Source organism: Kytococcus aerolatus (assembly GCF_900187395.1).
Taxonomy (GTDB): Bacteria; Actinomycetota; Actinomycetes; order Actinomycetales; family Dermatophilaceae; genus Kytococcus; species Kytococcus aerolatus.
In genome coordinates this window covers 57,672-169,646 of record NZ_FYEZ01000001.1, presented here as the reverse complement: position 1 = coordinate 169,646, position 111,975 = coordinate 57,672, and the positions used below count along the sequence as shown (strand labels likewise).

The following is a 111,975-nucleotide window of genomic DNA, read 5'->3' as shown; positions in this document are numbered from 1 at the left end:
TGGCGATCTCCTGCGTCTTCACGGCGGTCTTCGACTCGCTGATCATCCGCGCCGGCATCGTGGGCTACGACGGTGCGGCGCTGGCGGGGTGGTTCGTCGGGACGGCCCCGGTGGAGGACTTCGCCTACACGGTGGCCGCGGCGGTGCTGCTCCCGGTGCTCTGGGTGCGCTGGGGGCGGTCCGGGGGCGATGAGTCGTGAGCCTGCTGCGCACGCTGTTCTGGACCTCCCGGCCGATCAGCTGGGTGAACACCGCCTACCCCTACGGCTTCGCCTACCTGCTCTCCGGCGGCTCGTGGCGGGACTGGGTGTTCTGGGCCGGGGTGGTCTTCTTTTTGGTGCCCTACAACCTGGCGATGTATGGGATCAACGACGTGTTCGACCACGAGTCGGACCTGCTCAACCCCCGCAAGGGCGGCGTGGAGGGGGCGCTGGCTGAGCGCAGCAGCCATCGGCCCACCCTCGGGGCCTCTGCCCTGAGCTGTCTGCCCTTCCTCGGGATGCTCCTGGCGGCGGGAGGCCTGTGGTCCGGGTTGGCTCTCGTGGTGAGCATGTTCGCCGTGGTGGCGTACTCCGCTCCCCCGTTCCGGTTCAAGGAGGTGCCCTTCCTCGACTCGATCACCTCGGCCACGCACTTCGTGGGACCGGCCGTGGTGGGTGCCCTCATGCTGGGGGAATCCGTCCCGGCGGCGGGCTGGGCGGCACTTGGGGCCTTCGTCGCCTGGTCGATGGCCAGTCACGCCTTCGGCTCGGTGCAGGACATCCGCGCCGACCGGGAGGCGGGCATCGGGTCGGTCGGAACGGTGCTCGGGGCGCGGGGCACGGTGCGTGTGGCGGTGGGCCTGTACCTGCTGGCGGCCCTGCTCATGCTCGCCACTCCCCTGCCCTGGACCTGGTTGGCCGTGGTGCCGCTGGTCTACGTGGCCAGCATCGCGCCTTTCGCTGGGCTTCCTGACGACCGCTGCGAGGAGGCCCACGCCGGGTGGACCCGCTTCCTGTGGCTGAACTACGCCGCTGGGGCGGCGGTGACAATAACGGGGATCGCACAGGCGTCCTGAACCGGTGATCAGAGCAGACTCTCGATGGCGTCGTGGGACCGGCCTCCCGCGCACTGAGGTGGCGCGAATCGCTCTCCTTCTACGGATTGTTCACAAGTTGCTGGCGGCCCGATGGGTATCCCCCCCCCAGGTTGCCGGGGGGGGGGCAGGTAGGGGTTGGGGTATGAGACACGCAGAGCACGACCGTGGTGGCAAGCGCCACGCCCAGCTGCGGGATCGATGGCTGCCGAGGGCCCTGTGGACGGAGAACGACCGCGACTGGGCTTCCATGTGCGGAGAGCATCGAGGCAGACTGATCTGCCCGCACGAGGGGTGTCGCCGGCCCTTGGGACCGGTTCAACGAGGGGCCACCCGCTTCTTGCGTCACAAGCGGGGCACCGGAGGCAACTGCGGACACGCATTTGGCGGCGCTGCTGGAGGTGGCCCCATGAGCGAGGAGCACCGGGTGTTGCAACGGAGAATCCGCAAGGCACTGCTCTCCGTGGGCATCACCTCAGAGCGTGAGCACTATCCCTCACATTCTGATGTCTGGGTTCCCCGGCAAACTCACCTGGGTATCGAGCGCCCCTTGTCGATCGAGGTGCAGCGCTGGATGACCGGCGTCGACAGGCGGACGAAGAAACGTGAAGCACTGGGTGCTCAGGTGCTGTGGCTCCTGCCTGAGCGCGCAGTGAAGTCCGCAGGACGGATGGATCTCCTGAACTTTCTGCAGGAAGTGCTAGTGGGTGACCGCCTTTGGGTGCCTCGTGGCCATCGGGAGCTTGGGAACAGGTCCGGTTGGGTACGACGCGATGACCTGAAGGCGGCCAAACGGCGGCCCTCGCTCGCAGCGGCGAGGCCGATGGAGGCTGCCAAACTCGGGTCTGCCCGCAGACGCCCGCACGATGCAGTCCCCATGCGCTGGGTCCGCAAGGTGTCGCAGGTGAGAACCGGCCCGGTGGGCAGCGTGGGGCACCGGGGCATCCGGACTTGAGCGTGCACCACGGCTGGCAATCTTGGAGGTGCTGGAAGCGAGGTGTGCAGAACGTCGGCCTCGGTGATGGGGGGCTGGCAGCCGGGGGGACCGCCATAAGGGGCGCCCCCCGGCTGCCGTTTCAGTGCACGAGAACAGCCTTCAGCGACGCACCGGATTCGGTGTCTTCGATCGCCTTCTCGAGCTCGTCGAAGCGGTAGGTCGTCACGATCCGCTCCAGCGGGAACAGGCCCTGGCGGCGCAGCTCGAGCAGCTGCGGGATGAACACGCGCGGCACCGACTGGCCCTCCACGATCCCGATGACCGACCGGCCGAACTGCATGACCGGCATGAGGTCCAGCATCTGCTCCGGGCGGGCACCGACGATGCCGAGCTTGCCGCCCCAGGCCAGACCCTCCACGAGGGCCTGCAGCACCGGCGGCACGCCTGTGGTGTCAAACGCGTGCGTCGCTCCCCCGCCGGTGATCTCCTGCACCTGCGCGGCCGCGTCACCGGAGCCACCGTTGATCACGTGGGTCGCGCCGAGCTCCTTGGCCAGCTCCAGGCGGGAGTCCAGCAGGTCCACCGCGATGATCGTGCCGACGTTCGACGCCGCGGCCGCCATGAGCGCGCTGATGCCGACGGCCCCGACGCCGGAGACGACGATCGAGTCCGACGGGGCCGGCTTGAGCACGTTGAGCACCGCACCGGCACCGGTCTGCACGCCACAGCCGAGCGGGCCGAGCAGATACGCGTCCTCCGGGGTCACCCAGTCCGGGACCTTCACGAGGTCACGTGCGTTCACCAGGCCGTGGGTGGCGAAGGACGACTGGCCGAAGAAGCTGGCCCCCACCGGCTCACCGTCCTTCGAGACCTTGTGGGTGCCGTCCGGTCGGGTGCTGGCGAAGTTCACGTCGTTGAACGACAGGCAGTGGAACGGCGCGCCGCGCAGGCAGTTCGGGCAGGTGCCACACGAGGCGTACGAGGCCGAGACACGATCCCCCGGCGCGAACTCCAGCACACCCTCACCGACCTGCTCGACCACGCCGGTGCCCTCGTGCCCGTAGATCGCCGGCGCGGAGTCCGGCTGGTGCATGACGTCCCGCGCGAACAGGTCCGTGTGGCACAGGCCCGTCGACGTGTACCGCACGAGCACCTCACCCGGTGCCGGGTCCTGGATCTCCAGACCCTCCTGAAGCTGGAACGTGCCCTGCGGCTCGGTGATGACGTGAGCGCGGATCTGGGTGCTCATGGGCCCTCCTCGGGGGATCGGTGACGTTCCCTCCACGGTAGACCTCCGCCATCCCGCGTCGATGGATGCGCCCGGACCGTCACGGACAGAGAGAACTCCTCCCCCGCGAGCCGCGATGGTGCTCCTTGCCCACGCGCCGCCCATCCTCTTCCCGTAGCGTCGAAGGTCCCACGCACGCATCAGGAGGCACCCATGCGCCACGCCCTGTTCGTCCTCTCCGCCGCCGACGGCTGGACGCTCAAGGACGGGACCGTCCACCCCACCGGCTACTGGGCCGAGGAGCTCACCGAGCCCCACCGGGTGCTTACCGAGGCCGGGTGGGACATCACCCTGGCCACTCCCGGCGGGGTGGCCCCCACCGTGGACGAGCTCAGCCTCGGCCTGATGGGCGGCCTCCCGGCCAGACGCGAGCAGGTGCGCGCCTACCTGGGCGGGATTGCCCCGGCCCTGGCCGCGCCCCGTCCCCTCAGCGAGGTGGACGAGGCCGAGTACGACCTGGTGCTCTACCCCGGTGGGCACGGCCCGATGGAGGACCTGGCCGTGGACGCCACCTCCGGGGCGCTGCTCACCCGCCGCCTCGAGGCCGGGCGCCCGCTCGCGCTGATCTGCCACGCCCCGGCCGCCGTCCTGGCCGCCCGCCGGGAGGACGGCACCCACCCCTTCGCCGGACGCCGGATGACCGGCTTCTCCAACCTCGAGGAGCGCGCCAACCCGTTCGCGTGGAAGGCCCGCTGGCTGCTGGAAGACCGCCTGCGCCTGGCCGGTGTCGACTACTCCAAGGCGCTGCTGCCCATGCGTCCGCACGTCGTGGTCGACGGTGCCCTCTACTCCGGGCAGAACCCGGCCTCGGCCACTCCCCTGGCCGAGCGACTCGTGGCCGACCTGGGCCGCGGCTGAGGGAAGGACACCCCCCGGTGCCCACGGCCGAAGAATCCACCCGCGGACGGGCTCCCTCACCCGGGTGCCCTCTCGTACGGTGGTCGCGTCCGCACCGGACCGGTGGGGGCCAACCACATCTTGTGACCCTGGGGGAAACCATGACCGCACGCCGCGCACTGTCCGTCCTGCTCGCCGCCGCCCTGCTCCCGCTGGCCGGGTGCAGCATCGGGGGCAAGGAGGTGAGCCAGGAGGACGTGGAGAAGACCGCCAAGGAAGGCCTGAGCGGGGAACTCAACCGCGACGACTTCGAGGTCGAGTGCCCCAGCGGCATCGAGGCCGAGGAAGGTGCCCAGATCATCTGCGAGCTCAAGCCGGAGACCATGGACCCCTACGACCTCACCGTCACCGTCGAGTCCGTGGACGGCGACGACGTGAACATGGACTTCAAGGTGGCCGACGCCCCGCGGCAGTGAGGCCGCTCAGCGCCGCCGAGCCGAGCGGTCGACGACCAGCCAGGCCAGGCCGGCGAGCACCACGTACAGGGCCAGGCACGCCACGCCGCCGGCGACGTACACGGCCAGGTCGTGCTTCCACAGGGGGTCGGCGGCCGCGGTGGCGGTGAGTCCCCGGACGTCCACCGAGCTGGCCCCCATGGCGAAGCCCCACCGGGTGGGCGACAACCAGGCCACCTGCTCCAGCCCGATGCGGCCGTTCAGCGGGAAGAGCCCACCGCTGAACACGAGCATCAGCATGATGGAGACCACCATCGCCGGCATGACCTGCTCGTTGGAGCGGGTGACGGCCGAGATGACCAGCCCGAGGGCCGAGCAGGCCGCCGCGCAGAGCCACATCGCCAGGGTGAGCTCCACCGTGCTCGGGGCGAGCAGGTGGAAGTCCGGGGTCCCGATCCGCCACAGGGCCAGCGGCACCATCACCGCGCACTGCAGCAGCACCACCACGGCGTTGAGCACCAGCTTGGCCGTCACGTAGGCCCCGGGACGCAGACCCACCGCGTTCTCCCGGACGAAGATCGGGCGCTCCCCCACCAGCTCCCGGACACTGCCCGAGACCCCCATGAAGGCCGCGCCCAGCGTCAGGATCATGAGCACCTGCAGGGGCGAGGACGAGGGCTCCACCCCCGGCCCCTGCGGGGCGAAGATCCGCTCCCCCGGCACCAGCCAGGCGAGCAGCCCGAGCGCCACCGGCATGAGGGCCGTGAGCGCCAGGAAACCCGGGTCCGAGGCCATCACCCGCAGCTGGCGGCGGGCGACGGTGCTGAACTGCCGCCAGGCCGACTGCTGCCGCGGGGCCTCGGAGTGGGCCGGGTCGGTGGACACCGTGGTGGAGAAGCCGCTCCCGGAGAAGGCCGGCTGGTGCACCCGGGTCCGATCCGCGAGCGCCTGGAAGACCTCGGGCATCGTGGTGGCACCGAACGTGGTCTTCAACCCCTCCGGCGCCCCCTGGTAGGCCAGCGTCCCGCCGGGGGCCAGGGCGAAGACACGGTCGGCCAGCGCCAGGTTCTCCGTGGAGTGGGTGATGACCATGACGGTCCGGCCCTCGTCGGCCAGCCTGCGCAGGTTCTGCATCAGGCTCAGGTCCATGCCCGGGTCCAGGCCGGAGGTGGGCTCGTCCAGGAAGATCAGCGAGGGCTTGGTGAGCAGCTCCATCGCGACGCTCACGCGCTTGCGCTGGCCGCCCGACAGCTGGTCGATCCGCTTCGTCGCGTGGTCGAGGAGGCCGAGCTCGTCCATCACCCGGTCCACCTCGGCACGACGCTCGCTGGCGCTGGAGTCGTCGGGGAAGCGCAGCTCGGCGGCATAGCCCAGGGCCGCGCGCACCGTGAGCTGCCGGTGGACGATGTCGTCCTGGGGCACGATGCCGATGCGCTGCTTGAGCTCGTCGTAGGAGGCGTAGAGATCCCGCCCCGCGTACTCCACCGTGCCGCTGGTGGCGGGCACGGCGCCGGTCAGGGCGTTGAGCAGGGTGGACTTCCCCGCCCCGGAAGGACCGATGACCGCCACGAGGGAGCCCGGCGACAGCTCGAAGGAGACGTCGTTGAGGCGCGGCTTGCCCTTCCGGTCCAGCACCCGCAGCGAGCGGGCGGCGAAGGTGACCGGCTGCTCAGAGGCGCGCGGGACGAGCTGGCCCGGCCGCACCGTCCACTCCTCGTGCCCGATGCTGACGCGCTGCCCCGGCCGCAGGAGGGCGTGCTCCACGCGGTGGCCGTCCACGTAGGTGCCGTTGCGGGACCCGAGGTCGTGGAGCTCCAGACCGTGCGCCGTGGCGGTCACCCGGGCGTGGTGCCGGCTGGCCAGCAGGTCGTCGACCACCACGTCGTTGTCGTCATTGCGCCCCAGGGTCAGCACCTGCCCGGGAACCACGCCGATCGCGGCCCCCACCGTGCTGCCGGTGATGTGCGTGGGCCGCAGCCCGGGCGCCAGCTCCGGGGCCACCTGCGGGGTGTCGATGGCGACCCGCAGGTGCCGGTGGGGGCCCAGCGCCAGGGAGGCGCCATCGCGCAGCGGCCGGCGGGCCGTGACACGGGCGCCGTCCACGAAGGTGCCCTGGGAGGACCCGGCGTCCTCCACCCACCAGGTCCCGCCGTCGTGGCCGATGCGGGCGTGCCGCCGGGAGATGCCGTCGCCGGTGACGGGGATGCGGGCATCGTCCCCGCGCCCCATGACGAGGCCCTCGGGGGTGGGGGCGACGTGCCAACGACCGGCGGGCGAGACGAGCGCGAGCGGCGGAAGCTGCGCGCTGCGCTGCGAGTCGGTCGGCGCCGTGTGCTGGGGGTCGATCGGATGTGTGTGCTCCGGGTCGTGCATCACTGCCTCAGCTCGGTCGGGATCTCGCCGCCGGCGACGACCCTGCCCTGGCCGCCGTTGGCCGTGGAATCCCACCGGAAGGTGGAGATGGCATCGGTCGAGCCGTCCTCCAGCACGTAGCGGACGGTCAGCTCGTCGTCGGAAGTCCGGGAGATGTGCGGGACGGCGTCGGTGCCGAAGAAATAGGTCCACCCCTTGGCGTTCTCACCGTTGAACAGCGCGACCTGGTGGGTCCCCGGGTCGTCGGGTCCCCCGGCGGACGGGCGCTCCAGGTGGATCGCCGAAAGCGTCGTGCAGGGGTCGAGCAAGGAGTCGTCGACGCGGGCGGCTGACCAGCTGTCAGTGTCGACCTCATCGGCGAGCCTGGACATCGCCTCGTCGGAGCTCATCGGCTCGCAGTCCGCGGACTCGCCGCTCGTGGACGCGCGGGTCTCGGCCGGCGAGGACTCCTCGGGTGTGGAGGCCGCGCTCTCCACCGGAGAGTCGGTGGCCGCGGGCGCCGACTCCTGCGGGGTGGCCGGCGCCTCCGCACTCGGGGCCTCCGGAGTGTCGGTCTGCGGGGTGTCGCTCACCGAGGCTGCCCCGGTCGGTGCCTGGTCCTGCGGGTCCGTGGACTCAGGGGCAGGGCTCTCGACGGTGGGCTCCTCATCCGTGGGGGTCTGGGCTTCCGGGTCCTGCGACGGCTGGGCCTCTCCGGCCGTGGCGCCGCTGGTGGCTGCGGGTGCGGGTGCGGCCGGTTCCGGCGCCTCCTCGTCGTCACCGTTGAGGGCCATGCCCACCCCGACAGCCGCAGCGCCCAGCAGGAGCACGCCCACCGCTCCGAGCAGGAAGCAGCCGCCCCTGCCGCGCTTGCGGGGCTGCTCAGGGGATGCGGCGTGGGCGGCGGAGGGTGCGCCCAGGGTTCCGGCACCCACCGCCCCAGCAGCGAGGGGCACGGTGTGCGCCGGCGCCGGGTGAACCGGTGGCATGACCTGGGTCTCCTGCAGCGGGACGGTGCTCGCCGCGGGCGCGTGCACGGGCGTTCCGGGAACAGGCGTCGTCAGCGGGGTGAGCGCCATCACCCCGGCCAGCTGGGGAGCGAGCTGCCGCAGCTGGTCCGCGGCCTCCGCCGCCGTGGGACGATGGTCGGGATCCTTGGCCATCATCGCCGACAGGACCGTCCAGAGCTGGTCCGGGACACCGTCGGGACGGCCCGGGAGCAGCGCGGCGTGGCCGTGCAGGGTGGCCGTGGTGGTGGCGCCCTGGAAGGGCGTCACCCCGCAGGTCATCTCGTACAGCGCGATCCCCAGGGAGTAGACGTCGGTCTTCGCCGTCCCCCGGCTGCCGTTGATGACCTCGGGCGCGGCGTAGTTGACCGTTCCCTTCATCATCGTGGTGCGGGTGGCCTGGGCGCTCTCGACCATCTGGGCGATGCCGAAGTCGGTGATCTTCGCCACGGTGCCCTCGGGGGTGCGCGCCAGCAGCACGTTCTCCGGCTTCACGTCACGGTGGACGATGCCGGCCGCGTGGGCGGCGTCCAGGCCGGTGGCGATCTGGGCGCCCAGGGTGGCGACCTCCTGCGGGGTGTAGGTGCCCCGCTGGGCCAACGCCTGGCGCAGGTCTCCCCCGTGCACGCGCTCCATGACCACGGCCAGGGTGTCGCGCTCGGCCACGAGGTCGTGGACCTGCACCACGTGCGGGGAGTGGATCGACTGGAGACGTCGCCGCTCGGTGACGAACGCGTCGACCACCTGGTCCTGCTCGCTGAGCTCCTCGCGCAGCACCTTGAAGGCGAGCTCGTTGCCCTCCCGGTCGGTCCCCGCGTACACGTGGCCAGTGGCTCCGCGGCCGATCATCTCGCCCAAGGTGTAGTGGCTCCCGAGCTGGCGCTCCTGCGTCATGCGATCCCCTCATCGACTGGGAACCCGCACGGTCCCCGGGGGCGAGGCTATATGACGCCACACGGAATCCTGGCCGGTGTCGGTGTCGGTGGTGCGCTGGTCGATTCCCGCCGGCAGGGAACGGGGTTCGCGCCCCCTGCCGGCGGCCCCGGCGGCCAAGACGGGGCGGTCGACGTCCAGCCCCTGCCGCATCTGCTCCTCCGGCAGGAAGAACAGGTAGTAGGGCACGCGCTACAGCCCCCAGACGGTGCCCACCGTCTGGTTGAGCCGCAGCCGACCGACCCCCTCGGTCAGGAGCTCTTCGGTGAGGTCACCGCGCCAGGCGGTCTCCTCGGCCAGGTTCTTCATGAGGGCCGGGACGAGGGCCCGGGCCATGAGCGTTCCGACCCCGGCCAGGGCGACCTGGCTCGTGTCGGCCAGCCCGGTCACCACCGCCAGGCCCACCACTCCCGACGTGACGATCGGACAGGTCAGCAGCGCGGCGGCCCAAGCCACCCGGCGCGTCGGGGAGTCGGGGTGCTGGGAGCGGCGGGGCAGGAAGCGCCCGCTGTTCAGCCTGCGCAGACCGAGCCCCAGCAGGGGCGGTATGGCGATCCACACGAGCGTGCCGGGACTCTCCATGGCGTGCTCGTGCCCGCGCAGCTCGTTGAGCAGGACTCCGGCCCAGCCGGACAGGAGGGAGACGCCGGCGAAGAGCACCAGGTCCTTGCGCAGGGTCAGGCTCGCCCTCCGGTGGGCTGCGGGCCGGTGAGGATCGCCATGATCCAGTCCGTCTGGGGTCGGGGATCTGCTCGGGTCGCTGGTCCAGCGCCTCGGCGATGCCCTGGATGGCGCCGAAGAAGCTCACGGACAGCGTCAGGGGTTCGCCGGGGCGGATCTGGCCGGCCTCGAGGTCGAGCTCCAGGTGCCGGCCCCCGATGCTCAAGAGCTCCTCGTAGAGCGCTGCCTTGGAGGGGAAGTAGTGGAAGAGCCGGCCCGGGCTGCTGCCGGCGGCCGTGCAGATCCGGCGCGTCGAGGCGCCGTGGTACCGGCGCTCGATGAACTCCTCGAGGCCGGCGCGGAGGAAGGCCTGACGCCGTTCCTCTCCGTCAGCGCGGCGCGCTCTGGGCTCGCGCCGGTCTGCGTGGGCCGTCGGCCTGTCGGACATCTTCTCCCCCATCTGTCCGCCCACGAGTTGAGCATGTGCTCGATCTAGGTGTAGGAGGTCAGGACGTTGTTGACGCGTGACGGTGTCGCGGAGGCTGGCGGCTGTCCGCCGTGGGCACTGTGCGGTCGGTGGTAGTTGTAGTGGAGGTTCCAGACCTCGAGCGCAGTAGCCCTCTCTTTCTCTGAGTACCAGGTTCGGGCATAGAGAAACTCCTCGGCGAGGATCCGGTTGTAGCGCTCGATTTTCCCGTTGTGCCGCGGTGTGTACGGGGTGATCCGTTGGTGCCGGCTTGCGCCCATCGCGTCAGCAAACGCAGCGGCACGATAGCAGGAGCCGTTGTCCGTCACGATCCGTTCGAGTCGTGTGATGCCGTGGGTTGCGAACCATGCCCGCGCGCGATCGAGGAATGCGACGGCGGTCGCGGCCTTCTCATCAGGCAGCGCCTCTGTGTAGGCAAGTCTCGAGTGCCCGTCAATCGCTGAGTGCAGGTAGACGTAGCCGGTCTTTGCGCCCCGTTTCTTGGTTCTCGCGACGGCCTTGGCTTCGGGGCTGTTCTTCCCGTGCACGCGCCAGCCGCCGCCGTCGGGGATGCGGCCGGTCTTCTTGACATCGATGTGAACCATATGGCCGGGGCGTTTGGCGACGATCTTCTGCGGTTCCCGGTTATAGTCGCCGTTCGGATCGATGAACTTCCGCCGGTTCAGTCCGAGCTGTGCGAGCAGCCGGGTGATCGTTCGGCGACTTACTGGGGTGCCGTCTTGGTGAAGCTCGAACGCGATCCGCGAGGCCGACCATTTGTGTTCCCGTCGCATCTCTTCGATCCGCTTCACCAATCGGCCTGGCGTGGCGGTGGGCTGGCGCGCGGGGGCGGAAGTGTGATCGATCAGCCCGAGCTTGCCGTGTTGCCTGTAGCGGTTCACCCACTTGGACGCTGTCGCGCGGGAGATCCCCATCTCGGCGGCCACGTGTGCGATCGGGCGGGTGCGACATCGCTGGATCAGTCGATTTCTCCCTTCAACGGTGAGAGGCGCGTTCGCATGCACTTTCATGGCCGCTCAGTTCACGCCCATGAACATGTACACGGTTGTCACTTGGCCGTCGGCGTTGCGGAACACGACGTCGACGCCGCGACCGACGACGTCGCCCGAGGGGGCTGCCATCGACCAACGCAGCAGAAGCGCGTCATCGGCGGGGAGCTGCTGGTCGTAGCTGAACACGAGTCCCTTGGACATGATCATGTCGTCGTGAACGCGTGCGATGTGCGCCGCGATCTCTGCCGTCCCGCGGAGGGTGATTCCGAGGGATGAGATCACGAGCTTGCCCTCGGGAGCCCACAACTGCTCGATGATGTGACGTCGCTGGTCGGGATTGGGCTCGGTCCAGGTCGACAAGTAGTGCTGCTGGAAGTCGACGGGGGCGTTGGCGTTCATGGGTTCTCCTCAGTGGATCGGTGGGTGAAAGGCTCTTAGGCGGTCTTGACGGTGCCGCCGTCGATGACGAGGTCAGCGCCGAGGATGCTCGCGGTCGCGGGCGAGGTGAGCAGGGTGATGAGCGCTGCGACTTCGTCCGGTTCCACCAGTCGGCCGCCAGTGACGCCGAAAGTCGCCGGAAGCGCGGCGAGGAAGTCGGCATGCGTCACTCCGAACGTCTCGGCGACCTTCCCGCCGAATCCGTCCGGGTCTCGCCAGAGGCCCGTGCCGACCGGGCCGGGCGAGACGGTGTTCACGCGCACGCCCTGCGGGCCGAACTCTTCCGCCAGCCGTTTCCCGAAGGCTGTGAGTGCAGCCTTCGCTTCGCTGTAGCCGACCGGGCCGGTCGCCGGGACGCGCGCGTTGATCGACGACACGTTGACGATCGCGCCACGCCGCTCGATCAGCGACGGCAGCGCCGCACGAGATGTCCATACCGCGCTGAACAAGTTTAGATCGAGCAGGTTTCGCCACTGCGTGTCGTCGGCGTCCAGGAACCCGCCGAGCTTCAGCTGGTCGGCATCGCCGGCTCCCACGTTGTTTACCAGGATGTCCAGGCCGTCCATCTCCATGAGCACTTCATCGACAACCCGTCGGGCAGCCTCCGGTTTGGAGAGGTCCGCCGCAATGCAAAGCGAAGCTACCGCTTCGAGTTCGGGCGTGATCGTGCGCGCTACACCGACCACGCGCACACCCTCTGCTGCGAGGGCCCGAACCGTAGCGAGCCCGATTCCCCGACTTGCTCCCGTCACGAGAGCCGTCTTGCCATTGAGTACGAGTTCCATCCTCATCACCTTTCTTGAACTCTTGGTCTAAAACATGGACATGAAGAAGCCCGGCTCGATCTTCCGGGGCGAAGCCTTAGAGCACCGCCAGCGCCGTGTCGATGATCCGATGCAGCGCCGGGGCCTCGTGAGTCATCGCCAGCACGCGTAGACCTGCCAGCGTGTTCGCCACATGCTCGGCCAGCGCCTGAGCATCGCGATCACGGGGGACATCGCCTTCGACCTGGCCGCGTCGAATGCGCTCGGCGAACCAGGCCGTGGACTCGTCCTGCATCCGTCGCAGCTTCTCGGACATCTCCGTATCCTCGCCCGCGAGCTCGACCGCGGTGTTGCCGATGAGGCACCCACGACGCTGCGGTTGCGCAAGATCCCCATCGACCACAGCCTTCAATGCGGCCGAGATGCACTCGCGCGCGGTACCAGGCTGCGCCATCCAATATTCGGCCGTCTCGATCACCTGTCGGTGATAGAGGTCCAGGCATTGGTCGAAGAGTGCGCGTTTGTTGGAGAAAGCGTTGTACAGGCTTCCCTTCGCGATGCCCGTAGCCTCGGCCAGCCGGGCCGGCGAGGTGCCGGCGTAGCCGTGGGTCCAGAACTCCTCCATCGCGCGCGACAACACCATGTCGTCGTCGAAGCTCCTCGGGCGTCCCATACCGCGAGACTACCCACTACTAGGGCGTGTCTGACAAAGGTTGAGCGCTCCGGCTGGGACGCTCGATGGGTGTCGCGGTTTCAGGTGCTCTCGGATGCGCAGTGGTCGTTGATCGAGGGAATGCTGCCGCGCCCGACGGGCCGGCCGGGCCGGAAGTTCTCCGACGCCCGGACGATGGTGGAGGGCATCGTGTACCGGTACCGGACGGGCATCGCGTGGCGTGACCTGCCGGAGGCGTTCGGCCCGTGGCAGACGGTATGGACGTGGCATTACCGGATGGCGAAGGACGGCACCTGGGATCGGGTGCTCGCGCAGCTGACCGCGGCGGCGGACGCGGCGGGACTGATGGACTGGTCGCTGTCGGTGGACTCCACGATCGCTCGCGCGCATCAGCACGCGACGAACACGACCCGGCTCACAGGGGGCTGGATCGAACTACAAGAATCTGCGGGAAGAGCCGCCTGATCACGGCATCGGCCGCTCGCGCGGCGGCCTATCGACGAAGATCCACCAGCTCGTCGACGGCAACGGGCTGCCGCTGGTGACTCTCCTCACCGCGGGCCAAGCGGGCGACTCGCCGATGTTCCTGCCACTCATGGCGCACCTGCGCGTTGGCCGCGACAGAGGTCGACCGCGAACCCGCCCGGATGCGGTGCGGGGCGACAAGGCGTATTCGTCCCGAGCGATCCGCGGTCACCTGCGTTCCCGCGGGATCAAGGCGGTCATCCCGGAACCCGACGACCAGAAGGGCCATCGCCGACGTCGCGGAGCACGCGGCGGCAGACCGGTCGCACTCGACACTGCCGACTACAAGAACCGCAATGTGATCGAACGCCGGTACTGCCACATCAAGCAGTGGCGCGGTCTCGCCACCCGCTATGACAAGCACGCCATCGTCTACCGCGCCGCGGTCGTCCTCAACGCCGTGATCGCGTGGAGCCGAGAACTCACAAAGAGGCAGATTCCTGCGACGCTCGCCCGCGGTGACGGTCTATCTCCTGCAAGATCGGGTCGGTGACCTCGTGCAGATCGGTTGCTGATCCGCTTCCACCTGCGTCCTCGCCAGCCTCAACGAGACGCGCGATCAGCGCCTGCTTCGCGGCCTGCCGGTCGATGCCATCGGGCAACTCGAACGCGAGCACGTCGAAGTCTCGCTCGTCGTAGTGAGGGACCGTTGCTCGCACGCGGCCCAGCTGGGGATCGTCGCTCTCGACATGCAAATAGGCGCGGAGCTCCGGGGCGAAGCCTGTGCCACCCACGTATGCGATGGCCCCTGTGTCGACGTCGATCCAGACGTACAGCCAGGATCCGCTGGGCTGCACTTGACCACTACGGACGGCGATGACACGCGGAGCACTAGGACTCATTCGCCAACGCTATCGGGCCACCGCCCTTTGTCAGACACGCCCTAGTCCCGTAGGTCAAAAACTGTGTCAGCAACGTCATGGCCAGCAACATCTAGGTGTGATGTCCAGCCAGGTTGTTGAGCCTGGTGATGGGTGGGGCTCCGATCGCGGAGTGGACCCGGTGGTGATTGTAGAAGTGGATCCAGCCGGGAAGGGCGTCTCGGCGTTCGGTCTCACTGGTGTAGAACCGGGCGTAGGCCCATCCGTCGGCCAGGGTGCGGTGGAAACGTTCGATCTTCCCGTTGGTCTGCGGTCGATACGGTCGGGTCCGTTTGGCAGTGATGCCCAGCTCGGTGCAGGCCTGGCTCCACGCGGCGGATCTGTATGCCGAGCCGTTGTCCGACAGCACCCGTTCCACCGTGACGCCATGGTCGGCGAACCACGCGACGGCCCGGCGTAGTACACCGATCGCGGTTTCCTTGCGTTCATCGGCGTGCCTCTCGACGTAGACGACCCGGGAGTGGTCATCGATCACGGTGTGCAGGTGTCCCACCCCGAGCCTGGGCTGGTACCGGTGGTCGCGGGTGCCTTCTCGGTCCGACGTCGCCGCACGGTGCTTCAGGCCCTGCTGCCGCCCCACGAAGCGGTGCCCACCCCCGTCAGGGATCCGCCCGAACTTCGTGACATCGACGTGGATCAGCGACCCGGGGTGAGGGTGCTCGTACCGGCGGACTGGTTCACCGGTGACCCGGTCGATGCGGGCCAGCCGGTTCGGTCGGCAGCGCACGAGCACGGCATGGACCGTGGAGGCCGGCATGCCCAGCTCGCCGGCGATCTGCACCGGGCCGAGCCGGCGTGGCCACCTGGCCTTCACGATCTTCTTCACTACCGATGGTGGTGTCTTGGTCGGCATCACATGGGGCCGGCTGGTGCGATCTGTCATTCCGGCCGGTCCTTCGGCCCGGTACCGGGCAGCCCACTTGCGGGCCGTGGGTGGTGAGACCAGGAACATCTTGGCTGCCACGGCCACCGGCCACCCCTCCTCGACGATGAGCTTGGCCAGGCGCAACCGAGCGCGAGGGGTCAGAGCAGCGTTAGCGGCTCTTCACGAACGAGGGTGTAGCGCGGGCCTGAACCCTCCGGCTTCGAGCAGCGACCGAGCGATGTAGTGGGTGAGGTTGCGGAAGCCGAGGGCGGAGCCGCGGAGGTGTTCGAGTCGCCCGTTGATGGCCTCGGTCGGGCCGTTGCTGGTGCCGGGGCGGTCGAAGAACGCGAGGATGTCGCCCGCCCGCTGCTTCATGGTCCGGCCGAGCTTGCGGACCTCGACGAGCGCCGCGGGAACGCCGCTGCTGATCGCAGCGATCACCTCCTGCATCATCGCCTTCGCTTTCTTCTTGTCGGGCTCCCGGTAGGCCGCGACGATGCGCTGGTAGATGCCCCAGGTCGCCTCGACCTCGACGTGCTCCTCGCTCGCGAACACTGCGTCCAGGCGTGCCCGCTGCCGGTCGGTGAGCAGGCTCGCCCCGGTGTGCAGGGTGCGGCGGGCTTTGTAGAGCGGGTCGCCCTTGAGCCCGCGGTGACCGGTGGTGTCTTGCTGGACCCGACGCCGGCAGACATCCAGCGCGTCGCCGGCGAGGCGGACCACGTGGAACGGGTCCATGACGGGGACGGCGTCGGGGAGTTCCTCGGCGGCAGCGGTCTTGAACCCGGCGAAGCCGTCCATCGCGACCACCTCGATCCGCTTCGCCCAGTCCGCAGGGCGGGCGGCGAGCCACTGCTTGAACACCGCCTTGGAGCGGCCCTCGACCATGTCCAGCAGCCTCGCCGGCCCGGTCTTGTTCCTTGCGGGCGTGAGGTCGATGATCACGGTGACGTACTTGTCGCCCAGCCTCGTGTGTCGCCAGACGTGCTCGTCGACACCGATCGTGGTGACCCCGTCGAACCGGGCGGGGTCGTCGATCAGGCGCCGCATGCCTTCCGCGAGGACGGCGGCGTTCGCGGCACTCCAGGACACCCCGAGACCTGCGGCGACGCGGGTGACGGTGAGGTGGTCGATGACGATGCCCCGCAGCGCCCACTCCAGGCCGCCGCGGGAGATCTTCGCACGCGGCGCCGCTGCCCGCGTCATGTCCTGCCGCCACGTGCGCCGGCAGTGTCCGCACCGGTACCGGCGCACCCGCACCAGCAGGGTCGTCGGCCGGTGCCCGAACGGCTCGTGCGCCAGTCGACGCGTGACCGTGTCCCGCGGCACGCCCTCGGCACCGCACTTCCGACACCACGGGTCGTCCTCGACGACGCGGCATTCGATCGTGGCCCGATCCGGCTCGATCAGCTGGCCGACGGCGACGAGGCCGAGCTCGTCGAGGCGGCAGAACGTGGTCAGGTCAGGGGTCGCGAAAGTAGGGTGGAGCACGTCGAGGTCTTTCGGGATGGCGAGCGTGAAGAACTTCCATCATCCGGGAGACCTCGACCCCTACCCGGCCACCGACGCGCTCAACCGACTACACCCTCGTTCGTGAAGAGCAGCGTTAGCGTGGGACACGAAGGCCTCCTGGGCGTGAAGCGGTTCCTAGACAGCTCCACTCTCACAACAGGAGGCCTTCACCTATCAGCGAGTCCCGCAACAACGTCCCTGGACATCACACCTAGAGCGACAAAAATCAGGACATTCAGAGCGCCGCTACTTTCGGACCCTCACCGAGTGTCCTCCGATTCCCGGCGTTCAGCCTAGCGAGACAATCTCGGCGTGCCGGCGAACTCACTGCAACCGCATGGTTGTGATGCAAGTGGCATCGTCGTCGTTCATCGTTGAGATTCTTGCGTTTGCCTCCTGACCCTCGTGCTCGATAGTGAGGGTCACCTCGGTGTCGCGCGGCACCCAGAGACCGATAAAGCCGTTGTCGTACGTCTGGCGCGCTTCATCGATGATCACTTCACCGTCTGCACCGGTGAGCGTGACCTGAACTTCTTCGCTCGCGAGTTCACCGAGGCAGGTAGTCAGGCTGTGGAAGTAGCAGTCGTGGGTCTGGTCCCGGTAGGGGGCGATCGAGATGTAGACCTCATCCTCTGGCAACGGCAGGCGCGTCTCACGCTCTTGATCGTCGGTGAGCACGAGCGCCTCTGGCTGCACCGACGCGAGCAGATCAGTCGGCCGGTCAGCGACGGGCATCGTGTCCAGTCGTTCGATGACCTGCCTGACATCCAGCCCGGATAGGCCGTGATCTGCCAGGAACTCGCGCTCGCTCGTCTGGCTGCTGACCGATGACGGTGCGGGGCCGGACGGCGTGACCGCACATCCAGCAAGAACGAGAGCCAGAATGGCAACGAAGACGGCTGCAAGGGCGTTGCGGCGGCGCGATAAACGGAGACAGGGCATAACGTTTTTCCTTCGAGTCATGCGAGGGTCGGTCGGGTCCGGTGGGTGCCGAATCCAGCGCGTCCGGCACCCACCCTGGTGACTCGCTAGAGATTGGCCCTGAGGTCTTCCATCTCCTGGATCTCGGTCGTTTGCGCATCGATGATTGTCTGCGCGAGCTCGACAGCATCAGTGTTGCTAGCGCCATCGACGTGGGTCTGGGCCATCTCGACGGCTCCCTCACGGTGGAGGATCATCTGCTATAGGAATAGTCGTGACGCTTCGGTCCCGCTGGATGCTTCGAGGGTGGACAGGTCATCCTCGTTTATCATGCCGTCGCCGTGATCCATGTCGCCCGTCTGCTGCTCGGCGGGATCGACGCCCCAATCCTCCAGCGCAGTTGCCGGCTCTTCCCGATCCAGGGTGGGTCGCGGGGCGGCGCGTCGGTCCTGGGGTAGGCGTCGAGGTCTCCACATGATGGGAGTTCTCACACTCCCCACCTGGAAGACCTCGACATGCCTGACGGTACCTGCACCACGCCTGATCTGACGACGTTCTGCCGCCTCGACGGCCTCGGGTTGGAGGTGACCGGGCAACGCCTCGAGCCGGACCGGGCGGTGCTGGCCTGCCGGGTCGTCGATGATGACCGGTGGTGCCGGCGGTGTGGCTGTGAGGGGACCGTGCACGACGTGGTCACGCGACGCCTGGCACACGAGCCGTTCGGGTGGCGACCCACGACGTTGCTGGTCGCGGTCCGCCGGTACCGGTGCACCGGCTGCGCGCGGATGTGGCGGCAGGACACCACTGCGGCGGCGGAGCCGAGGGCCAAGATCTCCCGCGGTGGGCTGCGCTGGGCGTTGCTCGCGCTGGTCGTGCAGCACCTGACCATCGCTCGGGTCGCCGAGGCGTTGGCGGTGGCGTGGGACACCGCCAACGACGCCGTCCTGGCCGAGGGCCGGCGCGTCCTGATCGGTGACCCGGCCCGGTTCGAGGGGGTGAAGGTGGTCGGGGTCGACGAGCACGTGTGGCGGCACACGCACAAGGGCGAGAAGTACGTCACCGTGATCATCGACCTCACCCCGATCCGAGACGACACCGGCCCCGCCCGGTTGCTGGACATGGTCGAAGGCCGGTCCAAGGCCGCGTTCAAGACCTGGCTCGCCGAGCGGCCACAGGCGTGGCGTGACGCCGTGGAGGTGGTCGCGATGGATGGGTTTCCCCCAGCTGCGCCGCTGACGCGGAGTATCGCAGCGGGCGGTGCCCCCACCGGCTTCAAGACCGCAGCCGCCGAAGAGCTCCCGTGCGCGGTCGCGGTGATGGACCCCTTCCACGTCGTGCGCCTCGCCGGGGACGCCCTGGACTCCTGCCGCCGCCGGGTCCAGCAAGACCTCCACGGCCACCGCGGCCTCAAGAACGACCCGCTCTACCGGGCCCGGCGTACCCTACACACCGGAGAGGACCTGCTCACCGACCGCCAACGAGAACGACTCATCGTCCTGTTCACCAATCCCGACCGGGCAACCGCCCGCGCGGCGATGACCGCCGTCATCGACGCCCTCCGCGACGGCGTGCCCGCGGCCCTCGTCGAGCTCCGTCGCCTCGGCCGGACCCTGAACCAGCGCGCCGCCGACGTCCTGGCCTACTTCGAGCGGCCCGGTACCTCCAACGGACCCACCGAAGCCCTCAACGGCCGCCTCGAACACCTACGCGGCTCCGCCCTCGGCTTCCGCAACCTCACCAACTACACCGCCCGCAGCCTGCTCGAGACAGGCGGCTTCCGAACCCACCCTGGATTGGGATGAGCCCAGTTGCCGCGGTACGGAAATTATGAGTTTTCTTTTGTGTCGAGGGTCGCTTGAGTGACGCGCAGGATAGATCTGAAGGCTACGTGCATCCATCCGGGCAGCGGCCGTGGCGGCACCAGAACCATGAGGATGATCAGGAGCGCGAGCACGCACGCCATCACCGTGCCCAGATGGTCGCCAGTGCCGCACTCTGTGCACGCACCGTCGGGATCATCAGGTGTACCGCTCCGCTCATGGGCGCCCACTGAGTCATGAGGAGCATTCTCGGCGTTCCGGTGAAGGCCGGCGGCGCATCCGGGCTCGCGACCACCGCGAACGACTTGGGCATCTCCCTCGGCGTCGCGGTCATCGGCAGCGTGGGGATCGCCGCCTACCGCGGCAACATCGAGTCCACTCTGCCCGACGGTCTGCCGCCAGAGGCTGCAGCCGCGGCCTCGGACAGCATCGACGGCGCACTCGTCTCCGCAGGCGAGCTGCCAGGAGCACTCGGCGAGCAGCTGGTCGGCGCGGCACAGGCAGCGTTCACCGGCGGACTGAACACGGCGCGATCGTCTCGGCCGTTGTCGCCGCTATGGCGGCACTCATCGCCGCAACCCGACTGCGTCACGTCCGCCCCACCGGGCAGGCCCAGGAGACCCCCGAGGACGCATCTACCCGTTGACCCATACCCCCTTGGGGTATAGCCTGAAGATCTCGTACACAAACAAGGGCGTTTGGATTATGAGCGCGACGACCACGAACGAGTACCGGGTGACCGACGTGACCTGCGGGCACTGCGAGACCGCGATCCGCTCCGAGGTCTCCGAGATCGCCGGCGGGACCGGCATCGAGGTCAGCGCCCGCCCCGACCGCTACGCCAACGCGGCCTGACCGCCCGTGGACATGGTTCCGCGCCTCTCGACCGGGAGGCGCGGAACCACCCCCTATCCGGCGCACCAGCGCCGGTCGGTTCACACCAATAGGAGAGTATCGAGATGAACAGACGCATCAGCATCCTCGTCGCCGTCGGGATCCTCGGCGGAAGCCTTGCCCTGGCAGGCTGCTCCACCGCGAACGACGAGGCAGGAACTCCATCGCAGAGCGAGGACGCACAAGGCGGGCATGGGGGCCACGACGGCATGGAGCATCCCGCCGACGGCGGCCCGGTCCCCGAGGGCATGAAAGAGGCCACCGACCCCGAATACCCGGTCGGCACCGAAGTCACTCTGACGGCTGACCACATGGAGGGCATGAACGGTGCCAGCGCCACCATCGTCGGCGCCTACGACACCTACACCTACGCGATCGACTACACCCCGGTCGACGGCGGAGATCCCGTGACCGATCACAAGTGGGTCGTTCAGGAAGAGCTCGACGGCGCCGGTGACGCCCGTCTCGACGACGGCACCGAGGTGACGGTGACCGCCGACCACATGGAAGGCATGGACGGCGCGACGGCGACGATCGCGTCCTCGACTGAGGAGACCGTCTATGTCGTCGACTACGAGGCCGACGGGATGAAGATGACCAACCATAAGTGGGTCGTCGACAGCGAGATCCAGCCCGCTTCCTAACTGACACGAACCGGGCATGAAGGAACGGACAGAGCATGAACGACCAGCAGACCCACCACGGGGCCGCCGAGGCTGAAGCGCACGAGCACGCCGGCCACCACTCGCACGACGACCACTCGGCACACCAGTCTCATGGCGGCCACGACCAAGCCGACCATGAGGATCACGGCGGCCACGACCACGCAGGTCATAGTGGTCATGGCGGGCATGGTGATCATGTCGGCCAGTTCCGGCGGCTGTTCTGGATAATGCTCGTCATCGCGATCCCGGTCGTGGGCTTCAACGACATGTTCGCCCACCTCACCGGCTACCCCCTCCCGAACGCCGATTGGGTGCGCTGGGTCTCCCCGGCCCTGGGCACGATCATGTACGTGTGGGGCGGCCGGCCCTTCCTCACCGGTGGACTGGGCGAGATCCGATCCCGCAAGCCCGGCATGATGTTGCTGATCGCGCTGGCGATCACGGTCGCCTTCATCGCCTCCTGGGGCGCGAGCCTGCACCTGCTCAGCGACGAGCTCAACTTCTGGTGGGAGCTGGCTCTGCTGGTGGTCATCATGCTGCTGGGCCACTGGATCGAGATGCGCTCCCTGGCCCAGACCACCTCCGCCCTGGACTCCCTGGCCGCCCTACTGCCCGATGAGGCCGAGAAGGTCGACGGCGAGAACATCGTGAGAGTCGCCCCAGCAGACCTCGCTGTCGGCGATGTGGTGGTGGTCCGGCCCGGCGCCTCGGTGCCCGCGGACGGGCGCATCGTCGATGGCAGCGCCAGCATGGATGAGTCGATGGTCACCGGGGAGTCCAAGACCGTGCGCCGAGAGACCGGCGAGCAGGTCGTCGCCGGCACCATCGCCACCGACTCCGGACTGCGGGTCGAGGTCACCGCCACCGGCGAGGACACCGCCCTGGCGGGCATCCAGAAACTTGTCTCCGACGCCCAGGCCTCCTCTTCCCGCGCCCAGCGCATCGCCGACACCGCCGCGGCCTGGCTTTTTTGGTTCGCCCTCGGCGCGGCCGTCATCACCGCGCTCGTATGGTCCCTCATTGGTCTTCCCGACGACGCGGTGGTCCGCACCATCACCGTGCTCGTCATCGCCTGCCCCCACGCCCTGGGCCTCGCGATCCCGCTGGTGGTCTCGATCGCGACCGAGCGCGCCGCCCGCGGCGGCGTGCTCATCAAGGACCGGCTCGCGCTGGAGTCCATGCGCACCGTCGACGCCGTGCTCTTCGACAAGACCGGCACTCTCACCAAGGGCGAGCCCACCGTCACCGCCATCGACACCGCGAACGATCACGACGAGCAGCGGGTGCTCGCCCTGGCCGCGGCCGCCGAGGCCGACAGCGAGCACCCCCTGGCCCGAGCGATCACCGGAGCCGCCAGCACCCAAGAGGTCCAGATACCGAGGGCCTCGGACTTCTCCTCCTCCCCTGCAATCGGGGTCAAGGCCACCGTTGACGGGACGGTCATCGAAGTCGGCGGCCCGTATCTACTCCAGCAGCACTCGGCCAGCGAACTGCCGATAGCTGACCAGTGGCGCGAAGAAGGAGCGATCATCCTCCACATCCTCGCCGACGGCGAGGTCATCGGGGCGTTGCGGTTGGCCGATGAGATACGAACCGAGTCTCGTGACGCTGTTGACGCGTTGCATGCCCGCGGCGCGCAGGTCGTGATGATCACCGGTGACGCCCAAGCGGTCGCCGACACAGTGGCAAAGGATCTCGGCATCGACCGCGTGTTCGCCGGTGTGCGACCGGAAGACAAGGCCGCCAAGGTCAAGGAGCTCCAAGACGAGGGCCGCAAGGTCGCGATGGTCGGGGACGGCGTCAACGACGCCCCCGCCCTCGCACAGGCCGATGTGGGCATCGCCATCGGCGCCGGCACCGATGTCGCAATCGGCTCGGCAGGGGTCATCCTCGCGAGCTCGGACCCACGCTCGGTGCTGTCGGTCTTCGAGCTGTCGCGTGCGAGCTACCGCAAGATGAAGCAGAACCTGTGGTGGGCCGCTGGCTACAACCTCATCTCTGTGCCTCTCGCGGCGGGCATTCTCGCACCGATCGGATTCGTGCTGCCGATGAGCGTCGGGGCGATCCTCATGTCGGCTTCCACCGTCGTGGTGGCCCTCAACGCGCAACTGCTGCGCCGCCTCGACCTCACACCCGAATCCAGCACCAACCGCATCCTCGACCGCTCCTGAACCGTGAGAGACAGATCATGACGACCACCACGCCCGCGGCATCCACCGGATGATCGACGAAGACACCTACTGCTTCGACATCCCCACCCAGATCAGGTATCAACCAAACCCTCAGCAGTCCCTTGAGCAGGTGATCAGCGTGTGGCCGGCGGGTTGGCTGCTGTCGTTCGGCTGCCCCTGGCGCTCACAGCCCGACAGGCCCGTCTCCTCGCCGCGCAGGTTCGCCTCAGTCCTCCGGTGAACCGTGGGCCAGGCCCCCTATGCTGTTCGCGCCGAGGTCCACCCCAGCCGGGGTGGCGAAGAGGGAAGCCGGGACGGCAGGTGACTGCCGAAGCCGGCGCTGACCCCGCAACTGTGAGCGGAGAGTCGCCCCCTGCAGGACGGCCACTGCCCCGACGGGCGGGAAGGCCGAGGGGGCGGTGCCGACCCGCGAGCCAGGAGACCTGCCTCGGTCGACGCCGATTCGCCCGGCGGGGAGACCCGGGCCAGAACGAAGGGGACACCCATGTCCAGCAACACTCTGCACGCACCTGCGCCCGCGGACGACCCGGCGGAGCCGGCCACGCCACCGGAGCACCTCGAGCCCACCATCCGGGTGACCGCCATGCCCGGTGACGCCAACATGTACGGCGACATCTTCGGTGGGTGGCTGATGGCCCAGATGGATCTGGCCGCCTCGTCGGTGGCGTCCCGTCGGGCCCGCGGGCGCGCGGTCACCGTCGCCGTCGACTCCATGTCCTTCCACCGGCCGGTGGTCGTCGGCTCGGAGCTGAGCGTCTACGCCCACCTGACCGGGTCCCGCCGCACCTCGATGCGGGTCTCCGTCCAGGCCTGGGCGCGGGACCGACACGCGGAGGACGAGCGCCTCATCACCCGGGCGGAGTTCACCTTCGTGGCGACCGACGGCGACGGCCGGCCGCGCGAGCTCCCGACGGAGGGCTGAGGCCGGGTCCACAGGTCAGGCGACTGCTGGCCCGGTCCCTTTTCAGGGGCCGGGCCAGCAGTCGCCGTGGTGTCGCAACTCTGCGTCGCAGTCCCCAGCTTCAACAGGTACTGGGGTACGAAGAGAACGTGTCCGCAGGACTGTCCTCGCGGCACGAGAGCGTCGTCCGACCGCATTCGGTGGCCCCAGGTCTTGGGCCGTCTCCGAGGTTGAGGGATCGTGGGGAACACCCCTGACTACGGCGCGCTGGGTGATTCGCTGTTGAACGCCCGGTGAAATGCCCTTTACGTCGGGTTCATGTCCACGTCACAGGGTCTGCTTAACGTCCGGTTGGCACCATGCCCCCTGTACCAACTGGAGACCCTCATGGCGTTTTCTCGACGCACCCTGACCACTCTGGTGGCCGCCGTTGCCGCCACCGCTTTGTCCGCCCCCGTGACTGCCGCACCGACCCAGCACATGGGCAAGGCGGGTGACCCAGAGCGCAAGCTCACCGTGGTGAGCTTCAACATTCACCACGGTGCCGACCGCTTCGATGTGCTCGACTTGGAGCGCATCGCGCGCGACATCGATTCCTTCGACGCCGACGTCATCGCCCTGCAGGAGGTCGACAACCACTGGGGCGAGCGTTCCGAGTTCGTCGACCAGAGTGCCTGGCTGGCCAACCGCCTCGGCCTGCACTACTGCTACGCCGCGAACCTCGACGAGGACCCTGCTGGGGGTCGGACCGAGCGCCGCCAGTACGGCACCGCCATTCTCTCGCGGTACAAGTTGTCCGACTGCGAGAACCACATGCTGCCCAACCACCAGGGTGGGGAACAGCGTGGTGTGGCCGAGGCAACTGTGAAGGTCCGTGGCGTGCCGGTGACGGTCATGAACACCCACCTCACCCACGTTGACGCGGAGTACCGCACGAAGCAGTTTGCGGTGGTCAACGATTTGGTCGCTGCTCAGAGCAACCCGACGGTGGTGCTCGGCGACCTGAACGCGGCCCCGGGGTCCACGGAGCACGAGGAGTACACGCGGATTCTCACGGACGTGTGGCCGCTGGTTGGCGAGGGTGACGGCCTCACCTACGCGCCGGGCAACCCGCTGCGCCGCATTGACTACGTTCTGGCCTCCAAGGAGATCACCCCGCTGCGTGCAACGGTGCCGCTGGTGTACTCCTCCGACCACTACCCCGTGGTGGCGGAACTGCAGTTGCCGCACCCGCGCGAGGTGCACCGCGGCCGGTGAGACGGCACCCCGTGCAGCACGCGGAGGCCCGTCCTGCGGGCTGGGCCTCCGCCGTGGTCGGAGGGTTGCTGGAGGCCAGTGATTGTGGATCGGCGTCCCATCCACTGACGAATCTGGTCTGTGGCGACCTGCATGACGAAGAGCCCGGCCCCACGTGGTGGGACCGGGCTCTTTATCGGTGTCCGGAGGGGGACTTGAACCCCCACGCCCGTTAAGGGCACTAGCACCTCAAGCTAGCGCGTCTGCCATTCCGCCACCCGGACAGGTGGTGTCCGCACTCTCGTGCGCAACGACGGGCAACTGTAGCAGGCGATGACGGTTCGTCAAAGCGATGGCACAACGCCCCCGCGTGACATGTCACCTATCTGTGGCTAGGCTGGCCCCATGACAGCTCCCGTCCTCTACCTCTCCCACGGCGCTCCCCCGCTGGCCGACGACGCCACCTGGACCCGCCAGCTCGCCGAGTGGTCCTCCACCCTGGAGCGCCCCCGCAACATCCTCATGATCTCGGCCCACTGGGAAAACGCCCCGGTGACGGTCTCCTCCACCAGCGGCGCCCCGCTCACCTACGATTTCTGGGGCTTCCCGCGGAAGTACTACGAGGTGACCTACGACGCCCCGGCTGCCCCGGAGCTCGCCGCCTCGGTGGCCGGCGTCCTCTCCGGTCAGGGCGGGCCCGTCATGCAGGACCCGCACCGCGGCCTGGACCACGGCGCCTACGTCCCGCTCGTCGAGATGTTCCCCGCGGCCGACATCCCCGTCCTCCAGGTGTCGATGCCCACCCTGGACCCGCAGCAGCTCTTCGCGATGGGCCAGCGACTTGCTCCGCTGCGCGACGAGGGCACGCTCATCGTGGGCTCGGGCTTCACCACCCACAACCTCCGCTGGTTCAACCCCTCCCAGGGTCCCGACTACGCCGCCCCCACCGAATCGGCCGAGTTCGACGCCTGGGCCGCCGAGCACGTCTCCGCCGGCAACGTGGACGCCCTGCTCGACTGGGAGCACCGCGCCCCGGCGCCCGGTATCGCCCACCCCCGGGCCGAGCACTGGGCCCCGCTCTACGTCGCGCTGGGCGCCGCCTCGGTCAAGGGATCCCCGGCGGGTCAGACCGCCATCGACGGGTTCTGGTACGGGCTGAGCAAGCGGAGCTGGACCTTCAGCTGACCCTCGCTGTCACGGCGCCCAGGCCGGCGGGTCGCTGCGCCGCAGGGCGGGATCGTCAGCCTCGAAGGTGCGGATCGGCCCCGGTCCCGTGGTCGGCCCCTCGAAGCGCACCGTCACCCTCCCCAGCCCGCTGCCCCACACCCAGCCGGCGCCGTGCTCGGCGTGCACGACGTCCGCGCCCGTCGGCCAGGCCACCCGGCCCAGACGGGCGGCGTGGGACTCCTCGTCGTCCCACCCGACGGCCGCGTCGGTCTCGGACGACACGTCCGCCGTGTGGCTCTCCTGGCTCCCCGAGGTGACTCCCGGCCCGAGGTCGAGCGGCATGAGCTCCTGGCTGTGCTCGACGAAGCCGGAGACACTCACTCCCAGGAGACGTACCCCGTCCCCCACCCCGATGCCCAGCGCGAGCCGGACCGCCTGCTCGGTGATGAGCTCCGCCCGGTCCGTCCCATGGGCCAGGGTGGTGGAGCGCAGGTGGGTGGAGAAGTCGTGGCGCCGTAGCTTGACGCCCACGGTCCGACCGAACAGCCCGGCCTTCTCCAGCCGGGCGGCCACCCGGCGTGCCAGCAGCCCCAGCTCCGCGGTGACCTCCCGGACGTCCGTCAGGTCCTGGTGGAAGGTCTCCTCGGCCGAGACGCTCTTGGCCTCCCGGTGCGTGGTGACCTCCCGGCGATCGATCCCCCGGGCGAGATCGTGCACCCCGTGGCCGCTCGCCTCCCCGAGGATCGAGACGAGGTCCGGCAGGGCCATGCGGCGCAGGTCCGCGACCGTCACCGCCCCGAAGGTCCGGAGCTTCTCCGTGGTGGCCGGACCGACGCCGGGCAGGGCACGCATCGGGAGATCGGCCAGGAAGGCGGCCTCCTCCCCGGGCCAGATCACCCGCAGACCGTCCGGCTTGGACGCCTCGGAGGCCATCTTGGCCATCATCTTGCTCGACCCGACGCCCACGCTCGCGGTCAGGCCACCCGTGGCGCCGCGGACACCCGCCCGCAGGCGCTCGGCCAGGGCCTCCGCGTCCGCCCGGGACCATCCATCCACCGGCCAGTCCGGCGCCAGGTCGGCATAGGCCTCGTCGATGCTCACCTGCTCCACCACCGAGGAGAGCTCCCGGAGCACACCCAACGCGGCGCGGGAGGACCGGCGGTAGGCGTCGAACCGGCCGGACAGGAAGGCTGCGCCACCCGGGAGCTGCGCCCGCGCCTGCCACGCCGGCATGGCCGACCGCACCCCGTAGTGCCGGGCCTCGTAGCTGGCGGTGGAGACCACCCCGCGTCTCCCGGTCCCACCGACCACCACGGGGCGCCCCCGGAGGGAGGGCTTGTCCCGTTGCTCCACGGCGGCGAAGAAGGCGTCCAGGTCCACGTGGAGGACCGAGGCCGTGGCACGCATGGGAAGACCGTAGGGCACGGACCCGCCCGGCCCCCTCCCCGGGGCCGTCGGCCGGTACACGGTGCGGCACATGTCAGGATGACGACCGTGGTCCAGCAGAGCGCCACGTCTACTTCGACGTACCTGGAGGCTCTGTGCTGGATCGCGACCCGATGGTGCACCACGGTGTGGAACGACTCATCGTGGAGCACCTCCCCCTGGCACGCAGCGTGGGCCGCGCCTTCGCCCCCACCCCGGCCCTGGCGGACGACTGCGAGCAGGTGGCCTGCCTCGGCCTCGTCCTGGCCGCCCGCCGCTACGACCCGGCTCGGGGCGTTCCCTTCGGCGCGTTCGCCCGCCCCACGATGCTCGGCGAGCTCAAGCGCTATCTCCGCGACACCGGGTGGTGGGTGCGGCCACCGCGTCGTCTCCAGGAGCTGGCGCTGCAGGTGCGTGCCGCCGAGGAGCAGCTCCGCCAGGAGCTGGGCCGCGAGCCCGGTGAGGACGATCTCGTCGCGGCCCTCGGGGTGACCCCCTCCGAGCTCCGGGAGGCCCGGTCAGCCGCCCGCGGCATGGTGGCGGCGCCCGAGGAGGAGACGCACCACCACCCCGCTTCCGAGGCCGAGGAGGCCCTGACCCACGTCGACGACTGGGTCACCGTGCACCCCTTCATCAGCGCGCTGGAGCAGGAGGACCGGGAGATGCTCCACCTGCGCTACCTGGAGGGAGAGAGCCAGGAGTCCATCGCACAGCGACTCGGCATCTCCCAGCCGCAGGTCAGCCGCCGGATCCGGCGGGTCCTGGAGACCCTCCGTGGGCAGGTGTCCGGCTGAGTCAGCCGCGCTCGCGCTGCTGCTTGAGCTTCTCGAGGTGACGCCGGCGGCGCTCGCGGCGCTCGGCGGCATCCAGCGCGTCGGCCTCCTCGAGCGTGGGGGCGGTGCCGCCGAGGCGAGCCGGCTCCCACGCGCTCAGCTCGGGGGGCATCGGGCCGTGCTCGGCCTGGGCGGCGTGGAGCAGCTCGGTCATCCGCGCGTGCAGGACATCGGTCGTGGCCTGGGCGTCGGCATCCGGGGCCACCGGGATGGGCGCCCCGACGTGGATCGCCACGCGCGGGTTGGTGCGGCCCATCCGCTTCGGGAGGCCCTTGGTCCACTGGGTGTGCGGCCCCCAGGTGACGATCGGCAGCAGGGGGGCGCCGCTCGCGGCCGCCATGCGGGCCGCACCGGTCTTGAACGTCTTCAGCTCCCAGCTGCGGGAGATCGTGGCCTCCGGGTAGACCCCGACGAGCTCCCCCTCGCGCAGGGCCTTGACGGCCTCCTGGTACGCGGCGGCCCCGGCCTCCCGGTCCACGCGGATGTGCCCCATGTCGCGCAGGGCGGCACCGAGGACGGGCTGGTCGAAGAGCTCCTTCTTCGCCATGAAGCGCACCAGCCGACGTCGGTGGCGCACCGCCAGGCCGGCGTAGACGTAGTCGAGATAGCTGATGTGGTTGGCCGTGATGACCGCGGGGCCCTCGACGGGGACGTGCTCCTGCCCGGTGACGGTGATACGGGCGCCCTGGGCGGCGAGCAGTGTGCGGGCCAGGGGGATGACAGCGGAGTAGACCAGGCTCATGGGGGAAGGGTAGGCCCGCGGGGCCCCTCGCGCGCGGGGCAGCACCGCCGCGTCGCCCAGAGCCACGCTTCGGGCCGGACCCACCGCCCTCGTCCAGGATCACCGTCCACTCACGGTGGGAGTGCTGCAGAACGGTGATTCTGCGGCGAGGGCGGTGGGTCTCGGGCGAGCGGGTCGGGGTCCCGCCACGGGTGCGTACCGTGTCCGCCATGAGCGAGCCCCGCTGGCGCCCCGACGCGCAGCTCCCCCGCCGGACCGCCGTCCGCTACGTCACCCCGCTGCGCGAGGGCGGTTCCATGCCGGGCGTGGTCGAGGCCGACGATCTGGGCACCTATGTCATGAAGTTCCGGTCGGCGGGGCAGGGCGTGAAGGTGCTGGTGGCGGAGGTGATCGTCGGGGAGATCGCCCGGGCCCTGGGCCTGCCGGTGCCGGAGATGGTCGCCCTGGAGCTGCCCGAGGCACTGGCCCGCTACGAGCCCGACGAGGAGGTGCAGGACCTGCTCCGGGCCTCCATCGGGCTCAACCTGGGCACCGACTTCCTGCCCGGGGCCCACGGGTACGACGGCACCGCTCCCCCGACCCCCGAGACCGCCGCCCGGGTGCTCTGGCTGGACGCGTTCACCGCGAACATCGACCGCACCTGGAGCAACCCGAACCTCGTGCTCTGGCACGGCGAGCCGTGGCTCATCGACCACGGGGCCGCCCTCTACTTCCACCACACCTGGCCCTCCTCGGCCGCGGAGCACGCCCCCGAGCCGGCCCGCTTCGCCCACCAGGCCTTCGACGCGACCAGTCACGTCCTGGCGGCCGTGGTGCCCGCGGAGACCGGATCCATGGCGCGGGTGCACGACGAGCTCGCACCCGGCCTCGAGGAGGCCCTCCAGCGGGCGGTCGCCGCCGTGCCTACCGAGTGGCTGGAGACCACCGGGGGCATGCCCACCACCGACGCCGTGCGCGAGGCCTATCTCGCCGCCCTCACCGCCCGCCTCGCCGCCGCCGAGCACTGGTTGCCCGACGACGACTCCCTCGAGAGGGCCCGGCGCGGTGCCCGGGAGGGCCTCGCCGAGGCCCGCCGCTCGCTCGAGATGCAGCAGCGGCGCGCCATCCACCGGCACGGGGAGGAGCCCCGATGAGCGGACCGACCGTCGGTCTGGCCGGTGGGGGGCGCCGGGCGCTGCGACGCCCCACCCGTGTCGAGGGGGCCCCGGAGCTGCACGAGTACCAGTACGCGGTGATCCGGTGCGTACCCCGCCCCGAGCGGGCGGAGTTCTTCAACGTGGGCGTCGTGGTGCACTCGCGCTCCGCCGCGGTGCTCGACGTCGCGGTGCGCTGGCGCCCCGGCATCGCCACTGCGCTGGACCCGGCGCTCGATGCCGCAGCTGTGCAGCGCTTCCTCGTGACCATGGACCGGATCGCGCGCAGCGAGCCGGTGGTCGGAGGGCCCCCGGCAGAGGAGCTCCACACCCTGGCCAAGCGCTTCGGGTGGCTGGTGGCCCCCCGCTCGACCGTGGTGCAGACCTCCCCGGTGCACTCCGGGCTCTCCCGGGACCCCGCCCGGGAGTCGGCCCGGCTGCTGGAGCGCTACTGCGGCTGAATGGCGTACATCGCCACGGCGCTGGCAGCCGCCACGTTGAGGGAGTCCACTCCCCCGCTCATCGGGATCTGCACGGCCAGGTCGGCGGCATCCACCGTGCTGCGGGCCAGCCCGTCGCCCTCGGTCCCGAGCACGATGGCCAGCCGCTCCGGCGGGTCGGCCTGCAGCTCGCGCAGGCTGATCGCGTCGTCCGTGAGGGCCAGGGCCGCCACGGTGAACCCGGCCCCCTGAAGAGTGGCGACACCGGCCGGCCAGGGGTCGATCCGGGTCCACGGCACCTGGAAGACCGTCCCCATCGAGACGCGGACGCTGCGGCGGTACAGCGGGTCGGCGCAGCGCGGGGTGACCAGCACGGCATCGGCGCCCAGGGCGGCGGCGGAGCGGAAGATGGCGCCCACGTTGGTGTGGTCGACGACGTCCTCCACGACGACCACCCGCTGGGCGTCCCGGACGAGCTCGGTGACCTCGGGCAGCTCCGGGCGGTGCATGGCGGCCAACGCCCCCCGGTGGAGGTGGAACCCCGTCATCGACTCGGCCACCTGCGGCTCGGCGACGTACACCGGAGCACCGGCGGCCTCGACGTCCGCGACGAGCTCGGCCATGTCCTCCACCCAGCGGGGCGTGAGGAGCATCGACCGGGGCCGGTGTCCCACGGCCAGCGCCCGGCGGATGACCTTCTCCGACTCGGCCATGTACAGGCCCCGCTCGGGCTCCAGCCTGCGCCGCAGGTTCACGTCCGTGAGGCCGAAGTAGTCCTCGACGCGCGGGTCGGTGGGGTCGGTGAGCGGGATCGGCATCCGCCCATTCTCCCACCGGGTGGGGAGGAGCCCGCTCAGCGCAGGAGGTCCCAGAGGGCTACGACGCAGATGACCAGCACGACGCCGCGGAGCACCGCGGGAGGCAGGGTCCGACCGATGCGGGCCCCCACGAGACCGCCGAGGAGCGCGCCCACGGCGAGCACGCCGGCCACGGCCCAGTCGATGCTCCCCCGGGAGACCACCACGAACACGACGGCGCTGACCGCGTTGGACACCAGCGCCGTGAGATTCTTCAGCGCGTTCTGCTGCTGCAGCCCGGCCGAGGTGGTCAGCCCCATCACGGCCATGTACAGCACGCCTTGGGCCGCCCCGAAGTACCCGGAGTACACCCCCACCGCGCCCGCCCCGGGAACCAGCCATCCGGTGGCCCGCACGCGTTCCCCGACCCGCGTCTCGACGGAGGCGTCCGTGCTCGATCTCGTCCCCACGGACCGGGCCCGCGCCGCCAGCCGTCGCTTGACCATCGGCTGCGTGGCCACCAGCACGCCGGCCACGGCGATGAGCACCGGGACCACCGCGTCGAAGGCCTCCGCCGGCAGGACGAGCAGCAGGAGCGCCCCGGCGAGCCCGCCCACCGCGCTGGCGACCAGCAACCCCGGCAGGAGGTGCCGTGTCCCGGCCAGCTCCCGCCGGTAGCCCCAGGTCCCCGTCAGTCCCCCAGGGACGATGCCCAGCTTGCTCGTGATGTTCGCCTGCACCGGGGGCAGCCCCAGCCACACCAGGAGCGGGAAGGTCACCAGGGAGCCGGACCCCACGATCGTGTTGATCGTCCCGGCGAAGAGCCCGGCCAGCAGGACCAGACCCAGCTCGGCGGCACTCATGCCCAACTCACGGGATGTCGATGCCGGCCGGGTACGCCGCGCGGGCGGTCCAGCGCGGGCCGTGACGCTCCAGCACCACCTCGAGACCGAAGGTGGCCGAGAGGTTCTCCGCCGTGAGGGTGGTCTCCAGGGGGCCACCGGCCACCACGCGGCCCTCCCGGATCATGAGCACGTCGGTGAAGCCCGGGGGGATCTCCTCCACGTGGTGGGTGACCAGCACCATGGCCGGCGCGGCCAGGTCCTGCGCCAGGGTGCCGAGGCGTGCCACGAGGTCCTCGCGCCCCCCGAGGTCCAGCCCGGCCGCCGGCTCGTCGAGGAGCATGAGCTCCGGATCGGTCATGAGCGCCCGCGCGATCTGCACCCGCTTGCGCTCCCCCTCCGAGAGGGTCCCGAAACGGCGGCCGGCCAGGTGCTGCACGCCCAGGGCCTCCAGCAGGGCGTCGGCCCGTTCCTCGTCGGCGGACTCGTACTCCTCGCGCCAGCGGCCCACGACCGCCCACGAGGCCGTGACCACCACGTCCCGGACGGTCTCCCGGGCCGGGACCCGGTCGGCCAGCGCCGCCGAGGCCAGCCCGATCCGGGGACGGAGCTCGAAGACGTCCGTGGCCCCGAGGACCTCCCCGAGGATGGACACCGAGCCGGCGGTCGGGTGCATGCGGGCGGCCGCGAGCTGGAGCAGTGTGGTCTTGCCGGCACCGTTGGGGCCGAGCACCACCCAGCGCTCCCCCTCTTCGACCTCCCAGTCGATGCCGGAGAGCAGGTCGCGTCCGCCACGGCGGACGCCCACATCGGCCAGGGCCAGCACGTCGCTCATGGGTCAAGAGTCTAGGCGTGGCTGCGCACCCTCCCGGCCGGCAGGCACACTGTGCCGCGATGCCCACCTCCCTCCTGCCCCACCTCGGCCCGCCGGGCCTCCCCGTGGCAAGCTGCGCGGCCCTCTGGGCGACCGACGTGCTCGCCGGACGGACCCCACCGGAGGAGTGGCCCGACCGCCTGCCCGAGACCCTCGACGCGGTGACCCCGGAGCTGGCGGCACGGAGTCCCGAGCTGCTGGCCGCCTGGCGGGATCTCGGCGAGCACCAGGTGATCGCCGCCCTGCCGAGCCCCGGCCGCCCGGGTCTGGTCCCGCTGGGTCGCGCCCTGATCGAGGCCGGCTCCAGCGCGGCCGTCGGGGTGCTGGTCGCCCCCTCCCTCGGCGACGGGCTCGTGCTGCTCGCCTCGGAGTTCGGCACGTCGCAGGACGGTGGGGTGCTCCTGGACGCCGTCCGGGTGGACTGCCCGCCGGTCCCGGCCGCCCGGGTGGAGATGCACGACCGGCGCTCGGTCCAGCGCACCCTCACCGAGGCCCTGCGCGCCGGTACCGAGCACCTGGAGAGCATCGCCGCACCGCCGGTGTGGACCGGGGCGGGCGCCGGTGGCCTGTCCCCGTCGAGCGCCCCCGAGCTCCCCGCCGGCGTGCCCGGCGAGATGGTCGACCTGCTGGAGCGTGCGGCGGCCGTCGCCGCGGCCACCACCGCCGGGCTCGCCACGGCGAGCGCCAGCCTCGCCAGCACGACCGGCCGTGCCCGGTCCCTGAACCGCCTCCGCGACGCCGCCCTCGACGCCCTGGAGGGGGCCACCATGGCCGCCGGACGCAGCCTGCGCTGAGCCCCACCTACAGTGGAGGGCATGTCTCCGCGCCCCGGCACCGTCCCCGACCCCGGAGAGCAGGCCATCGGCGAGGTCCGCCGGCTCATGATCATCGGTGGCGCCGAGGACCGGCGGGACATGATGAAGGTGCTCCGTCGCTTCGCCTCCCTGGCCGGCGCCGAGGACGGCCACGTCGTGGTGATCCCCACCGCCTCGGCCTTCGAGTCCGAGGCGGGCGGGACCTACACGACCCTCTTCGAGCGTCTGGGGGCCGCGAGCACCGTCGTCGTCGCACCCTCCTCCCGGGAGGATGCGCACGACGCGCGCTGGGTGGAGGCCCTCGACCGGGCCACCGGCGTCTTCCTCACCGGCGGGAACCAGCTCAAGCTCAGCCAGTACCTCGTGGGGACCCCCACCGGGGAGGCGATCCTCCGGGCCCACGCCCGCGGAGCGGTCGTGGGAGGTACGTCGGCCGGGGCGTCCATCCTCAGCCGGCACATGATCTCGCTCGGGGAGGAGGGGCTCACCCCGCGTCAACGCACCGCCCAGGTCTCCCAGGGCCTCGGACTGGTGGAGGACGTCGTCCTCGACCAGCACTTCGACCAGCGCGGCCGCTACGGACGCCTCATGTCGGTGGTCGCCGTCTCCCCCGCCCTGTGGGGACTGGGGATCGACGAGGACACGGCCATCGAGCTCGTCGAGGGACGCTCGGCCACCGGGGAACGGATCCGCCGCTTCAGCGTCCACGGTGCCGGCGCCGTCTTCCTCGTCGACGCGGGCCGCGCCTACACCGACGCCCACGAGGCGGCCGACGGCGCGCCCCTGCTGCTCTCGGGGGCCGTGGTGCACACCCTGCCTGCCGGGGCCGTCTTCGACCTGGACGCCCACCGCCTCGCGCACTTCGTCGAGCAGCACGCGCAGGACGACATGATCTTCACCATCCGCCAGCAGGCCTCCGACATCGCCCGGCTCGAGCGGGCCATGGAGCGCGCTGCCACGCCCGACGAGGGAGACACCCCGTGAACGACCCCCGCAGCACCACCCGTGATCCGCAGGGGCCCGTCCCGGAGCTCACGATCGTCTCCACCCGCGTGTACCGCGGCCCGAACCTGTGGTCCTACGACCAGGCCATGCACCTCGTGGTGGACCTCGGGATCCTCGAGGAGTACCCGTCCTCGGCGATCGACGGCTTCACCGAGCGGCTGACCGGTCTGCTGCCCACGCTGGACAAGCACACCTGCTCCACCGGGCGCGAGGGCGGGTTCGTCGAGCGCCTCCACGAGGGCACCTGGATGGGGCACATCGCCGAGCACGTCGCCCTCGAGCTGCAGAACCTGGCCGGGCACCGGGTGACCCGGGGCAAGACCCGGTCCGTGCCCGGCCACCCGGGCCGCTACAACATGATCTATGCCTACTCCGAGGAGCGCCTGGGGCGGGCGGCCGGGGAGCTCGCCGTCCGCATCGTCAACCACTGCGTGGACCCCGTGGCGGCCCCCCTCGACTTCGAGGCCGAGCTGGACGACTTCCTCCGACTGGCCCAGCGCGTCGCCTTCGGCCCCTCCACCCAGGCGATCATCGACGAGGCCGAGTCCCGCGACATCCCCTGGCTCCGGCTCAACAGCGCCTCCTTCGTGCAGCTCGGGCAGGGCGTCCACGCCCAGCGCATCCGCGCCACGATGACCTCCCGCACCTCCGCCCTGGCCGTGGACGTGGCCGGCGACAAGTCGATGACCACCACGCTGCTGGCCGGGGCGGGCCTGCCGGTTCCCCGCTCGGGGACGACGCGTGACGCCGCGGAGGCGGTGGCTGTCGCCGAGCGCATCGGGTACCCGGTGGTCGTCAAGCCGCTCGACGGCAACCACGGGCGGGGGGTCCAGCTCGACCTCGCCGACGCCGCCGCGGTCCGGGACGCCTTCCCGCGCGCCGTCGCGCAGTCCCGCCGCGGGGTCGTCGTGGTGGAGTCCTACGTCCGGGGGAAGGACTACCGCTTCCTGGTCGTGGGCGGGCAGGTCGTCGCCGTCGCCGAGCGCGTCCCGGCCCAGGTGGTCGGGGACGGTCGCTCCACGATCGCCGAGCTCGTGGCCCGGGAGAACGAGGACCCGCGACGCGGGGTCGGTCACGAGAAGGTGCTGACCCGCATCGCCCTCGACGAGGCGGCCCTGGCCTACCTCTCCGAGCAGGGGTACACCCCGGAGTCGGTCCCCGAGGAGGGACTGGACGTGCCGCTGGTGCGCACCGGCAACATGTCCACCGGTGGCATCTCGATCGACCGCACCTGGGAGGTGCACCCCGACAATGTCGACATCGCCGAGGAGGCCGCCCGCATCGTCGGGCTGGACATCGCCGGCATCGACTTCATGAGCCCGGACATCACGCAGTCGGTCTCCGAGGTCGGTGGGGCGATCGTGGAGGTCAACGCCGCTCCCGGGTTCCGGATGCACACCCACCCCACCGAGGGCGAGCCGCAGTTCATCGCCAAGCCGGTCCTCGACCTGCTCTTCCCGCCCGGCTCCCCGGCGCGGGTGCCGATCGTCGCGGTGACCGGCACCAACGGGAAGACGACGACCGGCCGGATGATCGGCCACATCATGCGCGGCGCCGGCAAGCACGTCGGGCTCACGAGCACCGACGGGGTCGCCATCGACGAACGGCTCGTCATCAAGCGGGACGCCTCGGGGCCGAAGTCGGCCCGCACCGTGCTGCAGAACCCGCGCGTCGACTTCGCCGTCCTCGAGGTGGCGCGCGGCGGCATCCTGCGCGAGGGCCTGGGCTACGACAAGAACGACGTGGCCGTGGTGACCAACGTGACCGCCGACCACCTCGGCCTGGCCGGGATCGACACCGTGGAGCAGCTGGCACAGGTCAAGAGCGTCGTCGTCTCGGCCGTGCCCCGGTCCGGCACGGCGGTGCTCAACGCCGACGACCCGCTGGTCCGCGAGATGAGGCACCGGTGCCGCGGGCAGGTCATGTACTTCTCGCTGGCCGAGCCGGGCAGTCCCGAGCACCTCTTCGTGGAGAAGCGCCTCGGCCGCGGGGGCCGGGCGGTGCTCCTGGAGGCCACCCCCCGGGGTGAGCGGATCGTGCTCTGCGAGGGCAAGCGGCGGATGCCGCTGGCGTGGACGCACACCATCCCGGCCACCTACAACGGTGCGGCCCGGTTCAACGTGGCCAACGCCATGGCCGCCGCCGGCGCGGCCTGGGCCGCCGGGGCACCCCTGCACGACATCCGGGCGGGGCTGCGCTCCTTCGTCCCGGACAGCTATCTCTCCCCGGGACGCCTCAACCGCGTGGAGGTGCGCGGCGCCGAGGTCTTCGTCGACTACGCCCACAACCCGGCCGGGGTGGAGAGCCTGGGGCAGTTCGTGTCGGCCCGGGCCGAGCAGGCGGCCGCCGAGGGGCAGCAGGTGCGGCGCATCGGCGTGCTCGGCGCGACCGGGGACCGACGCGACGAGGACATCCGGGAGCTCGGCACCGTGGTGGCGCCCTGGTTCGACGTGGTCGTGGTGCGGGAGGACGACAACCTGCGCGGGCGACCCGCCGGTGAGTCCGCCCAGCTGGTGGCCGAGGCCCTGCGCGAGGCGGCCACCACGGGCGGCCACGGCACGGAGGTGCTCGTGGTGCCGGACGAGGAGGAGGCCTGCCGGCGGGCGCTCGACCTGGCCGAGCCCGGCGACGTCGTCGCGATGGCGGTGGACCAGGCCGCCGAGGTCATGCAGCTGCTGGAGGACTACACCCACCGCGCCCAGCCGAGCCCCCGCGCCGGGGTGCTCATGGTGCCGGACCCCGACCTGGCTTGAGCCCTCCTCAGACCAGCCGGCCGGTGAACTCCCAGTCCGCCGGGTGGGTGGAGTGGTGCAGCAGCCACTCCACCGCGTCGGTCGCCGCACGCTCGGGTCGGCCGGCATCCAAGGCCGTCAGGGCGGCCAACGCTGCCGCGGCGGCCGAGTCGTCGTAACGCTCGGTGAGCTCCCGTGCCCAGGTCGACGCCTCCGCGACGCGGCCCCCGGCCCGGGCCGCCATCGCCCGTTCCATGAGGGCCACGAAGCGCTGCGGCTCCCGCAGCCCCAGGCCCAGGGCCTCCTCGTGCGTCGCGATCGCCTGGTCCGCCTCCCCGGCGGCGTCCAGGGCCCGGGCGAGCTCGAAGCGGACCCGGGCGTCCCCGGGGCGGGACGCGACGAGCTCCCGCAGGCCGGACACCCGCTCGGGGGTGGGTCCCTCCGCCAGGGCCGTGAAGCAGGCGTCGAGCTCGTGCTGACCCCGGGAGCGCTTCACGAGCCGAGCGACCTCCTCGGCCGAGAGCTCCTCGGCCCCGTGCTCGTCGAGCCAGGCCAGGTCCTCGTCGCGGCGGTCGTGCACGGTGAAGGCCAGGACGTCACCGTCCCGCAGCATCTCCGTGACCCCGGCCAGCGCGGCCACCTCGTCCGGCCAGGTGGCGGTGGGCACCTGGCCGACGCTGGCCAGCCCGGTGCGCAGGTGGTCGAAGACCTCCTCCACCTCGCGGCCCCGCAGATAGTGGTCCTTGGACACCAGGTGGGTCCGGTCGGCGCCGCGTCCCGCGACGACCCCCATCGCCTCGAGGATCTCGTCGGTCCGGTCCCCCAGCCCACCCAGGGTCAGGTGCACCTCCGACCCGGGCAGGACGAGCCCCCGCGCCACCTCCAGCAGTGTCTCGACGCCGGCTTCGTTGTGCGCGAGGTCGCAGACGATCGTGGCCTCACCGTCCGGGACGCGCCACCGGAAGGTGTTCATGCGGGCCGGGTTGTGGTGCCGGTCCGGTTGGAAGGTGCGCAGCCCGGCGGCGACCTCCTCGCGGCTGAGGCCGAGACCGATCGCCGCCGCGGCGGCGGCGAGCACGTTGGCCACGTTCGGCCGGGAGAGACCGCCCAGGGTCATGGGGACCTCGGCCAGCGGCACGACGTGGCGCGGGTCCCCCACCCCGGTGATCATCGCCACCGACTCGTCGAGCACGGTCATGGCCCGCCCTCCGCCCTCCACCGCGGCCCGCAGGGCGGGGTTCGCGGGGTCAAGGCTGAAGGCCCAGACCTGGCCGGTGGCCCGGTGGCGCATGTCCCACACCCGGGGGTCGTCGGCGTTGAGGACCACCCAGCCGCTGGGACGGGTCACCCGGGTGATGATCCCCTTGACCTCGGCGAGCTGGTCGAGGGTGTTGATCCCGTGGCTCCCCAGGTGGTCGGCGGAGACGTTCGTGACCACCGAGACGTCATTGGAGCGCACCCCCATCCCCTTCTGGAGCAGCCCGCCCCGTGCGGTCTCCAGGATGCCGACCTCCACCTCCGGACCCTCCAGCGCCAGCCGGGCGCCGGAGGGTCCGGAGTAGTCGCCCCTCACCAGCCACTCGCCCTGTCGCAGCACCCCGTCGGTGGACGACCAGGCGGCGGTGCGTCCGGCCTCCATCGCGATGTGCGCCAGGAGACGGGTGGTGGTGGTCTTCCCGTTGGTCCCGGTCACCGAGACCACCGGGACCTTCGGCCGGAAGGCCACCGGCTCCGCGCCCGGGTCGGCGGCGAGCACCTGGCGCGCCGCCTGCTCCAGCTGCTCCTCGAAGCGCTCCGGGTCGGCCCACATCGCCTCCAGCAGCGGTCCGATCGCCCGCCCCATGGCCTCCCCGGTCCCCCGCCGCCACCACCGGAAGGCGACGGTGATGTCGGCCGGGTCGTCCCCGGTGCGTCCCCGGGCGGTGATCTCCCCCAGTCCCACCTCCCGGCCGAGGGCCCGGATGACCCGGCGCGCCAGACGGACGAGGAAGCGGGATCGCTGCTGCGTCCCGGGGCGCCCCGGGACGGTGCGCGGGAGGCCGAGGAGCTCGGCCACCCGCAGGCACTCGGCGCGCTCGGCTTCGGCCATGCCCTCCACCCGGAGCATCACCTTCACCGCCGGGCGCGTGTAGTACAGGTTCGGCCCCTCCAGGAGGCGGACCTCCGACACGGCCACGGTGGGTGCAGTCATGCCCCGCAGCCTAGGGCCGCGGGGCACGTGCTGCGTGCAGGTGCCGGACGAATCACTGACCGGTGGAGTGCACTCCACCGTCGACGTGGACGATCTCACCGGTGGTCGCCGGGAACCAGTCGGAGAACAGGGCGACGCAGGCACGGGCGGCCGGCTCGGAGAGCGAAACCGACCAGCCCAGCGGGGCGCGGGTGTCCCAGTTGTCCTCGAAGGCTTGGAAGCCCGGGATGGACTTGGCGGCGGTGGTGCGGATCGGGCCGGCGGCCACCAGGTTGCAGCGGATGCCCTCCGGGCCCAGGTCGCGGGCGAGGTAGCGGTTCACCGACTCGAAGGCCGCCTTGGCCACGCCCATCCAGTCGTAGACCGGCCAAGCGTAGCGCGCGTCGAAGGTCATGCCGACCACGGCCGAGCCCTCGCCCATCAGCGGCTTGGCGGCCACGGCCAGGGACTTCAGCGAGTAGCTGGAGATCTGGATGGCGGTGGAGACCTCCTCCCAGGTGGCCTCGAGGAAGTTGAAGGCTCCCTCGGGGGCGAAGCCGATGGAGTGCATCACGCCGTCGAGGCGGTCGGTGTGCTCTCGGAGACGGTCCGCGAGGCTGTCCAGCTGCTCCTGATCGGTGACGTCGAGCTCGACCACGACCGGCTCCACCGGGAGGCGGCGGGCCATGGCCTGGGTGAGCTTCATCCCGCGGCCGAACCCGGTGAGGATCACGCTCGCACCCTGCTGCTGGCACAGGCGCGCCACGTGGAAGGCGATGGAGGACTCCATGAGGACACCGGTGACCAGGATGGTCTTGCCCTCGAGCAGGCCGGCGCCGGTGGGGGGCTGCTCCATCGCGCCGGTGCTCTGACGAGTGGGGGCGTTCTCGGTCATCGGGTCCTCCTGGTGGGTGGTGTGCGGGGAACTCTGCTGGTGGGGTGCTGCGGCTGCCGGGACGAGTCTGTCAGTGGCCCATGCCCAGGCCGCCGTCGACCGGGATGACGGCCCCGGAGACGTAGCCCGCGCCGTCCGAGGCCAGGAAGGCCACGGCCTGGGCGACCTCCTCCGGCTCGGCGAAACGGCCGGCGGGGATCGACTGCAGGTACTGGTCCTGGCGTTCCTGCGGCAGGGCGTCGGTCATGTCCGTCCGGACGAAGCCGGGAGCGACCACGTTGGTGGTGATCCCCCGGCCGCCGAGCTCGCGGGTCAGCGCACGGGCCAGGCCCACCAGACCGGCCTTGGAGGCGGCGTAGTTGGCCTGCCCCGGGGTGCCGTAGAGACCCACCACTGAGCCGATGAGGATGACGCGGCCGAAGCGCCCCCGGATCATGTCCTTCTGGGCGGCGCGGACGCAGCGGAAGGCCCCGTGGAGGTTCGTGTCCAGGACGCTCGCGAAGTCCTCGTCCTTCATCCGCATGGACAGCCCGTCGGCGGTGATGCCGGCGTTGGCCACGAGGACCTCGACGCCGCCACCGAGGAGCTCCCCGGCCTGCTTGACCGCGGCGTCGACCGAGGCGGAGTCGGTGACATCGCAGGCCACGGCGCGCAGCCCCTCGGGGGCCTCGCCGCTGCGCGAGGTGACGACCACCTCGTGCCCCTCGGCGACAAGGTGGCGGGCGACCGCCAGACCGATGCCGCGGTTGCCGCCGGTGACCAGGACGCGTCGTGAGCTGCTCATCGTCGGCACCGTAGTGCGTGGCCCCTACCCTGTCCTCTTGCTCGGTGCGCTACGTCACACGCACCCGGGGCGGGCTCGTCTACGACCGCCGGGCGTAGACTCGGGGCCCTCATGGCACACACCCGCAGGACCCCGGACCAGCCGGTCGCCTCCGTCACCTCGGCCGCCCCCTCGGCCTCCGTCGACCGGGACCGGCGCCTGCGGGTCTACCTGTGGCAGATGGGTATCCGGATCCTCGCCTTCCCCGTCGGCGCCTGGCTGGTCTACAAGGGCACCTGGGTCTGGTTCGGGGTGGCCCTCCTGCTCTTCGCGGCCTTCATCCCCTACATCGCCGTGGTGCTGGCCAACGCCCGGCAGGCCCCGCCCGCCGGGCAGGGTGGTCAGTTCGTGGCCGGCCGGGAGGAGCTGCTGGCCCCCACGGCAGGCGGGGACGAGGACGAGCCCGTGGTGCTGGTCGGGGAGCTCGCGGAGGACGACCGTGCTGGGTGACTCCCCCACGCCCGGACGCCCCACCCGGCATCTCGTGTGCAGCGCCACCGGGTGCCGTGCCACGCCCCCGCACGCCCTGGTCTGGAACAACCCGCGCGTCCACGCCCCCGAGCGTCGCAAGGTCTGGCTGGCGTGCGACGAGCACCGGGAGCGGCTCACCAGCTTCCTGGACCTGCGGGGCTTCCTGCGCGAGGCCATCCCCTGTGACGACCTGACCGAGGAGGACGGCTGATGCGGCCGGTGTGGAAGTGGGTGGGCGGGCTGCTGCTCGCCCTGCTGGTCATGGCCGCCTGCTGGCGGCTGGGCCTGTGGCAGTGGCACCGGCACGAGGCCAAGTCCGCGGCGGTCGAGCGGATCGAGACCCACCGCGACTCCGACCCCGTGCCCTACACCGAGCTGGTGCGCCCCGACGGCAGCTGGACCTACGAGGACGAGTGGACCCCGACGCGGCTGACCGGACGCTACCTGGTGGAGGACCAGGTGCTCGTGCGCAACCGCCCCCATTTCGGCGGGGCCTCGAAGTCCGCCTACGGCTACGAGGTGCTCGTGCCCTTCGAGCCCGAGCAGGGGCCGACGATCGTCGTGAACCGGGGCTGGGTGGCCAATGCCAACGACGCCGAGACCCTCCCCGAGGTGCCCGCTGCCCCGGCCGGCACCGTGGAGCTGACCGCTTGGTTGCGCCCCAGCGAGCCCTCCCGCGACCGTGACCTGCCGAAGGGGCAGATCGCGATGGTGAGCACGGCCGAGATGGAGGACGAGACCGGCCTGGAGCTCGCCGAGCCGCTGCTGCTGCTCCAGGAGGACGGCGCCCAGGAGCGCCCCACCCCGCTGGACCCGCCGGACACCGACCTTGGGCCCCACCAGGCCTACGCGGTCCAGTGGTGGCTGGCCATGCTCTTCCCGCCCGGCCTGTGGATCTTCGCCCTGCGCAACGCGCGCCGCAGGGCCGCTCAGGCCGACGGGCGGGTCGCCCCGAAGCCCAAGAAGGTCCGGATCTGGGACGAGGAGGACGGCTGAGCCTCAGGCGAGGGTGACGAGCTCCAGGTAGCTGGTGTTCCACAGGTCCTCGATGCCGTCGGGCAGCAGGAGGATCCGCTCGGGGTTGAGCGCCTCCACGGCCCCCTCGTCGTGGCTCACCAGGACCACCGCGCCCTCGTAGTGCGCCAGGGCGTCGAGGATCTCGGCCCGGCTGGCGGGGTCGAGGTTGTTGGTGGGCTCGTCGAGGAGCAGCACGTTGGCCCCCGAGACCACGAGCATGGCCAGGCTCAGCCGGGTCTTCTCGCCACCGGAGAGCACGCCGGCGGGCTTGTCGACGTCGTCGCCGCTGAAGAGGAAGGAGCCGAGCACCTTCCGGACGCCGGTCTCGTCGAGCTCCGGGGCGCTGGACTTCATGTTTTCCAGCACCGTCCGGTCGGTGTCCAGGTTCTCGTGCTCCTGCGCGTAGTAGCCCACCTTGAGGCCATGCCCGGGCTCGATGGTGCCGGTGTCGGGGGTGTCGACGCCGGCGAGCATGCGCAGCAGGGTGGTCTTGCCGGCACCGTTGAGGCCCAGGACGACCACCTTGGACCCGCGGTCGATCGCGAGGTCGACATCGGTGAAGATCTCCAGGGAGCCGTAGCTGCGGGAGAGCCCGGAGGCCATGAGCGGCGTCTTGCCACAGGGCGCGGGGGTGGGGAAGCGCAGGGCGGCCACCTTGTCGGTCTGCCGCTCCCCCTCCACCCCGGAGAGCATCCGGTCGGCCCGCTTGAGCATGTTCTGCGCGGCGGTGGCCTTGGTGGCCTTGGCCCGCATCTTCTCCGCCTGGGAGCGCAGCGCCTCGGCCTTCTTGGTGGCGTTCGTCAGCTCCCGCTTTCGGCGGTGCTCGTCGAGTTCGCGCTGCTTGAGATAGGCCTTCCAGCCCAGGGCGTACTGGTCGAGCTGGCTGCGGTTGGCGTCCAGGTGGAAGACCTTGTTCACCACCGCATCGAGGAGGTCGACGTCGTGACTGATGACGATGAGGCCGCCGGCGTAGCTCTTGAGGTGGTCGCGCAGCCAGGCGATGGAGTCGGCGTCGAGGTGGTTGGTGGGCTCGTCGAGCAGGAGGGTCTCGGCGTCGGAGAAGAGGATGCGGGCCAGCTCGATGCGGCGGCGCTGCCCGCCGGAGAGGGTCTCGAGGCGCTGGTCGAGGATGCGCGTCTCCAGGCCCAGGGCGCTGGCGATCGTCGCCGCCTCGGACTCGGCGGTGTAGCCGCCGGCGGTCTCGAACTCGTTGGTGGCGCGCTCGTAGCGGCGCATCGCCTTGTCGCGGACGGCCGGGTCGTCGGAGCCCATCTCCTCCTCGGCCTTCTGTCGCCGGCGGACGATGTCGCCCAGGCCGCGGGCGGAGAGGATGCGCTCCCGGCCGGTGACGTGCAGGTCGCCGGTGCGGGGGTCCTGCGGCAGGTAGCCGACCGGGTTGGAGGAGTGGACCGACCCGGCGGCGGGCAGTCCTTCCCCGGCGAGCACCTTGGTCATCGTGGTCTTGCCGGCACCGTTGCGACCCACCAGGCCGATGCGGTCACCGGCCTGCACGCGGAACGAGGTGGGCTCGAGGAGCAGGCGGGGGCCGGCTCGCAGCTCGAGGCCGTCGACGGTGATCACGTGGGGTACTCCTGGGTTCGGGGGCGCTCCGCAGGAACGGTGTGCTGGAGCGGAGGGCCGACCGTGGGCACCGCTCTGGGCACCCGGGGTCGGCAGCACCTCAGTCTACGGGTGGCCCACGCCGCCAACCACCGAGTTGCGCGCCGGTCCGCATCTCATCTGCAAGGGGTGTACCGGGAGCCACCGGTTGCCCCTGGTGCTGCGGGTGCCCGGCCTGCCTAGGCTGCGTCCCATGGTCGACCTCACCGCCTCCGACGCCCGTACCGTCTGCCTGCTCGAGGGGGTGAGCGACGTCGCCGCCGTCCGGACCCTCATGGACTCCCAGGGCATCGACCCCTCCCCCGTCCAGCTCGTGAGCCTCGACGGCGCGACGAACGTCGGACGGGTGCTCCAGGAGATCCGGCTCCTGCGGGGCGACGTGGACGTGGTCGGCCTGGTGGACCAGAACGAGGCGCACGCTGCGGTGAAGGCCCTCACCGCCGACGGCCTCCCGGTCCAGGACGCCACCGATCTGCCGATGTACGGCTTCTTCGTCTGCTCCTCCGATCTCGAGGACGAGCTCCTCCGGGCGTTGGGCCCCGAGCGGGCGCGCGACGCGCTGGTCGACGCGGGCCTCGGCGGCAAGCTCGAGGCGCTCCAGAACCAGGCGCCGTGGGACGAGCGCCCGCTCGCCGAGCAGCTCCACCGCTTCTGCGGAGCCGCCTCGGGCCGCAAGGAGCGCGCCGCCGGGATCCTCGCCGGGGCACTGGCGAAGGACGAGGTGCCCGAGCCGCTGGCGATGCTGCTGGACCGGCTCCGCTGGGCCTGAGCCCCCTCCCCCCCCCGGCGACGACGGGGCGGGCCGGACCCGAAGGTCCGACCCGCCCCGCTGCTGCCGGTGGCTCGCGGCCGCCGGCGCTGGGTCAGCCGATGAAGAGCTTGCTCGCCTTCTCCAGGGTCACCCACAGGCCGTAGGCCAGCGGACCCACGACGCAGGCCCAGGCGAGCACGATGAGCACCGGCGAGGTGGTGCCGCGCGCGGCCGCCATGGAGCCGTCACGCAGGGCGGCCTCGTTCTCGGCGACCTTCTGCGCCGCGGCACGGGCGGCCTCGTGGTCCGAGTGGCGCTCGGCCACCGGGCGCACCAGGAGGTTGGCGATGAACCCGACGGCCAACACACCGACCATCGTGAACAGCGCCGGGCGGTAGTCGCCGGCGGTCATCGTGCCCGGCTCACCGGCGGCGTCGAGCACGGTGTTGATGATCAGCGGCCCGGCCACGCCGGCCGCCGCCCAGGCGGTGAGCAGACGACCGTGGATGGCGCCGACCTCGAGGGTGCCGAAGAGGTCCTTGAGATAGGCCGGGATGGTCGCGAATCCACCGCCGTAGAAGGAGAGGATGACCAGGGCCAGGCCCACGAACACCACGGTGGAGCTCTGGCCGATGGTGGCCAGCAGGGCGTAGGCGGCCAGGCCGACACCGAGGTAGATCGTGTAGATCGGCTTGCGGCCGATGGAGTCGGACAGGGTGGACCAGGCGAAGCGTCCGGCCATGTTGGCCAGCGAGAGCACACCCACGAATCCACCGGCGGCCGCGGCAGTCACGCTCGAGAGGCCGTCGTTCTCACGGAAGAAGTCCTGGATCATCGGAGCCGCCTGCTCCAGGATGCCGATGCCGGCGGTCACGTTGCAGAACAGGATCGTCCACAGCAGCCAGAACTGCGGGGTGCGGATGGCGGTCGCGGCGCGCACCTGCACACCGTTCTTGGCCGGGGAGTGCGCGGCACCCTCGTCGGAGCCGTGGCCCTGCGGCAGGCGCATGAGGGCCACACCGACGAGCATGAGGAAGAGGTAGATCGCACCGAGGGTGAGGAAGGTCATCCACAGGGCGTCGGCACTGGCCACGGCACCCTTGGTGGTCGGGTCGAAGCTCGAGTCGTAGGCGGCCATGAGGCGGTTCGACAGCGGCGAGGCGAACAGGGCGCCACCCCCGAAGCCCATGATGGCCATGCCGGTGGCCAGGCCCGGTCGGTCCGGGAACCACTTCATGAGCGTGGACACCGGCGAGATGTAACCGATGCCCAGTCCGATGCCACCGATCACGCCGTAGCCCAGGTAGAGCAGCCACAGCTGGTTGGTGGCGATGCCGAGGGCGCCCACGACGAAGCCGGTGACCCAGCAGAGGGTGGCGACGAACATGGCCCGGCGGGGGCCGTTCTTCTCGACCCAGGTGCCGAAGAGCGCGGCCGAGAGGCCGAGGACGACGATGGCCAGGGAGAAGATCCACGCGATGGCGGTCTGGCTGGAGCCGAAGCGCTCCACGAGGGAGGTCTTGAAGACCGAGAAGCCGTAGACCTGGCCGATGGCCAGGTGCACCGCGAGAGCGGCCGGGGGGATGAGCCACTTGCTGTAGCCCGGAGGGGCGACGGATTCGGCCTTGCCGAGGAATGCCATGGGATCTCCTGCGTGAAGGATGTGAGGGGCCTGAAGGGTGCGGAGGTGCGCAGCATGACACGCCACGGACCAGCAGGTCGGCGGACACGACGGATCGATGCCGAGATGTACTCTGCCAAGTACCCTCTCTGCCCGACTCCCCGTGAGGACCTGAGCACACCATGACCTTCAATGACAATGCACGCCTGGACACCTCGCAGGTCTCCAGCGGCCGCGGTGGCGGCGGCATGGGCCGCGGCGCCGCCGTGGGTGGCGGTGGCCTGGGTGGCCTCCTGCTCCTGCTGCTCGTGTACATGTTCGGCGGCGGCGACATGCTGACCGGTGGTGGCGGCGGCCAGCAGCAGGACCCGTGGAGCTTCGGTAGCGGCTACGAGGCCGCGGGCGACACCGGCGAGTTCGGCAACGGCGAGGGTGACTTCTCCCACTGCCAGACCGGTGCGGACGCCAACGAGCACACCGACTGCCGCGTCATCGGCACGGTGAACTCGGTCCAGGACTACTGGGAGGAGGCGCTCCCGAAGAGCATCAACCCCAGCAAGGAGTACCGCCCGTCCACGACGGTCATCTACTCCGGTCAGACCCAGAGCCAGTGCGGCACCGCCTCGAACGCGGTCGGCCCGTTCTACTGCCCGGTGGACGAGAAGATCTTCATCGACCCGGCCTTCTTCTCCGAGCTCGACAAGTTCGGCGTGGAGAACCCCGAGGAGAAGAACCTTGCGCAGATGTACATCGTGGCCCACGAGTACGGCCACCACGTGCAGAACATCCTCGGTTACCTGCAGTACTCCCAGCAGGACCCGCAGGGTGCCGAGTCCGGCGCCGTGCGCGTCGAGCTCATGGCCGACTGCCTCGCCGGCGTGTGGGTGAAGAACGCCGACAGCACCCAGGACGCCGACGGCAACACGCTCATCCAGAAGGTCACCCAGGAGCAGATCAACCAGGCCCTGGAGGCCGCTGCCGCCGTGGGTGACGACAACATCCAGCAGCGCTCCGGGCGGGGCGTCAACCCGGACTCCTTCACGCACGGCTCCTCCGAGCAGCGCCAGAAGTGGTTCATGGCCGGCTACGAGGGCGGCAACGCGAAGTCCTGCGACACCTTCCGCTCGCAGAACCTCTGAGTCCTGCCCGACCGCCACACGCGGTCACCCGAAGGGGCCCCAACGGCACCGGCCGGCGGGGCCTCTTCGTCTGCCGACACGCACCCGCTGCAGGGCCGCCGCGCACGGGGGAGGAAGATCACACCGGGATCGAGATAGCCAGCGTAGGCATGGTAATAATCTTCGGTCATGCCTGTCGTCCTCACGCGTCGCCTGCACGTGGACCTCGGGCGTTCCCCCGCCTTCCGATGTTGAGCACCCGGTCACCCCGCCGCTCCGTCTGAACAGCACCCGCCCCACGCACCGTCTCTCCCCCGGCACTCCCGGAGGAGACGCCTCCGTGGGCCCGTCCCCGAGAGGAACACCCGTGTCCGCCACGTCCACGCACTCCCCCAGCCCCGAACCCCCGTCCCCCCAGCAGCCGGCCGCACCCCGCCGCCGCCTGCCACTGCCCTCCTTCGGCATGCAGATCCTGCTCGGTCTGGCCGTCGGCATCGCCTTGGGCGCCCTCGCCCGCCAGCTGGGCGGCACCGAGGAGAACCCCAACTGGCTCACCGAGACGCTCACCATCGTGGGCACCACCTTCGTGACCCTGCTCAAGACGCTCGTGCCGCCGCTGATCTTCCTCGCGGTCGTCGCCTCCATCGCCAACCTGCGCGAGCTCGGCAACGCCGCCCGCCTGGTCGGTCAGACCCTCATCTGGTTCGCCATCACCGCCCTGGTCTCCGTGGTGATCGGCATCGTCCTGGCCCTGGTGACGCGCCCCGGCGAGCACTCCAGCGTGTCCGAGAAGGCCGCGCAGGCCCCCGACGCCAGCGGCTCCTGGCTCGACTTCCTCACCGGCCTGGTGCCGACCAACTTCCTCGGCCTCGCCGGTTCGGCCGGTGAGGGCGGTGAGATCTCCTTCGGGTTCAACGCCCTGCAGATCGTGGTCATGGCCATCGCCGTCGGCATCGCCGCGCTGAAGGTGGGCCACGAGGCCGAGCCCTTCCTGGCCTTCGCCCGCTCCGCGCTGGCGATCGTCCAGAAGGTCCTGTGGTGGGTCATCCTCCTGGCCCCCATCGGCACGGCGGGTCTCATCGGCCGCGCCGTGGCCACCTACGGCTGGGACACGATGGGCTCGCTGGGCATCTTCGTCCTGACGATCTACCTGGGCCTGGCCCTGGTGCTCTTCGCCCTCTACCCGGCGATCCTGCTGGCCCACGGCCTCTCGGTGAAGCAGTGGTTCTCCGGGGCCTGGCCGGCCATCCAGCTGGCCTTCGTCTCGCGCTCCTCGCTGGGCACCATGCCGCTCACGCAGCGGGTGACCGAGCGGAACCTCGGCGTACCCTCCGGCTACGCCTCGTTCGCGATCCCCTTCGGCGCCACCACCAAGATGGACGGCTGCGCCGCGATCTACCCGGCCGTGGCGGCGATCTTCGTGGCCCAGTTCTTCGACCTGCAGCTCGGGCTCACCGACTACCTGCTCATCGTCGTGGTCTCGGTGCTCGGCTCGGCCGCCACCGCGGGCCTGACCGGTGCGCTGGTGATGCTCACGCTGACGCTGAGCACGCTGGGCCTGCCACTGGAGGGCGTCGGCCTCCTGCTGGCCGTCGACCCGATCGTCGACATGGGCCGCACCGCGGTGAACGTCGCCGGGCAGACGCTGGTTCCCACCGTCGTCTCGCACCGTGAGGGGATCCTCGACCGCGGGCTCTACGAGGCCGAGCGCGGCGAGCTCCCCTACGCCGATGAGTCGGTCACCCAGGCCGAGGCGGACGGCCGCGAGCCCGCCACCGAGCGCGAGGTGCAGGGCGCCACTGCCTGATCAGTCAGTCGGCAGCACGGAACAACTGCCGCGCACACCGGAGCGCGAACCGCTCCACCTCCCCCGCATCGCCGGTCCGTCCGTCCAGGGCGAGGCCGGCGATGCCGTGCACGAGGGCCCAAGCCGCCAAGGCGGCCTCGTCGTGCGAGAGCTCCCCCCGCTGACAGGGCAGGAGCCCGGCGACACCACGCCTCAGCGGGTTCGTGGAGGCGGCACGGGCCTCCTGGAGCGCACAGTTGTCCTCGTCCAGGAGGTCCGCGCGGTGCATGACCGCGTAGTGCCCGCGCTGGTCCAGCGCGAAGCGCACGTAGGCCACCGCGACGTGCTCAAAGCCCTCACCCTCCACGGCCACGAGCCGATCCGCCAAGGCGTCATGTCCCTCGGTGGCCAGTGCGGTCAGGAGACCCCGCCGGTGAGCGAAGTGGTGCGCCGGAGCGCTGTGGGAGACCCCGGCACGCCGCGCGAGATCCCGCAGCGAGAGCGCATCGACGCCCTCGGTGGCCACTGTCTCCGCGGCGGCCCGGAGCATGACTCGGCGCAGGTCCCCGTGGTGGTATCCGGTGCTCATGCCCTGAGCCTACGCAGAATCTGGGCACTGTCCAGATTCTGCGGTACGGTTGATCTTGACAGTGACCAGCTACAGGGGGACTCATGGCACCGCTCATCGCACTGCTCCTCGGCACCGGAGCGGCCGCTGTCGCCGCCGCCCTCGGGGTCGAACTGCTGGAACCGTGGACGGCCCGCCTCGCTATCGGACTGGCTGTGATGCTCCTGCTCACCGGCTCAGCGCACTTCGTGCCCCGCCCGCGCCGCCGCGGCCTGATCGCCATGGTGCCCCCGTGGGTTCCTGCCCCACACCTGGTCGTCACCGCCACCGGCCTGCTCGAGCTGGCGGCCGCGGCGGGGCTGGTCACCACCGTGGGCGAGCCCGTGGTCCGCTCCTGGATCGCGGCGGGGGTGGCTGTGTTCCTTGTGGCCGTCTTCCCGGCCAACCTGCACGCCGCCCGAGGACACGCCGGACCTGAGGCCCCGGCCACTCCTCTGCTCCGCCGCTCGGTGCTGCAGGCCGTGTACCTCGTCGCCGCCCTCGTCGTCGCCGTCGATGGCCTGTGACCCCGGCCGCAGAGGAGGGCCGGACCCCGATCGGGTCCGGCCCTCCGTGCGTGCTCGCGGTGGCTCAGATGTTGAAGCCCAGGGCGCGCAGCTGTTCGCGGCCGTCCTCGGTGATCTTGTCCGGACCCCACGGCGGCATCCAGACCCAGTTGATGACGTGGCCGGTGACCAGGCCCTCCAGGGAGCCGGCGACCTGGTCCTCGATGACGTCCGTCAGCGGGCAGGCCGGCGAGGTGAGGGTCATGTCGATGACGGCGCGGCCGTCCTCCTCGACGGTGGTGCCATAGACCAGGCCGAGGTCCACGACGTTGATCCCGAGCTCGGGGTCCACGACGTCGCGGAGGGCCTCGGTCACGTCCTCCTGGGTGGCGTTCGCGTTCTCGCTCATGCGTTCTCTCCGTTCGTGATGTCGACCCCGGTGCGGGCCAGGGCGTCGGTGAGGGCGGTCCAGCCCAGCAGCGCACACTTCACGCGCGCCGGGTACTGGGAGACACCGGCAAAGGCCACGCCGTCACCGATGAGCTCCTCGTCGCCGGCGTGCTGGCCACGCGAGGTGAGCATCTTCTTCATCTCCGCCAGGGTCCCGGCCACCTCATCGGCGTCGTGGCCGATGGTCTCCTCGGTCATCACCGAGGTGGAGGCGGTCGAGATGCTGCAGCCCATCGCGTCGTAGGACACGTCGGCGATGGTCGGCGGCGTCGTGCTGAGGTCCACGTGCACGCGCACGGTGACCTCGTCACCGCAGGAGGTGTTCACGTGGTGCACCTCCGCCTCGAAGGGCTCGCGGAGCCCGGCGTTCTGCGGGTTCTTCGAGTGGTCGAGGATGATCTCCTGGTACATGTCCATCAGGCGCTGCCCTCCACGTCGAGGCCGAAGATGCCGGGCACGCGGTCGAGCGCCTCGAGGAAGGCGTCGACCTCCTCCCGGGTGGTGTACACCGAGAAGCTCGCACGGGTCGTCGCCGGGACGCGCAGCGCCCGGTGGAGCGGCCACGCGCAGTGGTGCCCGGTACGGACCGCCACGCCGGAGTCGTCGAGCACTTGGCCGACGTCGTGCGGGTGCACCCCGTCGACCGTGAAGGACACGCAGCCCACCCGCTCGGCGACCGCGCCGTCCCCGGTGGACGCCGGTCCGATCACGGTCACCCAGGGGCGCTGGGCCAGGCCGTCCAGGGCGTGCTGGACGAGCTCCCGGTCGTGGGCGGCCACCCGCTCCATGCCGAGCTCCTCGAGGAGCTCCAGCGCGGCGCCGAGGCCGACGGCCTGCGAGGTCATCGGCACGCCGGCCTCGAAGCGCGCCGGCGGGGCGGCGTAGGTGGACCCCTCCATGCGGACCAGCTCGATCATCGAGCCACCGGTGATGAAGGGCGGCATGGCCGCGAGCAGCTCGTAACGGCCCCAGAGCACGCCGATCCCCGAGGGACCCAGCGTCTTGTGCCCCGTGAAGGCCAGGAAGTCCACACCGAGCGACTCCACGTCCACCGGCAGGTGCGGCACAGACTGGGCCGCGTCGAGCACGGTGAGCGCCCCGACCTCCCTGGCCCGCGCCACGAGGGCCGGCACGTCGGTTACCGCACCGGTGACATTTGAGACGTGCGTGAAGGCCAGCACCTTGGTGCTCTCGTCGACGATCGTCGCGAGCTCCGTGGTGTCCACGCGGCCCTCCGGGGTGACCGGCAGCCAGCGCAGCTCGGCACCGGTCCGGCGGGCCAGCTCCTGCCAGGGCACCAGGTTGGCGTGGTGCTCGGCCTCGGTGACCACGATCCGGTCCCCCGGGCCAAGGGCGAAGCGCTCCGCCACGGCCGGGTCGGCCCCGTCCATGGCCCCCGCCGCCCCGGCGTTCGAGAACGCGTAGGCCACGAGGTTGAGCGCCTCGGTGGCGTTCTTCGTGAACACCACCTCCTCGACCCGCGGGGCGCCGATGAAGCGTGCCACCACCTGGCGGGCGTGCTCGAAGGCGTCGGTGGCCTCCTCGGAGAGCTGGTGCGCCCCGCGGTGCACCGCCGAGCGGGAGTGCGTCGTGTACTCCCGCTCGGCGTCCAGCACCCGCTGCGGCTGCTGGCTGGTCGCCCCGGAGTCGAGGTAGACCAGCGGCCGGTCGGCGCGCACGGTGCGGGAGAGGACCGGGAACTGCTCACGCAGCCCGGTCAGCTCCTCGGTGGTGAAAGCCGGCACCCTCAGACCGCCGCCTGGGTGAAGCGGTCGTAGCCCTCGGCCTCCAGCTGGTTGGCCAGCTCGGGGCCGCCCTCCTCGGCGACCTTGCCGTCCACGAACACGTGGACGAAGTCGGGCTTGATGTAGTTGAGGATGCGGGTGTAGTGCGTGATGAGCAGGACGCCGGTGTCGTTGGCCTCCTTGGCGCGGTTGACGCCCTCGGAGACGATGCGCAGGGCGTCCACGTCCAGGCCCGAGTCGGTCTCGTCCAGCACGGCGAAGCGCGGCTTGAGCAGCTCCATCTGGAGGATCTCGTGACGCTTCTTCTCACCACCGGAGAACCCGGCGTTCACATCGCGCTCGGCGAACTCCGGCTTCATGCGCAGGTCGTTCATCGCCCCCTTGACCTCCTTCACCCAGGTGCGGAGCTTGGGTGCCTCGCCGTCGACCGCGGTCTTGGCGGTGCGCAGGAAGTTCGAGACGGTCACGCCCGGCACCTCGACCGGGTACTGCATGGCCAGGAAGAGACCGGCGCGGGCGCGCTCGTCGACGCTCATCGCCAGCACGTCCTCACCGTCGAGGGTGATGGTGCCGGAGGTGACGGTGTACTTCGGGTGACCGGCGATCGAGTAGGCCAGCGTGGACTTGCCGGACCCGTTCGGGCCCATGATCGCGTGGGTCTCACCGGAGTTGAGGGTCAGCGTGACGCCCTTGAGGATCTCCTTCTCCTCGCCGTCGTCCGTCGCGACCGAGACGTGCAGGTCGCGGATCTCCAGGGTGCTCATGTGGGTGTCCTCTCGTGAAGGCTTGAAGTCTGGGGTGGTGGGTGGTGCGGTGCGTGCCTCAGACGGGCACGGACACGTAGACGGAGGTGCCGTCGACGCGCACCGGGTAGACGTTCACCGGCTGGGTGGCCGGCAGGCTCAGGGGCTTGCCCGTGGTCAGCTCGAACTCCGAGCCGTGCAGCCAGCACTCGATGGTGTCCTCGGACACCTCCCCCTCGGCGAGGGAGACGTTGGCGTGCGTGCACGTGTCGTCGATCGCGTGGATCTCGCCCTTCGAGTCCCGGACGACCGCGATGCGGCGCCCGGCGAGCTCGACGACGGCCCCGCCCACCTCGGGCAGGTCCGTCGTGGCGCCCACGAGGAACTCCTCGTGGCCACCGACGGGCAGGGCCCCGGTCGCGGTCGGGTCGTGCATCAGGCCTCGACCTCGCTCGGCTCGGCCTCCTCGGACGACTCGGTAGCCGGGACGAAGCCCAGCTCCTCCTCGATCGCCCGCATGATCCGGTTGGTCACCTCGGGCACACCGATGCGCTGGACGATGTCGGCGAAGACGCCGCGGACCACGAGGCGGCGGGCCTCGTCCTCGGGGATGCCCCGCGCCTGCAGGTAGAAGAGCTGCTCGTCGTCGAAGCGACCGGTCGTGCTCGCGTGCCCGGCGCCCTCGATCTCGCCGGTCTCGATCTCCAGGTTCGGCACCGAGTCGGCGCGGGCGCCGTCGGTGAGGACCAGGTTCCGGTTCATCTCGTAGGTGTCGGTGCCCTCGGCCTCGGCACGGATGAGCACGTCACCCACCCACACGGTGCGGGCGGTCTCGCCCTGCAGGGCGCCCTTGTACAGGACGTCCGAGGAACAGCGCGGGGCGTCGTGGTCCACGAAGATGCGGTGCTCCTGGTGCTGCCCCGCGTCGGCGAAGTACACGCCGAAGAGCTCCGCCGAGCCGCCCGGCCCGGCGTAGGACACCTTGGTGTTGAGGCGCACCAGGTCACCACCCAGGGTCACCACGATGTGGCGGAAGCTGGCGTCGCGACCGATCCGGGCCTCGTGCTGGCCGGTGTGGACGGCGTCGTCCTCCCACTCCTGCAGCGAGACGACGGTGAGCTGCGAGCCGTCGCCGGAGACGACCTCGACGTTCTCGCCGTGCTCGGCGGAGCCGGTGTGGTGGAGGATCACCATGGCCTTGGCGTGGTGCTCGGCCTCGATGACGACGTGCCCGTTGGAGCGACGTCCGGCACCGGTGCCGTGCACGCGCACCACGACGGGCGCGTCGAGCTCGGCCTCGGCCGGGATCCGCACGTGGAGCGCCTGCTGGGAGCCGGCGGAGGCCACGGCGGCGGCCCGGTCCTCCGGAACCAGGACGGTCCCGCGCGGGGCCTGCCCGGGAGCCAGCAGCTCGCCGAGGGACTCCTCGTCGCTGATCTCCCAGGTGGTGGCCGGCTGGTCACCGCTGGTGTCGGTCTCCCGGACGTCCAGCAGGGAACCGAGGCGGTCCAGCGGGGTGAAGCGCCAGTCCTCCTCGCGCCCGGAGGGGCGGTGGAAGTCCGCCGGGTCGGCGGAACGCTGGCGGTGCGCACGCGACTCGCCGGCCTCCGGGGTGCTCAGCAGGGCGGCGGGATCGGTGTGCGTGGTGCCCGCGGCGTCGGCGGCAGCCAGCAGCGACGGGGCGTTCTCGGTGTTCGTGGCGCTCGGCATCAGCCGACGGCTCCTTCCATCTGCAGCTCGATGAGGCGGTTCAGCTCGAGGGCGTACTCCATGGGCAGCTCGCGGGCGATCGGCTCGACGAAGCCGCGCACGATCATCGCCATCGCCTCTTCCTCGGCCATCCCGCGGGACATGAGGTAGAAGAGCTGGTCCTCGGAGACCTTGGAGACGGTCGCCTCGTGGCCCATCTGCACGTCGTCCTCACGGATGTCGACGTACGGGTAGGTGTCGGAGCGGCTGATCTGGTCGACCAGCAGCGCGTCGCACACCACGGACGACTTCGAGTTGTAGGCACCCTCGGCCACCTGGACCAGGCCGCGGTACGAGGTGCGGCCGCCGCCCCGGGCGACCGACTTCGAGACGATCGAGCTGGAGGTGTTCGGGGCGTTGTGGACCATCTTCGAACCGGCGTCCTGGTGCTGACCCTCGCCGGCGAAGGCGACCGACAGGGTCTCGCCCTTGGCGTGCTCGCCCATGAGGAAGACGGCCGGGTACTTCATGGTCACCTTGGAACCGATGTTGCCGTCGATCCACTCCATCGTGGCGCCCTCGGCGCAGGTGGCGCGCTTGGTGACCAGGTTGTACACGTTGTTCGACCAGTTCTGGATCGTCGTGTAGCGCACCCGGGCGTTCTTCTTGACGATGATCTCCACGACCGCGCTGTGCAGCGAGTCGGACTGGTAGATCGGCGCCGTGCAGCCCTCGACGTAGTGCACGTAGGAGCCCTCGTCGGCGATGATCAGGGTCCGCTCGAACTGGCCCATGTTCTCGGTGTTGATCCGGAAGTAGGCCTGCAGCGGGATGTCCACGTGGACGCCCGGCGGCACGTAGATGAAGGAGCCACCGGACCAGACGGCCGTGTTCAGCGCGGAGAACTTGTTGTCACCGGTGGGGATGACGGTCGCGAAGTGCTCGCGGAAGAGGTCCTCGTGCTCGCGCAGGGCGGTGTCGGTGTCGACGAAGATGACGCCCTTCTCCTCCAGGTCCTCACGGATCTGGTGGTAGACGACCTCGGACTCGTACTGCGCAGCCACACCGGCGATGAGCCGCTGCTTCTCGGCCTCCGGGATGCCCAGCTTGTCGTAGGTGTCCTTGATCTCCTGGGGCAGCTCGTCCCAGGAGGTCGCCTGCTTCTCGGTGGACTTCACGAAGTACTTGATGTTCTGGAAGTCGATGTCCGAGAGGTCCGAGCCCCAGTGCGGCATGGGCTTGCGGTCGAACAGCTTGAGGGCCTTGCGGCGGGTCTCCAGCATCCACTCCGGCTCGCTCTTGCGGGCCGAGATGTCCTCGACCACGGCCTCGTTGAGGCCGCGCTGGGCGGTGCGCCCGGCCTCGTCCTCGTCGTGCCAGCCGTACTCGTAACGGCCCAGGTCCTTCAGACCCGGGTTCAGCTCCTCGATGTGGGAGCTACCGCTGGGGGTGCCATCGGCAGTCGTGGTCATCGTGACCTCTCCTCGCTCTGGGTGGGGGTTTCGGTGGTCTGGTCACCCGGTCCGGTGCCGTCCCGCGGTGCGATGACGGTCCCGACCGGGACGAAGGTGGTGCAGACGTGCCCGCCGGCGGGCAGGGTCTGCAGGCGCTGGACGTGCACGCCGAGCAGCTCGGAGAAGGCCTCGGCCTCGGCGTCGCACAGCACCGGGAACTCCTCGGCGACGTGCTGGACCGGGCAGTGGCCCTGGCAGAGCTGGACACCGGCGGCCTGCGGGACCTCGCGGAGAGTGGCCGCGAAGCCGTCCTCGCGGAGGGCGTCGGCCAGCGCCTCCGCCCGGTCCCGAGGGTCCTCCCCGGCGGCGGAGACGCGCTCGGCGTGGCGGGCGGCCAGGGTCCGGGCCCGGCGCTCGGCGTACTCCTGGACCGCCTGCTCCCCCTGCGTCTCGCGGAGGAAGTCGAGGATCTCCAGGGCCATGCCGTCGTAAGCCGTCGGCAGCGTGGTGTGGCCGGCGTCGGAGAGCACCCAGGCGCGGGCCGGTCGGCCACGCCCGCGGTGCCCGGCGGGGTCGTGCTCGTGCTCGGTGATGACCCCCTCGGCAGCCAGCACGTCCAGGTGCCGCCGCACGGCGGCGGGGGTGAGGTCCAGGCCCTCGGCCAGCTCGCGGGCCGTGACCGGCCCCTCCTGGGACACGGCAGCACGGACCCGCTCACGGGTGCTCCTCGGCTGCATGGTCATAAACACCACAACAGTGTGTGCTAATTGGTATTCCCGGCCCAACTCAGGGTGCCCTAAGCGGTCACAACCCGCCCCGGTCCCGCGGACCCCGCCCGCGTATCCTTCGCCCGTGCCCACCACTCCTGCAGACGCCGTCGTCCTGGAGGGCGTGCAGGTGGTCCGTGACGGCCACACCGCCCTCGCAGAGCTGAGCCTCACCGCCCCCCGGGGAGCGGTGACCTGTGTGCTCGGCCGGAACGGGGCCGGCAAGTCCACCATGGTCGAGACCTCGCTGGGGCTCCTCCGACCCGCCGCCGGCTCCGTACGCATCCTGGGCTCCGACCCGTGGCGGGCCGGGCCCGGGCACCGCGCCCGCGTGGGCGTGGCCCTGCAGGACGGCGGCCTGCCCACCGGGGTCCGCCCCTCGGTGCTCCTGGAGCACCTCTCCCGCCTCTACCCGAACCCGCGGCCGTGGAAGGACCTCTGGCTCCGCCTGGGGATCAAGGCCTACGACCAGCGCATCATCCGACGCCTCTCCGGGGGGCAGCGGCAGCGCGTGGCCCTGGCCGCCGCGCTCGTCGGGCGCCCCGAGGTGGTCTTCCTCGACGAGCCCACCGCCGGCCTCGACCCGCACAGCCGACTCGACGTCTGGCAGGTCGTGCGCACCATCGCCCAGGAGGGCGCCGCGGTGGTCGTCACCACCCACTCCTTCGAGGAGGCCGAGCGCCTCGCCGACCGGGTGGCCGTCATCGACGCCGGGCGCTGCCTCGTCGAGGGGAGCCCAGCCGAGGTCGGCGGCGAGCAGGGCCTCGAGCAGCGCTTCTTCGACCTGACCCGCCGGGAGGCCACGGCATGAGCACCCCGACCCCCACGACACCCACCACTCCCCCGGTCCCGCCGCTGCGCCGTGTGCTGGCCCAGGGCCGGTACGAGGCAGGGGTGCTCCTGCGCAACGGCGAGCAGCTGCTCGTCTCCATCGTGCTGCCGCTCATCGCGCTGCTGGGTCTGGCCTTCACGACCTACCCGTCGCTCGGCGAGGGCGAGCGGATCGACCTGGCCGTCCCGGGCGTCCTCGCCCTGGCCATCATGTCCACGGCCTTCACCGGCCAGGCCATCTCGCTGGCCTTCGACCGGCGCTACGGGGTGCTGCGCCTCTTCGGCACCACCCCCCTGGGCCCCTCGGGGCTGGTGTGGGGGCGGATCTTCGCCGTGGCCGCGGTGATCGTGCTCCAGGTCCTGGTGCTCGGCGGTGTGGGGCTGGCACTGGGCTGGCGCCCGGAGCTGGTCGGGCTCCCGGCCGCCCTGCTCGTGGGCGCCCTGGGCGCTGTCGTCTTCGTCGTGCTGGCCGTGGTGGTCGGCGGGCGGCTCCGGGCCGAGGCCGTGCTGGCGGTGGCCAACCTGCTCTGGATCGTCTTCCTCGGACTGGGCAGCCTGCTGCCCACCGAGCGCTACGGCGAGCCGTGGGCCGGCCTGGTGCGCCTGACTCCCTCCGGGGCACTCGGGGACAGCCTGCGCGCGGCCCTGGCCCAGGGGCGCCTCGACCTCGTGGCCTGTGGCGTCCTGGCCGCTTGGGCGGTGGTCGGCGGTCTCGTCGCCACCCGCGTCTTCCGCTGGTCGGACTGACCCCCCACCCGCGGCCGGCCGGACTGACGTCTCCTCCGCGCGGCGCCGGTCCCAGCATCCACGACACGGCGTAGGATGTCCCGCCGTGAGTGACGACGCAACCCTGGCCCCCCGCACCCCCTCCACCCCGATGCAGCGACGCCTCGGGTTCTTGGCCCCGTGGGTCCGGCCGCTGCTGTGGACCAACCTCGTCGTGGAGATCGGGATCGTGCTCACCGGTGGGCTGGTCCGCCTCACCGGCAGCGGACTGGGCTGCCCGAAGTGGCCCGAGTGCCACGACGGCTCGATCACCCCGGTGGTCACCCCGGCCGATGGCATCCACCCCTACATCGAGTTCGGCAACCGCACCCTGACCGGCGTGGTGGGCATCGTCGCTCTGCTCACGGTCCTGGCGGTCATCGGCCGGGGCGGGCGCCGCCAGTCGCGCATCCTGCCGTGGACATGGATCGTGCTGGCCGGTGTCGTCGTGCAGGCGGTCCTCGGCGGGATCACGGTGCTCACCAGCCTCCACCCGGTCACCGTGAGCGCCCACCTGCTGGTGTCGATGGTGCTCATCTCGGCGGCCGCGGCGGCCCTGTGGTTCGACCGCGATGTCGACGAGGTCACCCCCGAGCCGCTCCCCCGCCCGGTGAACGTGGTGGCCTTCCTGACGGCCGGCCTCGGGTTCGTGGTGATGCTGCTGGGCACCTTGGTGACCGGCTCCGGTCCACACTCCGGCGACGCCGACGAACCGGCCCGCTATGGCTTCGACGTGAAGACCATGTCCTGGCTGCACGCCGACTCGGTGATGCTCTTCTGCGGCCTGCTGGCCGCGATGCTCCTGGCCCTGCACCTGCTGCCCCAGGTCAGCCAGCGGACGCGACGCATCTGGTGGGCCCTGCTCGGGGTGACCGTGCTGCAGGGCCTCATCGGGTACGTGCAGTACGCCCTGGCGGTGCCGGCGACCCTGGTGTGGCTGCACATGCTGGGCGCCAGCCTCATGGCGTGGATCCTCACCTGGGCGGTGCTCTCCGTCCGGCGGTGAGGAAACCGTCCGGGAAACTTCAAGATCGCAGGGAGGCGCACAAGTATTCACCTGGCGTTCATTGTGTGTTCACGCAGCATGTTGCTAGAGTCGAGCATCAGGATCTTTTCCGGGTCACATCGAGAATGGAATAGACATGCTCTCCATGCTTTCCTCCGGATTTCTTGCGGCCGGACTGCTTGCCGGCCCCATGACCTCCCCCCCATCGGCTCCGTCAGTCTCAGTAGACCAATCAGCCCCCTTGGCGGCCGAAACTCAGAGCGATGGCTCTGCGCCGACCTCCGCGACTGACTCAGCGGCAGCCGATGCAGCGGATGCAGCCACCATTGCTGAGCAGGAAGGCCGCAGTGTGGCTTCCGTCAAGGCGGACCTCGAGTGGCAGAACTCCGTGCAAGCTGAGATTGAAAAGCTGGCAGCCAGGGACCCTCAAGCTTTCACGGGTTCCACCATTTCAATTCCTGACCGTTCAGTCTGGGTGGGATTCACCGGTGCGGCGCCTACGAGCTCTGCCCAGTTCCCCAGCGGCACCACCGCGAAGCTCCAAGGAGGCCTCCCGCTCAACCATGAGGCACGCGTCCAGGCGGCACGTGACGGCGCCGAAGTGGTCGAGCAGCAATTCGGAGCGGAGACGGTGGCACGCGTCGACGCCATCAGCGGACGGACCGAAGTATTCGTGGCTGCGGCTGCACCGTCCGACGCTTCAGCCAGGACGCGGCGGGTCAAGAGCCAGGTGGACGGTCAGATCACAGTCCACTTCGACCCTGACGCAAAGGGTGGCGAGGAATCCATCAATGGGGGAGGCCGGCTCGAGTGGTCAGGGAGCAATACCCTGAAGTGCACGTCTGCATTCACTCAGGAGCGGCCCCTGTTCACTTTTCTCAACCGGGTCACCAAGAACTGGAACGCATATGTCTTGGTCGGCTAAGACGAGTTGGGTCCTCATGGGGACAGCCATCGGGCTCGCCGGGTGCAGCAGCTCCCCCCCTGGAACCGTTACCGAGAGCGGCACCACGCTCTGGGTGGCCGATGACGATTCGAGGACCGGCGAAGCCCATCTCGCGGGGACGCTCCGCTACCTGCCGGAGGACGGCTGCTGGGTGGTTGAGCCATCCCTCGAATCACTTGACCCCGGGGTCGAGCCGGAGGACCTGCGGACGGCCATCATCTGGCCGCAGGGGACAGAGGTGAGCGATGGCTCGGTCCCCGGCGTCTCAGTGGAGGGCAAGACCGTGCAGGACGGGGAGGGCATCGAGGCTGGGGCCGGCCTGGTCTCCACGGCCTCGGAGTTCGACATCCCTCAGTCCTGTCGCACAGGCGGCATCGCCTTCGTGCGCGACGTGCGCCTCACGAATTGAGCGCCTCCTGGCTGGCCCCCTGAGCGGGACCAGCACGCCCTCAGCAGGGGAGCGCCCCCACCGCGCTAGTCGGTGGGGGCGCTCCCCTGCTCCCGCCGTTCCGGTCGATCAGCCCAGGCCGGGCAGCGACCAGTGGAAGATTGGGTCGATCGCCACGGCCATGAACAGCACCGACACGTGGCTGATCGAGTAGTGGAAGAGCCGCATCGGCTTGATCTCGGCCTCGCTGAGACCGTCCCGCGCACCGCCCAGCAGGGTCCTGATCCCGTACAACGGGTCGTCCTTGTGGCCGCGGTGGCCGGTGGTGTCCAGCTGGGCCCGGCGACGGACATCGTCCACGCACGCGGTAGCGAGCTTCCCCACGTGGAAGGCATTCACGACCACGGCCGCATCTGCGAGGTTCATCGATCACGTTCTTGTACCCGTGGAAGGGGTCCAGGGTGGCGACCTGCACCCGTCGCCGAACCCTGTCCCGATCACTCAGTCACGCCCCGTAAACGGCCCCGGAACGGCCCGGGGCGAGGTCCAGCAGCCGGGCACGGGTCCGGTGGCCCTGGTCCCGGGACAGGTCGACCATCCCGGTCAGCATCCGCGGGCCTCGCGTGCAGGGGTCAACGTCGCGCCAGACGTGCTGATCGACCCCGAGCATCGTCACCCCCTCGAACCTGGCTGGGTCGGCCTCCAGGTCCTCCAAGCGGGCGCACACCGCTTTGCACAGGGTGTGCCAGTCCACCCCCAGCCGGCGGGCCAGACCCCGGTCGACGCATGCCTGCCGCGCAACTCGCCCACGGCCCAGACCACTGCCCGAGCCGTCAACCCGCCGATGGACGGGGCCACAGCCGGGTCCTGCTCGGTGAGGCTCCCACCCGGGCACAGGTCCTCGCGGCACACGTGTCGCCACTTGGACCAGACCGGCTGCACCGGCCGACCGAAGGAGGGCGCGTACCAACACCACCTGGACAAGGCCGTGAGCGGTCACCATCACCCCCACAGTGCGGGCACCCGGCAGGCTCCCGCACGGACTCAATGTTCACCACCAGCCCTGCTGTGCCCGAGTCAGCGACCTTCGTGACCTTCATACCGGGCAGCCCCAGCCAGGTCTGACAGTCGACACACGAGGAAGCAGGGCACGGGGAAGTAGGCTCAGGCATAGTCGAGGCCCTTGGCGATCCGAGGGAGCAAAAGTCCTCAGATCATGCCCGGGACCTCGACCCCTGCACCCACCACCCTGACCGAACCCGCCCCAGCCCTCCGCATGCAAAACTCCGAAGAGCCCTATTGGCTGCTACCCTCCTCCGCGAGCTTCCAACTGGGGGGGGCTCATCCCATGAGGAGAAGACAATGACATTCACCTTGTTCAAGAAGCTGCTTGCGCCTGCAGCAGCCGTTGCGGTGATCGGAGCGCCGCTGATGGTGGCCACGCCTGCCACTCATGCCGCACCGTCGAATTGCAGCTACTCGATCGACCGCCGCGATGTGACCGGTACCTGCAAGAGCGGCAGTGGTCAGTTCCGCATCCACCTCGACTGTGCGTATGCGCCGGATCGGTTCTCCACGTGGGGCCGGCCCGGTGAGCTGCGGACCATCAAGTGCCTGGTGGGTCAGCCCCGGAATGTGTACTTCGAGGTGAAGAACTGAAGTTTCGCCACTTTCGGGCGGGCGCGACGACAGGTCGTCGCGCCCGCCCGATTCTTCGCATGTGACACACGGGAGTGATGTGAGTGACTGAGCTCGAGGTGGAACGGGCCACGATTCACTATGGCAAGCGGACCGCCGTCGAGGAGGTCTCGTGGCGGCGAGGCTACGGCCTGCATGGGCTGCTCGGGGCAAACGGCGCCGGCAAGACGTCCCTGATGCGTGCCGTCGTGACCTTGCAGCCCCTCGATGGGGGCAGCATCATGCTGGGTGGTGCACCGGTTCGTCAGGTTCGGGAGCGCGTGGGCTTCCTGCCGCAGGACAACCTTCGCCGATCGCGGTTCACGGTGCGAGAGCACTTGGCCTACATGTGTTGGCTCAAGCGTTTGGACGATCAGGCCACCACCTCGGAGGTCGACCGTCTGTTGAGACTCGTGGACCTCGAGACGCGTGCCGACGATCGCATCAGGGCACTGTCAGGGGGGATGCGTCGAAGAGTCGGGGTCGCCTCGGCGCTGGTCGCCAGTCCCGAGCTCATCGTGCTCGACGAGCCAACAGCCGGCCTCGACATGGCGCAGCGGGACTCTCTCAACGAGCTGCTGCACCAGGTCTCGCAAAATGCGATCGTCGTCATCTCGACACACATCGTCGAGGACGTCCTCGACCACGCGGACACCATCACAGTCATGAACCAGGGCTCGTTCGTCTTCGACGGGACATTCGACAGGTTTAGCCCCACCCGGGAGCTCTCGACTGTGCGCGCCGCCTACCTCGAACTGGTTGCGCAGTGAAAGGCTGGCTGCTCTGGGCCAGGCACCAGGAGTTGCCTCGCTGTGCCGTCGCCGCTGTCATCGCCACCGGTGTCATGGCGGCGCTGGTCGCCGCGGCCAGCCTTGGCGGATCGATCGATGTGGGACCCCTGTGGATCTCCGTGGCCATGTCTCTGCCCCTGCTCTTCGCCTTCGTCAACGAGCACGATCTCGACCGAATCGCACCGCGATCGCTCCTTGCCCGTCGAGGCGCCCTGGTGGCGATCACGCTGGCTCTGACCGGCGCGTTGTCGGTGCTCACCTTCCCTGGTGACCCTCAGGCGCTCGCCGCGTGGCGCAACACTGCGGCCCTCATGGGTTGGGGACTGTTGAGCCTGACCGTGGCGCCGCGACCTGCCATCTGGGTGCTCCCCACTGTTGTGGCCCTCGCGTCGATGTTCTTCGGCTGGCCGCTAGAGCCCACCCTGAGCGACGGGATTCTCGGTGCCCTTCGAGCTCCGGGCACGCTGCATCTCGAGTCCACCGGTGAGCCCAACCTGAGCCTGCTTACCTGCGGGCTCGTGTGGGCCTTGGGGGTTGGCTCCTACCTGACCGGTGTGACTCTTCGGCGCCCAAGGGCGGAGCGGGCGTCTCGCGGCTCACGGGCAGAATCCGCAGACTCCGGCCCCCGGTCAGGGTTGGGCGGAGTGGCGCTGACCACTCCACTGATGGGAGTTGTTTCTCTTTCTGTCATCTGGACCGAGATGGCAAGTCTGCCGTTCTGGGGAGGGAGCCCTCGGCTTCTGCTTGCCAAAGACATCCCCTCGGCGCACTTCATCTTCATGGGGACCGCTGCCGTGGCAGGACTAGTCACTGGCCAGGCTCGGTGGCGCGCGGGAGTGACGCAGTGGGAGGAACTCTCCACCCGCAGCCCCGCCGAGCTTGTCGGCCGCACTGTCGGCCGGGCCGCACGCGTTGCCGCTGTCGGTCTGCTCGTCCCGATCACCGTGCTGGCGCTCGTGGCGGCCGCTGACCTCGCTCGGCACGTGCCCATGAACGTGGTGCTGCGGGAGTTCGCTGCGGGCTGGCCTGTGGTCTGTGTGGTCGTGCTCGAGGGGGTGGCCTTCGCCGCGGTGGGGGCTGTCATCGGGTGGTTTTCAGGGCGGGCGTGGCTGGCCCCGCTCTGGCTTGTCGCGGTTCTTGCTCTCGTGATCGCCACTCCAAAGCCTCCATCTCAAGACGTGGACGCTCGCTGGGCGCAGGCCTATGGTTTCGAGAGTTGCTCACGCAGTGTCAGGGTCGACGTTCAGGTGTGCGCTCCGGCCCCCGATGCGGGCTACGTGCCGGCAGCCCTTCGAACGGTGGAGGAAATCTACGCGTCGTCCGCTCATCCCGAGGCGCTACCGCGCACCGTTCACCTCGTGACAGCCGGTGTCATCCCGAGCAACGTGGGTGCCGACGGTGCGGACGTTCGCCCCAGTGTCGGGCAGTCTCGCACCCGTGGCCTGACTCCACCGGACGCCCTCGAAGGACCGTCAGCAGAGTCGCTGGCCTACACGACTGCGGCCTGGTGCCAGGGCACCGACGTATGGGACCTGCAGCAACTGTTCGGAGTGGGGGACGGTCCGAGCAACACGATGCCGACGACCCTCGCCTCGCTCCGCGACTGTCGGGCACAAGCCTGATTGGGTGCGCCCACGGCCTCGGTGGTCAGCCTGTAACCGCTGGTGCCGTGGTTCCAGGTGACTGTCCGGTCATCGATCTCGGGCTCGCTGTGCGGCCGCCACTGAGTTGATTCCGGAACGGGGGTGCTAGGAGGACGAGTTGGCAGGCTCCAGCCCTCCTCTGGTCGACAACACGCGTTGCAGATGGGGATGGCACCTCACCAGGCACCTTCGTGACCGGCTCCGGCCCCCACTCCGGCGACGCCGACGAGCCCGCCCGCTACGGCTTCGACGTCAAGACCATGTCCTGGCTGCACGCCGACTCGGTGATGCTCCTCTGCGGCCTGCTGGCCGCGATGCTCCTGGCCCTGCACCTGCTGCCGCAGGTCAGCCAGCGCACCCGTCGGGTGTGGTGGGCACTGCTCGGGGTGACCGTGCTGCAGGGCCTCATCGGCTACGTGCAGTACGCCCTGGCCGTCCCGGCGACCCTGGTCTGGCTGCACATGCTCGGCGCCAGCCTCATGGCGTGGATCCTCACCTGGGCGGTGCTCTCCGTCCGCCGGTGAGCCGCGCCGGCCAGTCGTGCCGGTGCTGACCACCGATTCCCATCACCCGGGTGCCGCACACGTCCCCGGTCGAACCCTCCACAGCACACGCCGGCCCGCCTGCATGGCCCGCCCCCTCTGAAGCCCCGCGCCCTCATCCATGCGTCACAGATGGTTCCCCCGAGCCCGCCCAAGCAGCATTCTGCGCCGCATAGATTGGCCAGAGTCGCGGAGACGCCGATAGAGAGCGGCACCAACCTTCCCGTGCGGCGTGATGTTTGCTGGAGCGGCGGCCGTGCGGCGCCCAGGCCGTCCAGCCGACCGGGACGCCGCACGGCAGCAACAGCAAGCGACCGGTTCGCCACACGCCGGCAACACAGAGCGCCCCCACCGCTGAGCGGTGGGGGCGCTCTGGTGATCCGCCGGACAGATCAGCCCAGGCCGGGCAGCGACCAGTAGAAGATCGGGTCGATCGCCACCGCCATGAAGAGCACCGAGACGTAGCTGATCGAGTAGTGGAAGAGGCGCATCGGCTTGATCTCGGCCTCGCTCAGACCGGCCCGCGCACCGCGCAGCAGGGTGTGCGACTCGGCGACGAACAGACCGCCGGAGAGGATCGCGACGACCGTGTAGATCCACCCCATCGGCGCCACCGGGATGAGCACCAGGGAGGTCAGGAAGGTCGCCCAGGCGTAGAGCACGATCTTGCGGCCCACGGCCACGTTGTTCTCCAGCACCGGCAGCATCGGGACGCCGGCGTTGGCGTAGTCCTCCCGGAACTTCATGGACAGCGGCCAGTAGTGCGGCGGGGTCCAGAAGAAGACGAAGACGAAGAGGACCAGGGCCGGCCAGTCCAGCGAGTTCGTGACCGCCGACCAGCCGATGAGTACCGGGATGCACCCGGCGAGCCCGCCCCAGACGATGTTCTGGCTGGTGCGCCGCTTCAGCACGATCGTGTAGAACCACGCGTAGAGCACGATCGCCCCGAAGGACAGCGCGGCCGAGAGCCAGTTGACCAGCAGACCCAGCCAGAGCACCGAGGCCACGCCCAGCACGATGCCGAAGACCAGCGCCGCCCGCGGCGAGATCTGCCCGGTCACCAGCGGACGGTTGCTCGTCCGGTGCATCTTCGCGTCGATGTCCCGGTCCAGGTAGCAGTTGAAGACGTTGGCGCTGGAGGCCGAGAGCGTGCCGCCGACCAGGGTGGCGATGATCAGCCACCAGTCCGGGACGCCCCGCTCGGCGAGGAACATCACCGGGAAGGTCGTGATGAGCAGCAGCTCGATGATGCGCGGCTTGCACAGGGAGATGTACGCCCGCACCGTGTCCCCGAGGCCCGTGGACCGGGGGGTCGTCGGGTGCGGCGTCGCCGTCTCGGCCCCAGAAGTCACGTCGTCCTCTCCGCAGGTGGCAATCACACAAGAGACGGGCTGGCGGCCCGTCGTGGGCCCCATCCTACGACCCGCCCCGGATCGTTACGACGCCGCGTCGCAGTTCACCCCCGGACGGTGATCCCGGCCACCTGCGGACCACCGAGGCTGCCCGCCCCCTCCCCTTGTGCATAGGCTGGGTGGCACAAGGCCGCTCGATGGTGTGCGGCCGCCCACGCCCGCGTGGAGCGGCACCGACTGGCATCGGCGCCGGGCCACCGGGCATCCAGCCTGTACCGGAGGAGCCTCGCGTGACCGACTCGACCCAGCCCGCCCGCGACCCGCAGATCAAGCCCCTCGTCGCCGACCGGGTCGGATGGGGAGAGCTCGACCGGCGGGCCGTCGACACCGCCCGCCTGCTGGCCGCCGACGCGGTCGAGAAGTGCGGCAGCGGTCACCCCGGCACCGCGATGTCGCTGGCCCCCGTGGCCTACCTGCTCTTCCAGGACGTGATGCGCCACGACCCGGCCGACCCGCACTGGCTCGGACGGGACCGCTTCGTCCTCTCCTGCGGCCACTCGGCCCTCACCCAGTACGTCCAGCTCTACTTCTCCGGCTACGGCATGGAGATGGGCGATCTCAAGGCGCTGCGGACCTTCGGCTCCCAGACGCCCGGCCACCCCGAGCTGCACCACACGCGCGGCGTGGAGATCACCACCGGACCGCTCGGCTCCGGTCTGGCCACCGCCGTGGGCATGGCCATGGCCCAGCGGCGCCAGCGCGGCCTGCTCGACCCGGACGCCCCCGCCGGGGAGTCGGCCTTCGACCACCACGTGTGGGTCATCGCCTCCGACGGTGACATCCAGGAGGGCGTGAGCGCCGAGGCCTCCTCCCTCGCCGGCCACCAGGAGCTCGGCAACCTCACGGTGATCTACGACGACAACGAGATCTCCATCGAGGACGACACCGACATCTCCTTCTCCGAGGACGTCGCCAAGCGCTACGAGGCCTACGGGTGGAACACCGTCACCATCGACTGGCGCGGCACCGGCGAGTACGTCGAGGACGTCGACGCCCTGCACGCCGCCCTCGAGGAGAGCAAGGGCTCCGACCGCCCGACGCTGATCCGCCTCCGCACGATCATCGGCTGGCCGGCCCCGACCAAGCGCGACACCGGGGCGGCCCACGGCGCCGCCCTGGGCCCCGACGAGATCGCCGCCACCAAGGAGCTCCTGGGCTTCGACCCGGAGGTCGTCTTCCCGGAGGAGCCGGCCGTCGTCGAGCACGTCCGGCAGGTCGCCCAGCGCGGGGCCGAGGCCCACGCCGCGTGGGAGGAGCGTTACCAGACCTGGCGCACCGCCCACCCCGAGCAGGCCGCCCTGCTGGACCGCCTGGTGGCCCGCGAGCTCCCTGCGGGTCTGGACGAGGCGCTGCCCCGCTGGTCCGGCGAGGACAAGCCGATGGCCACCCGCAAGGCCTCCGGCGCGGTGCTCAACGCGCTGGCCGAGGTGATGCCCGAGCTGTGGGGCGGCTCGGCCGACCTCGCCGGCTCGAACAACACCACCATGGACGGCCAGCCCAGCTTCGTGCCCGAGAGCCGATCCACCGACATGTTCCAGGGCCACGAGTACGGCCGCACCCTGCACTTCGGGATCCGCGAGAACGCGATGGGCATGGCCCTCACCGGCATCGCCCTGGAGGGTCTGACCCGCCCCTACGGGGGCACCTTCCTCACCTTCTCGGACTACATGCGCCCGGCCGTGCGCCTCGCGGCGATCATGGAGGCACCGGTCACCTACGTGTGGACCCACGACTCCATCGGCCTGGGCGAGGACGGCCCGACCCACCAGCCGATCGAGCACCTCGCCGCGCTGCGCGCCATCCCGGATCTCGACGTGGTCCGCCCGGCCGACGCGAACGAGACCGCCGTCGCCTGGCGCACCATCCTGCAGCACACCGACCGCCCGGCCGGCCTGGCGCTCACCCGCCAAGAGGTCCCGGTGCTCGACCAGGAGCAGTACGCCTCCGCCGAGGGGGTCGCCCGCGGCGGCTACGTGCTCGCCGAGGCCGAGGGCGAGCTCCGCGTCCTCCTCATCGCCACCGGCTCGGAGGTGCACATCGCGCTGGAGGCCCGCGAGGCCCTCCAGGCCGAGGGGATCGGCACCCGCGTGGTGTCGATGCCCTGCCGCGAGTGGTTCGACGCCCAGGACGAGGCCTACCGCGAGGAGGTCCTCCCCCGCGCCGTCCGGGCCCGGGTCTCGGTCGAGGCGGGGATCGCGATGCCCTGGTACGACCTGCTCGGCGACGCGGGTCTGCCCGTCGCGCTGGACGGCTTCGGCGCCTCCGCCCCCTACCAGGAGCTCTACGAGAAGTTCGGCATCACCGCCACCGACACCGTCGACAAGGCCAAGAAGTCCCTGCAGATCGCGGAAGGCAAGTGACCATGGAGCAGTACACCCAGCACACCAGCGCCGAGCACTCCCCCGTCGCCCGGCTCGACCTCGGCGCCGCACCCCAGCCGCTCAAGGAGCTCGCCGCGCAGGGCCTCTCGGTCTGGTTGGACGACCTGAACCGCCCGATGATCCGGGAGGGCCGCCTTGCGGAGCTCGTCCGCTCCGGTGGCGTCGTCGGGGTGACGACCAACCCGTCGATCTTCGCCAAGGCCCTGTCGGAGGCCGCCGACTACGACGAGCAGGTGCGTCAGCTCGCCGCGGAGGGGGTCGACGTCGACGAGGCCGTCTTCCGGCTGACCACCACCGACGTCGCCGAGGCCTGCGACCTCCTCCGCCCCGTCTGGGAGGCGACCGACGGGCAGGACGGCCGGGTCTCCATCGAGGTGGACCCCCGCCTGGCGGCCGACACCGCGGGAACCGTCGAGATGGCCCAGCGTCTGTGGGACACCATCGACCGGCCGAACCTACTCATCAAGATCCCCGCCACCGTGCAGGGCCTGCCGGCGATCACCGAGGTGATCTCCCGCGGCATCAGCGTCAACGTCACGCTGATCTTCTCGCTGGACCGCTACCGCGGGGTCATGAATGCCTATCTCACCGGCCTGGAGCAGGCCCGGGAGAAGGGCGTGGACCTCGCCCCGATCCACTCGGTGGCCAGCTTCTTCGTCTCCCGGGTGGACTCCGAGGTGGACGCCCGCCTCGAGGCGATCGGCACCGACGAGGCCCGGGCGCTCCGGAGCCGGGCCGGCCTGGCCAACGCCCGGTTGGCCTACCAGGCCTTCGACGAGGTCTTCTCCACCCCGCGCTGGGCCACCCTGGCCGACGACGGTGCCAACCTGCAGCGACCGCTGTGGGCCAGCACCTCGGTGAAGGACGAGTCCTTGCCGGACACGCTCTACGTGACGGGCCTGGTGGCCCCGAACACCGTGAACACCATGCCTACCGCCACTCTGGAGGCCACGGCCGACCACGGCGAGGTCACGGGGGACACCGTCCAGGGCACCTACGCCGAGTCGGCTGCCGTGCTCGACGGGCTGGAGGCCCAGGGCATCAGCTATCTCGACGTGGTGGAGACGCTGGAGACCGAGGGTGTGAAGAAGTTCGCTGACGCCTGGGACGGACTGCTCGCGTCCGTCCAGGAGCAGCTCGACAAGGCGAAGGGCTGAGTGAGGCAGATGTTGGAACGCTCCAGCGAGATCGTCGTCGAGGCCACCGGTCCGGCGGCCACGGCGATCACCGAGCACGTCCCCGGGCTGGTCGAGCGCCGCGTGGCCAGCCGGCTGGCGGCGAAGGACGCCACCCTCTGGGGCGAGGCGGCCCGGGAGGAGGCCGCCCAGCGCCTCGGCTGGGTCGACCTGCACCGCACGAGCCGCGCTCTCATCGGCGAGGTCGAGACCCTGGCCGCGCGGTACGCCGAGCGCGGGTGCGATCGGGTGGTCCTCTGCGGCATGGGCGGCTCCTCCCTGGCCCCGGAGGTCATCACCCGCACCGCCGGGGTGGAGCTCGTGGTCTGCGACTCCTCCGACCCGGCGATGGTCACCACCGCCCTCGGCACGCCCGAGGACCTGCGTCGCACGGTCGTGGTCGTCTCCTCCAAGTCCGGCTCCACCGCCGAGACCGACTCCCAGCGGCGCACCTTCGTGGACGCCCTGACCCGGGCGGACCTGGAGCCCACCGAGCACATGGTGATCGTCACCGACCCCGGCTCCCCCTTCGACCAGAGCGCGCGCGCCGAGGGCTTCGACGTGGTGAACGCCGACCCGAGCGTGGGCGGCCGATACTCGGCCCTCACCGCCTTCGGGCTGGTGCCCTGTGCCCTGGCGGGCGTGGACGTGGCCGAGCTGCTCGACGAGGCCGACGCGGTGGCCGACCTGCTGGCCGCTGACGACGAGGCCAACCCCGCCCTGCGTCTCGCCGCCGTGATGGCCGGGGCATCCGGCGGTACCCCGCGCGACGTGCTGGTCATTTCCCGGGCCGGCAGCGCCCTGGAGGGACTGGGCGACTGGGCCGAGCAGCTCATCGCCGAGTCCACCGGCAAGGACGGCAAGGGGGTCCTGCCCGTCGTCGACCTCCCCTCCGAGGTCGGCGCCGAGCCGCTGGCCCACCGCCTCGCCGACCAGCCCGACGTGACCGTGGTCCGCCTCATCGGCGACGAGGTCGACGAGCGGGACGACGAGCTGGCCGGGCCCGATGGCGAGCCCGTGGACAACGAGCATCCCGCAGCGGTCGTCAACGTCGGCGGCGCCCTGGGTGGCCAGCTCCTCCTCTGGGAGACCGCCACCGCCGTGGCGGGCGAGCTCCTCGGTCTCAACCCCTTCGACCAGCCGGACGTGGAGTCGGCCAAGACGGCCGCCCGGGAGCAGATGACCGGCGGGGACGGCGCCCCACCGGAGCCCACGCTCACCGTCGGCGAGGTCGAGGTGTACCAGGCCGGGACCGACTTCCTCGGGGACGCCGGCTCCCTCACCGAGGCCGTCGAGGCCCTCCTGGCACAGGTCGGCCCGAGCGGGTACCTGGCGGTCATGGCCTACACCGACCGCTGGGCGCACGCCTCCGAGGCCCGCGCCGTCCAGGAGCGGCTCACGGCCGCCACCGGGCGTCCGGTGACCTTCGGCTGGGGCCCGCGCTTCCTCCACTCCACCGGGCAGTTCCACAAGGGCGGCCCCGCTGACGGGGTCTTCCTGCAGATCACCCGACCGGCCTCCCCAGAGGAGGACCGGCCGGTGCCCGGGCAGGAGTTCACCTTCGGGAGGCTCATCGCCGCCCAGGCCGCCGGGGACGCCCAGGTGCTCGCGGAGCAGGGACGCCCGGTGCTCCGCCTGGTGGCCCGCTCCTCCGGCGGCCACGCGGCGGTGGTTGACGCCGTGCTGGCCGCTGGGCAGGCCGGATGAGCCCGGCCCGGGTGGCCCCGGGGGCCAATCCCCTGCGGGTGGCGGACGACAAGCGGCTGCCGCGCATCGCCGGGCCGAGCGTGCTGGTGCTCTTCGGGGTCACCGGGGACCTGGCCTGCAAGAAGCTCCTGCCGGCGATCTACGACCTCGCCAACCGGGGGCTGCTGCCCTCGGGCTTCTCCCTGGTGGGCTTCGCCCGCCGCGACTGGGACGGCCAGGACTTCGAGGAGCAGGTGCGCTCGGCGGTGGAGGCCCACTGCCGCACCCCCTTCGTCCCGGAGGTGTGGACGCAGCTCCGGCAGGGCATCCGCTTCGTGGCGGGGACCTTCGACGACCCGGCGGCCTTCGCCGAGCTCTCCGAGGTGCTCGCCGAGTTGGACCGCACCCGCGGCACCGGTGGGAACCGGGCCTTCTACCTCTCCATCCCACCCCGCTTCTTCGCGGAGGCCTGCCAGCAGCTGCAGGCGGCCGGGCTCTCCACCCCGGAGGAGGGCTCCTGGCGCCGGGTGGTGGTCGAGAAGCCCTTCGGCCACGACCTCGCCTCGGCCCGGGAGCTGAACCGGATCGTCGAGGAGGTCTTCCCGCAGGACGCGATCTTCCGGATCGACCACTACCTGGGCAAGGAGACGGTCCAGAACATCCTGGCGCTGCGCTTCGCCAACCAGATGTTCGAGCCGATCTGGAACGCCCACTACGTGGACCACGTACAGATCACGATGGCCGAGGACATCGGCATCGGCGGACGCGCCGGGTACTACGACGGCGTCGGAGCGGCCCGGGACGTCATCCAGAACCACCTGCTCCAGCTGCTCGCCCTGACGGCCATGGAGGAGCCCACCTCCTTCGACGCCCGGGCCCTGCGCACCGAGAAGGAGAAGGTGCTGGCCGCCACCATGCTGGCCGGCCCGGTTGACGAGGCCGCGGTCCGTGGCCAGTACGCCACCGGCTGGCAGGGCAACGAGGAGGTGCCGGCCTATCTCGACGAGGAGGGCGTGGCCGAGGACTCGGTCACCGAGACCTACGCGGCGCTCAAGCTCAAGGTGGCCACCCGCCGCTGGGCCGGGGTCCCCTTCTACCTGCGGGCCGGCAAGCGGCTGGCCAAGCGGGTCAGCGAGATCGCGGTGGTCCTCAAGCGGGCCCCGCACCTGCCCTTCGAGGACACCGCCACCGAGGAGCTGGGCCAGAACGCCATCGTGATCCGCGTGCAGCCCGACGAGGGGGTCACCATGCGCTTCGGATCGAAGGTGCCCGGCCCGCAGATGGAGGTCCGCGACGTGACCATGGACTTCGGCTACGGCAACGCCTTCACCGAGTCCTCCCCCGAGGCCTACGAGCGGCTCATCCTCGACGTCCTGCTCGGCGAGCCCCCGCTCTTCCCCCGCCACGAGGAGGTCGAGCTCTCCTGGCAGATCCTGGACCCGGTGACCGAGCGCTGGGCGCAACCAGGTGCTCCGGCCCCGGAGCAGTACCCCGCCGGCAGCTGGGGGCCGCGCTCGAGCAACGACATGATGGCCCGCGACGGCCGCAGCTGGAGGCTCCCGTGATTCTCGACTACCCCGACGTCTCCGCCCGGCACCTCTCCCGCGAGCTCGTCCGCCTGCGGGCCGACCAGGGCGCCATGGCCCTGGGGCGCGTGCTGAGCCTGGCGGTGGTGACGGACCTGGGCTCCCTCCCCGGGGTGCTGGAGACGGCCACCGCCGCCACCCGCCAGCACCCCAGCCGGATCATCGTGCTGGTCCGGGACAACGCCCTGGACGAGCCGCGGCTGGACGCCCAGATCCGGCTCGGCGGGGACGCCGGGGCCAGCGAGATCGTGGTCCTCTACCTGCACGGTGCCCTCGTGGAGCACGAGCACGCCGTGCTCCTGCCCCTCCTGCTGCCGGACTCCCCCATCGTGGCCTGGTGGCCGGGCCGGCCGCCGGAGGAGCTGCACTCCAGCCCCCTGGCCCAGGTGGCCAGCCGCCGCATCACGACCGTGGCCCAGGCCGAGGACCCCGCCCAGGAGCTGCGCCGGCTCGCCAGCGACTACGAGGCCGGGGACACCGACATCGCCTGGACCCGGCTCACCCGGTGGCGGGCCCTGCTGGCCGCCGTGCTCGACGAGCCCCCCTTCGAGGAGGTCCAGTCGGCCACGGTCTCCGGCGGCAGCGACAGCCCCCGCGTGGACCTGCTGGCCTTCTGGCTGGGCCGCTTCCTGGAGTGTCCGGTTGTGCGCGCCCGGTCCGCTCCCGGCCAAGGTGTGGAGTCGGTGCGCCTGCAGCGGGCCTCCGGCCCGGTCGACCTGGTCCGCATCGACGGCGAGAACGCCCTCCTCCTGGCCCCCGGTCGCCGGGCCCGCCGCGTCACCCTCCCCCACACGACGCTGGCGCAGTCTCTCTCGGCCGAGCTCCACCGACTCGACGTCGACGACGTCTACGAGGCCGTCCTGGAGAGCATCGACACCGTGGACCTGACCGTCATGTCCACCGCGGACGCCCTGGCGGCCGGCATCCTCCGCGACCGTGACAGCGCCCTGGACGCGGAGTCCCAGGAGATCGAGGAGAACGCATGAACCCCCGCCCCACCACCCCCGAGGTCACCGTCCGACCCGACGAGCGGACCACCGCCCGCACCCTCGTGGACGCCCTGCTCGAGCAGGTCGCTGACCGGGAGGACCCGCACGTCGGCCTCACCGGCGGTTCCATGGGCGTGGAGGTGGCCCGGGAGATCGGCGCCCGGTGGGCGACCGACGAGACCGCCGCCGCGCTCCTGGACCGGACCCACTGGTGGTTCAGTGACGAGCGCTTCCTCCCCGAGGGCCACGCCGATCGCAACGACACCCAGGTCCTGGAGGCGCTCGGCACCCGTCCGGCGCCCGAGCGCTGGCACGTCCTGGCCCCCGCCCCCGGCGACGACCCCAGCCGCGACGAGGCCGAGGCCGCCGCGGTCGACCAGGCCGCCGAGCTGGCGATGGTCCCCCGGCACGAGGGCCTCCCCTCCCTCGACCTCCTCGTCCTGGGCGTGGGCCCGGACTGCCACGTCGCCTCGCTCTTCCCCGGCCACCCCGACTCCGCGGTGCACGACCGCTGGACGACGGCGGTCGACGACTCCCCCAAGCCCCCGCCGGTGCGGGTCAGCTTCACGATGCCCGTGATCCGTGCCGCCGAGCAGGTGTGGCTCGTCGCGTGCGGTGAGGGCAAGGCCGAGGCGCTGGCCGGAGCCCGGGAGGCCTTCGCCGGCTGTGCCTCGACCACCGTCGCAGCGCGGGCGGGCGAGCCGCTGGACCGCCCGGCCGGGTGGGCGCAGGGCCGCACCGCGACCCGCTGGTTCCTCGACGAGGCGGCTGCCGCCCGGCTGCCCGCGGCCTGACTCAGGCGGTGCCGCGCTGCTCGCGGAGCTTCTGGAGGGCCTCCTCGAGCAGCGTCTCCCCCTGCGCGTCGTCGCGACGCTCCTTCACGTAGTCCAGGTGCGTCTTGTACGGCGTGATGCTGGGCGGCTCCGGCGGGTTGTCGGCGTCCTCGCCCGCGGGCAGGCCACAGCGGACGCAGTCCCAGGTCTCCGGGACCTCGCCGCCGGCCTCCACCGAGAAGCGGATGGTCGTCGTGTGACGGTTGTGGCAGTGGTAGTCGACGTCGACACCCTCGGCGTCGACGCCCCGCTCGGCCTCACCCACCGGCCCGGACCCCACCCGGGTCCCCCGGATGGCCTGTCCCCCAGTCACCATGCCTGTCTCCTGTTCGTGCGGGCCGGTCAGCCGGCCGGGATCACTTGACGACGCCGATGGCGACGACGGTCGCGAACCACAGGACCGCCATGCCGATCGTGATGCGGTTGAGATTGCGCTCCGCGACGGTCGAGGACCCGCCACCGCTGGAGAGGCCACCGCCGAACATGTCCGACAGGCCACCGCCGCGCCCCTTGTGCATGAGGATCAGCAGCACGAGGAAGAGCGAGGTGATGACGAGGACGGCGTCGAGCGCCCACCGGAGGATGTCCATGCGCGCAGACTAACAACCTGCGCACCGGACATCCCCGGTGGCGCGCCCGTCCCGGGCGGCTGCTCAGGCCGGGCGGTGGGAGCGGAAGCGGATGATCTGCGCGAACTCCTCCGCGGTGAGGGAGGCGCCGCCGACGAGCGCCCCGTCGACGTCCTCCTTGTCCATGAGCTCGGCGATGCTGGCCGGCTTCACCGAGCCGCCGTAGAGGATCCGCATCCCGTCGGCGAGCTCCTGGCCATGGGTGTGGGCCACCCGCTGCCGGATCTCGGCGCAGACCTCCTGGGCGTCCTCCGCGGAGGCCACCGCACCGGTCCCGATGGCCCAGACCGGCTCGTAGGCGATGACCGCGCGTCCGAGGCGGGAGGCCTCGATTCCCTCCAGGGCCTCGTCCACCTGCCGGGTCACGAAGGCGATGTGCTCCCCCGCCTCCCGGGTGGCCAGGGACTCCCCGACGCAGATCACGGGAGCCAGGTTCGCCGCCAGGGCGGCCTTCACCTTGAGGTTCACCAGGGCGTCGGTCTCCTGGTGCTGCTCACGCCGCTCGGAGTGCCCGATGATCACGTACTCGCAGCCCAGCTTGGCGAGCATCGGGCCGGAGATGTCCCCGGTGTGCGCACCGGAGGCGTGCTGCGACAGGTCCTGCGCGCCGAGCATGATCTCCAGCTGGTCGGCCTGGATGAGCGTCTCGACGCTGCGCAGGTGGGTGAACGGCGGGAAGACCGCCACCTCGACCTCGTCGTAGGCGTGCGAGGCGTCCCGCAGCACCCAGTCCAGCTTCTGCACGAGGTGCGTCGCCTGGAGGTGGTCGAGGTTCATCTTCCAGTTGCCCGCGATGAGCGGGATCCGGGAGCCGCTCATGCGAGCACCTTCAGGCCCGGCAGCTCCTTGCCCTCCAGGTACTCCAGCGAGGCGCCGCCGCCGGTGGAGATGTGGCCGAAGTCCTCGTCGGCGAAGCCGAGCTGGCGCACCGCAGCTGCGGAGTCGCCCCCGCCGACGACGGTCAGGGCCCCGTCCTGCGTGATGTCGACGAGGGCCTGGGCGACGGCCTGCGTGCCGGCCGCGTAGGGCTCCATCTCGAAGGCGCCCATGGGGCCGTTCCAGAAGACGGTGCGGCAGTCGGCCAGCTTCTCCGCGAAGAGCTGCGCGGACTCCGGGCCGATGTCCAGGCCCATCCGGTCGGCGGGGATGGCGTCGGCGGGCACGACCCCGTGCTCGGCCCCGGCGGAGAACTCCGTGGCGGCCACCACGTCGGTGGGCAGGACGATCTCGACGCCCTTCGCCTCGGCCTGCTCCAGGTAGCCCTTGCAGGCCTCCACCTGGTCCTCCTCGAGGAGGCTCTTGCCGACCTCCAGGCCCTGCGCCCGGAGGAAGGTGAAGACCATGCCGCCGCCGATGAGCAGGCGGTCGGCGGTCTGGATCAGGTTGTCGATGACGCCCAGCTTGTCGCTCACCTTGGCCCCACCCAGGACGACCGCGTAGGGGCGCTCGGGGTCCTCGGTGAGGCGCTGCATGACCTCGACCTCGGCCTGCACCAGGCCACCGGCGGCGGCCGGCAGCAGCTGGGCGATCTCGTGGACGCTGGCCTGGGCGCGGTGGACGACGCCGAAGCCGTCGGACACGTAGGCGTCGGCGAGGGCGGCGAGCTGCTCGGCGAAGGCGCGCCGCTCGGCCTCGTCCTTGCTCGTCTCCCCGGCGTTGAAGCGCAGGTTCTCCAGCAGGGCGATCTCGCCCTCGGCCAGGCCCTCGACGGTCGCGCGGGCGGCCTCGCCCACGGTGTCCGCGGCGAAGCTCACCTCACGGCCCACCAGCTCGGAGAGACGCCCCACGACCGGCTCCAGGGAGTACTGCGGGTCCGGGGTGCCCTTCGGGCGGCCGAGGTGGGCCACGACGACGACCTTCGCACCGGCCTCGGCGAGCTGGCGCAGGGTCGGGGCCGAGGCCACGAGGCGACCGTCATCGGTGATGGTGGTGCCGTCCAGCGGGACGTTCAGGTCGGAACGGACGAGGACCCGCTGGCCGCGGAGCTCCCCCAGGTCGTCGATGGTGCGCACGATGCGTTCCCTTTCGTGGTCGTCGATGATCGTCGTTGATCGGGCCGGCCGCCGACGAGACGGTGGCGTGGTGCCCATCCTGCCGGACAGACGGTGGGCCCCGCGCACCGGTCGGCGCGCGGGGCCCACGGGCGGTGACCGCTCAGTCGATGCTCCGGGCGAGCAGCTCGCAGAGGTCCAGCATGCGCTCGGAGTAGCCCCACTCGTTGTCGTACCACCCGGCCACCTTCACCTGGTTGCCGATGACGCGGGTCAGCCCGGCATCGAGGATGCACGAGTGCGGGTTGGTGACGATGTCCGCCGACACGATGGGGGCCTCGGTGTACTCCAGGTAGCCCTTCATCGGGCCCTCGGCGGCGGCCCTCATCGCGGCGTTCACCGCCTCCACGGTCGCCTCCTCGCGGACGGTGACCGTGAGGTCGGTGACCGAGCCGGTGGGGGTCGGGACGCGGAAGGCGAAGCCGTCGAGCTTCCCCTCCAGGTGCGGCAGCACGAGACCCACGGCGGCCGCGGCACCGGTCTTGGTGGGGATGATGCTCAGCCCGGCGGCGCGGGCCCGGCGCAGGTCCTTGTGCGGGCCGTCCTGCAAGTTCTGGTCCGCCGTGTAGGCGTGCACGGTCGTCATGAGGCCGTTCTCGATCCCGAAGGCGTCGTCGAGCACCTTCGCCATCGGGGCCAGGCAGTTCGTCGTGCAGGAGGCGTTGGAGATCACGTGGTGCGTCGCCGGGTCGTACTCGGCGTCGTTGACGCCCATGACGATCGTGGCGTCCACGTCCTTGCCGGGGGCCGAGATCATGACCTTCCGGGCACCGGCCCGCAGGTGGGCCCCGGCGGACTCGCGGTCCCGGAACTTCCCGGTGGACTCGATGACGACGTCCACGTCCAGCTCGTCCCAGGGGAGCTTCGCCGGGTCGGGCTCGTCGGTGGCGTGGATGCGGTGGTCCCCGACGGTGATCGACTCCGCGTCGAAGGTGACCTCCTGGGCCAGCGGGCCGAGGACCGAGTCGTACTTCAGCAGGTGCGCCAGGGTCTCGTTGTCGGTGAGGTCGTTCACCCCGACGATCTCGATCTCCTTGTGCGAGGCCAGGGCGGCCCGGGTGACGCTGCGCCCGATGCGGCCGAAGCCGTTGATTCCCACGCGAACGGTCATGCTCTACCTCCACAGCTGGTGGGGTGGGCGCGCCGGGACCGACGGACCCACCAGGGGTCCGATACGCCGTTGGATCGGGATGTCCCCTCCAACCTAATGGAACTCCCCCGGACCGGTCACGGAGCGCGACCCCGCCCGGCCACGGGGGTCAGGCGGTGCCCGAGCCGGCCTGACCGGTGTCCTCGGCGAGGAGGGCGTCCACCTCGGCCTCGGTGATCGAGACCCGGGTGTCGTCGATGCCCAGCTCCGCCGCCCGACGGTCCGCCATGGCCAGCAGTCGCCGGATCCGCCCGGCCACCGCATCCTTCGTGAGGGGCGGCGTGGCGAGCTGGCCGAGCTCCTCCAGCGAGGCCTGCTTGTGCTGCGTCCGCAGCTGCCCGGCCACCCGCAGGTGCTCGGGCACCTCCTCGCCGAGGATCTCCATCGCCCGCCGCACCCGGGCGCTGGCGGCCACCGCGGCCCGCGCGGAACGCCGCAGGTTCGCGTCGTCGAAGTTCGCCAGCCGGTTCGCCGTGCCCCGGACCTCCCGACGGATCCGACGCTCCTCCCAGGCGAGGACCGCGTCGTGCGCCCCCATCCGGGTCAGGAGGGTGCTGATGCCGTCCCCGTCCCGGATCACCACCCGGTCCACGCCCCGGACCTCGCGGGACTTGGCCGGCACCCCCAGCCGACGGGCCGCCCCGACCAGGGCCAGCGCGGCCTCCGGCCCCGGGCAGGTGACCTCCAGGCTGCTCGAACGGCCGGGCTCGGTGAGCGAGCCACGGGCCAGGAAGGCGCCCCGCCAGGCGGCCTCGGTGCACTGCACGGAGCCACGCACCACGCGGGCCGGCAGCCCACGGACCGGGCGGCCCTGACCGTCGAGCAGACCGGTCTGCCGGGCGAGCACCTGGCCGCCCTCGACCACCCGGACGACATAGCGCGTCGACCGACGGATCCCCCCGGGGGTCAGCACGAGCAGCTCGCTCTCGTGCCCGTACAGCTCGTGGACCGCCCGCCGCGCCCGACGCGCCGCGCTGGCGGTGTCCAGCTCGGCCTCGATGACGATGCGTCCCCCGACGAGGTGGAGGGCGCTGGCGAAGCGCAGCATCGAGGAGAACTCGGCCTTCCGCGCCTCGACGCCGGTCACCTCGACCCGGCTGAGCTCGTCCTTCAGATCCGCGGTCATGGCCATGGCGCCATCGTCGCACGGGCCCCCTCCCGCCCCGAGACGGACCGTCCCGTCGACCGCCCCGGCCCCCCCGGGACCCCGGTCAGCGGGACTGCAGGAGGTCTTGGTAGGCCGTCGCCAGGCGCATCACGTCGTGCACACCGGGGTGGGAGCGGTGGACCAGGTCGGTCACCACGACCTCGCCGTCGGACTGGCTGACGATCTCCTCCAGCGCCCGCCGCTCGGCCGTGTCCTCCACCTGACGCTCGTCGACGAGCACCACGTTGGGGACGAACCCCGGGGCGTTCTCCAGCACCGCGGCCACCTGCTCGGCGGGGGTCCGGCCCAGGTTCTCACCGCTGCTGTCGATGTTCATGGTGAGCACCCGGCGCGCCGAGCTGCCCACGATCGCGTCCCGCAGCTGCGGCACCAGGAGGTGCGGCATGACGGACGTGTACCAGGAGCCCGGTCCGAGGACCACCCAGTCGGCGGCCTCGACCGCCTCCACGGCCTGCGGCTCGGCCGGCGGGTCGGCCGGGTCGAGCCGGACGCTCTCGACGAACGCACGGCAGCGGGCGACCTCCTTCTGCCCCACCACGAGATCACGCCGCTCCGGGGCCGACGGGTCCAGCCCCGTCACCGTGGCCTCGATGTTCAAAGGCTGCGAGCTCATCGGCAGGACCCGCCCCCGGGCGCTCACCAGGCGGGAGAGCGCGGCCAGCCCCTGCACCGGGCCACCCAGCCGCTCCCAGGCGGTGAGGATGAGCAGGTTGCCCAGCGCGTGCCCCTCCAGCCCGGTGAGTCCCTCGACGACCTCGGTCTCCTGCGGCAGACGAGGCGGCCCGAAGCGGTGCTGGAGGATCTCCCGCCAGGCCTGCCCCTTCTCGGAGTCGTCGCAGAGCGCGGCCAGGGCCATGCGCAGGTCGCCCGGGGGGATCGACCCGTAGGCGTCTCGCAGGCGCCCCGAGGAGCCGCCGTTGTCGGCCACGGTGACCACCGCCGTGAGGTCACGCGTCAGGTGACGCAGCGCCGTGAGGGTGGCGTACAGCCCGTGGCCGCCCCCGAGGGCGACCACGCGGGGCGGCATGGTCAGCGAACCGGTGAGGGTCGACTGGGCGCCGGTGAGGATCTCGGCCATGGGATCAGTCTGCCCCCCGGCGAGCTCGCCACGGCAGAGGGGTGGACGCCGTGTCGCCCACCCGGGCGGCCCGGGTCACTCCCGCCCCAGGTCCCGGTGGCTGTGCTCCACGTTGAGGCCGGCCTCGGCCAGCGCCCGGGCCAGCTCCTCGGTGACGGCCACGGAACGGTGCTTCCCCCCGGTGCAGCCGATCGCCAGGGTCACGTAACGGCGGCGCTCCCGGCGATAGCCCTCGATCATGGTGCCCAGCATGGACAGCGCCGAGCGGACGAACTCCCGGGCCCCCTCCTGCGAGAGGACGAAGTCGCTCACCGGCTTCTCGGTCCCGTTGTGGGCACGCAGCTCCGGCACCCAGTAGGGATTCGGGAGGAAGCGCAGGTCGAGCACGATGTCGGCGTCCAGGGGGATGCCGTACTTGAATCCGAAGCTCATGGCCGAGATCCGCGGGATGTTCTCCAACGGGCGGACCAGGTCGCTCACCCGGGCCGAGAGCTGGTGCACGGTGAGCCCGCTGGAGTCGATGACCACGTCCGCGGCGGCCCGCAGGGGTCCCAGCCGCTCCCGCTCCGCCTGGATCCCGTCGAGAAGACGCCCGGACCCCTGCAGGGGGTGCGGGCGCCGGACGGCCTCGAAGCGACGGACGAGCTCGGCGTCGCTGGCCTCGAGGAAGAGCAGCCAGGGAGTCCACCCCCGCTCCCGGATCTCGGCCATCGCCTGCCCGAGATCACCCATCATCGCCGCGCCACGCATGTCGCAGGCCGCCGCGATCGGGGGGATCTCCCGCCCCTCCTCGCGCAGCCCCTCGGCGAGGTCCACCAGGCTCGGCACGAGCTGCGAGGGGAGGTTCTCCACGACGTACCACCCCATGTCCTCCAGGACGTTCGTGGTGGTCGTGCGCCCCGCGCCGGACATGCCGGTGACGATGAGGAAGTCCTTCTCACCACCGAGCCGGGCGGAGGACTGCCGCTCGCCCCGGTCCAGGAGCTCTCGCAGGAGCTCGACGTCGGGGGCACGCCAAGCGGGCACGGAGGGAGGGGTCATGTCCCGCATTCTGACAGGTCGCACGCATCCTCGCCGACCGGTCAGTCGAGCACCTCGCCGGTGGTGACGTTGACGGCCGGAGCGGGCTCCTCGGAGCGCAGGTGCTCGTGCACGACGGCCGCCAGCCGGGGGCCGATGCCCTTCACCGCGGCCAGCTCCTCCGGGCTGGCCGCACGGATCGCCCGGACCGTCCCGAACTGCTCGAGCAGCGCGGCGCGCCGGGCCGGCCCGAGGCCCGGGACGGTGTCCAGGGCGCTGGCCGTCATCGCCTTCGAGCGCCGCTTCCGGTGGAAGGTGATCGCGAAGCGGTGTGCCTCGTCGCGGAGACGCTGGAGGAGGAAGAGGGCGTCGCTGGTGCGCGGCAGGACCACCGGGTACTCGTCGTCCGGCAGCCACAGCTCCTCCAGCCGCTTGGCCAGGCCGACCACGGGCACGTCCCCGGCCCCGGCCGCGTCGAGCGCCGTCCGGGCGGCCCGCACCTGCGGCAGGCCACCGTCGACGACGACGAGCTGCGGAGGATAGGCGAACCGTTCGCTCCCCCGGTCGGCCGGGACGTCCCCGGCCAGCTCGTCCCCCTGCGGGCGCCCGCGCCCGTGCCGGAAGCGCCGGGTGAGGACCTCGCTCATGGCCCGGGTGTCGTCGGCCGGCTCCCGGATGATGAAGCGCCGGTACTCGGAGCTCCGCGGCAGGCCGTCCTCGAAGACGACCATCGAGCCGACCGAGTTCTCCCCCTGGGTGTGCGAGATGTCGTAGCACTCGATGCGCAGGGGCGCCTCGGCGAGGGCCAGCGCCTCCTCGAGCTCGGCCAGGGCGCGGCTGCGCGTGGTGAGATCGCCGGCCCGGCTCAGCTTGTGGCGTGCGAGGGACTCCTCGGCGTTGCGGACCACGGTCCGGACCAGGGTGGCCTTGTCCCCCCGTTCCGGCACGCGGACCTGGACGCGCCGACCGGCCAGGCCGCTGAGCCAGTCCGCGAGCAGCTCTGCCTGCGCCGGCTCGGCCGAGAGCAGCACCTCCCGGGGGAGGTCCGCCGGGTCGTCCCCGTAGAACTGGCGCACCAGGTGGGCCAGCGCCTCGTCGGTGGGGTGGTCCTCCTTCTCCAGCACCCAGCCGCGCTGCCCGCGGATCCGCCCGCCGCGCACGTGAAAGACCTGCACGGCGGCCTCCAGCTCGTCGTCGGCGACCCCCAGGACGTCGGCGTCGACGGACTCGTCGAACACGACCGCCGACTTCTCCATGACCTTCTCCAGCGCGGCGATGTCGTCGCGCAGGCGGGCCGCGCTCTCGAAGTCCAGCTCCTGGGCGGCCTGCTCCATCCGACGGCGCAGCCCCCGCAGCATCCGTCCCCCGTCCCCGGCCAGGAAGCGGCAGAAGTCGTCGACGAGCTGACGGTGCTCCTCCGGGCTGATCCGCCCCACGCAGGGCGCGGAGCACTTGTCGATGTAGCCCAGCAGGCAGGGGCGGTCAGCCGCCTTCGCCCGCTGGTAGACCCCCTTGCTGCAGGTCCGGACGGGGAAGACGCGGGTGGCCAGGTCGAGGGTCTCCCGGATCGCCCAGGCCTGCGCGTAGGGGCCGAAGTACCGGTTCCCCCGCCGCTTGGCGCCCCGCATCACCATCGCCCGGGGGATCTCCTCCGACCAGGTGATGGCCAGGTAGGGGTAGGACTTGTCGTCCCGGTACTTCACGTTGAAGCGCGGGTCGAACTCCTTGATCCAGGCGTACTCCAGCTGGAGGGCCTCGACCTCGGTGTTGACGACCGTCCACTCCACCGAGGCACCGGTGCGGACCATCTGCCGGGTCCGCGGGTGGAGCTGCTGCGGGTTCTGGAAGTACGACGAGAGTCGGGACCGGAGGGACTTGGCCTTGCCCACGTAGATGACCCGCCCGTGGGCGTCCCGGAAGCGGTACACGCCCGGGGAGGTCGGGATCTCCCCCGGGCGAGGGCGGTAGCTGGCCGGGTCCGCCATCAGTCCTCGCGCAGGAGCCCGGCCAGGAAGCGGCCGGTGTGGCTCCCCTCCACCCGGGCCACCTCCTCGGGGGTGCCGGTGGCCACCACCCGGCCGCCTCCGTCACCGCCCTCGGGGCCCATGTCGATGATGTGGTCCGCGCTGCGGATGACGTCGAGGTTGTGCTCGATGACCAGCACCGTGTTGCCCTTGTCCACCAGGGTCTGGAGCACCTCGAGGAGGCGCCGGACGTCCTCGAAGTGGAGACCGGTGGTGGGCTCGTCGAGCACATAGACCGTCCGACCGCGGCTCCGGCGCTGCAGCTCGGTGGCGAGCTTCACGCGCTGCGCCTCCCCGCCGGAGAGGGTGGTGGCCGGCTGCCCCAGCCGCACGTAGCCCAGTCCCACGTCCATGAGCGTCTGCAGGTGGCGGGAGATCGAGCCGATGGCGCCGAAGAACTCGTGGGCCTCCTCGATCGGCATGTCGAGGACCTCGGCAATGGTCCTGCCCTTGAAGCGCACCTCGAGGGTGTCCCGGTTGTAGCGGGCGCCCTGGCACACCTCGCAGGGGACGTACACGTCCGGGAGGAAGTTCATCTCGATGCGCAGGGTGCCGTCCCCGGAGCAGGCCTCGCAGCGCCCGCCCTTGACGTTGAAGCTGAAGCGTCCCGGGCCGTAGCCGCGGACCTTCGCCTCCTCGGTCTCGGCGAAGAGAGCGCGGATCTTGTCGAACATCCCGGTGTAGGTCGCCGGGTTGGAGCGCGGGGTCCGACCGATCGGGCTCTGGTCGACGTGGACGACCTTGTCCAGGCTCTCCAGGCCCTTGATGCTGCGGTGCTTCCCGGGGACCCGACGCGCGCCGTTGAGGCGGTTGGCGAGGGAGGTGTAGAGGATGTCGTTGACGAGGGTGGACTTGCCCGAGCCGGAGACCCCGGTGATGCAGGTCAGCGTCCCCAGCGGGAAGCGCACGGTGACGTCCTGCAGGTTGTTCGCCTGCGCGCCCCGCACCTCGAGGACCTCCCCGTTCCCGGGGCGGCGGACGGTGGGCGCGGGGATCGACCGGCGCCCGGCGAGGTAGTCACCGGTCACCGAGGCGCTCTCCAGGAGCCCCTCAACGGGCCCGGAGTAGACCACCTGCCCCCCGTGCTCCCCCGCGCCCGGACCGATGTCCACCACCCAGTCGGCGGTGCGGATCGTGTCCTCGTCGTGCTCCACGACGATGAGCGTGTTCCCCAGGTCCCGGAGGCGCGTCAAGGTCTCGATGAGACGCTCGTTGTCCCGCTGGTGCAGGCCGATGGACGGCTCGTCGAGCACGTAGAGGACACCGACGAGCCCGGCCCCGATCTGGGTGGCCAGCCGGATGCGCTGCGCCTCGCCACCGGAGAGCGAGCCGGCCGGCCGGTCCAGCGTCAGGTAGTCGAGCCCGACGTCCAGCAGGAAGCCGAGCCGGGCCTGGATCTCCTTGACCACCCGCTCGGCGATGCGGGCCTGCTGCGCGGTGAGCTCCATCCCCTCCAGGAAGGCGGCCGCCTCGCGGATCGACATGCGCGACAGCTCGGCGATGTTCACCCCGTCCACCCGCACGGCCAGCACCTCGGGACGCAGCCGGGCGCCCTGGCAGGCCGGGCAGGGCACCTGCCGCATGAGCTGCTGGTAGCGCTCCCGCATCTGGTCGGACTCGGTGTCGGCGTGCAGCCGCTTGACCTGGGTCACCGCCCCCTCGAACCCGGTGGAGTACGAGCGCTCCCGGCCGAAGCGGTTCCGGTAGCGGACGTGCACCTTGTGGTTGTGACCGTGGAGCACGGCCTTCCGAGCCCGCTCCGGCAGGGAGCGCCACGGGGCGTCCATGTCGAAGGACAGCTCCTCGGCCAGCGCCTCCACCACCCGCCGGTGGTAGTCGGCCATCTTCTTGCCCTGCGCCCAGAGGGTCACCGCCCCCTGGTTGAGCGAGAGCTCCTCGTCCGGCACGAGCAGCTCCGGGTCCACCTCGAGCTCGGTCCCGATCCCGGTGCACTCCGGGCAGGCTCCGAAAGGCGCGTTGAAGGAGAAGGTCCGCGGCTCGACCTCCTCGATCCCCAGCGTGTGCTCGTTGGGGCAGGCCAGCTTCTCGGTGAGCACCCGCTCCGCCGGCAGCCCCTCCGAACCGCCCTCGTCGGCGACGTCCACGTAGTCCACGACGAGCCGGCCGTCGGCCAGGCGCAGCGCCGTCTCCACCGAGTCGGTGAGGCGGGTCAGGAAGCGGTGCTCGGGCTCCCCCTCGGAGTACTTGGCGCGCAACCGGTCCACCACCACCTCGATGGTGTGCTTGCGGGTCTTGGCGAGCTTCGGCGGGTCGGTGAGCGACACCACCTCACCGTCGATCCGCGCCCGGGCGAAGCCGGAACGCTGCAGCTCCGCGAGCAGGTCCACGTGCTCCCCCTTGCGCCCCCGGACCACCGGAGCCAGGACCTGGAAGCGCGTGCCCTCCGGCACCGCCGCGAGCTGGTCGACGATCTGCTGGGGCGTCTGCTGGGCCACCACCTCACCGCACTCCGGGCAGTGCATGACCCCGGCCCGGGCAAAGAGCAGCCGCAGGTAGTCGTGCACCTCGGTGATGGTGCCGACGGTCGACCGGGGGTTGCGGCTGGTCGACTTCTGGTCGATGGCGACCGAGGGCGAGAGCCCCTCGATGAACTCGACCTCCGGCTTGTCCATCTGGCCCAGGAACTGCCGGGCGTACGAGGAGAGGGACTCCATGTACCGCCGCTGCCCCTCGGCGAAGATCGTGTCGAAGGCCAGCGAGCTCTTCCCCGACCCGGAGAGACCGGTGAAGGCGACCAGCGCGTCCCGGGGGAACTCCACCGAGACGTCCTGCAGGTTGTGCTCACGGGCACCGCGCACACGGATGCGGTCGCGGGTGCTCGGGGAACCGTTCATGGCGCTCACGCAGAAGCCTTCGGGTCGTGGGACAGGGCGTGGGTCATCGTATGGCGGACCCCTGACAAGCTCGGCGTGCAGGGGCCACGCTGCCTATGCTGCGGGGATGACGCCCACCCCGGCACTCCCGGCACACCCCACGCCGCTCGGACCCGTCGGGCTGGTCCTCCTCGCGGTCGCGAGCGTCCAGGTCGGGGGTGCCTTCGCGGCAACCCTCCTGCCGACCCTCGGCGTGCTCGGGACGACCGCGCTCCGGCTCGGGCTGGCCGCCGCCGTCCTCCTCGCCGTGGCCCGACCCTCCCTCGCCGGGCGGACCCGGCAGGACTGGTCGGCGGTCCTCCTCTTCGCCGCGGCTATGACCCTGATGAACACCGCCTTCTACGGATCCCTGACGCGACTGCCCCTCGGGGTGGCCGTCACCATCGAGTTCACCGGGCCGCTCGTCATGTCGGCGGTCCTCTCGCGCACCCGGCGCGATCTGCTGGCGGTGCTGGCGGCCGCGGCCGGCGTGCTGCTCGTGAGCGGTGCGCTGCGGGTGCTGCTCGGCGGCACCCCGGTCGACCCCCTGGGGGTGCTGCTGGCAGCCCTCGCCGGGGCCTGCTGGTGCGGGTACATCCTCACCAGCGCCCGCACCGGCCAACACTTCGCCGGTCTCGACGGGGTGGCGATCGCGATGGGGGTGGGGGCCGTCGTCCTCCTGCCCTGGGGGCTGCCCGCCCTCGGGACGGCGCTGGGCCGGCCGGAGCTCTTCGCCACCGCCCTGGGGGTGGCCCTGGCGAGCTCGGCCATCCCCTACAGCCTCGAGCTCGTGGCCCTGCGTCGGCTCCCGGCCCGGGTCTTCGGCGTGCTGCTCAGCCTCGAGCCGGCCGCCGCGGCCGCCGCCGGGGCCGTGGTGCTCGGGCAGGCGCTCCGCTCCGACCAGCTCGTCGGCACCACCCTGGTGGTCCTGGCGAGCGTGGTGGTGATGACCGGGCGCCGCCCTCACCCCGCAGGGTGAGGGCGGCGCCCGAGGAGCGGATCCCGACGGCGGGGATCAGAGGTGGTCGTCGCTGGACTCCAGCACACCGTCGATTCGGTTGCCCTGGTCGTCGTGGCCCGCTCGCTCGTCCTTGCGGGACTTCCACAGGCTGGCGATCGTCGTGACCCCGAGGATCACCACGATGGCACCGAGCGACACCGCGATCGGGATGTCCGGCGCCCAGGCGATGTGCTCGCCGCCGTTGATGAAGGGCAGCTCGTTCTCGTGCATGGCGTGGAAGATCAGCTTGAGGCCGATGAAGGCCAGCAGGACGGCCAGACCGATGCCCAGGTAGACCAGGCGCTGCAGCAGGTCACCGAGCAGGAAGTACAGCTGCCGCAGGCCCATGAGGGCGAAGACGTTGGCCATGAGCACCAGGTAGGGCTCCTGGGTGAGGCCGAAGATCGCCGGGATCGAGTCCAGGGCGAAGAGCAGGTCGGTGGAGCCGAGCGCCAGGATCGTCAGGAACATCGGCGTGATGAGGCGCTTGCCGTTCTCCTTGAGGAAGAGCGAGGTGCCGCCCTCCCAGCTGTCGGTCGAGGGCAGGTGCTTCTTGGCGAACCGGATGAGGCCGTTCTCCTCGAAGTCGTCCTCGTCGGTGTCGTTGATCGACTCCAGGAAGAGCTTCACCGCCGTGTAGATGAGGAAGGCGCCGAAGATGTAGAAGACCCAGGAGAAGGCGTTGATCGCCGAGGCGCCGACGGCGATGAAGATCGCACGGAGCACGAGGGCGATGATGATGCCCCAGAGCAGGGCATCCTGCTGGTACTTCCTGGGCACACCGAAGGACGACATGATGATCAGGAAGATGAAGAGGTTGTCGATGCTCAGTGAGTACTCGGTGAGCCACCCGGCGAAGAACTCGGTGCCGTACTGGCCCCCGGCGAGGACCCAGACGCCGATGCCGAAGAGCACCGCGGCGCCGACGTAGATCGACAGAAAGGTCGTCGTCTCCTTGCGGGAGGGGACGTGGGGGTTGCGCATGGCCCACCAGACGTCGAAGGACAGCACGACGAGGGTGACCACCAGGCTCACCCCCCAGACCCAGGGATGCACGTCCATGTCAGGAAACCTTCCGTTCGGGGCGCTGCGCGCCGCTGACTGCGAACCGGAGGTCTCTCCCACCTCGGGTGGGCCGAACTCCCGGAAGGGCGCGCCGCACCGCTGCGGTCGACCCTTCGTGATGACGAGAGCTCACGCGGGGATACTCCCCTCCGTCGGGGGTCATCGTACGCGTTCCATCTGACGCAGCTCCTTGCGAAGGTCCGCGATCTCGTCGCGCAGTCGCCCGGCGAGCTCGAACTGGAGCTCGCTCGCGGCCGTGTGCATCTGGTCGGTGAGCTGCTGGATGAGCGCGGCGAGGTCGGCCATCGGCATGTCCGTGGGGCGCTCCGGGAGCTCCCCCTGGGCCACCGCCAGGTCGGCGGCCACGTCCGCTCCGGCCTGGTCGTGGGCACCACCTCCGCTCCCGCGCCCACCGGGAGCGGTCCCCCGCAGCTCGGCGAGCATCTCCGTGATGTCCCCGATCTTCTTCCGCAGCGGGGTGGGGTCGATGCCGTGCTCGGTGTTGTGGGCGATCTGGATCGCGCGGCGGCGGTTCGTCTCGTCGATCGCGAAGCGCATGGACTCGGTGACCTGGTCGGCGTACATGTGCACCTGCCCGGAGACGTTGCGGGCGGCGCGGCCGATCGTCTGGACGAGGCTGCGGTTGGACCGCAGGAAGCCCTGCTTGTCGGCGTCGAGGATGGCCACGAGGGAGACCTCCGGCAGGTCGAGCCCCTCCCGGAGGAGGTTGATGCCGACGAGCACGTCGTACTCCCCCTGCCGGAGCTCCTTGAGCAGCTCGATGCGGCGCAGGGTGTCGACCTCCGAGTGGAGATAGCGCACCCGCACCCGTCGCTCCAGCAGGTAGTCGGTGAGGTCCTCCGCCATCTTCTTGGTCAGGGTGGTGACGAGCACGCGCTCGTCCCGCTCGGCCCGCTCCCGGATCTCCCCCAGCAGGTCGTCGATCTGCCCCTGGGTGGGCTTGACGACGATCTCGGGGTCCACCAGCCCGGTGGGGCGGATGATCTGCTCCACGTACCCGTCCGACCGGTCGAGCTCGTAGTCGCCGGGCGTCGCGGAGAGGTAGACGGTCTGGCCGATGCGCTCCAGGAACTCCTCCCACTTCAGCGGTCGGTTGTCCATGGCGCTCGGCAGGCGGAAGCCGTGGTCCACGAGGGTCCGCTTGCGCGACATGTCCCCCTCGAACATCGCCCCGATCTGTGGGACGGTCACGTGCGACTCGTCGATGACCAGGAGGAAGTCCTCCGGGAAGTAGTCGAGCAGGCAGTTGGGCGCGGACCCGGGCTCGCGGCCGTCGATGTGCATCGAGTAGTTCTCGATGCCGTTGCACGAGCCCATCTCCCGCATCATCTCGACGTCGTAGGTGGTCCGCATGCGGAGCCGCTGGGCCTCCAGGAGCTTCCCCTGCTGCTCGAAGCGCTCCAGCTGCTGCTCGAGCTCGGCCTCGATCCCGCTGATGGCCCGCTCCATCCGCTCCGGTCCGGCCACGTAGTGGGTGGCGGGGAAGATGTACATCTCGTCCTCCTCGCGCACCAGCTCCCCGGTGAGCGGGTTGAGGGTGGCGATCGCGTCGATCTCGTCGCCGAAGAACTCGATGCGCACGGCGAGCTCCTCGTAGACCGGGATGATCTCGACCGTGTCCCCCCGGACGCGGAAGGTGCCCCGCTGGAAGGCCATGTCGTTGCGGGTGTACTGCATGGTGACGAACTTCCGCAGCAGCTCGTCCCGGTCGACCTCCTGCCCCCGCTCCAGGCGCACCATCCGGTCGACGTACTCCTGCGGCGTCCCGAGCCCGTAGATGCAGGACACCGAGGCCACCACGACGACGTCGCGGCGCGTGAGCAGGGAGTTCGTCGCGCTGTGGCGCAGCCGCTCGACCTCCTCGTTGATCGAGGAGTCCTTCTCGATGTAGGTGTCCGACTGCGGGACGTAGGCCTCCGGCTGGTAGTAGTCGTAGTAGGAGACGAAGTACTCCACCGCGTTGTGCGGCAGGAGCTCCCGGAACTCGTTGGCCAGCTGGGCGGCCAGGGTCTTGTTGGGCGCCATGACCAGGGTCGGTCGCTGGAGCTGCTCGATCATCCAGGCGGTGGTGGCCGACTTGCCCGTCCCGGTGGCCCCCAGGAGGACGACGTCCTCCTCACCCCCCTCGATCCGGCGGGTGAGCTCCTCGATGGCCTTCGGCTGGTCCCCAGCCGGCTGGTACTCGGAGACCACCTCGAAGGGGGCGACACGGCGCTGCAGATCGGTGACGGGGCGCATGGGAGCACGCTAGCGCCGGGCACCGACAGCGATCGGCCCCCGGGTTCCGACGGGAAACCCAGCGGACAGGAATTTGTCTTCAGGAAAACATCATGTTTCCATCTTCTGCTGGGCCCGACTGCCCCCGGTCGGGCCGCACCGTGGAGAGCGAACCGGCCGACAGCGTCCGGCGCACGATCCTCCACCCGCCAGACCACCGACCCTCCACCGAAAGGACCCCCATGTCGACTCCGCCCGGAGTGACTCCTGAGGTTCAGCGGCGACGTGAACACATCCGCACCGCCACCAACATCCGCGAGCCGGACGGCAACCTGCGCGGACGCGTCTTCTACCCCGCCGCCGCCCTCTCGCTGGCCTTCGTGGCCATCGCCGCCTTCTGGCCCGACTCGCTGAGCAAGGGCATGACCCGCGCCAACGAGCTCTTCGTCGGGTCGCTCGACTGGTACTACGTCGTGGCGACCTTCCTCTGCGTCGCCTTCTGCATCTTCGTGGCCCTCTCCCCCTTCGGCCGGACCGTGCTGGGCCGGACCGGCGAGGACCCGGAGTTCGGGCTCATCTCCTGGTTCGCCATGCTCTTCAGCGCCGGCATGGGCATCGGTCTGATGTTCTACGGCGTGGCCGAGCCGCTCTTCCACTTCGCCAGCCCCCGGCCGGAGATCCAGCCCCCGAACCTCGACGGCCCCGGCGGTGCCATCGCCCCGGAGACCACCGAGGCGGCCCGCCAGGCGATGACCACGACCTTCCTCCACTGGGGTCTGCACCCGTGGGCGGTGTACGCCCTGGTCGGCCTCGGCGTGGCCTACGCGATCCACCGTCGCAACCGGCCGGTCTCCATCCGCTACGCGCTGGAGCCGCTGCTGGGCAACCGGGTCACCGGTGGCGCCGGTGACGTCATCGACATCGTCGCCATCATCGGCACGCTCTTCGGTGTGGCCACCTCCCTCGGCCTGGGCGTGGCCCAGATCGCCGCGGGCATGGAGCACCTCGGCTTCGTCGAGGACGGCGAGAGCAAGGCCCTGCAGATCGGGGTCATCGCGTTCATCACGCTCCTGGCCACCATCTCCGTAGCGAGCGGCGTCGGCAAGGGCATCCGCTACCTGTCGAATCTCAACCTGGGCCTGGCCGTGCTCCTGCTCTTCCTGGTGCTCTTCCTCGGCCCGACCCTCTTCGTGCTGCGCGACTTCGTCTTCTCGATCGGCCAGTACCTGCAGGACTTCTTCCACCTGTCCTTCATGACCATGCCCTTCGAGGGCAAGTCGGCCACCGCCTGGCTGGGCTCCTGGACGACCTTCTACTGGGGCTGGTGGATCGCCTGGTCCCCCTTCGTGGGCATCTTCATCGCCCGCATCTCCCGCGGTCGCACCATCGCCGAGTTCATCGGTGGCGTGCTCCTCGTCCCCACGGTCGTCAGCTTCCTCTGGTTCTCGGTCATGGGTGGCAACGCCCTGCACCGCGAGATCTTCGGCAACGGCGGTCTCATCGGCGAGGGTGGTGCGGTCGATCAGAACACCGCCCTGTTCGACATGCTCCAGGCGCTGCCCGGTGGCGCCTTCATGGCGGGCGTGGCCCTGCTCATGGTGGCCGTCTTCTTCGTGACGAGCTCGGACTCGGGCTCCTTCGTGATCGACATGCTCGCCACGGGTGGCTCCGCCGAGCCGCCGGTCTGGAGCCGGATCTTCTGGTCCGTGCTCTCGGGCGGCATCGCCGCGATCCTCATCTACGCGACCGCCGACCCGGCGGCCGCGCTCGGGGCGCTGCAGACCATGTCCATCCTCACCGCGCTCCCGGTGACCTTCGTGCTCTTCGGCATCGCCATCTCGCTGATCCAGGCCCTCTCGGCCGAGCAGCACCGGGAGCGTCGCCTCGAGCACGAGGTGCTCCGCGAGCAGATGCTCCGGGAGTCGGTGGACGCCACCGTCGAGACCCTGTCCTCCGGCACCGAGCGCGCCCGCACCGAGCCCTCCTTCGTGGGCCGGGGCGCCCGCCGCCGCAACTCCGGCGAGGGCTCGACGCGCGCCTGACGCGCAGCGCAGGCACGCTCACCGCGACGGGGCGGGGACCAGCTGGTCCCCGCCCCGTCGTCATGCCCGGACGTCGTGCCCCGGGTCCTCCTGCCGGTCTCCTCGTTCGTCAGGGCCCGGTGATCGACGGCCAGAGCTCGTCCACGGCCGCCCGCAGCTCCTCGCGGGAGCCGTCATTGAGCAGCACCACGTCCGCGGCGGCCCGCCGCTCTGCGTCGCTCGCCTGGGCAGCGATCCGGGCGCGCGCCTCCTCCGGGGCCATCCCCCGGTCCCGCACCATCCGCTCCACCCGCTCCGCCTCCGGGGTCTCCACGACGAGCACGCGGTCGAACTCCTCGGCCCGCCCCGTCTCGACGAGCAGTGGGATGTCGTGCACCACCGGCTGCCCGGGGCCCGCCTCCGCCTCGAGCTGCGCCGCCCGGGCGCGGACCAGCGGGTGGATGATCCCCTCCAGCGTGCGGCGGGCCTCTTCGTCGGCGAAGACCCGCTCCCCCAGCGCCGGGCGGTCCAGCGACCCGTCGGCGGCCAGGATCCCCTCCCCGAACGCCGCGACGACCTCGGCGAGCCCGTCGGTGCCCGGCTCGACGACCTCCCGGGCCAAGCGGTCGGAGTCGATGACCAGGGCCCCGATCTCGGCGAGGCGATCGGCCACGGTGGACTTGCCGGCCGCGATGCCGCCGGTGAGCGCGATGCGTGTCATGCGCCGAGCCTACGAGTCCCCCGGTCACCCGCGGTCGGTACGGCACGCCAGAGGGCCCGCACCACGTCCGTGGTGCGGGCCCTCTGGTCTGGGCGAGGGGGTCAGCCGTGCGGCTGCTCCCCAACCCGGTCGATCAGGCGCCGGTGAGCTTCTCGCGCAGCGCGGCCAGGGCCTCGTCGGAGGCCAGGGTGCCCTCGCCGGCACCGGTGGAGGAGTCCCCACCACCCTGCTGGTCGTCCGCCGGACCACCGGAGGAGTAGGTCGTCGCGGCGGCCGGGGCAGCGGCGGCCTCGGCGTCCTCGGCGGCGGCCTTCTCGATCTGGGCGCGGTGGGCCTCCCAGCGGGCGTGGGCCTCGGCGTACTCCTTCTCCCAGGCCTCACGCTGCTGCTCGTAGCCCTCGAGCCACTCGTTGGTCTCCGGGTCGAAGCCCTCGGGGTACTTGTAGTTCCCCTGCTCGTCGTACTCGGCGGCCATGCCGTAGAGGGTCGGGTCGAAGTCCTCGATCTCGGTACCCACCTGGTTGGCCTGCTTCAGCGAGAGGCTGATGCGACGACGCTCCAGGTCGATGTCGATGACGCGGACGAAGACCTCCTGGCCCACGGAGACGGCCTGGTCCGGCAGCTCCACGTGACGCTCGGCCAGCTCGGAGATGTGCACCAGACCCTCGATGCCGTCCTCGACGCGCACGAACGCACCGAAGGGCACCAGCTTGGTGACCTTGCCCGGCACGATCTGGCCGATGGCGTGGGTGCGGGCGAAGAGCTGCCACGGGTCTTCCTGCGTCGCCTTGAGCGACAGGGAGACACGCTCGCGGTCCATGTCGACGTCCAGGACCTCGACGGTGACCTCCTGGCCCACCTCGACGACCTCGCCCGGGTGGTCGATGTGCTTCCAGGACAGCTCGGAGACGTGCACCAGACCGTCGACGCCGCCCAGGTCCACGAAGGCACCGAAGTTGACGATGGAGGACACGACACCCGGACGGACCTGGCCGCGCTGCAGCTCCTTGAGGAAGGAGGTGCGGACCTCGGACTGGGTCTGCTCGAGCCAGGCGCGACGCGACAGGACCACGTTGTTGCGGTTCTTGTCGAGCTCGATGATCTTGGCCTCGATCTCCTGGCCCACGTAGGGGTCGAGGTCGCGGACGCGACGCATCTCCACGAGGGAGGCCGGGAGGAAGCCGCGCAGACCGATGTCGACGATGAGGCCGCCCTTGACGACCTCGATGACGGTACCGGTGACGACGCCGTCGTCCTCCTTGATCTGCTCGATCGTGCCCCAGGCGCGCTCGTACTGGGCGCGCTTCTTGGACAGGATCAGACGACCCTCCTTGTCCTCCTTCTGGAGGACGAGGGCCTCGACGGTGTCGCCGACCTCGACGATCTCGTCGGGGTCGATGTCGTGCTTGATGGACAGCTCGCGCGAGGGGATGACGCCCTCGGTCTTGTAGCCGATGTCAAGCAGCACCTCGTCGCGGTCGACCTTGACGATCTGGCCCTCGACGATGTCGCCATCGTCGAAGTTCTTCATCGTCGCGTCGATGGCCGCGAGCAGCTCCTCCTGCGAGGCGAAGTCGGCAACGGCCGGAGCTGCGTTGGGGGTGGAAGTCATGTAGTAGGAACTCCGATGGACAGTGGGTGGGGCCGCCACGCGGGAACCCGGGAGCACCGGACGAGGATGTCCGGGGATCTGCACGGGAACCCGTCTGCCGTGGTGGCCGGATGGACAGGTACTCGAAAACACTGGTCAAGCAGTGCGCGCGCAGGACGCGCGCCCAGTCATCCTACAGATAGCGCGGAATCCCCTCAAACCCGGGCCCCTGCGGACCCGGGTTGCGGGAGGTGCACCGGGGGCCCGGCCCAGCGAGCGTCAGAACAGCCCGACCACGTTGCCCTCGGCGTCCAGGTCGATCCGCTCCGCGGCCGGGTGCTTGGCCAGCCCCGGCATCGTCATGATCGAGCCGGCCAGGGCGTAGACGTAACCCGCCCCTGCCGCCAGCCGCACCTCCCGGACCGGCAGCCGCCAGCCGGTCGGGGCACCCTTGAGCGTGGGGTCGTGCGAGAGGGACATCTGCGTCTTCGCGATGAGCACCGGGAGCTCGCCGTAGCCCTGCTCGGTGTACTGGGCCAGGGCCTTGCGGGCCGCCGGGGCGATGTCGATCCCGTCGGCCCCGTACACGCCGGTGGCGATCTTCTCGATCTTCGTCTCCAGCGGGTCCGAGAGCTCGTAGGTGGGGATGAAGCTCACCTCGTCCTCGCAGGCGGCCAGCACCTCCAGGGCCAGCTCGCGCGCACCCTCCCCGCCCTCGGCGACGTGGGTGGAGACCGCCACCCGGGCCCCGGCCTCCAGCGCCACCCGACGGATGACCTCGTGCTCGCTGGCATGGTCGGTCGGGAAGGCGTTGATCGCCACGACCGGCTGGACGCCGAAGGAGCGGATGATCTCGAGGTGCTTGCGGAGGTTGGCCACGCCCGCCTCGACGTCCTGCGGGGACTCGGCGAGCATCTCCGGTGGGAGCTCCTTGCCCACCTTCACCTCGAAGCGCTCCGAGTGCGCCTTGAGGGCCCGGACCGTGGTGACCAGCACCGCCGCGTCCGGGGTGAGGCCGGCGGTCCGGCACTTCACGTTGAAGAAGCGCTCGGCCCCCATGTCGGCGGCGAAGCCGGCCTCGGTGACGAGCACGTCCCCGGAGCGGATGCCGATGCGATCGGCGATCACCGAGGAGTTGCCGGTGGCGATGTTCCCGAACGGGCCGGTGTGGATGAGCGCCGGGGTGCCCTCCAGGGTCTGCAGGAGGTTCGGCTTCAGGGCGTCCTTGAGCAGGACCGCCATCGCCCCGGCGGCCTTGAGCTGCTCGGCCGTCACCGGCTGCCCCTCGCGGGTCCAGCCGACGACGATCCGGCCCAGTCGCTCCCGCAGGTCGGCCAGCGAGGTGGCCAGGGCGAGGATGACCATGACCTCACTGGCGGCGGTGATGTCGAAGCCGGACTGGCGGGTGACACCGTCCATCGGGCCCCCGTTGCCCTCGATGATCGAGCGCAGGGCACGGTCGTTGACGTCCATCACCCGCCGCCACTCGATGCGGTGCAGGCCGAGCTCGTTGCCGTGGTGCAGGTGGTTGGAGACCATCGCGGCGAGCAGGTCGTGGGCGGCGGTGACGGCGTGGAAGTCACCCGTCAGGTGGAGGTTGAGGGTCTCCATCGGCACGACCTGCGAGTGGCCGCCGCCGGCCGCCCCACCCTTGATCCCGAAGACCGGGCCGAGGCTCGGCTGGCGCAGGGCCAGCACCGGGCGGCTCCCCTCCCGGGCCAGGCCCTGGGCCAGCCCGACGGCGGTCGTCGTCTTCCCCTCGCCGAAGGGGGTGGGGGTGATGGCCGTGACCACCACGTACTTCCCGGCCGGGCGCTCGGCCAGGGCCTCGACGGCCGCGAGGTCCACCTTGGCCACCTGCCGACCGTAGGGCTCGAGCAGGTCCTCGCCGATCCCCATGTCCGCGGCCACCTCGGCCGGCGGACGCAGGGTGGCGGAGCGGGCGATCTCCAGGTCACTGGGCAGCGCGTTCATGCCCCCATCATGCGCCCCGTCGTGCCTCAGGTCACACCGAGGGTCAGTGGGCGGCGTCGTGCCAGGAGCGGCCCAGCCCGACGCTGACCTCCAGCGGCAGGTCCAGCTCCACCGCGGTGGACATCTCGTGGGTGACGAGCTCCCGCACCGTCTCGGCCTCCCCGGGAGCCACATCCACGACGAGCTCGTCGTGCACCTGCAACAGCACCCGGGAGCCGAGGCCGTCGGCGGCGAGCCGGTCGTCGACCCGGAGCATGGCGAGCTTCATGACATCAGCCGCCGAGCCCTGGATGGGGGCGTTGAGAGCCATCCGCTCGGCCATCTCGCGTCGCTGCCGGTTCGAGCTGCCGAGATCCGGCAGCGGGCGGCGCCGGCCGAGCATGGTCTCGGTGTACCCGTCGGCCCGCGCCCGGTCGACGACCTCACCCAGGTAGTCACGGACACCCCCGAAGCGCTCGAAGTAGGTCTCCATGAGCCCCTTCGCCTCCTCCGGGCCGATGCCCAGCTGCTTGGAGAGCCCGAAGGCCGAGAGCCCGTAGGCCAGCCCGTAGGACATGGCCTTGACCTTCGCCCGCATCTCGGGGGTCACCGCGTCGGGCTCCACCCCGAAGACCTGGGCGCCCACGAAGTTGTGCAGGTCCTCCCCCGCCCGGAAGGCCTCGATGAGTCCCTCATCGCCGGAGAGGTGCGCCATGATCCGCATCTCGATCTGGCTGTAGTCGGCACTCATGAGCTGCTCGAAGCCCTCCCCGACGACGAAGACCTCGCGGATGCGGCGGCCGGCCTCGGTCCGGATCGGGATGTTCTGCAGGTTCGGGTCGACGCTGCTCAGCCGGCCCGTGGCCGCGATCGTCTGCTGGTAGGTCGTGTGGATGCGCCCGTCGGTGTCCACCGCCTTCTGCAGACCCTGCACGGTGCTCCGGAGCTTGGTGACGTCCCGGTGCCGCAGCAGGGCCTCGAGGAAGGCCTCGGCGGGGGTCCCCTCCCCGGTCTGGGCCCGGAGCCACACGAGAGCGTCGGCGTCGGTGGTCCACCCGGTCTTGGTCTTCTTGGTCTTCGGCATCCCGAGCCGCTCGAAGAGCACCTGCTGCAGCTGCTTCGGGGACCCGAGGTTCACCGAGTCGTCCTCGATGGCCGCGTGGGCGTCGGCCTGCGCGGCCGCCACCTGGTCGGCGAAGTCCGACTCCAGCTCGTCGAGGCGGTCACGGTCCACGGCGATCCCCGCGGCCTCCATGCGCACCAGGTGCGCGGCCAGCGGGAGCTCCACGTCGTGCAGGAGCCGGGTCCCCCCGGCCTGCTCCACGAGCTCGGCGAGCACCGGCGCCAGATCGCGGACCGCCTGCGCCCGGTGTGCGGCCTGGAGGGCTGCACCCCCCAGCGTCTCCCCACCCTCCACGAGGTCGGCGGCGAAGAGGGCGTCGCCCCCACCCTGCTCCTCCCCCGACGGGAGCTCGCGATGCAGGTGCCGGATCGCGAGATCGCCCAGGTCGTACGAACGCTGGTCGGGCTTCACCAGATAGGCCGCCAGGGCGGTGTCGTGGGCGACGGCGTCCAGCCGCAGGCCGATCTCCCGGAGCGCGTGCACGGCCGGCTTGACGTCGTGCACCGCCACCCTCTCCGCCCCCTCGGCCAGCAGCCCGGCCAGGGCGTTCTCGTCACCCGGGGTGCGCCCCGCGAGGTCGAACCAGACCACCGACCCGGGACCCGCCAGGGCGACACCGGTGGCTTCTGCCCGGTGCCGCCCAGCGAGGCTCTCCGGCATGGCCACGAGGAGCTCCAGGCCCACCAGCTCCTCACCTTGCGCCTCCAGCCAGTCCGCCAGACCCCCCGGGGCGAGGGCCTCCACCTCGAGCTCGGCGGCCTCCCCGGTCTCCGTCCCCTCGGTCTCGTCGGCGCCGAGGTACTCGAACAGGCGGTCCCGCAGCACCCGGAACTCCAGAGCGTCGAAGACCTCGTGGACCTTCTCCCGGTCGTAGGAGTCCCACTCCGCCTCGGCCATCCCCACCGGGAGCTCCACGTCGCTCACGAGCTGGTTGAGACGGCGGTTGCGCAGGACCTGGTCGAGATGGTCCCGGAAGCTCTGGCCCGCCTTCCCCTTGATCTGGTCGGCGTGGTCGACGACCCCTCCCAGGTCGCCGTAGAGCCCGAGCCACTTGGCCGCGGTCTTCGGGCCCACCCCGGGCACACCGGGCAGGTTGTCCGCCGACTCGCCCACGAGCGCGGCCAGGTCGCTGTAGCGCTCCGGCCGGACCCCGTACTTCTCCTCGACGGCCTCCGGGGTCATGCGGGCCAGGTCGGAGACCCCCTTGCGGGGGTACAGGACGGTCACCCTCTCGTCCACGAGCTGCAGGGCGTCCCGGTCGCCGGAGCAGACGAGCACCTCGTGGCCGGCCTCGCGTCCCTGCCGGGCCCAGGTGGCGATGATGTCGTCCGCCTCGTAGCCGTCCACCTCGGCGTGGGCGATCCGCAGGGCGTCCAGCACCTCCTGCACGAGCGGGACCTGCCCGGAGAACTCGTCCGGCGTCTTGGCTCGCCCCGCCTTGTACTCCGCGTACTCCTCGGTGCGGAAGGTCTGCCGGGAACGGTCGAAGGCCACCGCCACGTGGGTGGGGCGTTCGTCCCGGATGACGTTGATGAGCATCGAGGTGAAGCCGTACACCGCGTTCGTGTGCTGGCCGGTGGCCGTGGAGAAGTTCTCCGCCGGCAGGGCGAAGAACGCGCGATAGGCCAAGGAGTGTCCGTCGAGGAGCAGCAGTCGGGTCACGCATGGCAGCCTAAGCCCGCACACCGACCACCATCCACGGAGGCACCCATGTCCGAGCCCACCCCCACCCCCGACCGGGCAGCCGCCCGGGAGAGCCTGGCGACGGTCTTCCCCGGTGGCTCCGGCACCCTGGCCGAGCGCATGGGCATCGAGGTCACCCACGCCAGCGCCGAGGAGGTGCGTGCCTCGATGCCGGTGGAGGGCAACACCCAGCCCTACGGGATCCTGCACGGCGGGGCGAGCGTGGTGCTCGCCGAGACCGTCGGCTCGATCGGTGCCGCCCTGCACGCGGGGCCGGACCGGGCCGCCGTCGGGGTGGACATCAACGCCACCCACCACCGCGCCGCGCGCTCCGGCCGGGTCCACGCGGTGGCCACCCCGCTGCACCGCGGACGCAGCATGGCCAGCTACGAGATCGTCCTCACCGACGACGAGGGGCGCCGGGTGTGCACCTCCCGCCTCACCTGCGCGATCCTCAGCACCCCCAAGGGCTGACTCAGCCGCCGGTCGGGCCCATCTGCTCCACCACGGCCACGGCGAGCTCCCGCATGGAGGTCCGGCGGTCCATCGCGGTCTTCTGCAGCCAGCGGAAGGCCTCGGCCTCGTCGAGCCCGAGCCGCGACTGGAGCAGGCCCTTGGCCCGGTCGATCTCCTTGCGGGCCTCCATCCGCTCGGTGAGGTCCTCGACCTCCTCGGCGAGGGCCCGCATCTGCTCGTAGCGCGCTCGGGCGACCGCCAGTGCGGGCGCGAGGTCGGCCGGCCCGAAGGGCTTGGTGACATAGGCCAGGACGCCGGCCTCGGCGGCCCGGTCCACGAGCTCGGGGTCGGTGAAGGCGGTGAGCAGGACGACGGGGCAGAGCTGGTCGCGAGCCATCTCCTCGGCGGCCGTGATCCCGTCCAGCCGAGGCATCTTCACGTCCATCACCGCGACGTCCGGGCGGTGCTCCCGCGCCCCCTCGACCGCGCTGCGGCCATCGGCCACCTCGGCGACCACCTCGTGCCCCAGGTCGCGGAGGATCTCCACGAGATCGAGTCGGATGACGGCCTCGTCCTCGGCCACCAGGATGCGCATGGTCCTCCTCGGCTGACGGACGCCCACCGAGGTCGGCGCAGGGGGATCGGGACGGCCGGCGCAGTGCGCGGACCGTTGGTGCCGGGAGCGGGACTCGAACCCGCACGCCCTCGCGGGCAGAGCATTTTGAGTGCTCCGTGTCTGCCATTCCACCACCCCGGCGAGCGGCGGCGACAGTGTAGCCGCCGTCCACCCGGGCCCGGTGTCCTCGGCACGCCCCGGCGAGGCGCCGGCGTCTCAGGGACGGGCCAGGCTGTGCACCCGCAGCGTGTTGACGCTCCCGGGCACCCCGACGGGCGTCCCGGCCACGACGATGATCCGGTCCCCCTCCGTGAAGCGCTCGTCCAGCGACAGCGCCTCGTCGACCTGCGCGAAGAGGCCCTCCATCGCACCCAGCGGCCCGGGCACGAGCACCGCCTCCAGGCCCCAGGTCAGCGCGAGCTGCCGCCGCACCCGCAGGTGGGGGGTGAAGGCCAGCACCGGCTCGGCCGGGCGGGTCCGTGCCAGCTTCCGGGCAGACGTCCCGGTGGTCGTGAAGGTCACGTAGGCCTTGGCGTCGACCTCCCGACCGACCTCCACGGCGGCGGCCGTCACCGCCCCGGTCACGGTGTGGGGGAGCTTGCCGAGGGCCCGCATCCGGTCCAGGCCGTGCTCCTCGGTGGACTCGATGATCCGGGTCATGACCTTGACGCACTCCACCGGGTTGATGCCGATCGAGGTCTCCCCGGAGAGCATCACCGCGTCGGCGCCGTCGAGCACCGCGTTGGCGCAGTCGCTGGCCTCGGCCCGGGTGGGGCGGGGACTGCTGATCATGGACTCCAGCACCTGCGTGGCCACGATGACCGGCTTGGCGCGGCGCCGCGTGAGCTCCACCGCCCGCTTCTGCACCACCGGGACGTCCTCCAGCGGCATCTCCACCCCGAGGTCCCCGCGGGCCACCATGATCCCGTCGAAGGCCTCGACGATCTCCTCCAGGCGGTCCACCGCCTGCGGCTTCTCCACCTTCGCGATGACGGGCACCCGGTTGTCCAGCTCCTCCATGATCGCGTGGACGGGCTCCAGGTCCTCGGGCCGCCGCACGAAGGACAGGGCGACGAGATCGGCCCCGGCCCCCAGCGCCCAGCGCAGGTCCTCGGCGTCCTTCTCGGTGAGCGCGGGGGTGCTGACCTCGACGCCGGGCAGGTTGATGCCCTTGTGGTCGCTCAGGGGGCCCCCGACGAGCACCTCGGTGCGGACGTCGGTATCGGTCACCTCGACGGCCCGCAGCTGGATGGCGCCGTCGTTGACCAGCAGCCGGTCGCCGGCCGAGACGTCCGCGGCCAGGCCCGGGTAGGTGGTCCCCACCTCGGTGGCGTCCCCGCCCACCTCGCGGGTGGTAATCGTGAAGCGCTGCCCCGGCTCCAACTCGACCGGGCCGTCGGCGAAGGTGCCGGTCCGGATCTTCGGGCCCTGCAGGTCGACCAGCACCGCGATGGCGTGCCCGGACTCCTCCTCGATCCGGCGCAGGCTCGCGATGAGCTGCTCCATGTCGGCATGGGTGCCGTGGGACATGTTCAGCCGGGCGACGTCCATGCCGGCGTCGACGAGCTGCCGGAGCACCTCGTGGTCGGTGGTGGCGGGGCCGAGGGTGCAGACGATCTTGGCGCGGCGCATGGTGGCCTTTCGAGCTCGGTGGTCGGCGGCTCCTGATCCCGGCCGGGGCGCGGGGTCAGTCGGTGCGGGCGCCGCTCTCCTCGGCGTCCCGGTGACTGGGCGCGCCCTTGCGCCCTGCTCGCCAGTATAGGAACAGACCGAGCAGGAAGACGGCCAGCGAGACCCAGACGTTGATCCGCTGCCCGAAGAAGGTGTTGGCCTCGTCGGTGCGCATCATCTCGATGAAGAAGCGCCCCAGCGTGTAGAGCATCAGGTAGAGCCCGGCCAGCTGGCCGGCGGCGAAGGTGCGCACCCGGTCGAGCCAGAGGACGAGCGCCGCCATGAGCACGCACCACACCGCCTCGTAGAGGAAGGTCGGGTGGAAGGTCCCCAGCACCACCGGGTCCCCGGCGGCGTCGGTCACGGCACGGCCTGCGGCGTGGTCCCACTGGTGGATGCGCAGCCCCCACGGCAGGTCGGTGGGCCCGCCGTAGAGCTCGTTGTTGAACCAGTTCCCGAAGCGCCCCAGGGCCTGGGCCAGCAGCAGACCCGGGACGACCGCGTCGGCGAAGGCCGCGAAGGACCACCCCTGGGAGCGACAGGCCCACCAGGCCCCGACGGCCCCGAGGGCGACCGCGCCCCAGATGCCCAGGCCGCCCTCCCAGATCGCGAAGGCCTTCCAGGGGTCGCCCCCCTCCCCGAAATAGGCCTCCGGGGAGGTGACGACGTGGTAGATCCGCCCGCCCACGAGGCCCAGCGGGAGGGCCCAGGTGGCGACGTCCAGGACGTCGTCGGCCTCTCCCCCGCGGGCCTTCCAGCGGCGGACGGTGAGCCAGAGGGCCACGCCCACCCCGGCGAGGATGCACAGGGCGTAGGCGCGGACCGCCACGGGCCCCAGCCACCACACCGCCTGCGTGGGGCTGGGGATCACCGCGGGGAGATGGGTCACTTGACCGAGGCCTCGGAGCGCTGGGCCGGCTCGGCGGACTCCACCTGGGAGAGGAAGTCCTCGGTGGTGTGGTCGATGCGCTCACCGTTGAGGAAGACGCTCGGGGTCCCGGTGACACCCATCTCGAAGGCCTTCTCGTTGCTCTTCCGCGCGTAGTCGGCATAGGTGCCCTCGTCGACGCACTTCTCGAAGGTCTTGAGCTCCTGGCCCTTCAGGCCGGCGTCCTTGCCGAAGCCCTTGAGCTCGTCGTCGGTCCAGCCATCACCCTCGCGCTCCGGCTGGTTGGCGAAGACGGTGTCGTGGTACTTCCGGAAGGCGTCCGCGTCGGCCGCGCAGAGCGCGGCGTTCGTGGCGCGCACGGAGTGGTCGGTCCCGATGTTGTCGTCGAGGAAGGTCATCGGGTGGTAGACGACCTGCAGCTTGCCGTCGTCCACCAGCTGGTTGAGCTCCTTGCCGTACTGGGCCTCGAAGCCACCGCACCCGGGGCACTGGAAGTCCTCGAAGAGCGTCAGGACGGGGGTGCCCTCCTCACCGAAGGCCAGCCCGCTGGCATCCTCCGGCAGTCCCTTCGGGGTCTTCACCGGCTTGTCCGAGCCGCCCTCGGAGGAGCTCGAGGAGGACTCTCCGCCGGCCTTCGGGTCCTCGTCGCCCCGCTGGTTGAGCCAGATGGCGAGGATGACGGCCGCACCCACCAGAAGGGCGAGGATCAGCCCAACCAGGGCCTTGCTCACACCGGCGCCGCCGGAGCCTCCTGCCGGGTGGGCGCCGGAGCGGCGCGGGGTCTTGTCAACGGGCATGGTTCCTCCTGGTGCGGTGGACGGTCAGTGGCCGAGGTGGTCGGCCAGCTCCGCCACGAGGGCGGACATGGTCGGGAAGGTAGGAGCAGTGGCTGGGCGTTCGCTGGGAGCCGCGGCCCGGGTGTCACGCCCCAGGGCCGCGACCACGGCGGAGCCGCAGATGACCCCGTCGGCATAGCCTGCGACCTCGGCGGCCTGCGCACCGGTCGACACACCGACCCCCACGCACACCGGCAGGTCGGTTGCGGCCCGGATCCGCTCCACCACCTCGGTGGCCCGCGAGGACACCGAGGAACGGGCTCCCGTCACCCCCATCGTGCTGGCGGCGTAGACGAAGCCCGAGGAGGCGGCGGCGATGGCGGCGACCCGCTCCGGGGTGGTGCTCGGCGCCACGAGGTGGACGGTCGAGAGACCGCGCGCGTCCGCGGCGCGGCGCCACCGACCGGCCCCCTCGGGGGGCAGGTCCGGCAGGATGACCCCGCTGCACCCGGCATCGGCCAGCTCCGCAGCCAGGGTCTCCACCCCCCGGGCGAGGAGCGGGTTCCAGTAGCTCATGAGCACCGGGACACCACCGGCCGCCGCGACGGCGCGCGAGCACTCCAGGGCGTCGTCGAGACCCGCCCCCTGGTGCAGGGCCCGGTCGACGGCGTCCTGGATGACCGGGCCGTCCATCACCGGGTCGGTGTAGGGCAGGCCGATCTCCACGACGTCGGCGCCGGCCTCCACCGCCGCGACCATCGCGGACCGCGAGCTCTCGACGTCCGGGTAGCCCACCGGCAGGTACACCACCAGCGCGGCGCGGCCCGCGGCCCGGGTGTCGGCCAGCCGCTGCTCCAAGGCGTTCACCGGCTCTCCTCCGCGCTCTCGGTGGTCTTCCCCGCCAGCTCGTCGTCCAGCAGGCCGAACCAGCGGGCGGCGGTGTCGACATCCTTGTCGCCCCGACCGGAGAGGCTCACCAGGACGACGCCCTCCGGGCCCAGCCGGCGGCCCTCGGTGAGCGCCCCGGCGATCGCGTGGGCGGACTCGATGGCCGGGATGATCCCCTCGGTGCGGCACAGGAGACGGAAGGCCTCCATCGCCTCGCTGTCGGTCACCGCCAGGTAGCGGGCGCGACCGGTCTCGTGGAGGTGCGCGTGCTCCGGCCCGACGCTCGGGTAGTCCAGCCCGGCGGAGATCGAGTGCGTCTCCAGGGTCTGGCCGGCCTCGTCCTGCAGCACGTAGGTCGCCGCCCCGTGCAGCACACCCGGCCGGCCCGTGGCGAAGCGCGCGGCGTGGCGACCGGTCTCCACGCCCTCGCCGCCGGCCTCGCAGCCGACGAGCTCCACCTCGGCGTCGTCGAGGAAGCCCGAGAAGAGCCCCATCGCGTTGGAGCCACCGCCCACGCAGGCCACCGCCACGTCGGGCAGCCGACCGGTGAGCTCGAGGACCTGCTGGCGGGCCTCGGTGCCGATGACGGAGTGGAAGGTCCGCACCATCGTCGGGAAGGGGTGCGGCCCGGTGACCGTGCCCAGCACGTAGTGGGTGTCCTCGACGCTGGCGACCCAGTCGCGCATGGCCTCGTTGATCGCGTCCTTCAGCGTGGCCGAACCGTGCTCCACGGCGACGACCTCGGCGCCGAGCAGCTCCATCCGGGCCACGTTGAGCGCCTGCCGGCGGGTGTCCACCGCACCCATGTAGACGGTGCAGTCCAGGCCCAGGAGCGCCGCCGCGGTCGCGCTGGCCACGCCGTGCTGGCCGGCACCCGTCTCGGCGATGATCCGCCGTTTGCCCATGCGCTGCGCCAGGAGGGCCTGCCCGAGCACGTTGTTGATCTTGTGGGACCCGGTGTGGTTGAGATCCTCCCGCTTGAGGAGGATCCGCGCCCCGCCGGCGTGCTCGGCCAGCCGGGAGGCCTCGGTGACCGGGTTGGGCCGACCGGTGTAGTCCCGGTGGAGGGCGTCGAGGCGCTGCGTGAACTCCGGGTCGGCCACGGCCCGGTGGAACTCCTCGGTGAGCTCCACGAGCGCGGCGGTCAGGGCCTCGGGGACGTAGGCCCCGCCGAAGTCCCCGAACCGGGGGGTGAACAGGTCGGTCATGACACTCCTGGGAGGCCGGCGGAGACCAGCGCGCGGGTCGCAGCCTCCGGGTCGGACGAGGTGACGAGGGACTCGCCGACGAGTGCCGCCCGGGCCCCTCCGGCGGCGGCGCGGCGGACGTCGGCGGCGGTGCTGATGCCGGACTCCGAGACCGCCACCCGGTCCCCGGGAACCAGCGGGACGAGGCGGTCCGGGGTCCCGGGGTCCACCTCGAGGGTCCGCAGGTCACGGGCGTTGACCCCGATGATCCGCGCGTCGGCCGCCACCGCCCGCTCCAGCTCGGACTCGTCGTGGACCTCCACCAGGGCCTCCATCCCGAGCTCGCGGGTGAGGGCCAGGAGATCCCCAAGCTGCTGGTCGTCGAGCGCGGCGACGATGAGGAGCACCAGGTCGGCCCCGGCGGCCCGGGCCTCCTGCACCTGGTACTCCCCCACGAGGAAGTCCTTCCGGAGGACGGGGAGGCCCACCTCCGAGCGGACGGCGACGAGATCGGCCAGGGAGCCCCCGAAGCGGCGCGCCTCGGTGAGGACGGAGACGACCGCCGCGCCGCCGGCCTCGTAGGCGCGGGCGAGGGCCGCCGGGTCGGCGATCGCCGCCAGCGAGCCCTTGCTCGGCGACCGGCGCTTCACCTCCGCGACGAGGGAGACACCCGGCTGCTCCAGGGCGGGGAGCGCCGGGCGCACCACCGGCGCGCTCGCGGCCTTCTCCCGGACGGCCCCCAGGGGCACGGCACGCTCCCGCTGGGCGACGTCCTCACGGACGCCCGCCAGCAGCGAGTCGAGCACCGAGGCGCTCACTCGTCGTGGGTCGACCCGTAGCCCATCTTGGCCATGACCGGCCAGGCGAGCGCACCGATGACGGCCAGGGCGGTGCCGCCCCAGGTCATCGGGTCGTTGGACAGGACGATGCCCACGGTGATGACCACGGCGCCGATGATCATGAGGGTGACACCGGTCCACGCGGCGGTGCTGTGGCCGTGGTCCTCGTGCACCTCCGGCGGCTCCGGGGCACGCACGGGGGCCTGGGTCGTCACGGTGTGGTCGTACTGGCTCATGATCATCCTTCGTCAGAGGTGCTGATGGCGAGGCGCCGCCGCCGGCGACCCGCCGGGGCAACCGCATTGTCTCAGGTCGGGTCCTCACCTCGCGTGAGGCTGTCCCAGAGCGGTTCGTCCTGCGTGTCGCGGGTCTGCTCCCGATCGTACGTCGCCCCCAGGCCCTCCCAGCGGGCCACCAGCACGACCCCCCCGAGCGCAGCCAGGAGGGCACCCCCCAGCACGCCGGTCCAGGGCAGCCACCCCGCGGCCGCGTCGACGGTGACCGCGGAGGCCTCCCCCAGACCCCAGGCCTCGGCCACCCGGGCGGCCACGGGACCGGCCGGGTCGCGCAGCACGCCGATCGCGGCAGCCACCATCCCCAGCCCGGAGAGGACGAGCACCAGCCCGGCGACCCGGCGGGCCACCGGTCCCACGAAGGCAGCCGCCAGGAGCGCCGCGGCGGCGCAGAGCAGGGCGGGCCGCGGCCACGGGCTGGCCTCGGTCCCGGAGAGGGAGAGCTCCTGCCCGCCCACTCCCCCGACACCCTCGGCCACGCCGTGGGCCCAGGTGCCGGTCAGGGCCAGCCCGAGGGCTGCGCACAGGGCCAGCCCCCCGAGCACGACAGTCGGCTTGTTCGGGGTCATCCCGCATCCTTCCGCTGGGCGGCCCACGAGGCGTGGAGCCGTTGGTAGGTCTGGCTGCTGGCCAGCACCTCGTCATGGTGCCCCACCGCGTCCACCCGCCCCTGCTCCATCACCACGACGACGTCCGCGGCCTCCGCGGTGGAGAGCCGGTGGGCGATGGCCACCGAGGTGCGTCCAGCGGTGAGTCGTTCCAGGGCCCGCTGGACGCGGACCTCGGTCATCGGGTCGACCGCCGAGGTGGCCTCGTCGAGCACCAGCAGGTCCGGGTCGGCGAGCCGGGCCCGGACGAGGGCCACCAGCTGCCGCTCCCCGGCGGAGAGGGACTCGCCCTGCTGGCCGACGGGGGTCTGCAGACCGTCGGGCAGGTCGGCGAACCAGTCCGCCAGCCCGAGCTCCTCCACCGCGGCCTGCAGCTCGCCGTCCGTCGCTTCCGGGGCCGCGAAGCGCAGGTTCTCCGCGAGCGTGTCGTCGAAGAGGAAGCCCTCCTGGGGCACCAGGATGATCCGTTGCCGGAGGGAGGCGAAGGAGATCTCCCGCAGATCGGTGCCGTCCAGCTCCACCGATCCCTCGGTCGGGTCCTGGAGCCGGGTCATGAGCTTGGCGACGGTGGTCTTGCCCGAGCCGGTCTCCCCCACGATCGCGTGCCGCCGTCCCGCGGCGAGGTGCAGGTCCACCTCGTGGAGCACCCTCCCGCTGCGCGGGTAGGCGAAGGAGACGCCCCGGAAGTCGACCGTCGCCGGACCCCGTGGGCTGGTCACCCCCGGCTCCGGGTCGGCCACGTCGGCCGGGGTGTCGATGATGCCGATGACGCGCCGCCAGCAGGCCACCGCGTTCTGCAGCTCGTTGAGGATCTCCGTGGCCTGGTTCACCGGCTGGGTGAACAGCTGCACGAGGAACACGAAGGCGACGGCCTCGCCGACGGTGATGAGGCCCCGGCCGACCAGCACCGTGCCCACGCCGACCACCGCGGCCACCGCCAGCCCGGAGGTCAGCATGCCGAGGGTGAAGACCGAGACGCTGCGCCACTGGGCCCGGGTGGCGGCGTCCCGGTGCTCCTCGATCGCCGCCCCCACCCGGGTGCGGGTGATCTCCTGGATGCCGTAGGCCCGGATGGTGCTGGCTCCCCCGATCGTCTCGGTGAGGGCACCGAGCATCGACCCGACCCGCTCGCGGACCCGGGAGTACCCGCGGCCGATGAAGGGCTGCAGCCGGCGGATGGCCAACATCATCGGCAGGAAGACCAGCCAGACGGTCAGGGCGAGCCAGGGGCTGTAGAGGACCATCAGCGCGGTGACCACCACGATCTGGCCGATCGACAGGATGAGCATGATCCCGCCGAACTGCACGAACTGGCTGATGGTGTCCACGTCGCTGGTCACGCGGGAGACCAGGACCCCGCGCCGCTCC

At 71.1% G+C, this 111,975-nt stretch carries 107 protein-coding genes, 2 tRNA genes, 2 pseudogenes and 1 riboswitch (2 of these 112 running past the window's edge); of the genes and pseudogenes, 45 read left to right on the top strand and 66 right to left on the bottom strand.

The window, feature by feature from the left end; translation table 11 throughout:
- From CFT82_RS00780 to CFT82_RS11375, 3 genes are all read left to right on the top strand, one after another.
- Nucleotides 1–200: the 3' portion of a lycopene cyclase domain-containing protein gene (locus tag CFT82_RS00780; RefSeq protein WP_088817204.1), read on the top strand. The gene continues 121 nt to the left of window position 1, outside the view; only the last 200 of its 321 coding nucleotides appear in the window; the start codon falls outside the window, past its left edge; the stop codon is at nt 198–200.
- The gene (locus CFT82_RS00775; RefSeq protein WP_088817203.1) at nt 197–1,057 is read left to right on the top strand and encodes a prenyltransferase; all 861 of its coding nucleotides are present in this window, start codon (nt 197–199) and stop codon (nt 1,055–1,057) included. Before CFT82_RS00780 ends, CFT82_RS00775 begins: the two co-directional genes overlap by 4 nt.
- Before the next feature lie 427 nt (nt 1,058–1,484).
- Nucleotides 1,485–2,030 carry a competence protein CoiA family protein gene (locus CFT82_RS11375; protein WP_143469440.1) on the top strand — a complete coding sequence of 182 codons (546 nt, stop codon included), beginning with the start codon at nt 1,485–1,487 and terminating at the stop codon, nt 2,028–2,030.
- A gap of 121 nt (nt 2,031–2,151) precedes the next feature.
- Here CFT82_RS11375 and CFT82_RS00770 read toward each other — a convergent pair whose 3' ends face one another.
- A complete protein-coding gene (locus CFT82_RS00770) occupies nt 2,152–3,261 on the bottom strand; it encodes an NAD(P)-dependent alcohol dehydrogenase (protein WP_088817202.1) in 1,110 nt (369 codons plus the stop codon).
- Between the two features lie 192 nt (nt 3,262–3,453).
- Here CFT82_RS00770 and CFT82_RS00765 point away from each other — a divergent pair, with 192 nt between their 5' ends.
- Entirely contained in the window at nt 3,454–4,158 is a 705-nt protein-coding gene (locus CFT82_RS00765; RefSeq protein ID WP_088817201.1) for a type 1 glutamine amidotransferase domain-containing protein, read from the top strand.
- A gap of 140 nt (nt 4,159–4,298) precedes the next feature.
- A complete protein-coding gene (locus CFT82_RS00760) occupies nt 4,299–4,613 on the top strand; it encodes a DUF4333 domain-containing protein (protein WP_088817200.1) in 315 nt (104 codons plus the stop codon).
- 6 nt (nt 4,614–4,619) lie between these two features.
- Here CFT82_RS00760 and CFT82_RS00755 read toward each other — a convergent pair whose 3' ends face one another.
- The 9 genes and pseudogenes from CFT82_RS00755 to CFT82_RS00720 form a co-directional block, all read right to left on the bottom strand.
- Nucleotides 4,620–6,965 carry an ABC transporter ATP-binding protein/permease gene (locus CFT82_RS00755; protein ID WP_088817199.1) on the bottom strand — a complete coding sequence of 782 codons (2,346 nt, stop codon included), beginning with the start codon at nt 6,963–6,965 and terminating at the stop codon, nt 4,620–4,622.
- Nucleotides 6,965–8,845, bottom strand: coding sequence for a serine/threonine-protein kinase (locus CFT82_RS00750; RefSeq protein WP_088817198.1), 1,881 nt, complete (start codon nt 8,843–8,845; stop codon nt 6,965–6,967). Before CFT82_RS00750 ends, CFT82_RS00755 begins: the two co-directional genes overlap by 1 nt.
- A gap of 9 nt (nt 8,846–8,854) precedes the next feature.
- The gene (locus tag CFT82_RS00745) at nt 8,855–9,073 is read right to left on the bottom strand and encodes a hypothetical protein (protein ID WP_088817197.1); all 219 of its coding nucleotides are present in this window, start codon (nt 9,071–9,073) and stop codon (nt 8,855–8,857) included.
- A 3-nt stretch (nt 9,074–9,076) separates the two neighbouring features.
- A complete protein-coding gene (locus CFT82_RS11950; RefSeq protein ID WP_234994210.1) occupies nt 9,077–9,544 on the bottom strand; it encodes a hypothetical protein in 468 nt (155 codons plus the stop codon).
- Nucleotides 9,545–9,782: 238 nt separating this feature from the next.
- Nucleotides 9,783–9,992, bottom strand: a pseudogene (locus CFT82_RS12310) (helix-turn-helix domain-containing protein); the annotation flags it as partial.
- A gap of 44 nt (nt 9,993–10,036) precedes the next feature.
- Nucleotides 10,037–11,041, bottom strand: coding sequence for an IS481 family transposase (locus tag CFT82_RS00735; protein ID WP_088817196.1), 1,005 nt, complete (start codon nt 11,039–11,041; stop codon nt 10,037–10,039).
- A gap of 6 nt (nt 11,042–11,047) precedes the next feature.
- The gene (locus CFT82_RS00730) at nt 11,048–11,422 is read right to left on the bottom strand and encodes a nuclear transport factor 2 family protein (RefSeq protein ID WP_088817195.1); all 375 of its coding nucleotides are present in this window, start codon (nt 11,420–11,422) and stop codon (nt 11,048–11,050) included.
- 35 nt (nt 11,423–11,457) lie between these two features.
- On the bottom strand, nt 11,458–12,246 hold the full coding sequence (locus CFT82_RS00725; protein ID WP_088817194.1) for an SDR family oxidoreductase: 789 nt from the start codon (nt 12,244–12,246) through the stop codon (nt 11,458–11,460).
- Nucleotides 12,247–12,322: 76 nt separating this feature from the next.
- Complete coding sequence (locus CFT82_RS00720; RefSeq protein WP_088817193.1) at nt 12,323–12,898, bottom strand: TetR/AcrR family transcriptional regulator; 576 nt, start codon at nt 12,896–12,898, stop codon at nt 12,323–12,325.
- A gap of 69 nt (nt 12,899–12,967) precedes the next feature.
- Between CFT82_RS00720 and CFT82_RS00715 the strand changes: the two genes are divergently transcribed.
- Nucleotides 12,968–13,916 (top strand): IS5 family transposase gene (locus CFT82_RS00715; protein WP_234994209.1). Its coding sequence is split into 2 segments (ribosomal slippage): nt 12,968–13,318 and nt 13,320–13,916, totalling 948 coding nucleotides; the frame shifts between segments, so codons are not numbered across the junction.
- Here the strand turns inward: CFT82_RS00715 and CFT82_RS00710 are convergent.
- The 5 genes from CFT82_RS00710 to CFT82_RS11945 form a co-directional block, all read right to left on the bottom strand.
- On the bottom strand, nt 13,846–14,265 hold the full coding sequence (locus CFT82_RS00710) for a hypothetical protein (RefSeq protein WP_143469439.1): 420 nt from the start codon (nt 14,263–14,265) through the stop codon (nt 13,846–13,848). The two genes, CFT82_RS00715 and CFT82_RS00710, sit on opposite strands and share 71 nt — an antisense overlap.
- Nucleotides 14,266–14,356: 91 nt before the next feature.
- Nucleotides 14,357–15,331: an IS481 family transposase gene (locus tag CFT82_RS00705; RefSeq protein ID WP_088817191.1), complete on the bottom strand. Its 975-nt coding sequence runs from the start codon at nt 15,329–15,331 to the stop codon at nt 14,357–14,359.
- Between the two features lie 18 nt (nt 15,332–15,349).
- Nucleotides 15,350–16,657, bottom strand: a complete 1,308-nt coding sequence (locus CFT82_RS00700; RefSeq protein WP_088817190.1) for an ISL3 family transposase — start codon at nt 16,655–16,657, stop codon at nt 15,350–15,352.
- Nucleotides 16,658–17,002: 345 nt separating this feature from the next.
- A complete protein-coding gene (locus CFT82_RS00695) occupies nt 17,003–17,620 on the bottom strand; it encodes a CueP family metal-binding protein (protein WP_088817189.1) in 618 nt (205 codons plus the stop codon).
- 86 nt (nt 17,621–17,706) lie between these two features.
- On the bottom strand, nt 17,707–17,856 hold the full coding sequence (locus CFT82_RS11945; RefSeq protein WP_268807400.1) for a DUF305 domain-containing protein: 150 nt from the start codon (nt 17,854–17,856) through the stop codon (nt 17,707–17,709).
- 258 nt (nt 17,857–18,114) lie between these two features.
- Between CFT82_RS11945 and CFT82_RS00685 the strand changes: the two genes are divergently transcribed.
- From CFT82_RS00685 to CFT82_RS00670, 3 genes are all read left to right on the top strand, one after another.
- Nucleotides 18,115–19,401, top strand: coding sequence for an ISL3 family transposase (locus tag CFT82_RS00685; RefSeq protein ID WP_088817188.1), 1,287 nt, complete (start codon nt 18,115–18,117; stop codon nt 19,399–19,401).
- 723 nt (nt 19,402–20,124) lie between these two features.
- Entirely contained in the window at nt 20,125–20,274 is a 150-nt protein-coding gene (locus CFT82_RS00675) for a hypothetical protein (protein WP_015780248.1), read from the top strand.
- A 104-nt stretch (nt 20,275–20,378) separates the two neighbouring features.
- Nucleotides 20,379–20,957 (top strand): YdhK family protein, encoded by a 579-nt coding sequence (locus tag CFT82_RS00670; protein WP_088817187.1) that lies wholly within the window; start codon nt 20,379–20,381, stop codon nt 20,955–20,957.
- Here the strand turns inward: CFT82_RS00670 and CFT82_RS11805 are convergent.
- A complete protein-coding gene (locus tag CFT82_RS11805; RefSeq protein ID WP_200815017.1) occupies nt 20,954–21,157 on the bottom strand; it encodes a hypothetical protein in 204 nt (67 codons plus the stop codon). The two genes, CFT82_RS00670 and CFT82_RS11805, sit on opposite strands and share 4 nt — an antisense overlap.
- A gap of 48 nt (nt 21,158–21,205) precedes the next feature.
- On the opposite strand from CFT82_RS11805, the gene CFT82_RS00665 reads away from it, so the two are divergent.
- The 4 genes and pseudogenes from CFT82_RS00665 (at nt 21,206) to CFT82_RS00650 (ending at nt 25,328) form a co-directional block, all read left to right on the top strand.
- Nucleotides 21,206–23,149, top strand: coding sequence for a heavy metal translocating P-type ATPase (locus CFT82_RS00665; RefSeq protein ID WP_200815016.1), 1,944 nt, complete (start codon nt 21,206–21,208; stop codon nt 23,147–23,149).
- Between the two features lie 34 nt (nt 23,150–23,183).
- A pseudogene (locus tag CFT82_RS12305) lies at nt 23,184–23,390 on the top strand (hypothetical protein); the annotation flags it as partial.
- 17 nt (nt 23,391–23,407) lie between these two features.
- A riboswitch (cobalamin riboswitch) is annotated at nt 23,408–23,614 on the top strand.
- 40 nt (nt 23,615–23,654) lie between these two features.
- A complete protein-coding gene (locus CFT82_RS00655; protein WP_088817184.1) occupies nt 23,655–24,092 on the top strand; it encodes an acyl-CoA thioesterase in 438 nt (145 codons plus the stop codon).
- Nucleotides 24,093–24,491: 399 nt separating this feature from the next.
- Entirely contained in the window at nt 24,492–25,328 is an 837-nt protein-coding gene (locus CFT82_RS00650; RefSeq protein ID WP_159461804.1) for an endonuclease/exonuclease/phosphatase family protein, read from the top strand.
- A gap of 179 nt (nt 25,329–25,507) precedes the next feature.
- On the opposite strand, the gene CFT82_RS00645 is transcribed toward CFT82_RS00650, so the two are convergent.
- Nucleotides 25,508–25,591 (bottom strand) — tRNA-Leu (locus tag CFT82_RS00645).
- A gap of 121 nt (nt 25,592–25,712) precedes the next feature.
- Here CFT82_RS00645 and CFT82_RS00640 point away from each other — a divergent pair.
- Nucleotides 25,713–26,492 (top strand): dioxygenase family protein, encoded by a 780-nt coding sequence (locus CFT82_RS00640; RefSeq protein ID WP_088817182.1) that lies wholly within the window; start codon nt 25,713–25,715, stop codon nt 26,490–26,492.
- Between the two features lie 9 nt (nt 26,493–26,501).
- Here CFT82_RS00640 and CFT82_RS00635 read toward each other — a convergent pair whose 3' ends face one another.
- Nucleotides 26,502–27,881, bottom strand: a complete 1,380-nt coding sequence (locus tag CFT82_RS00635; RefSeq protein WP_088817181.1) for a DNA polymerase IV — start codon at nt 27,879–27,881, stop codon at nt 26,502–26,504.
- Nucleotides 27,882–28,015: 134 nt separating this feature from the next.
- On the opposite strand from CFT82_RS00635, the gene CFT82_RS00630 reads away from it, so the two are divergent.
- Nucleotides 28,016–28,693, top strand: coding sequence for a sigma-70 family RNA polymerase sigma factor (locus CFT82_RS00630; RefSeq protein WP_088817180.1), 678 nt, complete (start codon nt 28,016–28,018; stop codon nt 28,691–28,693).
- A 1-nt stretch (nt 28,694) separates the two neighbouring features.
- Here CFT82_RS00630 and CFT82_RS00625 read toward each other — a convergent pair whose 3' ends face one another.
- A complete protein-coding gene (locus tag CFT82_RS00625) occupies nt 28,695–29,474 on the bottom strand; it encodes a lysophospholipid acyltransferase family protein (RefSeq protein ID WP_088817179.1) in 780 nt (259 codons plus the stop codon).
- 209 nt (nt 29,475–29,683) lie between these two features.
- Here CFT82_RS00625 and CFT82_RS00620 point away from each other — a divergent pair, with 209 nt between their 5' ends.
- Nucleotides 29,684–30,607: a HipA family kinase gene (locus CFT82_RS00620; RefSeq protein ID WP_088818248.1), complete on the top strand. Its 924-nt coding sequence runs from the start codon at nt 29,684–29,686 to the stop codon at nt 30,605–30,607.
- Entirely contained in the window at nt 30,604–31,068 is a 465-nt protein-coding gene (locus CFT82_RS00615) for a DUF3037 domain-containing protein (RefSeq protein ID WP_088817178.1), read from the top strand. The genes CFT82_RS00620 and CFT82_RS00615 overlap by 4 nt, the downstream gene beginning before the upstream one ends.
- Here the strand turns inward: CFT82_RS00615 and CFT82_RS00610 are convergent.
- From CFT82_RS00610 to CFT82_RS00600, 3 genes are read right to left on the bottom strand one after another with little or no spacing between them, the layout of a single operon-like run.
- Nucleotides 31,056–31,865, bottom strand: a complete 810-nt coding sequence (locus CFT82_RS00610; protein WP_088817177.1) for a TrmH family RNA methyltransferase — start codon at nt 31,863–31,865, stop codon at nt 31,056–31,058. The genes CFT82_RS00615 and CFT82_RS00610 overlap by 13 nt on opposite strands.
- A 35-nt stretch (nt 31,866–31,900) precedes the next feature.
- A complete protein-coding gene (locus tag CFT82_RS00605) occupies nt 31,901–32,707 on the bottom strand; it encodes a sulfite exporter TauE/SafE family protein (RefSeq protein ID WP_088817176.1) in 807 nt (268 codons plus the stop codon).
- A 7-nt stretch (nt 32,708–32,714) separates the two neighbouring features.
- The gene (locus tag CFT82_RS00600) at nt 32,715–33,521 is read right to left on the bottom strand and encodes an ABC transporter ATP-binding protein (RefSeq protein ID WP_088817175.1); all 807 of its coding nucleotides are present in this window, start codon (nt 33,519–33,521) and stop codon (nt 32,715–32,717) included.
- Nucleotides 33,522–33,580: 59 nt separating this feature from the next.
- Here CFT82_RS00600 and CFT82_RS00595 point away from each other — a divergent pair, with 59 nt between their 5' ends.
- From CFT82_RS00595 to cphA, 3 genes are read left to right on the top strand one after another with little or no spacing between them, the layout of a single operon-like run.
- Complete coding sequence (locus CFT82_RS00595) at nt 33,581–34,354, top strand: hypothetical protein (protein WP_088817174.1); 774 nt, start codon at nt 33,581–33,583, stop codon at nt 34,352–34,354.
- 21 nt (nt 34,355–34,375) lie between these two features.
- The gene (locus CFT82_RS00590; RefSeq protein ID WP_088817173.1) at nt 34,376–35,359 is read left to right on the top strand and encodes a cyanophycinase; all 984 of its coding nucleotides are present in this window, start codon (nt 34,376–34,378) and stop codon (nt 35,357–35,359) included.
- On the top strand, nt 35,356–38,133 hold the full coding sequence (gene cphA, locus CFT82_RS00585) for a cyanophycin synthetase (RefSeq protein WP_088817172.1): 2,778 nt from the start codon (nt 35,356–35,358) through the stop codon (nt 38,131–38,133). Before CFT82_RS00590 ends, cphA begins: the two co-directional genes overlap by 4 nt.
- Before the next feature lie 7 nt (nt 38,134–38,140).
- Here the strand turns inward: cphA and CFT82_RS00580 are convergent, their stop codons facing one another.
- The 3 genes from CFT82_RS00580 to fabG form a co-directional block, all read right to left on the bottom strand.
- Nucleotides 38,141–40,303, bottom strand: coding sequence for a tetratricopeptide repeat protein (locus CFT82_RS00580; RefSeq protein WP_088817171.1), 2,163 nt, complete (start codon nt 40,301–40,303; stop codon nt 38,141–38,143).
- A gap of 52 nt (nt 40,304–40,355) precedes the next feature.
- Entirely contained in the window at nt 40,356–41,138 is a 783-nt protein-coding gene (fabI, locus tag CFT82_RS00575; RefSeq protein ID WP_088818247.1) for an enoyl-ACP reductase FabI, read from the bottom strand.
- Nucleotides 41,139–41,247: 109 nt separating this feature from the next.
- Nucleotides 41,248–41,961 (bottom strand): 3-oxoacyl-ACP reductase FabG, encoded by a 714-nt coding sequence (fabG, locus tag CFT82_RS00570; RefSeq protein ID WP_088817170.1) that lies wholly within the window; start codon nt 41,959–41,961, stop codon nt 41,248–41,250.
- A gap of 111 nt (nt 41,962–42,072) precedes the next feature.
- Here fabG and CFT82_RS00565 point away from each other — a divergent pair, with 111 nt between their 5' ends.
- The 3 genes from CFT82_RS00565 to CFT82_RS00555 are packed head-to-tail and all read left to right on the top strand — an operon-like array spanning nt 42,073 to nt 43,467.
- Nucleotides 42,073–42,450, top strand: coding sequence for a DUF3099 domain-containing protein (locus tag CFT82_RS00565; protein WP_088817169.1), 378 nt, complete (start codon nt 42,073–42,075; stop codon nt 42,448–42,450).
- Nucleotides 42,440–42,682 carry a hypothetical protein gene (locus CFT82_RS00560; protein WP_234994207.1) on the top strand — a complete coding sequence of 81 codons (243 nt, stop codon included), beginning with the start codon at nt 42,440–42,442 and terminating at the stop codon, nt 42,680–42,682. Before CFT82_RS00565 ends, CFT82_RS00560 begins: the two co-directional genes overlap by 11 nt.
- Complete coding sequence (locus CFT82_RS00555) at nt 42,682–43,467, top strand: SURF1 family cytochrome oxidase biogenesis protein (RefSeq protein WP_088817168.1); 786 nt, start codon at nt 42,682–42,684, stop codon at nt 43,465–43,467. The genes CFT82_RS00560 and CFT82_RS00555 overlap by 1 nt, the downstream gene beginning before the upstream one ends.
- A 3-nt stretch (nt 43,468–43,470) precedes the next feature.
- Here the strand turns inward: CFT82_RS00555 and CFT82_RS00550 are convergent, their stop codons facing one another.
- Nucleotides 43,471–45,069: an ABC-F family ATP-binding cassette domain-containing protein gene (locus tag CFT82_RS00550; RefSeq protein ID WP_088817167.1), complete on the bottom strand. Its 1,599-nt coding sequence runs from the start codon at nt 45,067–45,069 to the stop codon at nt 43,471–43,473.
- A gap of 232 nt (nt 45,070–45,301) precedes the next feature.
- On the opposite strand from CFT82_RS00550, the gene CFT82_RS00545 reads away from it, so the two are divergent.
- Nucleotides 45,302–45,877 carry a substrate-binding domain-containing protein gene (locus tag CFT82_RS00545; protein ID WP_088817166.1) on the top strand — a complete coding sequence of 192 codons (576 nt, stop codon included), beginning with the start codon at nt 45,302–45,304 and terminating at the stop codon, nt 45,875–45,877.
- A gap of 94 nt (nt 45,878–45,971) precedes the next feature.
- On the opposite strand, the gene CFT82_RS00540 is transcribed toward CFT82_RS00545, so the two are convergent.
- Nucleotides 45,972–47,501, bottom strand: a complete 1,530-nt coding sequence (locus CFT82_RS00540; protein WP_088817165.1) for an OFA family MFS transporter — start codon at nt 47,499–47,501, stop codon at nt 45,972–45,974.
- 161 nt (nt 47,502–47,662) lie between these two features.
- On the opposite strand from CFT82_RS00540, the gene ypfJ reads away from it, so the two are divergent.
- Together ypfJ and CFT82_RS00530 are read left to right on the top strand one after the other, a co-directional pair.
- Nucleotides 47,663–48,619 carry a KPN_02809 family neutral zinc metallopeptidase gene (gene ypfJ, locus CFT82_RS00535; protein WP_088817164.1) on the top strand — a complete coding sequence of 319 codons (957 nt, stop codon included), beginning with the start codon at nt 47,663–47,665 and terminating at the stop codon, nt 48,617–48,619.
- Nucleotides 48,620–48,965: 346 nt separating this feature from the next.
- The gene (locus tag CFT82_RS00530) at nt 48,966–50,405 is read left to right on the top strand and encodes a dicarboxylate/amino acid:cation symporter (protein WP_407656014.1); all 1,440 of its coding nucleotides are present in this window, start codon (nt 48,966–48,968) and stop codon (nt 50,403–50,405) included.
- A 4-nt stretch (nt 50,406–50,409) separates the two neighbouring features.
- Here CFT82_RS00530 and CFT82_RS00525 read toward each other — a convergent pair whose 3' ends face one another.
- The gene (locus CFT82_RS00525) at nt 50,410–50,973 is read right to left on the bottom strand and encodes a TetR/AcrR family transcriptional regulator (RefSeq protein ID WP_088817163.1); all 564 of its coding nucleotides are present in this window, start codon (nt 50,971–50,973) and stop codon (nt 50,410–50,412) included.
- Nucleotides 50,974–51,056: 83 nt separating this feature from the next.
- Here CFT82_RS00525 and CFT82_RS00520 point away from each other — a divergent pair, with 83 nt between their 5' ends.
- The gene (locus CFT82_RS00520; protein ID WP_088817162.1) at nt 51,057–51,518 is read left to right on the top strand and encodes a DoxX family protein; all 462 of its coding nucleotides are present in this window, start codon (nt 51,057–51,059) and stop codon (nt 51,516–51,518) included.
- A 64-nt stretch (nt 51,519–51,582) separates the two neighbouring features.
- Here CFT82_RS00520 and CFT82_RS00515 read toward each other — a convergent pair whose 3' ends face one another.
- From CFT82_RS00515 to CFT82_RS00480, 8 genes are read right to left on the bottom strand one after another with little or no spacing between them, the layout of a single operon-like run.
- Nucleotides 51,583–51,906, bottom strand: coding sequence for a metal-sulfur cluster assembly factor (locus CFT82_RS00515; RefSeq protein ID WP_088817161.1), 324 nt, complete (start codon nt 51,904–51,906; stop codon nt 51,583–51,585).
- Nucleotides 51,903–52,364 (bottom strand): Fe-S cluster assembly sulfur transfer protein SufU, encoded by a 462-nt coding sequence (gene sufU / locus CFT82_RS00510; RefSeq protein WP_088817160.1) that lies wholly within the window; start codon nt 52,362–52,364, stop codon nt 51,903–51,905. Before sufU ends, CFT82_RS00515 begins: the two co-directional genes overlap by 4 nt.
- Nucleotides 52,364–53,692, bottom strand: coding sequence for an aminotransferase class V-fold PLP-dependent enzyme (locus tag CFT82_RS00505; RefSeq protein WP_088817159.1), 1,329 nt, complete (start codon nt 53,690–53,692; stop codon nt 52,364–52,366). The genes sufU and CFT82_RS00505 overlap by 1 nt, the downstream gene beginning before the upstream one ends.
- A 2-nt stretch (nt 53,693–53,694) precedes the next feature.
- Nucleotides 53,695–54,456: a Fe-S cluster assembly ATPase SufC gene (gene sufC, locus CFT82_RS00500; RefSeq protein WP_088817158.1), complete on the bottom strand. Its 762-nt coding sequence runs from the start codon at nt 54,454–54,456 to the stop codon at nt 53,695–53,697.
- Between the two features lie 58 nt (nt 54,457–54,514).
- Nucleotides 54,515–54,871 carry a non-heme iron oxygenase ferredoxin subunit gene (locus CFT82_RS00495; protein ID WP_088817157.1) on the bottom strand — a complete coding sequence of 119 codons (357 nt, stop codon included), beginning with the start codon at nt 54,869–54,871 and terminating at the stop codon, nt 54,515–54,517.
- Nucleotides 54,871–56,145 carry a Fe-S cluster assembly protein SufD gene (gene sufD / locus CFT82_RS00490; RefSeq protein WP_088817156.1) on the bottom strand — a complete coding sequence of 425 codons (1,275 nt, stop codon included), beginning with the start codon at nt 56,143–56,145 and terminating at the stop codon, nt 54,871–54,873. Before sufD ends, CFT82_RS00495 begins: the two co-directional genes overlap by 1 nt.
- Nucleotides 56,145–57,596 carry a Fe-S cluster assembly protein SufB gene (gene sufB, locus CFT82_RS00485; protein ID WP_088817155.1) on the bottom strand — a complete coding sequence of 484 codons (1,452 nt, stop codon included), beginning with the start codon at nt 57,594–57,596 and terminating at the stop codon, nt 56,145–56,147. The genes sufD and sufB overlap by 1 nt, the downstream gene beginning before the upstream one ends.
- Nucleotides 57,593–58,321, bottom strand: a complete 729-nt coding sequence (locus tag CFT82_RS00480) for a helix-turn-helix transcriptional regulator (protein WP_088817154.1) — start codon at nt 58,319–58,321, stop codon at nt 57,593–57,595. The genes sufB and CFT82_RS00480 overlap by 4 nt, the downstream gene beginning before the upstream one ends.
- Before the next feature lie 109 nt (nt 58,322–58,430).
- Between CFT82_RS00480 and CFT82_RS00475 the strand changes: the two genes are divergently transcribed.
- The 5 genes from CFT82_RS00475 to CFT82_RS11365 all read left to right on the top strand — a co-directional run bounded on the left by CFT82_RS00475 (nt 58,431) and on the right by CFT82_RS11365 (nt 62,302).
- On the top strand, nt 58,431–59,156 hold the full coding sequence (locus tag CFT82_RS00475; protein ID WP_234994206.1) for an ABC transporter ATP-binding protein: 726 nt from the start codon (nt 58,431–58,433) through the stop codon (nt 59,154–59,156).
- Nucleotides 59,153–59,923: an ABC transporter permease gene (locus CFT82_RS00470; protein WP_088817152.1), complete on the top strand. Its 771-nt coding sequence runs from the start codon at nt 59,153–59,155 to the stop codon at nt 59,921–59,923. The genes CFT82_RS00475 and CFT82_RS00470 overlap by 4 nt, the downstream gene beginning before the upstream one ends.
- A gap of 85 nt (nt 59,924–60,008) precedes the next feature.
- A complete protein-coding gene (locus tag CFT82_RS00465) occupies nt 60,009–60,947 on the top strand; it encodes a COX15/CtaA family protein (RefSeq protein ID WP_234994205.1) in 939 nt (312 codons plus the stop codon).
- A gap of 349 nt (nt 60,948–61,296) precedes the next feature.
- On the top strand, nt 61,297–61,872 hold the full coding sequence (locus CFT82_RS11370; protein ID WP_159461803.1) for a hypothetical protein: 576 nt from the start codon (nt 61,297–61,299) through the stop codon (nt 61,870–61,872).
- A 172-nt stretch (nt 61,873–62,044) separates the two neighbouring features.
- Nucleotides 62,045–62,302, top strand: a complete 258-nt coding sequence (locus tag CFT82_RS11365; RefSeq protein ID WP_143469437.1) for a hypothetical protein — start codon at nt 62,045–62,047, stop codon at nt 62,300–62,302.
- Between the two features lie 108 nt (nt 62,303–62,410).
- Here CFT82_RS11365 and CFT82_RS11800 read toward each other — a convergent pair whose 3' ends face one another.
- Together CFT82_RS11800 and CFT82_RS11795 are read right to left on the bottom strand one after the other, a co-directional pair.
- Nucleotides 62,411–62,707: a transposase gene (locus CFT82_RS11800; protein WP_088817150.1), complete on the bottom strand. Its 297-nt coding sequence runs from the start codon at nt 62,705–62,707 to the stop codon at nt 62,411–62,413.
- Between the two features lie 79 nt (nt 62,708–62,786).
- The gene (locus tag CFT82_RS11795) at nt 62,787–62,951 is read right to left on the bottom strand and encodes a hypothetical protein (protein WP_200815015.1); all 165 of its coding nucleotides are present in this window, start codon (nt 62,949–62,951) and stop codon (nt 62,787–62,789) included.
- Between the two features lie 692 nt (nt 62,952–63,643).
- On the opposite strand from CFT82_RS11795, the gene CFT82_RS00440 reads away from it, so the two are divergent.
- The 4 genes from CFT82_RS00440 to CFT82_RS00425 all read left to right on the top strand — a co-directional run bounded on the left by CFT82_RS00440 (nt 63,644) and on the right by CFT82_RS00425 (nt 66,916).
- Nucleotides 63,644–63,940 (top strand): hypothetical protein, encoded by a 297-nt coding sequence (locus tag CFT82_RS00440; protein WP_088817148.1) that lies wholly within the window; start codon nt 63,644–63,646, stop codon nt 63,938–63,940.
- An 83-nt stretch (nt 63,941–64,023) separates the two neighbouring features.
- A complete protein-coding gene (locus CFT82_RS00435; protein ID WP_015779300.1) occupies nt 64,024–64,728 on the top strand; it encodes an ATP-binding cassette domain-containing protein in 705 nt (234 codons plus the stop codon).
- Entirely contained in the window at nt 64,725–66,371 is a 1,647-nt protein-coding gene (locus tag CFT82_RS00430; RefSeq protein ID WP_088817147.1) for a hypothetical protein, read from the top strand. Before CFT82_RS00435 ends, CFT82_RS00430 begins: the two co-directional genes overlap by 4 nt.
- 212 nt (nt 66,372–66,583) lie before the next feature.
- A complete protein-coding gene (locus tag CFT82_RS00425; protein ID WP_200815014.1) occupies nt 66,584–66,916 on the top strand; it encodes a hypothetical protein in 333 nt (110 codons plus the stop codon).
- Nucleotides 66,917–67,326: 410 nt separating this feature from the next.
- On the opposite strand, the gene CFT82_RS00420 is transcribed toward CFT82_RS00425, so the two are convergent.
- Nucleotides 67,327–68,286 (bottom strand): heme o synthase, encoded by a 960-nt coding sequence (locus CFT82_RS00420; protein WP_088817146.1) that lies wholly within the window; start codon nt 68,284–68,286, stop codon nt 67,327–67,329.
- Between the two features lie 290 nt (nt 68,287–68,576).
- On the opposite strand from CFT82_RS00420, the gene tkt reads away from it, so the two are divergent.
- Genes tkt through pgl form a run of 6 tightly spaced genes read left to right on the top strand, consistent with a single transcriptional unit; the run spans nt 68,577 to nt 76,957 of the window.
- Nucleotides 68,577–70,706, top strand: a complete 2,130-nt coding sequence (tkt, locus tag CFT82_RS00415; protein ID WP_234994204.1) for a transketolase — start codon at nt 68,577–68,579, stop codon at nt 70,704–70,706.
- Between the two features lie 2 nt (nt 70,707–70,708).
- Nucleotides 70,709–71,884, top strand: coding sequence for a transaldolase (gene tal / locus CFT82_RS00410; RefSeq protein ID WP_088818243.1), 1,176 nt, complete (start codon nt 70,709–70,711; stop codon nt 71,882–71,884).
- Nucleotides 71,885–71,893: 9 nt separating this feature from the next.
- Nucleotides 71,894–73,609, top strand: a complete 1,716-nt coding sequence (locus CFT82_RS00405; RefSeq protein WP_088817144.1) for a glucose-6-phosphate isomerase — start codon at nt 71,894–71,896, stop codon at nt 73,607–73,609.
- Nucleotides 73,606–75,153, top strand: a complete 1,548-nt coding sequence (gene zwf / locus CFT82_RS00400) for a glucose-6-phosphate dehydrogenase (protein WP_088817143.1) — start codon at nt 73,606–73,608, stop codon at nt 75,151–75,153. The genes CFT82_RS00405 and zwf overlap by 4 nt, the downstream gene beginning before the upstream one ends.
- Nucleotides 75,150–76,160 (top strand): glucose-6-phosphate dehydrogenase assembly protein OpcA, encoded by a 1,011-nt coding sequence (locus tag CFT82_RS00395; protein ID WP_088817142.1) that lies wholly within the window; start codon nt 75,150–75,152, stop codon nt 76,158–76,160. Before zwf ends, CFT82_RS00395 begins: the two co-directional genes overlap by 4 nt.
- Nucleotides 76,157–76,957, top strand: a complete 801-nt coding sequence (gene pgl, locus CFT82_RS00390) for a 6-phosphogluconolactonase (protein WP_088817141.1) — start codon at nt 76,157–76,159, stop codon at nt 76,955–76,957. The genes CFT82_RS00395 and pgl overlap by 4 nt, the downstream gene beginning before the upstream one ends.
- 1 nt (nt 76,958) lies before the next feature.
- Here pgl and CFT82_RS00385 read toward each other — a convergent pair whose 3' ends face one another.
- From CFT82_RS00385 to uvrA, 10 genes are all read right to left on the bottom strand, one after another.
- Nucleotides 76,959–77,312, bottom strand: a complete 354-nt coding sequence (locus CFT82_RS00385; protein WP_088817140.1) for an RNA polymerase-binding protein RbpA — start codon at nt 77,310–77,312, stop codon at nt 76,959–76,961.
- Nucleotides 77,313–77,352: 40 nt separating this feature from the next.
- Entirely contained in the window at nt 77,353–77,586 is a 234-nt protein-coding gene (gene secG / locus CFT82_RS00380) for a preprotein translocase subunit SecG (RefSeq protein ID WP_088817139.1), read from the bottom strand.
- Between the two features lie 63 nt (nt 77,587–77,649).
- Nucleotides 77,650–78,444 carry a triose-phosphate isomerase gene (gene tpiA, locus CFT82_RS00375; RefSeq protein ID WP_088817138.1) on the bottom strand — a complete coding sequence of 265 codons (795 nt, stop codon included), beginning with the start codon at nt 78,442–78,444 and terminating at the stop codon, nt 77,650–77,652.
- Complete coding sequence (locus CFT82_RS00370) at nt 78,441–79,637, bottom strand: phosphoglycerate kinase (protein ID WP_088817137.1); 1,197 nt, start codon at nt 79,635–79,637, stop codon at nt 78,441–78,443. Before CFT82_RS00370 ends, tpiA begins: the two co-directional genes overlap by 4 nt.
- Before the next feature lie 142 nt (nt 79,638–79,779).
- The gene (gap, locus tag CFT82_RS00365; RefSeq protein ID WP_088817136.1) at nt 79,780–80,787 is read right to left on the bottom strand and encodes a type I glyceraldehyde-3-phosphate dehydrogenase; all 1,008 of its coding nucleotides are present in this window, start codon (nt 80,785–80,787) and stop codon (nt 79,780–79,782) included.
- A 148-nt stretch (nt 80,788–80,935) separates the two neighbouring features.
- A complete protein-coding gene (whiA, locus tag CFT82_RS00360; RefSeq protein WP_088817135.1) occupies nt 80,936–81,958 on the bottom strand; it encodes a DNA-binding protein WhiA in 1,023 nt (340 codons plus the stop codon).
- 79 nt (nt 81,959–82,037) lie between these two features.
- On the bottom strand, nt 82,038–83,072 hold the full coding sequence (locus CFT82_RS00355; RefSeq protein ID WP_088817134.1) for a gluconeogenesis factor YvcK family protein: 1,035 nt from the start codon (nt 83,070–83,072) through the stop codon (nt 82,038–82,040).
- Nucleotides 83,073–83,147: 75 nt separating this feature from the next.
- Entirely contained in the window at nt 83,148–84,113 is a 966-nt protein-coding gene (gene rapZ, locus CFT82_RS00350) for an RNase adapter RapZ (RefSeq protein ID WP_088817133.1), read from the bottom strand.
- Nucleotides 84,114–84,154: 41 nt separating this feature from the next.
- Entirely contained in the window at nt 84,155–86,077 is a 1,923-nt protein-coding gene (uvrC, locus tag CFT82_RS00345; RefSeq protein WP_088817132.1) for an excinuclease ABC subunit UvrC, read from the bottom strand.
- A complete protein-coding gene (gene uvrA, locus CFT82_RS00340; RefSeq protein ID WP_088817131.1) occupies nt 86,077–88,971 on the bottom strand; it encodes an excinuclease ABC subunit UvrA in 2,895 nt (964 codons plus the stop codon). Before uvrA ends, uvrC begins: the two co-directional genes overlap by 1 nt.
- Nucleotides 88,972–89,077: 106 nt before the next feature.
- On the opposite strand from uvrA, the gene CFT82_RS00335 reads away from it, so the two are divergent.
- Nucleotides 89,078–89,968 (top strand): EamA family transporter, encoded by an 891-nt coding sequence (locus CFT82_RS00335; protein WP_088817130.1) that lies wholly within the window; start codon nt 89,078–89,080, stop codon nt 89,966–89,968.
- Between the two features lie 36 nt (nt 89,969–90,004).
- Here the strand turns inward: CFT82_RS00335 and CFT82_RS00330 are convergent, their stop codons facing one another.
- On the bottom strand, nt 90,005–91,051 hold the full coding sequence (locus tag CFT82_RS00330; RefSeq protein WP_088817129.1) for a TerC family protein: 1,047 nt from the start codon (nt 91,049–91,051) through the stop codon (nt 90,005–90,007).
- Between the two features lie 162 nt (nt 91,052–91,213).
- Complete coding sequence (gene uvrB, locus CFT82_RS00325) at nt 91,214–93,313, bottom strand: excinuclease ABC subunit UvrB (RefSeq protein WP_088817128.1); 2,100 nt, start codon at nt 93,311–93,313, stop codon at nt 91,214–91,216.
- A 239-nt stretch (nt 93,314–93,552) separates the two neighbouring features.
- Here uvrB and CFT82_RS00320 point away from each other — a divergent pair, with 239 nt between their 5' ends.
- A complete protein-coding gene (locus CFT82_RS00320; protein ID WP_234994203.1) occupies nt 93,553–95,334 on the top strand; it encodes a BCCT family transporter in 1,782 nt (593 codons plus the stop codon).
- A 109-nt stretch (nt 95,335–95,443) separates the two neighbouring features.
- On the opposite strand, the gene coaE is transcribed toward CFT82_RS00320, so the two are convergent.
- The 4 genes from coaE to polA all read right to left on the bottom strand — a co-directional run bounded on the left by coaE (nt 95,444) and on the right by polA (nt 102,363).
- On the bottom strand, nt 95,444–96,034 hold the full coding sequence (gene coaE / locus CFT82_RS00315; RefSeq protein ID WP_088817126.1) for a dephospho-CoA kinase: 591 nt from the start codon (nt 96,032–96,034) through the stop codon (nt 95,444–95,446).
- Nucleotides 96,035–96,167: 133 nt separating this feature from the next.
- Nucleotides 96,168–97,646: a 30S ribosomal protein S1 gene (rpsA, locus tag CFT82_RS00310; protein WP_088817125.1), complete on the bottom strand. Its 1,479-nt coding sequence runs from the start codon at nt 97,644–97,646 to the stop codon at nt 96,168–96,170.
- A gap of 258 nt (nt 97,647–97,904) precedes the next feature.
- Complete coding sequence (locus CFT82_RS00305; RefSeq protein ID WP_088817124.1) at nt 97,905–99,599, bottom strand: formate--tetrahydrofolate ligase; 1,695 nt, start codon at nt 99,597–99,599, stop codon at nt 97,905–97,907.
- Between the two features lie 43 nt (nt 99,600–99,642).
- A complete protein-coding gene (gene polA, locus CFT82_RS00300; protein ID WP_088817123.1) occupies nt 99,643–102,363 on the bottom strand; it encodes a DNA polymerase I in 2,721 nt (906 codons plus the stop codon).
- Nucleotides 102,364–102,411: 48 nt separating this feature from the next.
- On the opposite strand from polA, the gene CFT82_RS00295 reads away from it, so the two are divergent.
- Nucleotides 102,412–102,858, top strand: coding sequence for a hotdog fold thioesterase (locus CFT82_RS00295; protein WP_088817122.1), 447 nt, complete (start codon nt 102,412–102,414; stop codon nt 102,856–102,858).
- Nucleotide 102,859: 1 nt separating this feature from the next.
- Here the strand turns inward: CFT82_RS00295 and CFT82_RS00290 are convergent, their stop codons facing one another.
- The 11 genes from CFT82_RS00290 to CFT82_RS00245 form a co-directional block, all read right to left on the bottom strand.
- On the bottom strand, nt 102,860–103,435 hold the full coding sequence (locus CFT82_RS00290) for an ANTAR domain-containing response regulator (RefSeq protein WP_088817121.1): 576 nt from the start codon (nt 103,433–103,435) through the stop codon (nt 102,860–102,862).
- A 76-nt stretch (nt 103,436–103,511) separates the two neighbouring features.
- Nucleotides 103,512–103,597, bottom strand: a tRNA-Leu gene (locus tag CFT82_RS00285).
- Nucleotides 103,598–103,672: 75 nt separating this feature from the next.
- A complete protein-coding gene (pyk, locus tag CFT82_RS00280; protein WP_088817120.1) occupies nt 103,673–105,088 on the bottom strand; it encodes a pyruvate kinase in 1,416 nt (471 codons plus the stop codon).
- 55 nt (nt 105,089–105,143) lie between these two features.
- Nucleotides 105,144–106,016, bottom strand: coding sequence for a prolipoprotein diacylglyceryl transferase (gene lgt / locus CFT82_RS00275; protein ID WP_088817119.1), 873 nt, complete (start codon nt 106,014–106,016; stop codon nt 105,144–105,146).
- Entirely contained in the window at nt 106,013–106,813 is an 801-nt protein-coding gene (locus CFT82_RS00270) for a DsbA family protein (protein ID WP_088817118.1), read from the bottom strand. Before CFT82_RS00270 ends, lgt begins: the two co-directional genes overlap by 4 nt.
- A gap of 24 nt (nt 106,814–106,837) precedes the next feature.
- On the bottom strand, nt 106,838–107,659 hold the full coding sequence (trpA, locus tag CFT82_RS00265) for a tryptophan synthase subunit alpha (protein WP_088817117.1): 822 nt from the start codon (nt 107,657–107,659) through the stop codon (nt 106,838–106,840).
- Nucleotides 107,656–108,888: a tryptophan synthase subunit beta gene (gene trpB / locus CFT82_RS00260; protein ID WP_088817116.1), complete on the bottom strand. Its 1,233-nt coding sequence runs from the start codon at nt 108,886–108,888 to the stop codon at nt 107,656–107,658. The genes trpA and trpB overlap by 4 nt, the downstream gene beginning before the upstream one ends.
- A complete protein-coding gene (gene trpC / locus CFT82_RS00255) occupies nt 108,885–109,685 on the bottom strand; it encodes an indole-3-glycerol phosphate synthase TrpC (protein WP_234994202.1) in 801 nt (266 codons plus the stop codon). The genes trpB and trpC overlap by 4 nt, the downstream gene beginning before the upstream one ends.
- Nucleotides 109,682–109,942: an HGxxPAAW family protein gene (locus CFT82_RS11940; protein ID WP_234994201.1), complete on the bottom strand. Its 261-nt coding sequence runs from the start codon at nt 109,940–109,942 to the stop codon at nt 109,682–109,684. Before CFT82_RS11940 ends, trpC begins: the two co-directional genes overlap by 4 nt.
- 71 nt (nt 109,943–110,013) lie before the next feature.
- Nucleotides 110,014–110,568 (bottom strand): Trp biosynthesis-associated membrane protein, encoded by a 555-nt coding sequence (locus CFT82_RS00250; protein ID WP_088817114.1) that lies wholly within the window; start codon nt 110,566–110,568, stop codon nt 110,014–110,016.
- Nucleotides 110,565–111,975, bottom strand: the 3' portion of a protein-coding gene (locus tag CFT82_RS00245; RefSeq protein ID WP_088817113.1) for an ABC transporter ATP-binding protein. The gene runs 410 nt beyond the window's last position; only the last 1,411 of its 1,821 coding nucleotides appear in the window; the start codon falls outside the window, past its right edge; it ends in the stop codon at nt 110,565–110,567. Before CFT82_RS00245 ends, CFT82_RS00250 begins: the two co-directional genes overlap by 4 nt.

Coding starts and splice junctions, on each gene's coding strand:
- CFT82_RS00295 (WP_088817122.1), top strand. CDS start 102,412: ATGTCCGAGCCCACCCCCACCCCCGACCGGGCAGCCGCCCGGGAGAGC.
- CFT82_RS00600 (WP_088817175.1), bottom strand. CDS start 33,521: ATGAGCGACGTGCTGGCCCTGGCCGATGTGGGCGTCCGCCGTGGCGGA.
- CFT82_RS00520 (WP_088817162.1), top strand. CDS start 51,057: ATGGCACCGCTCATCGCACTGCTCCTCGGCACCGGAGCGGCCGCTGTC.
- uvrB (WP_088817128.1), bottom strand. CDS start 93,313: ATGCGCCCCGTCACCGATCTGCAGCGCCGTGTCGCCCCCTTCGAGGTG.
- fabG (WP_088817170.1), bottom strand. CDS start 41,961: ATGAGCAGCTCACGACGCGTCCTGGTCACCGGCGGCAACCGCGGCATC.
- CFT82_RS11795 (WP_200815015.1), bottom strand. CDS start 62,951: ATGCTCGGGGTCGATCAGCACGTCTGGCGCGACGTTGACCCCTGCACG.
- CFT82_RS00250 (WP_088817114.1), bottom strand. CDS start 110,568: ATGACCCCGAACAAGCCGACTGTCGTGCTCGGGGGGCTGGCCCTGTGC.
- CFT82_RS11375 (WP_143469440.1), top strand. CDS start 1,485: ATGAGCGAGGAGCACCGGGTGTTGCAACGGAGAATCCGCAAGGCACTG.
- CFT82_RS00305 (WP_088817124.1), bottom strand. CDS start 99,599: ATGAACGCGCTGCCCAGTGACCTGGAGATCGCCCGCTCCGCCACCCTG.
- CFT82_RS00760 (WP_088817200.1), top strand. CDS start 4,299: ATGACCGCACGCCGCGCACTGTCCGTCCTGCTCGCCGCCGCCCTGCTC.
- CFT82_RS11800 (WP_088817150.1), bottom strand. CDS start 62,707: ATGAACCTCGCAGATGCGGCCGTGGTCGTGAATGCCTTCCACGTGGGG.
- CFT82_RS11945 (WP_268807400.1), bottom strand. CDS start 17,856: ATGATCCTCCACCGTGAGGGAGCCGTCGAGATGGCCCAGACCCACGTC.
- CFT82_RS00710 (WP_143469439.1), bottom strand. CDS start 14,265: ATGAGTCCTAGTGCTCCGCGTGTCATCGCCGTCCGTAGTGGTCAAGTG.
- CFT82_RS00480 (WP_088817154.1), bottom strand. CDS start 58,321: ATGACCATGCAGCCGAGGAGCACCCGTGAGCGGGTCCGTGCTGCCGTG.
- CFT82_RS00515 (WP_088817161.1), bottom strand. CDS start 51,906: ATGAGCGAGAACGCGAACGCCACCCAGGAGGACGTGACCGAGGCCCTC.
- CFT82_RS11940 (WP_234994201.1), bottom strand. CDS start 109,942: ATGAGCCAGTACGACCACACCGTGACGACCCAGGCCCCCGTGCGTGCC.
- CFT82_RS00640 (WP_088817182.1), top strand. CDS start 25,713: ATGACAGCTCCCGTCCTCTACCTCTCCCACGGCGCTCCCCCGCTGGCC.
- CFT82_RS00735 (WP_088817196.1), bottom strand. CDS start 11,041: ATGAAAGTGCATGCGAACGCGCCTCTCACCGTTGAAGGGAGAAATCGA.
- CFT82_RS00615 (WP_088817178.1), top strand. CDS start 30,604: ATGAGCGGACCGACCGTCGGTCTGGCCGGTGGGGGGCGCCGGGCGCTG.
- tpiA (WP_088817138.1), bottom strand. CDS start 78,444: ATGAGCGGCTCCCGGATCCCGCTCATCGCGGGCAACTGGAAGATGAAC.
- CFT82_RS00470 (WP_088817152.1), top strand. CDS start 59,153: ATGAGCACCCCGACCCCCACGACACCCACCACTCCCCCGGTCCCGCCG.
- sufD (WP_088817156.1), bottom strand. CDS start 56,145: ATGCCGAGCGCCACGAACACCGAGAACGCCCCGTCGCTGCTGGCTGCC.
- CFT82_RS00565 (WP_088817169.1), top strand. CDS start 42,073: ATGGCACACACCCGCAGGACCCCGGACCAGCCGGTCGCCTCCGTCACC.
- CFT82_RS00545 (WP_088817166.1), top strand. CDS start 45,302: ATGGTCGACCTCACCGCCTCCGACGCCCGTACCGTCTGCCTGCTCGAG.
- CFT82_RS00590 (WP_088817173.1), top strand. CDS start 34,376: ATGTCTCCGCGCCCCGGCACCGTCCCCGACCCCGGAGAGCAGGCCATC.
- CFT82_RS00670 (WP_088817187.1), top strand. CDS start 20,379: ATGAACAGACGCATCAGCATCCTCGTCGCCGTCGGGATCCTCGGCGGA.
- secG (WP_088817139.1), bottom strand. CDS start 77,586: ATGGACATCCTCCGGTGGGCGCTCGACGCCGTCCTCGTCATCACCTCG.
- CFT82_RS00595 (WP_088817174.1), top strand. CDS start 33,581: ATGCCCACCTCCCTCCTGCCCCACCTCGGCCCGCCGGGCCTCCCCGTG.
- coaE (WP_088817126.1), bottom strand. CDS start 96,034: ATGACACGCATCGCGCTCACCGGCGGCATCGCGGCCGGCAAGTCCACC.
- CFT82_RS00725 (WP_088817194.1), bottom strand. CDS start 12,246: ATGGAACTCGTACTCAATGGCAAGACGGCTCTCGTGACGGGAGCAAGT.
- CFT82_RS00555 (WP_088817168.1), top strand. CDS start 42,682: ATGCGGCCGGTGTGGAAGTGGGTGGGCGGGCTGCTGCTCGCCCTGCTG.
- CFT82_RS00750 (WP_088817198.1), bottom strand. CDS start 8,845: ATGACGCAGGAGCGCCAGCTCGGGAGCCACTACACCTTGGGCGAGATG.
- uvrC (WP_088817132.1), bottom strand. CDS start 86,077: ATGGCGGACCCGGCCAGCTACCGCCCTCGCCCGGGGGAGATCCCGACC.
- CFT82_RS00770 (WP_088817202.1), bottom strand. CDS start 3,261: ATGAGCACCCAGATCCGCGCTCACGTCATCACCGAGCCGCAGGGCACG.
- CFT82_RS00290 (WP_088817121.1), bottom strand. CDS start 103,435: ATGCGCATCCTGGTGGCCGAGGACGAGGCCGTCATCCGACTCGATCTC.
- trpB (WP_088817116.1), bottom strand. CDS start 108,888: ATGACCGACCTGTTCACCCCCCGGTTCGGGGACTTCGGCGGGGCCTAC.
- CFT82_RS00730 (WP_088817195.1), bottom strand. CDS start 11,422: ATGAACGCCAACGCCCCCGTCGACTTCCAGCAGCACTACTTGTCGACC.
- CFT82_RS00665 (WP_200815016.1), top strand. CDS start 21,206: ATGCTCGTCATCGCGATCCCGGTCGTGGGCTTCAACGACATGTTCGCC.
- CFT82_RS00385 (WP_088817140.1), bottom strand. CDS start 77,312: ATGGTGACTGGGGGACAGGCCATCCGGGGGACCCGGGTGGGGTCCGGG.
- CFT82_RS00755 (WP_088817199.1), bottom strand. CDS start 6,965: ATGCACGACCCGGAGCACACACATCCGATCGACCCCCAGCACACGGCG.
- CFT82_RS00685 (WP_088817188.1), top strand. CDS start 18,115: ATGCCTGACGGTACCTGCACCACGCCTGATCTGACGACGTTCTGCCGC.
- CFT82_RS00440 (WP_088817148.1), top strand. CDS start 63,644: ATGACATTCACCTTGTTCAAGAAGCTGCTTGCGCCTGCAGCAGCCGTT.
- rpsA (WP_088817125.1), bottom strand. CDS start 97,646: ATGACTTCCACCCCCAACGCAGCTCCGGCCGTTGCCGACTTCGCCTCG.
- whiA (WP_088817135.1), bottom strand. CDS start 81,958: ATGGCCATGACCGCGGATCTGAAGGACGAGCTCAGCCGGGTCGAGGTG.
- rapZ (WP_088817133.1), bottom strand. CDS start 84,113: ATGACCCCTCCCTCCGTGCCCGCTTGGCGTGCCCCCGACGTCGAGCTC.
- gap (WP_088817136.1), bottom strand. CDS start 80,787: ATGACCGTTCGCGTGGGAATCAACGGCTTCGGCCGCATCGGGCGCAGC.
- CFT82_RS00330 (WP_088817129.1), bottom strand. CDS start 91,051: ATGGACGTGCATCCCTGGGTCTGGGGGGTGAGCCTGGTGGTCACCCTC.
- CFT82_RS00625 (WP_088817179.1), bottom strand. CDS start 29,474: ATGAGCCTGGTCTACTCCGCTGTCATCCCCCTGGCCCGCACACTGCTC.
- pgl (WP_088817141.1), top strand. CDS start 76,157: ATGAACCCCCGCCCCACCACCCCCGAGGTCACCGTCCGACCCGACGAG.
- CFT82_RS00620 (WP_088818248.1), top strand. CDS start 29,684: ATGAGCGAGCCCCGCTGGCGCCCCGACGCGCAGCTCCCCCGCCGGACC.
- ypfJ (WP_088817164.1), top strand. CDS start 47,663: ATGACCTTCAATGACAATGCACGCCTGGACACCTCGCAGGTCTCCAGC.
- CFT82_RS11805 (WP_200815017.1), bottom strand. CDS start 21,157: ATGACCACTATGACCTGCGTGGTCGTGGCCGCCGTGATCCTCATGGTC.
- CFT82_RS00655 (WP_088817184.1), top strand. CDS start 23,655: ATGTCCAGCAACACTCTGCACGCACCTGCGCCCGCGGACGACCCGGCG.
- CFT82_RS00580 (WP_088817171.1), bottom strand. CDS start 40,303: ATGACTGCACCCACCGTGGCCGTGTCGGAGGTCCGCCTCCTGGAGGGG.
- sufC (WP_088817158.1), bottom strand. CDS start 54,456: ATGAGCACCCTGGAGATCCGCGACCTGCACGTCTCGGTCGCGACGGAC.
- CFT82_RS00765 (WP_088817201.1), top strand. CDS start 3,454: ATGCGCCACGCCCTGTTCGTCCTCTCCGCCGCCGACGGCTGGACGCTC.
- uvrA (WP_088817131.1), bottom strand. CDS start 88,971: ATGAACGGTTCCCCGAGCACCCGCGACCGCATCCGTGTGCGCGGTGCC.
- CFT82_RS00635 (WP_088817181.1), bottom strand. CDS start 27,881: ATGCGTGCCACGGCCTCGGTCCTCCACGTGGACCTGGACGCCTTCTTC.
- fabI (WP_088818247.1), bottom strand. CDS start 41,138: ATGGAGCAGCCCCCCACCGGCGCCGGCCTGCTCGAGGGCAAGACCATC.
- CFT82_RS00355 (WP_088817134.1), bottom strand. CDS start 83,072: ATGGCCGAGATCCTCACCGGCGCCCAGTCGACCCTCACCGGTTCGCTG.
- CFT82_RS00270 (WP_088817118.1), bottom strand. CDS start 106,813: ATGCCCGTTGACAAGACCCCGCGCCGCTCCGGCGCCCACCCGGCAGGA.
- tal (WP_088818243.1), top strand. CDS start 70,709: ATGGAGCAGTACACCCAGCACACCAGCGCCGAGCACTCCCCCGTCGCC.
- zwf (WP_088817143.1), top strand. CDS start 73,606: ATGAGCCCGGCCCGGGTGGCCCCGGGGGCCAATCCCCTGCGGGTGGCG.
- CFT82_RS00540 (WP_088817165.1), bottom strand. CDS start 47,501: ATGGCATTCCTCGGCAAGGCCGAATCCGTCGCCCCTCCGGGCTACAGC.
- CFT82_RS00695 (WP_088817189.1), bottom strand. CDS start 17,620: ATGCCCTGTCTCCGTTTATCGCGCCGCCGCAACGCCCTTGCAGCCGTC.
- CFT82_RS00675 (WP_015780248.1), top strand. CDS start 20,125: ATGAGCGCGACGACCACGAACGAGTACCGGGTGACCGACGTGACCTGC.
- CFT82_RS00720 (WP_088817193.1), bottom strand. CDS start 12,898: ATGGGACGCCCGAGGAGCTTCGACGACGACATGGTGTTGTCGCGCGCG.
- CFT82_RS00610 (WP_088817177.1), bottom strand. CDS start 31,865: ATGCCGATCCCGCTCACCGACCCCACCGACCCGCGCGTCGAGGACTAC.
- CFT82_RS00605 (WP_088817176.1), bottom strand. CDS start 32,707: ATGAGTGCCGCCGAGCTGGGTCTGGTCCTGCTGGCCGGGCTCTTCGCC.
- CFT82_RS00405 (WP_088817144.1), top strand. CDS start 71,894: ATGTTGGAACGCTCCAGCGAGATCGTCGTCGAGGCCACCGGTCCGGCG.
- CFT82_RS00335 (WP_088817130.1), top strand. CDS start 89,078: ATGACGCCCACCCCGGCACTCCCGGCACACCCCACGCCGCTCGGACCC.
- pyk (WP_088817120.1), bottom strand. CDS start 105,088: ATGCGCCGCGCCAAGATCGTCTGCACCCTCGGCCCCGCCACCACCGAC.
- sufB (WP_088817155.1), bottom strand. CDS start 57,596: ATGACCACGACTGCCGATGGCACCCCCAGCGGTAGCTCCCACATCGAG.
- sufU (WP_088817160.1), bottom strand. CDS start 52,364: ATGGACATGTACCAGGAGATCATCCTCGACCACTCGAAGAACCCGCAG.
- CFT82_RS00525 (WP_088817163.1), bottom strand. CDS start 50,973: ATGAGCACCGGATACCACCACGGGGACCTGCGCCGAGTCATGCTCCGG.
- CFT82_RS00495 (WP_088817157.1), bottom strand. CDS start 54,871: ATGCACGACCCGACCGCGACCGGGGCCCTGCCCGTCGGTGGCCACGAG.